The 113434-nt window shown below is 68.5% G+C and carries 108 protein-coding genes and 6 pseudogenes (1 of these 114 cut by a window edge); 48 read left to right on the top strand and 66 right to left on the bottom strand.

The features are described 5' to 3' along the window. The 4 genes in view from QSK17_RS18110 to QSK17_RS18095 are tightly spaced (each overlapping or abutting the next) and all read right to left on the bottom strand, a layout consistent with a single transcriptional unit that may run on beyond the window. On the bottom strand, nucleotides 1–986 hold the 5' portion of the coding sequence (locus tag QSK17_RS18110; protein WP_285706015.1) for an NADH-quinone oxidoreductase subunit 5 family protein. The gene continues 853 nt to the left of window position 1, outside the view; the window shows 986 of its 1839 coding nt (coding positions 1–986); the start codon lies at nucleotides 984–986; the stop codon falls past the left edge of the window. Then, complete coding sequence (nuoK, locus tag QSK17_RS18105) at nucleotides 983–1426, bottom strand: NADH-quinone oxidoreductase subunit NuoK (RefSeq protein WP_285706014.1); 444 nt, start codon at nucleotides 1424–1426, stop codon at nucleotides 983–985. Before nuoK ends, QSK17_RS18110 begins: the two co-directional genes overlap by 4 nt. After that, the gene (locus QSK17_RS18100) at nucleotides 1404–2153 is read right to left on the bottom strand and encodes an NADH-quinone oxidoreductase subunit J (RefSeq protein WP_285706013.1); all 750 of its coding nucleotides are present in this window, start codon (nucleotides 2151–2153) and stop codon (nucleotides 1404–1406) included. Before QSK17_RS18100 ends, nuoK begins: the two co-directional genes overlap by 23 nt. Next, the gene (locus QSK17_RS18095; RefSeq protein WP_285706012.1) at nucleotides 2150–3418 is read right to left on the bottom strand and encodes a NuoI/complex I 23 kDa subunit family protein; all 1269 of its coding nucleotides are present in this window, start codon (nucleotides 3416–3418) and stop codon (nucleotides 2150–2152) included. The genes QSK17_RS18100 and QSK17_RS18095 overlap by 4 nt, the downstream gene beginning before the upstream one ends. Before the next feature lie 481 nt (nucleotides 3419–3899). Here QSK17_RS18095 and QSK17_RS18090 point away from each other — a divergent pair, with 481 nt between their 5' ends. Continuing rightward, nucleotides 3900–4562 carry a ComEA family DNA-binding protein gene (locus QSK17_RS18090; RefSeq protein ID WP_285706011.1) on the top strand — a complete coding sequence of 221 codons (663 nt, stop codon included), beginning with the start codon at nucleotides 3900–3902 and terminating at the stop codon, nucleotides 4560–4562. A gap of 92 nt (nucleotides 4563–4654) precedes the next feature. Here QSK17_RS18090 and nuoH read toward each other — a convergent pair whose 3' ends face one another. The 3 genes and pseudogenes from nuoH to QSK17_RS18075 all read right to left on the bottom strand — a co-directional run bounded on the left by nuoH (nucleotide 4655) and on the right by QSK17_RS18075 (nucleotide 6703). Continuing rightward, nucleotides 4655–5608, bottom strand: a complete 954-nt coding sequence (gene nuoH / locus QSK17_RS18085) for an NADH-quinone oxidoreductase subunit NuoH (RefSeq protein ID WP_285706010.1) — start codon at nucleotides 5606–5608, stop codon at nucleotides 4655–4657. Then, nucleotides 5601–6032, bottom strand: a pseudogene (locus QSK17_RS18080) (NADH-quinone oxidoreductase subunit C); the annotation flags it as partial. The pseudogene QSK17_RS18080 and the gene nuoH, both read right to left, overlap by 8 nt. Before the next feature lie 158 nt (nucleotides 6033–6190). After that, nucleotides 6191–6703 carry an NADH-quinone oxidoreductase subunit B gene (locus tag QSK17_RS18075; RefSeq protein WP_061254126.1) on the bottom strand — a complete coding sequence of 171 codons (513 nt, stop codon included), beginning with the start codon at nucleotides 6701–6703 and terminating at the stop codon, nucleotides 6191–6193. 197 nt (nucleotides 6704–6900) lie between these two features. Here QSK17_RS18075 and QSK17_RS18070 point away from each other — a divergent pair, with 197 nt between their 5' ends. Then, the gene (locus tag QSK17_RS18070; protein ID WP_285706008.1) at nucleotides 6901–7191 is read left to right on the top strand and encodes a hypothetical protein; all 291 of its coding nucleotides are present in this window, start codon (nucleotides 6901–6903) and stop codon (nucleotides 7189–7191) included. Here QSK17_RS18070 and QSK17_RS36190 read toward each other — a convergent pair. Then, nucleotides 7101–7322, bottom strand: a pseudogene (locus QSK17_RS36190) (M48 family metallopeptidase); the annotation flags it as partial. The gene QSK17_RS18070 and the pseudogene QSK17_RS36190 sit on opposite strands and share 91 nt — an antisense overlap. A gap of 58 nt (nucleotides 7323–7380) precedes the next feature. Beyond that, a complete protein-coding gene (locus QSK17_RS18065) occupies nucleotides 7381–7752 on the bottom strand; it encodes an NADH-quinone oxidoreductase subunit A (RefSeq protein ID WP_285706007.1) in 372 nt (123 codons plus the stop codon). A 146-nt stretch (nucleotides 7753–7898) separates the two neighbouring features. Here QSK17_RS18065 and QSK17_RS18060 point away from each other — a divergent pair, with 146 nt between their 5' ends. The 3 genes from QSK17_RS18060 to QSK17_RS18050 all read left to right on the top strand — a co-directional run bounded on the left by QSK17_RS18060 (nucleotide 7899) and on the right by QSK17_RS18050 (nucleotide 12614). Beyond that, nucleotides 7899–9374, top strand: a complete 1476-nt coding sequence (locus QSK17_RS18060; protein WP_285706006.1) for a polysaccharide deacetylase family protein — start codon at nucleotides 7899–7901, stop codon at nucleotides 9372–9374. Between the two features lie 341 nt (nucleotides 9375–9715). Then, nucleotides 9716–11563: a 2-oxoacid:acceptor oxidoreductase subunit alpha gene (locus QSK17_RS18055; RefSeq protein ID WP_285706005.1), complete on the top strand. Its 1848-nt coding sequence runs from the start codon at nucleotides 9716–9718 to the stop codon at nucleotides 11561–11563. Next, a complete protein-coding gene (locus tag QSK17_RS18050; RefSeq protein WP_285706004.1) occupies nucleotides 11556–12614 on the top strand; it encodes a 2-oxoacid:ferredoxin oxidoreductase subunit beta in 1059 nt (352 codons plus the stop codon). The genes QSK17_RS18055 and QSK17_RS18050 overlap by 8 nt, the downstream gene beginning before the upstream one ends. Nucleotides 12615–12735: 121 nt before the next feature. Here QSK17_RS18050 and rfbC read toward each other — a convergent pair whose 3' ends face one another. From rfbC to QSK17_RS18030, 4 genes are all read right to left on the bottom strand, one after another. Next, on the bottom strand, nucleotides 12736–13341 hold the full coding sequence (gene rfbC / locus QSK17_RS18045; protein ID WP_285706003.1) for a dTDP-4-dehydrorhamnose 3,5-epimerase: 606 nt from the start codon (nucleotides 13339–13341) through the stop codon (nucleotides 12736–12738). Between the two features lie 59 nt (nucleotides 13342–13400). Next, on the bottom strand, nucleotides 13401–17567 hold the full coding sequence (locus tag QSK17_RS18040) for a LamG-like jellyroll fold domain-containing protein (RefSeq protein ID WP_285706002.1): 4167 nt from the start codon (nucleotides 17565–17567) through the stop codon (nucleotides 13401–13403). Between the two features lie 163 nt (nucleotides 17568–17730). Further along, a complete protein-coding gene (locus tag QSK17_RS18035) occupies nucleotides 17731–19443 on the bottom strand; it encodes a right-handed parallel beta-helix repeat-containing protein (RefSeq protein ID WP_285706001.1) in 1713 nt (570 codons plus the stop codon). Further along, nucleotides 19440–20741, bottom strand: a complete 1302-nt coding sequence (locus tag QSK17_RS18030) for an O-antigen ligase family protein (protein ID WP_285706000.1) — start codon at nucleotides 20739–20741, stop codon at nucleotides 19440–19442. Before QSK17_RS18030 ends, QSK17_RS18035 begins: the two co-directional genes overlap by 4 nt. Before the next feature lie 149 nt (nucleotides 20742–20890). Between QSK17_RS18030 and QSK17_RS18025 the strand changes: the two genes are divergently transcribed. Further along, a complete protein-coding gene (locus QSK17_RS18025; protein WP_285705999.1) occupies nucleotides 20891–21748 on the top strand; it encodes a sulfotransferase in 858 nt (285 codons plus the stop codon). Here QSK17_RS18025 and QSK17_RS18020 read toward each other — a convergent pair. Genes QSK17_RS18020 through QSK17_RS18005 form a run of 4 tightly spaced genes read right to left on the bottom strand, consistent with a single transcriptional unit; the run spans nucleotide 21745 to nucleotide 26273 of the window. Beyond that, nucleotides 21745–22695 (bottom strand): phosphotransferase, encoded by a 951-nt coding sequence (locus QSK17_RS18020; RefSeq protein WP_285705998.1) that lies wholly within the window; start codon nucleotides 22693–22695, stop codon nucleotides 21745–21747. The two genes, QSK17_RS18025 and QSK17_RS18020, sit on opposite strands and share 4 nt — an antisense overlap. A 43-nt stretch (nucleotides 22696–22738) precedes the next feature. After that, nucleotides 22739–23764 (bottom strand): hypothetical protein, encoded by a 1026-nt coding sequence (locus tag QSK17_RS18015; RefSeq protein WP_285705997.1) that lies wholly within the window; start codon nucleotides 23762–23764, stop codon nucleotides 22739–22741. Beyond that, entirely contained in the window at nucleotides 23742–25025 is a 1284-nt protein-coding gene (locus QSK17_RS18010; RefSeq protein ID WP_285705996.1) for an MATE family efflux transporter, read from the bottom strand. Before QSK17_RS18010 ends, QSK17_RS18015 begins: the two co-directional genes overlap by 23 nt. Before the next feature lie 3 nt (nucleotides 25026–25028). After that, a complete protein-coding gene (locus QSK17_RS18005) occupies nucleotides 25029–26273 on the bottom strand; it encodes a DUF1972 domain-containing protein (protein WP_285705995.1) in 1245 nt (414 codons plus the stop codon). On the opposite strand from QSK17_RS18005, the gene QSK17_RS18000 reads away from it, so the two are divergent. Both QSK17_RS18000 and QSK17_RS17995 read left to right on the top strand, forming a co-directional pair. Beyond that, a complete protein-coding gene (locus QSK17_RS18000; protein WP_285706126.1) occupies nucleotides 26250–27359 on the top strand; it encodes a glycosyltransferase family 4 protein in 1110 nt (369 codons plus the stop codon). The genes QSK17_RS18005 and QSK17_RS18000 overlap by 24 nt on opposite strands. Before the next feature lie 36 nt (nucleotides 27360–27395). Then, the gene (locus tag QSK17_RS17995; RefSeq protein WP_285705994.1) at nucleotides 27396–28517 is read left to right on the top strand and encodes a GumC domain-containing protein; all 1122 of its coding nucleotides are present in this window, start codon (nucleotides 27396–27398) and stop codon (nucleotides 28515–28517) included. Here the strand turns inward: QSK17_RS17995 and rfbD are convergent. From rfbD to QSK17_RS17975, 4 genes are read right to left on the bottom strand one after another with little or no spacing between them, the layout of a single operon-like run. Continuing rightward, nucleotides 28501–29343 (bottom strand): dTDP-4-dehydrorhamnose reductase, encoded by an 843-nt coding sequence (rfbD, locus tag QSK17_RS17990; RefSeq protein ID WP_285705993.1) that lies wholly within the window; start codon nucleotides 29341–29343, stop codon nucleotides 28501–28503. The genes QSK17_RS17995 and rfbD overlap by 17 nt on opposite strands. Continuing rightward, a complete protein-coding gene (gene rfbB, locus QSK17_RS17985; RefSeq protein WP_285705991.1) occupies nucleotides 29343–30311 on the bottom strand; it encodes a dTDP-glucose 4,6-dehydratase in 969 nt (322 codons plus the stop codon). Before rfbB ends, rfbD begins: the two co-directional genes overlap by 1 nt. Then, nucleotides 30308–31375 carry a glucose-1-phosphate thymidylyltransferase gene (locus tag QSK17_RS17980; RefSeq protein ID WP_285705989.1) on the bottom strand — a complete coding sequence of 356 codons (1068 nt, stop codon included), beginning with the start codon at nucleotides 31373–31375 and terminating at the stop codon, nucleotides 30308–30310. Before QSK17_RS17980 ends, rfbB begins: the two co-directional genes overlap by 4 nt. 1 nt (nucleotide 31376) lies before the next feature. Continuing rightward, complete coding sequence (locus QSK17_RS17975) at nucleotides 31377–32744, bottom strand: sugar transferase (protein ID WP_352231812.1); 1368 nt, start codon at nucleotides 32742–32744, stop codon at nucleotides 31377–31379. A gap of 668 nt (nucleotides 32745–33412) precedes the next feature. Here QSK17_RS17975 and QSK17_RS17970 point away from each other — a divergent pair. Beyond that, entirely contained in the window at nucleotides 33413–34348 is a 936-nt protein-coding gene (locus QSK17_RS17970) for an LCP family protein (protein ID WP_285705987.1), read from the top strand. Between the two features lie 54 nt (nucleotides 34349–34402). Here QSK17_RS17970 and QSK17_RS17965 read toward each other — a convergent pair whose 3' ends face one another. Then, on the bottom strand, nucleotides 34403–34975 hold the full coding sequence (locus tag QSK17_RS17965; RefSeq protein ID WP_285705986.1) for a hypothetical protein: 573 nt from the start codon (nucleotides 34973–34975) through the stop codon (nucleotides 34403–34405). A 438-nt stretch (nucleotides 34976–35413) separates the two neighbouring features. On the opposite strand from QSK17_RS17965, the gene QSK17_RS17960 reads away from it, so the two are divergent. Both QSK17_RS17960 and QSK17_RS17955 read left to right on the top strand, forming a co-directional pair. Further along, nucleotides 35414–36976: a Rieske 2Fe-2S domain-containing protein gene (locus QSK17_RS17960; RefSeq protein WP_285705985.1), complete on the top strand. Its 1563-nt coding sequence runs from the start codon at nucleotides 35414–35416 to the stop codon at nucleotides 36974–36976. Between the two features lie 85 nt (nucleotides 36977–37061). Further along, entirely contained in the window at nucleotides 37062–37799 is a 738-nt protein-coding gene (locus QSK17_RS17955) for a YdcF family protein (RefSeq protein ID WP_285705984.1), read from the top strand. Here the strand turns inward: QSK17_RS17955 and QSK17_RS17950 are convergent. Next, entirely contained in the window at nucleotides 37768–38382 is a 615-nt protein-coding gene (locus QSK17_RS17950) for a GntR family transcriptional regulator (protein WP_285705983.1), read from the bottom strand. The two genes, QSK17_RS17955 and QSK17_RS17950, sit on opposite strands and share 32 nt — an antisense overlap. Continuing rightward, nucleotides 38379–39416 (bottom strand): EamA family transporter, encoded by a 1038-nt coding sequence (locus QSK17_RS17945; protein WP_285705981.1) that lies wholly within the window; start codon nucleotides 39414–39416, stop codon nucleotides 38379–38381. Before QSK17_RS17945 ends, QSK17_RS17950 begins: the two co-directional genes overlap by 4 nt. Before the next feature lie 84 nt (nucleotides 39417–39500). Between QSK17_RS17945 and QSK17_RS17940 the strand changes: the two genes are divergently transcribed. The 3 genes from QSK17_RS17940 (at nucleotide 39501) to QSK17_RS17930 (ending at nucleotide 42526) form a co-directional block, all read left to right on the top strand. Continuing rightward, the gene (locus tag QSK17_RS17940) at nucleotides 39501–39890 is read left to right on the top strand and encodes a barstar family protein (protein ID WP_285705980.1); all 390 of its coding nucleotides are present in this window, start codon (nucleotides 39501–39503) and stop codon (nucleotides 39888–39890) included. A 180-nt stretch (nucleotides 39891–40070) separates the two neighbouring features. Next, nucleotides 40071–42176 carry a sensor histidine kinase gene (locus QSK17_RS17935; protein ID WP_285705979.1) on the top strand — a complete coding sequence of 702 codons (2106 nt, stop codon included), beginning with the start codon at nucleotides 40071–40073 and terminating at the stop codon, nucleotides 42174–42176. Then, nucleotides 42173–42526: a DUF742 domain-containing protein gene (locus tag QSK17_RS17930; protein WP_285705977.1), complete on the top strand. Its 354-nt coding sequence runs from the start codon at nucleotides 42173–42175 to the stop codon at nucleotides 42524–42526. The genes QSK17_RS17935 and QSK17_RS17930 overlap by 4 nt, the downstream gene beginning before the upstream one ends. A gap of 151 nt (nucleotides 42527–42677) precedes the next feature. Here QSK17_RS17930 and QSK17_RS17925 read toward each other — a convergent pair whose 3' ends face one another. Next, nucleotides 42678–43049 carry a hypothetical protein gene (locus QSK17_RS17925; RefSeq protein WP_285705976.1) on the bottom strand — a complete coding sequence of 124 codons (372 nt, stop codon included), beginning with the start codon at nucleotides 43047–43049 and terminating at the stop codon, nucleotides 42678–42680. Nucleotides 43050–43465: 416 nt separating this feature from the next. Between QSK17_RS17925 and QSK17_RS17920 the strand changes: the two genes are divergently transcribed. Beyond that, nucleotides 43466–44896 carry an amino acid permease gene (locus tag QSK17_RS17920; protein WP_285705975.1) on the top strand — a complete coding sequence of 477 codons (1431 nt, stop codon included), beginning with the start codon at nucleotides 43466–43468 and terminating at the stop codon, nucleotides 44894–44896. Between the two features lie 46 nt (nucleotides 44897–44942). Here QSK17_RS17920 and QSK17_RS17915 read toward each other — a convergent pair whose 3' ends face one another. Beyond that, nucleotides 44943–45635, bottom strand: coding sequence for an NAD(P)-dependent oxidoreductase (locus QSK17_RS17915; RefSeq protein WP_285705974.1), 693 nt, complete (start codon nucleotides 45633–45635; stop codon nucleotides 44943–44945). Nucleotides 45636–45749: 114 nt separating this feature from the next. On the opposite strand from QSK17_RS17915, the gene QSK17_RS17910 reads away from it, so the two are divergent. The 3 genes from QSK17_RS17910 (at nucleotide 45750) to QSK17_RS17900 (ending at nucleotide 48003) form a co-directional block, all read left to right on the top strand. Then, nucleotides 45750–46118: a winged helix-turn-helix transcriptional regulator gene (locus QSK17_RS17910; RefSeq protein WP_285705973.1), complete on the top strand. Its 369-nt coding sequence runs from the start codon at nucleotides 45750–45752 to the stop codon at nucleotides 46116–46118. Nucleotides 46119–46328: 210 nt separating this feature from the next. Beyond that, nucleotides 46329–46814: a DUF6609 family protein gene (locus QSK17_RS17905; protein ID WP_285705972.1), complete on the top strand. Its 486-nt coding sequence runs from the start codon at nucleotides 46329–46331 to the stop codon at nucleotides 46812–46814. Nucleotides 46815–47064: 250 nt separating this feature from the next. Continuing rightward, complete coding sequence (locus tag QSK17_RS17900) at nucleotides 47065–48003, top strand: GNAT family N-acetyltransferase (RefSeq protein ID WP_285705971.1); 939 nt, start codon at nucleotides 47065–47067, stop codon at nucleotides 48001–48003. 50 nt (nucleotides 48004–48053) lie between these two features. Here the strand turns inward: QSK17_RS17900 and QSK17_RS17895 are convergent, their stop codons facing one another. Both QSK17_RS17895 and QSK17_RS17890 read right to left on the bottom strand, forming a co-directional pair. Beyond that, nucleotides 48054–48278 carry a hypothetical protein gene (locus QSK17_RS17895; RefSeq protein WP_285705970.1) on the bottom strand — a complete coding sequence of 75 codons (225 nt, stop codon included), beginning with the start codon at nucleotides 48276–48278 and terminating at the stop codon, nucleotides 48054–48056. A gap of 35 nt (nucleotides 48279–48313) precedes the next feature. Then, nucleotides 48314–48883 carry a PadR family transcriptional regulator gene (locus QSK17_RS17890; protein ID WP_285705969.1) on the bottom strand — a complete coding sequence of 190 codons (570 nt, stop codon included), beginning with the start codon at nucleotides 48881–48883 and terminating at the stop codon, nucleotides 48314–48316. A gap of 54 nt (nucleotides 48884–48937) precedes the next feature. Here QSK17_RS17890 and QSK17_RS17885 point away from each other — a divergent pair, with 54 nt between their 5' ends. After that, nucleotides 48938–50110, top strand: coding sequence for an FAD-dependent oxidoreductase (locus tag QSK17_RS17885; protein ID WP_285705968.1), 1173 nt, complete (start codon nucleotides 48938–48940; stop codon nucleotides 50108–50110). 78 nt (nucleotides 50111–50188) lie between these two features. Here QSK17_RS17885 and QSK17_RS17880 read toward each other — a convergent pair whose 3' ends face one another. After that, nucleotides 50189–50692: a MarR family winged helix-turn-helix transcriptional regulator gene (locus QSK17_RS17880; RefSeq protein ID WP_285705967.1), complete on the bottom strand. Its 504-nt coding sequence runs from the start codon at nucleotides 50690–50692 to the stop codon at nucleotides 50189–50191. Between the two features lie 66 nt (nucleotides 50693–50758). Here QSK17_RS17880 and QSK17_RS17875 point away from each other — a divergent pair, with 66 nt between their 5' ends. Beyond that, entirely contained in the window at nucleotides 50759–51988 is a 1230-nt protein-coding gene (locus QSK17_RS17875; RefSeq protein ID WP_285705966.1) for an MFS transporter, read from the top strand. Between the two features lie 102 nt (nucleotides 51989–52090). Here QSK17_RS17875 and QSK17_RS17870 read toward each other — a convergent pair whose 3' ends face one another. From QSK17_RS17870 to QSK17_RS17860, 3 genes are all read right to left on the bottom strand, one after another. After that, nucleotides 52091–53356 carry an RNA polymerase sigma factor gene (locus tag QSK17_RS17870; protein ID WP_285706125.1) on the bottom strand — a complete coding sequence of 422 codons (1266 nt, stop codon included), beginning with the start codon at nucleotides 53354–53356 and terminating at the stop codon, nucleotides 52091–52093. Nucleotides 53357–53633: 277 nt separating this feature from the next. Continuing rightward, nucleotides 53634–54008 (bottom strand): YciI family protein, encoded by a 375-nt coding sequence (locus QSK17_RS17865; RefSeq protein ID WP_285705964.1) that lies wholly within the window; start codon nucleotides 54006–54008, stop codon nucleotides 53634–53636. Between the two features lie 323 nt (nucleotides 54009–54331). After that, entirely contained in the window at nucleotides 54332–55756 is a 1425-nt protein-coding gene (locus QSK17_RS17860) for an alpha/beta hydrolase family protein (protein ID WP_285705962.1), read from the bottom strand. 79 nt (nucleotides 55757–55835) lie between these two features. Between QSK17_RS17860 and QSK17_RS17855 the strand changes: the two genes are divergently transcribed. Then, on the top strand, nucleotides 55836–56399 hold the full coding sequence (locus QSK17_RS17855; protein WP_285705961.1) for an ArsR/SmtB family transcription factor: 564 nt from the start codon (nucleotides 55836–55838) through the stop codon (nucleotides 56397–56399). Between the two features lie 175 nt (nucleotides 56400–56574). Here the strand turns inward: QSK17_RS17855 and QSK17_RS17850 are convergent, their stop codons facing one another. The 4 genes from QSK17_RS17850 to QSK17_RS17835 all read right to left on the bottom strand — a co-directional run bounded on the left by QSK17_RS17850 (nucleotide 56575) and on the right by QSK17_RS17835 (nucleotide 63129). Then, complete coding sequence (locus QSK17_RS17850; RefSeq protein ID WP_285705960.1) at nucleotides 56575–57480, bottom strand: M23 family metallopeptidase; 906 nt, start codon at nucleotides 57478–57480, stop codon at nucleotides 56575–56577. A gap of 252 nt (nucleotides 57481–57732) precedes the next feature. After that, nucleotides 57733–58896, bottom strand: coding sequence for an FAD-dependent monooxygenase (locus tag QSK17_RS17845; protein ID WP_285705959.1), 1164 nt, complete (start codon nucleotides 58894–58896; stop codon nucleotides 57733–57735). Between the two features lie 110 nt (nucleotides 58897–59006). After that, entirely contained in the window at nucleotides 59007–62072 is a 3066-nt protein-coding gene (locus QSK17_RS17840) for an AfsR/SARP family transcriptional regulator (protein ID WP_285705958.1), read from the bottom strand. A 184-nt stretch (nucleotides 62073–62256) separates the two neighbouring features. Beyond that, nucleotides 62257–63129: an LLM class F420-dependent oxidoreductase gene (locus QSK17_RS17835; protein ID WP_285705957.1), complete on the bottom strand. Its 873-nt coding sequence runs from the start codon at nucleotides 63127–63129 to the stop codon at nucleotides 62257–62259. A gap of 283 nt (nucleotides 63130–63412) precedes the next feature. Between QSK17_RS17835 and QSK17_RS17830 the strand changes: the two genes are divergently transcribed. Then, nucleotides 63413–64312: a hypothetical protein gene (locus QSK17_RS17830; protein WP_285705956.1), complete on the top strand. Its 900-nt coding sequence runs from the start codon at nucleotides 63413–63415 to the stop codon at nucleotides 64310–64312. Nucleotides 64313–64484: 172 nt separating this feature from the next. Here QSK17_RS17830 and QSK17_RS17825 read toward each other — a convergent pair whose 3' ends face one another. After that, the gene (locus tag QSK17_RS17825; RefSeq protein WP_285706124.1) at nucleotides 64485–64736 is read right to left on the bottom strand and encodes a group I truncated hemoglobin; all 252 of its coding nucleotides are present in this window, start codon (nucleotides 64734–64736) and stop codon (nucleotides 64485–64487) included. 13 nt (nucleotides 64737–64749) lie between these two features. Here QSK17_RS17825 and QSK17_RS17820 point away from each other — a divergent pair, with 13 nt between their 5' ends. Next, nucleotides 64750–64914: a hypothetical protein gene (locus QSK17_RS17820; protein WP_285705955.1), complete on the top strand. Its 165-nt coding sequence runs from the start codon at nucleotides 64750–64752 to the stop codon at nucleotides 64912–64914. Nucleotides 64915–65430: 516 nt separating this feature from the next. On the opposite strand, the gene QSK17_RS17815 is transcribed toward QSK17_RS17820, so the two are convergent. Beyond that, on the bottom strand, nucleotides 65431–65841 hold the full coding sequence (locus QSK17_RS17815; protein ID WP_285705954.1) for a hypothetical protein: 411 nt from the start codon (nucleotides 65839–65841) through the stop codon (nucleotides 65431–65433). A gap of 97 nt (nucleotides 65842–65938) precedes the next feature. Here QSK17_RS17815 and QSK17_RS17810 point away from each other — a divergent pair, with 97 nt between their 5' ends. The 4 genes from QSK17_RS17810 to QSK17_RS36450 all read left to right on the top strand — a co-directional run bounded on the left by QSK17_RS17810 (nucleotide 65939) and on the right by QSK17_RS36450 (nucleotide 69863). Then, nucleotides 65939–68659: a helix-turn-helix transcriptional regulator gene (locus QSK17_RS17810; RefSeq protein WP_285705953.1), complete on the top strand. Its 2721-nt coding sequence runs from the start codon at nucleotides 65939–65941 to the stop codon at nucleotides 68657–68659. Nucleotides 68660–68875: 216 nt separating this feature from the next. Then, entirely contained in the window at nucleotides 68876–69022 is a 147-nt protein-coding gene (locus QSK17_RS17805; protein ID WP_285705952.1) for a hypothetical protein, read from the top strand. 42 nt (nucleotides 69023–69064) lie between these two features. Further along, nucleotides 69065–69397: an LD-carboxypeptidase gene (locus QSK17_RS17800; RefSeq protein ID WP_285706123.1), complete on the top strand. Its 333-nt coding sequence runs from the start codon at nucleotides 69065–69067 to the stop codon at nucleotides 69395–69397. Then, nucleotides 69339–69863, top strand: a complete 525-nt coding sequence (locus tag QSK17_RS36450) for a S66 peptidase family protein (RefSeq protein ID WP_285706122.1) — start codon at nucleotides 69339–69341, stop codon at nucleotides 69861–69863. The genes QSK17_RS17800 and QSK17_RS36450 overlap by 59 nt, the downstream gene beginning before the upstream one ends. A gap of 65 nt (nucleotides 69864–69928) precedes the next feature. Here the strand turns inward: QSK17_RS36450 and QSK17_RS17790 are convergent, their stop codons facing one another. Together QSK17_RS17790 and QSK17_RS17785 are read right to left on the bottom strand one after the other, a co-directional pair. Further along, entirely contained in the window at nucleotides 69929–71134 is a 1206-nt protein-coding gene (locus QSK17_RS17790) for an MFS transporter (RefSeq protein WP_285705951.1), read from the bottom strand. 101 nt (nucleotides 71135–71235) lie between these two features. Then, nucleotides 71236–71841, bottom strand: a complete 606-nt coding sequence (locus QSK17_RS17785) for a DUF1707 SHOCT-like domain-containing protein (protein WP_285705950.1) — start codon at nucleotides 71839–71841, stop codon at nucleotides 71236–71238. Between the two features lie 265 nt (nucleotides 71842–72106). Between QSK17_RS17785 and QSK17_RS17780 the strand changes: the two genes are divergently transcribed. Continuing rightward, on the top strand, nucleotides 72107–73057 hold the full coding sequence (locus QSK17_RS17780) for an RNA ligase family protein (protein ID WP_285705948.1): 951 nt from the start codon (nucleotides 72107–72109) through the stop codon (nucleotides 73055–73057). 208 nt (nucleotides 73058–73265) lie between these two features. Here QSK17_RS17780 and QSK17_RS17775 read toward each other — a convergent pair whose 3' ends face one another. Next, nucleotides 73266–74072 carry an MBL fold metallo-hydrolase gene (locus QSK17_RS17775; RefSeq protein WP_285705947.1) on the bottom strand — a complete coding sequence of 269 codons (807 nt, stop codon included), beginning with the start codon at nucleotides 74070–74072 and terminating at the stop codon, nucleotides 73266–73268. A 59-nt stretch (nucleotides 74073–74131) separates the two neighbouring features. Between QSK17_RS17775 and QSK17_RS17770 the strand changes: the two genes are divergently transcribed. Further along, nucleotides 74132–74647 carry a MerR family transcriptional regulator gene (locus QSK17_RS17770; RefSeq protein WP_285705946.1) on the top strand — a complete coding sequence of 172 codons (516 nt, stop codon included), beginning with the start codon at nucleotides 74132–74134 and terminating at the stop codon, nucleotides 74645–74647. Continuing rightward, a complete protein-coding gene (locus tag QSK17_RS17765; RefSeq protein ID WP_502889240.1) occupies nucleotides 74590–75621 on the top strand; it encodes a hypothetical protein in 1032 nt (343 codons plus the stop codon). Before QSK17_RS17770 ends, QSK17_RS17765 begins: the two co-directional genes overlap by 58 nt. A 201-nt stretch (nucleotides 75622–75822) precedes the next feature. On the opposite strand, the gene QSK17_RS17760 is transcribed toward QSK17_RS17765, so the two are convergent. Together QSK17_RS17760 and QSK17_RS17755 are read right to left on the bottom strand one after the other, a co-directional pair. Next, nucleotides 75823–76797, bottom strand: coding sequence for a glycerophosphodiester phosphodiesterase family protein (locus QSK17_RS17760; protein WP_285705943.1), 975 nt, complete (start codon nucleotides 76795–76797; stop codon nucleotides 75823–75825). A gap of 335 nt (nucleotides 76798–77132) precedes the next feature. Next, entirely contained in the window at nucleotides 77133–78701 is a 1569-nt protein-coding gene (locus QSK17_RS17755) for an alkaline phosphatase PhoX (protein WP_285705942.1), read from the bottom strand. A gap of 216 nt (nucleotides 78702–78917) precedes the next feature. On the opposite strand from QSK17_RS17755, the gene QSK17_RS17750 reads away from it, so the two are divergent. Further along, nucleotides 78918–79304, top strand: coding sequence for a hypothetical protein (locus tag QSK17_RS17750; protein WP_285705941.1), 387 nt, complete (start codon nucleotides 78918–78920; stop codon nucleotides 79302–79304). Nucleotides 79305–79307: 3 nt separating this feature from the next. Further along, nucleotides 79308–79466: pseudogene (locus QSK17_RS17745) on the top strand (SIP domain-containing protein); the annotation flags it as partial. A 36-nt stretch (nucleotides 79467–79502) separates the two neighbouring features. Here QSK17_RS17745 and QSK17_RS17740 read toward each other — a convergent pair. The 3 genes from QSK17_RS17740 to QSK17_RS17730 are packed head-to-tail and all read right to left on the bottom strand — an operon-like array spanning nucleotide 79503 to nucleotide 82034. Beyond that, nucleotides 79503–80396, bottom strand: a complete 894-nt coding sequence (locus QSK17_RS17740; protein ID WP_285705940.1) for a hypothetical protein — start codon at nucleotides 80394–80396, stop codon at nucleotides 79503–79505. Then, entirely contained in the window at nucleotides 80393–81436 is a 1044-nt protein-coding gene (locus tag QSK17_RS17735) for a hypothetical protein (protein WP_285705938.1), read from the bottom strand. The genes QSK17_RS17740 and QSK17_RS17735 overlap by 4 nt, the downstream gene beginning before the upstream one ends. Further along, entirely contained in the window at nucleotides 81429–82034 is a 606-nt protein-coding gene (locus tag QSK17_RS17730) for an RNA polymerase sigma factor (protein WP_285705937.1), read from the bottom strand. Before QSK17_RS17730 ends, QSK17_RS17735 begins: the two co-directional genes overlap by 8 nt. Nucleotides 82035–82356: 322 nt before the next feature. On the opposite strand from QSK17_RS17730, the gene QSK17_RS17725 reads away from it, so the two are divergent. Further along, nucleotides 82357–84231, top strand: a complete 1875-nt coding sequence (locus QSK17_RS17725) for an asparagine synthase-related protein (protein WP_285705936.1) — start codon at nucleotides 82357–82359, stop codon at nucleotides 84229–84231. 200 nt (nucleotides 84232–84431) lie between these two features. Here the strand turns inward: QSK17_RS17725 and QSK17_RS17720 are convergent. Further along, a pseudogene (locus tag QSK17_RS17720) lies at nucleotides 84432–84530 on the bottom strand (peptide-methionine (S)-S-oxide reductase MsrA); the annotation flags it as partial. A 91-nt stretch (nucleotides 84531–84621) separates the two neighbouring features. On the opposite strand from QSK17_RS17720, the gene QSK17_RS17715 reads away from it, so the two are divergent. Beyond that, the gene (locus QSK17_RS17715) at nucleotides 84622–84756 is read left to right on the top strand and encodes a hypothetical protein (protein ID WP_285705935.1); all 135 of its coding nucleotides are present in this window, start codon (nucleotides 84622–84624) and stop codon (nucleotides 84754–84756) included. 164 nt (nucleotides 84757–84920) lie between these two features. On the opposite strand, the gene QSK17_RS17710 is transcribed toward QSK17_RS17715, so the two are convergent. The 4 genes from QSK17_RS17710 to QSK17_RS17695 form a co-directional block, all read right to left on the bottom strand. Further along, on the bottom strand, nucleotides 84921–85391 hold the full coding sequence (locus QSK17_RS17710; RefSeq protein WP_285705933.1) for a hypothetical protein: 471 nt from the start codon (nucleotides 85389–85391) through the stop codon (nucleotides 84921–84923). 615 nt (nucleotides 85392–86006) lie between these two features. Then, nucleotides 86007–86477 (bottom strand): DUF4262 domain-containing protein, encoded by a 471-nt coding sequence (locus QSK17_RS17705; RefSeq protein WP_285705931.1) that lies wholly within the window; start codon nucleotides 86475–86477, stop codon nucleotides 86007–86009. A gap of 463 nt (nucleotides 86478–86940) precedes the next feature. Next, entirely contained in the window at nucleotides 86941–87612 is a 672-nt protein-coding gene (locus QSK17_RS17700) for a response regulator (protein WP_285705930.1), read from the bottom strand. Continuing rightward, nucleotides 87609–89084 (bottom strand): sensor histidine kinase, encoded by a 1476-nt coding sequence (locus QSK17_RS17695; RefSeq protein ID WP_285705929.1) that lies wholly within the window; start codon nucleotides 89082–89084, stop codon nucleotides 87609–87611. Before QSK17_RS17695 ends, QSK17_RS17700 begins: the two co-directional genes overlap by 4 nt. A 268-nt stretch (nucleotides 89085–89352) precedes the next feature. Between QSK17_RS17695 and QSK17_RS17690 the strand changes: the two genes are divergently transcribed. The 4 genes from QSK17_RS17690 to QSK17_RS17675 are packed head-to-tail and all read left to right on the top strand — an operon-like array spanning nucleotide 89353 to nucleotide 93871. Then, nucleotides 89353–90240 carry an ABC transporter ATP-binding protein gene (locus QSK17_RS17690; RefSeq protein ID WP_285705928.1) on the top strand — a complete coding sequence of 296 codons (888 nt, stop codon included), beginning with the start codon at nucleotides 89353–89355 and terminating at the stop codon, nucleotides 90238–90240. Next, on the top strand, nucleotides 90237–91292 hold the full coding sequence (locus tag QSK17_RS17685) for an ABC-2 membrane transporter-related protein (RefSeq protein ID WP_285705927.1): 1056 nt from the start codon (nucleotides 90237–90239) through the stop codon (nucleotides 91290–91292). Before QSK17_RS17690 ends, QSK17_RS17685 begins: the two co-directional genes overlap by 4 nt. Then, nucleotides 91289–92710, top strand: coding sequence for a S41 family peptidase (locus QSK17_RS17680; protein ID WP_285705926.1), 1422 nt, complete (start codon nucleotides 91289–91291; stop codon nucleotides 92708–92710). Before QSK17_RS17685 ends, QSK17_RS17680 begins: the two co-directional genes overlap by 4 nt. Nucleotides 92711–92722: 12 nt before the next feature. After that, nucleotides 92723–93871, top strand: coding sequence for an alpha/beta hydrolase family protein (locus tag QSK17_RS17675; RefSeq protein ID WP_285705925.1), 1149 nt, complete (start codon nucleotides 92723–92725; stop codon nucleotides 93869–93871). A gap of 272 nt (nucleotides 93872–94143) precedes the next feature. On the opposite strand, the gene QSK17_RS17670 is transcribed toward QSK17_RS17675, so the two are convergent. Both QSK17_RS17670 and QSK17_RS17665 read right to left on the bottom strand, forming a co-directional pair. After that, entirely contained in the window at nucleotides 94144–94662 is a 519-nt protein-coding gene (locus QSK17_RS17670; RefSeq protein WP_285705924.1) for a type II toxin-antitoxin system RelE family toxin, read from the bottom strand. A 2-nt stretch (nucleotides 94663–94664) separates the two neighbouring features. Beyond that, nucleotides 94665–94976 (bottom strand): type II toxin-antitoxin system Phd/YefM family antitoxin, encoded by a 312-nt coding sequence (locus QSK17_RS17665; RefSeq protein WP_285705923.1) that lies wholly within the window; start codon nucleotides 94974–94976, stop codon nucleotides 94665–94667. Between the two features lie 267 nt (nucleotides 94977–95243). Between QSK17_RS17665 and QSK17_RS17660 the strand changes: the two genes are divergently transcribed. Next, entirely contained in the window at nucleotides 95244–95558 is a 315-nt protein-coding gene (locus QSK17_RS17660; RefSeq protein ID WP_285705922.1) for a hypothetical protein, read from the top strand. On the opposite strand, the gene QSK17_RS17655 is transcribed toward QSK17_RS17660, so the two are convergent. Beyond that, entirely contained in the window at nucleotides 95536–95736 is a 201-nt protein-coding gene (locus QSK17_RS17655; RefSeq protein WP_285705920.1) for a hypothetical protein, read from the bottom strand. The genes QSK17_RS17660 and QSK17_RS17655 overlap by 23 nt on opposite strands. Nucleotides 95737–95765: 29 nt before the next feature. Next, on the bottom strand, nucleotides 95766–96560 hold the full coding sequence (locus QSK17_RS17650) for a L,D-transpeptidase (RefSeq protein WP_285705919.1): 795 nt from the start codon (nucleotides 96558–96560) through the stop codon (nucleotides 95766–95768). A gap of 90 nt (nucleotides 96561–96650) precedes the next feature. Between QSK17_RS17650 and QSK17_RS17645 the strand changes: the two genes are divergently transcribed. The 4 genes from QSK17_RS17645 to QSK17_RS17630 all read left to right on the top strand — a co-directional run bounded on the left by QSK17_RS17645 (nucleotide 96651) and on the right by QSK17_RS17630 (nucleotide 100446). Further along, nucleotides 96651–97337, top strand: coding sequence for a response regulator transcription factor (locus QSK17_RS17645; protein WP_285705918.1), 687 nt, complete (start codon nucleotides 96651–96653; stop codon nucleotides 97335–97337). Further along, a complete protein-coding gene (locus QSK17_RS17640) occupies nucleotides 97334–99127 on the top strand; it encodes a sensor histidine kinase (RefSeq protein WP_285705917.1) in 1794 nt (597 codons plus the stop codon). The genes QSK17_RS17645 and QSK17_RS17640 overlap by 4 nt, the downstream gene beginning before the upstream one ends. 270 nt (nucleotides 99128–99397) lie before the next feature. Then, nucleotides 99398–100213, top strand: coding sequence for a prolipoprotein diacylglyceryl transferase (gene lgt, locus QSK17_RS17635; protein ID WP_502889235.1), 816 nt, complete (start codon nucleotides 99398–99400; stop codon nucleotides 100211–100213). A 14-nt stretch (nucleotides 100214–100227) separates the two neighbouring features. Continuing rightward, on the top strand, nucleotides 100228–100446 hold the full coding sequence (locus tag QSK17_RS17630; protein WP_285705914.1) for a GntR family transcriptional regulator: 219 nt from the start codon (nucleotides 100228–100230) through the stop codon (nucleotides 100444–100446). Between the two features lie 29 nt (nucleotides 100447–100475). Here QSK17_RS17630 and QSK17_RS36445 read toward each other — a convergent pair. From QSK17_RS36445 to QSK17_RS17620, 3 genes and pseudogenes are all read right to left on the bottom strand, one after another. Then, nucleotides 100476–100598: pseudogene (locus QSK17_RS36445) on the bottom strand (peptide-methionine (S)-S-oxide reductase MsrA); the annotation flags it as partial. A gap of 57 nt (nucleotides 100599–100655) precedes the next feature. Next, nucleotides 100656–101210: a PIN domain-containing protein gene (locus tag QSK17_RS17625; RefSeq protein WP_285705913.1), complete on the bottom strand. Its 555-nt coding sequence runs from the start codon at nucleotides 101208–101210 to the stop codon at nucleotides 100656–100658. 2 nt (nucleotides 101211–101212) lie between these two features. Then, on the bottom strand, nucleotides 101213–101668 hold the full coding sequence (locus tag QSK17_RS17620; RefSeq protein ID WP_285705912.1) for a helix-turn-helix domain-containing protein: 456 nt from the start codon (nucleotides 101666–101668) through the stop codon (nucleotides 101213–101215). Nucleotides 101669–102046: 378 nt separating this feature from the next. On the opposite strand from QSK17_RS17620, the gene QSK17_RS17615 reads away from it, so the two are divergent. Beyond that, nucleotides 102047–102505, top strand: coding sequence for a replication initiator (locus QSK17_RS17615; protein WP_285705910.1), 459 nt, complete (start codon nucleotides 102047–102049; stop codon nucleotides 102503–102505). 115 nt (nucleotides 102506–102620) lie between these two features. Here QSK17_RS17615 and QSK17_RS17610 read toward each other — a convergent pair whose 3' ends face one another. Further along, complete coding sequence (locus QSK17_RS17610; protein ID WP_285705909.1) at nucleotides 102621–103094, bottom strand: hypothetical protein; 474 nt, start codon at nucleotides 103092–103094, stop codon at nucleotides 102621–102623. Between the two features lie 11 nt (nucleotides 103095–103105). After that, nucleotides 103106–104359, bottom strand: a complete 1254-nt coding sequence (locus QSK17_RS17605; RefSeq protein ID WP_285705908.1) for a helix-turn-helix domain-containing protein — start codon at nucleotides 104357–104359, stop codon at nucleotides 103106–103108. A 157-nt stretch (nucleotides 104360–104516) separates the two neighbouring features. Between QSK17_RS17605 and QSK17_RS17600 the strand changes: the two genes are divergently transcribed. Both QSK17_RS17600 and QSK17_RS17595 read left to right on the top strand, forming a co-directional pair. Then, on the top strand, nucleotides 104517–104816 hold the full coding sequence (locus QSK17_RS17600) for a hypothetical protein (RefSeq protein WP_285705907.1): 300 nt from the start codon (nucleotides 104517–104519) through the stop codon (nucleotides 104814–104816). Next, the gene (locus tag QSK17_RS17595) at nucleotides 104813–105052 is read left to right on the top strand and encodes a hypothetical protein (protein WP_285705906.1); all 240 of its coding nucleotides are present in this window, start codon (nucleotides 104813–104815) and stop codon (nucleotides 105050–105052) included. The genes QSK17_RS17600 and QSK17_RS17595 overlap by 4 nt, the downstream gene beginning before the upstream one ends. 271 nt (nucleotides 105053–105323) lie before the next feature. Here QSK17_RS17595 and QSK17_RS17590 read toward each other — a convergent pair whose 3' ends face one another. Both QSK17_RS17590 and QSK17_RS17585 read right to left on the bottom strand, forming a co-directional pair. Next, a complete protein-coding gene (locus tag QSK17_RS17590) occupies nucleotides 105324–105716 on the bottom strand; it encodes a hypothetical protein (RefSeq protein ID WP_285705905.1) in 393 nt (130 codons plus the stop codon). A gap of 1083 nt (nucleotides 105717–106799) precedes the next feature. Then, a complete protein-coding gene (locus tag QSK17_RS17585; RefSeq protein ID WP_285705904.1) occupies nucleotides 106800–107084 on the bottom strand; it encodes a hypothetical protein in 285 nt (94 codons plus the stop codon). 601 nt (nucleotides 107085–107685) lie between these two features. Between QSK17_RS17585 and QSK17_RS17580 the strand changes: the two genes are divergently transcribed. Continuing rightward, nucleotides 107686–108471 (top strand): hypothetical protein, encoded by a 786-nt coding sequence (locus QSK17_RS17580; protein ID WP_285705903.1) that lies wholly within the window; start codon nucleotides 107686–107688, stop codon nucleotides 108469–108471. Nucleotides 108472–108995: 524 nt separating this feature from the next. Here QSK17_RS17580 and QSK17_RS17575 read toward each other — a convergent pair. The 3 genes from QSK17_RS17575 to QSK17_RS17565 all read right to left on the bottom strand — a co-directional run bounded on the left by QSK17_RS17575 (nucleotide 108996) and on the right by QSK17_RS17565 (nucleotide 111615). Further along, entirely contained in the window at nucleotides 108996–109697 is a 702-nt protein-coding gene (locus QSK17_RS17575; protein ID WP_285705902.1) for a hypothetical protein, read from the bottom strand. Nucleotides 109698–109852: 155 nt separating this feature from the next. Then, nucleotides 109853–110521: a response regulator gene (locus QSK17_RS17570; RefSeq protein WP_285706121.1), complete on the bottom strand. Its 669-nt coding sequence runs from the start codon at nucleotides 110519–110521 to the stop codon at nucleotides 109853–109855. A 2-nt stretch (nucleotides 110522–110523) separates the two neighbouring features. After that, entirely contained in the window at nucleotides 110524–111615 is a 1092-nt protein-coding gene (locus tag QSK17_RS17565) for a sensor histidine kinase (protein WP_285705901.1), read from the bottom strand. Nucleotides 111616–112114: 499 nt separating this feature from the next. Here QSK17_RS17565 and QSK17_RS17560 point away from each other — a divergent pair, with 499 nt between their 5' ends. Beyond that, nucleotides 112115–112771 (top strand): hypothetical protein, encoded by a 657-nt coding sequence (locus QSK17_RS17560; protein WP_285705900.1) that lies wholly within the window; start codon nucleotides 112115–112117, stop codon nucleotides 112769–112771. 108 nt (nucleotides 112772–112879) lie between these two features. Here the strand turns inward: QSK17_RS17560 and QSK17_RS36180 are convergent. Next, nucleotides 112880–113110: pseudogene (locus QSK17_RS36180) on the bottom strand (phosphatase PAP2 family protein); the annotation flags it as partial. Nucleotides 113111–113434: the final 324 nt, after the last annotated feature.

Here is a 113434-nt window from a genome sequence, read left to right as displayed (position 1 = left end):
CCCGCAGCCAGCGCCGCCGCCATGAGCGCGAGCTGGCTGATCGTGGAGTACGCGAGCACCCGTTTGAGGTCGTCCTGGGCCAGGGCGGCGAGCGCCGCGCCCAGCATGCCCACGGCGGCGAGCACACCGAGCACGTCCAGCGTGGGCTGGGCCGCGAGGAAGGCCGGATAGAGCCGGGCGACGACGAAGATGCCCGCCGCGACCATGGTCGCCGCGTGGATGAGCGCGCTGATCGGAGTCGGTCCGGCCATGGCGTCCGGCAGCCAGGTGTGCAGCGGCACCTGCGCGCTCTTGCCCGCGACGCCCGCGAGGAGCAACAGCGTCGCGGCGACCAGCGTGCCTTTCGGGAGGTCGGCGGCGAGGACGTCGTCGATCCGGAAGCTGCCCGCCGACAGGCCGAGCGTGAATATCCCGAACAGGAATCCGACGTCACCGAGCCGGGTGACGAGGAACGCCTTGACCGCCGCGCGGGAGTTGGCCCGGTCTTCCCACCAGTGCCCGATCAGCAGGTAGGAGCACAGGCCCATGATCTCCCAGCCGACGTACAGGACGATCAGATCGCCCGCGTAGACGACGAGCAGCATGGCGCTGGTGAAAAGGCTGATGAACGAGCTGTACGACGGGTAGCGCGGCTCGTCCCGCATGTATCCGACCGAGTACACCTGGACCGCCAGCGCCACGACGGTGACGAGGACACCGGTGAGCGCCGACAACTCGCCGACCTGGAGTCCGACCGAGATGGGCACGGACCCGGTCTCGATGTCGGCCAACGTCCCCGCCGCGCCGGTCTCACCGCTGATCGCCTGCCACGCGGCCAGCCACACCGCCGCCACAGCCGAGATCGCGACAGGCAGGACGGCGAACCACGCCGCCCGTCGCCGGGCCGTACAGACCGGCGTGCGACGGCGTGGGATCCGCGACCCGAGCAGCCCGGCGGCGGCCCCGGCGAACGGCAGCAGGATGGCGAGAACGGCCAGGACGATCATCCGGCCTCCGAACGGTCGGTCGAGCCGGGAGCTGGGCCGGTTGGTCCGAACGCGGTAGACACGATCGGGCCTGAGCCGGTCGGATCGGCCGGGCCCGGGCTCGTGAGATCGCGCTCGGCGAGATCCCGAAGCCGGTCGATGTCGATGGTCCGGCGATTCCTGAAGACCGAGAGCACGATCGCCAGGCCCAGACCCACTTCGGCGGCCGCGATCACGATGACGAACAACGTGAGCACCTGGCCGCCGTGCAACTGATCCCGCAGCCAGATGTCGAAGACGACCAGATTGAGGTTGACCGCGTTGAGCATGAGCTCGACCGACATGAGCACAAGGATCGCGTTGCGTCGCGCGAGCACGCCGTAGACGCCGATGGAGAAGAGCAACGCGGAGACGATCACGGGATAGACGACGTGCACGTCAACCGCCGTTCCGGGAGACACCGTCAGAGCCGGTCTCCGGATCGCTCCGCGGCCCTCCGCCGGAGCCGCTCTCGGGTGTTGTTCCCGGTTCTCTGTCCGCCCTCGTCACGGGAGTGGATCGCGACACCCGCTCCGGCCCGCCTTCGGAGTCGCCCGCCGTGGGCGCGGATGCGCCGGGGGCGGCGTCGGGTCCGGGCAGGCCGGTGGCGCGGCTCGCGCCGCCGATGTCGGTACGGGAGAGGACGATGGCGCCGATCAGCGCGGCCAGCAGGAGCACGGACAGCGCCTCGAACGGAAGGACCCACGACCGGAAGATGCTCGACCCGAGTGAGGCCGCCGCACCACGACCGGGCTCCAGCGGCGTATAGGCGGTCGCGAAGCCCTGGACGACCACGGTCACCAGGACCGCGGCCGTCGCGAGCGCCACCAGCACGGCCGCCACGCGGTTGCCGGAGTCGAGGTCGGCGCTACGACCGATGGGCGCGCGGGTCAACATGATGCCGAACAGCAGCAGCACGACGATCGCGCCGACGTAGATCAGCACCTGGACCCAGGCCACGAACTCGGCGGTCAGCACCAGATAGCCACCGGCCAGCGCGCCGAAGCAGACCACGAGCCAGAGGGCGGCGTGGACGAGTTGTTTCGTCGTCACCACCAGCAGGGCGGACCCGAGAGCGACGGCGCCGAGCAGCAGGAAGACGACTTCCTGCGCGGTCGGCGGCCACAGGTCCGGCACCTGCGATGTCACGACTCGCCTCCCTGATCAGGTGGCGCGTCCTTCTTCGGCAGTGACCCGGGTGGCCGGATCGAACGGACATTCCGCAGCGGGCTCGGAGGCTCGCGGCGAACTGAACGTTCCTTCTCGGCCGGTGATCCCGCCCCTGTCGGCTGGCCACCTGTGGACGCGTCCCCCGCGGACTCGCCACCTGTGGACGTGCCCTGTGCGGACGTGCCCTGTGCGGACGTGCCCTGTGCGGACGTCCCATGTGTGGACGTCCCATGTGTGGACGTCCCATGTGTGGACGGCGTGCCCGGTCCTGGTGGCGACGACCTTTCCTTTGGGGATTCCGGTCCTGTGGACTCTTCGTCGGCGGAGGCTCCTGCCGCAGGAGGCTCCGTGGGCTTCGTGGGCCCGGTGGTTCCGGTGGGCTCGGTGGGCTCGGTGGGCTTCGCACCTGCGGCCGACCGCTGGGGCAGTGCCCCTGGGGGGCGGATCGCGCGGATCGCGGCCGGGCCGCGCGGCGCCTCCCGCCGTGCGCGGGGGCCGCCGCCGGAGCCGCCGGGCCGACCGGTGCTCTCCGCCGTCTCCGCCATGCCGGAGGGACCCGAATCCGCACTCCCCGCCGTGCCGGAGGGACCCGAATCCGCACTCCCTGCTGTACCGGAGGCGCTCACGGCGTCGGCGGTGCCGGGGCGGCCGGAGCCGGCAGAACGGTCGGACTCACCGGGACGACCGGCGGTCGGACGGCCGGACTCCTGCCGCGCCGACGGGGGCTGACCCGCGGGTCCCCGGGCCGACCGGGACGCGGCGGCGGCCTCCTTGGGCGGCTCGGCACCGATCTCATGCGGCGGAGGAGGGGGCACACTCTCGACCCACTCGCCCAGCCGCTCCTTTTCGTGCAGTAGGTCACGAATGTCGTATTCGGCGTACTCGAACTCGGGCGCCCAGAACAGCGCGTCGAACGGGCACACCTCGACGCAGATGCCGCAGTACATGCAGAGCGAGAAGTCGATCGCGAACCGGTCGAGCACGTTACGCGCGCGCGGCCGCCCGCCTTCCGGCGCCGGAAGAGTCTCCTTGTGCGAATCGATATAGATGCACCAGTCGGGGCACTCGCGGGCGCAGAGCATGCAGACGGTGCAGTTCTCCTCGACCAGGGCGATGACGCCCCGGCTGCGAGGAGGCAGGTCCGGCTGGACCTCGGGGTACTGCTGCGTCACCGATTTGCGCACCATGTGCTTGAACGTGACCGCCAGCCCCTTGGCCAGCCCTTCTCCTGGTATGCGCGCCACAATTCCCCATCATCGCGCACTACGGACGAGACGTGAATGCGGCGATCCGCCCGTCTGTGTTTTCCACAGTTTCCACAGGCTTCTCCACTGGTTGTCCACAAGTGGCGCGGTGGAAAGGCCTTATTCTGCCAGTATGCGGCCCCCACATCCCGGTCCCCCTCCACAGTCGCCGTACGGGCAGGCACCGCACGGGCAGACGTCCGATGCGCCGCCCACCATCCCGTTGCGGGCGCCCTATGGGCAGGCACCGCATCGCCAGGCGCCGTACGGGCAGGCACCGCACGGGCAGGCTGGTCACGGGCAGGCTGGTCACGGGCAGGCTGGTCACGGCCTGGCACCGCAGGGTCAAGCGCCGTATGCGCACACGCCGCACGGACCGGTGCCGCAGGGGCAGGCGCCCGCCATGCCCTCCGCTCCCCCACAGCACCCCGCGTACGGACGGCCGCCACACGGGCCGGCGCCGTACCGCCAGGTGCCCGGCATGCCGCCCGCCCCTGTCCCACACCCGCCAGGGGGACGGACATTCCTCAGCGTCCTGTGGTCGCTGGTCCCTCTGGGGACCGCGGGGTTCCTCACCCCGGTCTCCTTCCTCTACGCCGCGCTCAAGCTGCGTACGCAGATCGCCTGGGCCGCCCTCACGCTCTACCTGGTCGGCGCGGTGACCATGGTCGCCACCAGCGGTCCCACCGGCCCGCTGGGCGACGCGCTGTTCGCCGCGAGCATGCTCCTCAACACCGTCGGCGGCACCGTGCACGCCTTCACCATCCGCCGCCGCGTCTTCCCCCGCCCCGACCCGGTGGCGTACGGGAACGACCAGGCGATCCAGTTCGCGCAGCACCGCCGCGAGCTGCGCCAGGAGGCGCGCGAACTGGCCGAGCAGGACCCCGGGCTCGCCATGGAACTGCGTATCGGGCGGCCCGACCTGCCCCGGCGCTATGACGACGGCGGCCTGGTGGACATGAACCACGCTCCCGGCCCGGTGATCGCCACCCTGCCGGGGATGACGCCCGAGCTGGTCGAGCAGATCCTTGAGGCCCGGAAGACGGTCGGCACCTTCAGCTCAGCTCTGGAAGTGTGCGTCACGGCGAACCTCCCCGCCGACCTGACCAGCCCGCTCACTGAGTACACCGTCTACCTGCCCTGAGGAAGCGTTCCGAGCCGTCCGGACGAGCCGCCGTCACCCCGCCGCATCCACGATCTCGGCGATACCCCTCAGATGAGCTGTAGCAACGAATGTCAGGCCGTGATGATCTTGACGACACCGGTCAGGGTGAGCTGGAGCAGGGCGAGCGGCACCAGGCCGACCCAGGCGAGCTTCTGGAGCTGGTCCTCACGCAGGCGCGGGTAGCTCACCCGCACCCAGATCACCACGAACGCCAGCGCGAGCACCTTCAGAAGCGTCCACACCGGGCCGGGCAGCAGCGGCCCGTGCCAGCCACCCAGGAACAGCACGGTCGTCAGCGCCGACATGACCACGATCCCGGCGTACTCGGCGAGCATGAACAGCGCGAACCTGATGCCGGTGTACTCGGTCATCGGGCCCATGATGATCTCGGACTCGGCGATCGGCATGTCGAACGGGGGTCTGCGCAGCTCCGCCAGCCCGGCGACGAAGAACACCACACCGCCGATGGCCTGCCAGGGCAGCCACCACCACTGCCACTGCTCCACGATGCCGCGCAGCGACAGCGTGCCCGCGGCCATCGCCACGCTGGACGCGGCCAGCACCAGCGGCAGCTCGTACGACACGAGCTGGGCGGCCGCCCGCATGCCACCGAGGACGCTGTACTTGTTGGCGGACGCCCATCCGGCCATGATCGCCCCAAGCACGCCGACGCCCATGACGGCCAGGACGAAGAACAGCCCGGCGTCGAGGTCCACCCCGTACAGCCCCGGCCCGATCGGGATCACGATCATCACGACGAGGTACGGCACGAGCGCCACGGCCGGCGCGATGGCGAAGATCCGGCGGTCGGCCGCCGCCGGGATGACGTCCTCCTTCTGGATGAACTTCACGCCGTCGGCGATGAGCTGGGCCCAGCCGTGGAAGCCACCGGCGTACATGGGCCCGAGGCGCGACTGCATGTGCGCCATCGCCTTGTGCTCCATCTGCCCGACGATCAGCGGCAACGCGAGGAACACGACCACGATCACGACTAACCGGACCGCGACGTCGAGCACCTCACTCACCACGTTCCTCCTGGTCGGACGCGGCTCCCTGGCCCCAGCCGGACGGCACGCCCGGCGGGAGCATCTTGCGGCGGCTCGGCGATCCGTGGCCGGACTCGCCGGGCTCCTTGGCGCCGGGCCATGCCTTGGCGACCCTCGCCGCCAGCACGAAGTCCTTGCGCAGCGGATGCCCCTCGAACCCGTCGGGCAACAGGAGCGGCCGCAGGTCGGGGTGCCCGTCGAAGACGACGCCGAACATCTCGAACGTCTCCCGCTCGTGCCAGTTCGCCCCGCGGAAGACGCCGGTGGCCGTGGGCAACCGCGGGTCCTCCTTGGGCACCCGGGTGCGTACGAGCAGGTGGGCCATCGCGACCGGGTCGAAGACGTGCGCGACGACCGAGAAGCCGTCCGGCGGCTCGTCCACGCCGGTCAGCCAGTCGAAGAAGACGAACCCCTCGGCCTTGGCGAAGGCCAGCAGATCGATCCAGTCCTCCGTCGCCACGTCCGCGACGGGCTCGCCGAAGGAGTCGGAGAGCCGGGCGCGCGAGCCGTACCTGGACTGGATCGCGGCCGGGATCCCGGTGCCGGCGTCAGGGGAGACGGTCACGCGCCACCACCCTGGTAGCGGTCGCCGAGCGACTCGGCGGCGATCTTCTCCTGGAGCTTCATGATGCCGTGGAGCAGCGCCTCGGGCCGGGGTGGGCAGCCGGGGACGTAGACGTCGACCGGGATGATCTGGTCCACGCCCTTGGTCACGCAGTAGGAGTCCCAGTACGGCCCGCCGCAGTTGGAGCAGGCGCCGAACGAGATGACGTACTTGGGATCGGGCATCTGCTCGTAGAGCCGCTTGACCGCCGGGGCCATCTTGTCCGTGACGGTGCCCGAGACGATCATGAGGTCGGCCTGGCGGGGGCCGTTCGCGAACGGGATGACCCCGAACCGGATGAAGTCGTGCCGGCTCATCGACGTCGCGATGAACTCGATCGCGCAGCAGGCCAGCCCGAAGTTGAACACCCACAGGGAGTACCGCCGGCCCCAGTTGAGCACGAACTTCATCGGTTTGGGAGCCAGCCGGGACACCGGGCCGACCGTCGGCATCGGAAGGTTCACCGCCATAAGGGCCATTCTCCCCCCACCACGGCCACCGGTACAGCGCCGTCCTCGCGCACGCCCACGCCGTCCATCCATGTGCGCCCGCTGTCAGCGGCGCCGCGCCCGAGAAACCCACGCCGCCGCCTCCCGGCCGAAGCCGCAGGCCGGCCGCCCCGGGCAGGGGCGGTGCTCGCTCGGCGGCGGGCGCCCTGGTGATCAGCTTGTCCATCAGCCCGGCCACGGCGACCGGCGAGGCGACCCGGGCCGCTCTGTCGTCGGCGGCGTACCCGGCGAGCTGCGACTCTCGGTACGTCAGCGCCTCCAACACCATGATCACGCCGGTGACCGGCAGCCGAACCAGCCACGTGAAGGCGTTGACCGCGATCGCGGTGCTGATGGTCCGGATGCTGCCGCCGACCCTCATGCGCACGGCCGCGCGGCGGATCTCGTTAAGGGTGGCGATCGCGCTGGTCACGTACGACCGGCGACGGGAGTCGCCGTTGCCGGCGTGACCCATCTCATGGGCCAACAACGCGACACGCTCCTGGGGCTCCAGGGCCAGCCACAGCGGCAACCCGATCGTCAGCACGTGCCTGCGGCGGAACCCGACGGTCGCGGAGGAGGCGTTGACCTCGCCGTCCACGACGACGATGTCGACGGGCGGCGCACCCGCCTCACGACCGACCCGAGTCGGGTCCAGGTCACGTCCAGGTCAGTACGCGCTTGCGCCAGGCGTAGAGGATGCCGATGGCGATGAAGACCAGGAAGACGAACATCTCGATCAGCGTGGTGGCGCCGAACCCGGGCGAGGCGAAGACCGTCGCCCACGGGAAGAGGAAGACCGCGTCCACCGCGAACACGACATAGAGATAGGTGAAGACGTAGTAGCGGACCTGGGACTGGGCCCAGCCCTCGCCGACCGGATCGACGCCGCACTCGTAGGTCAGCAGCTTCTCCGGGGTGGGCCGGTGGGGGCGCAGCAGCCGATTGACGAGCAGGCCTCCGGCGACGATGGCCAGCCCGAGGCCGAAGAGGACGACGACGACAAGATAGGAGCTGAAATACCCGTTCATGCCCGCCTCCGAGCCCGTACGGCTTCCGCCACGATCATAGCCGCGTCACCCCCTTGTTACCGTTTGCAGCCAAAAGATGCGCGGTGATCACACAAAGGGGCAGTAAAAACGCCGTATTGCCGAATATTGCCTCATACCCTCCAGTCATGCCCCCACTCGGATTCGTCGGCGTCGTCACGTTGCTGGTCGTCGTCCTGGCGGGCTGCGGGTTTCCCCTGCTCGGAGGCCACCAGGACGGGAACGCCAGCGTCGCGTCGGAGCCGACGGTGCTCACCTTCGCCGATCCGGCCGAGGTGGCGGGGCTGTCGGTGGCGACGATCTCCAGCGGCACGGCCAAGCCGCACATGCACGTCAGCTATCCCACGCTCTCGGACGCGCCCGCGCTCAACAAGCGCCTCAAGGACGAGCTGTCGGAGAAGGCGCGGCGGTTCTCCGAGAAGACCGCCAACCAGGAGGGGCTGTCCAACCTCGAATACAACGTGGACTGGCAGCTCACCGCCGCGTCCCCCGACGCCGTCGGGGTCCGGTTGCGGGAGAGCCGGTACACCGGCCGCATCTGGGTCGACTCCTACCGCACCCTCTGGTACGACCGGCGGGGTGAGAAGGTGGTGGACTCCACCAGCCTCGTCTCGAACATCCAGCAGTTGTCGGCGACGGTGCGCAGGCACCTGCCCAGCGACGCGCCGGTCCACGCCGAGAGCGTCGTCGTGGACCCCGAGCTCTACGACTCGCTCAACTTCAACACGCGAGGCGACCTGGTCGTGGAGTTCGACGGCCAGGAGTCCAGCCCCGGATCGACCGGCCGGGTGGCCGTGGCCATCCCGCGCAAGGAGGCCGACGAGCTGCTGACGACGTTCGGACGCGAGGTCCGCACGGCGGTGGCCGAGACGGCCACCCGCCCGCTGTCGGTGAAGCTGGACGACAACCCGGTCGCGGTCAGCTCGCTGAACGGCACGGTCGACTGCGCCGTGGCGAAGTGCGTCGCGCTGGCGTTCCAGGGCGGGCCGGGGCCGTACACCGACCGGCTGCTGGCGGCGCTGTCCGCGCACGGCGCGCGTGCCACGTTCTTCATGGTCGGCTCGAACGCGGCGGCCGCGCCCGGAGTGCTGCGCCAGATGCGCGACCAGGGCGATCTCGTCGCCAACCAGACATGGGCCCACCGGGATCTCACGCTGCTCCCGACCAGCGGGATCTACGACCAGATCCGGCGCGCCCAGCACGCGATCGGCGTGGCGACCGGCCAGCACCCGTCCCTCCTCCTGCCGCCGTACGGTGCGACGGACGCCAGGGTGGCCGACGTCGCGGGCGAGCTGGGCCTGTCGATCGTGCGGGGGACCGTCGACGCGGGCGACGTGCCCGGCGCGACCCCGGAGGAGATCGTGCAACGCGTGGTCGACGGCACCGAGCGCGGCTCGATCATCCTGATGCGCGACACCGACCAGATCACCGCGGACGCGCTTCCCCAGGTGCTCGAGGAGCTCGGCAAGCGCGGATTCGTCTTCGTGACCGTGCCCGAGCTTTCTGGCTCCGGCCAGATGACGCCGGGCCTCACCTACTCCTCCCCGATCGTGCCCTCCGGCGTCGCGCCTACCGGCGGGTCGCGGAGCCAGAAGGTACCGTGAATGCGCGGGGACATATAGTTGGACCTCGTGACCCGCAACATCCTCTTCGCCCGCTTGCACGTTGATCTGTGCCGGCTCGCGGCGGGGCTGTGTCGCACGAAGCGCTACCAACGATCGTGACAGGGCCGTCGATGCGGCGGCCCTGGAATCCCCTAGCGATCTGCGCACCGGCGGACACCCCACGAGCGGGATCCTCCCGCCGGTTGATGCGACGCAGGTCACACCCCGGCGATGAGCGGTTCACGCGACAATCGAACGCGTGCGCCCGATGGATCTAGCATGGATATAAGAACGTGCCACGAGCTAAGACGCCTTGGCGCGTCGAGGAGGACTGAGCAGCTGTGACCAAGCAGGTTCAGCAACTCGATCGCGTGATCATCCGGTTCGCCGGCGACTCCGGTGACGGCATGCAGCTGACCGGCGACCGATTCACCGCGGAAACGGCGAAATTCGGCAACGACCTCTCGACTCTGCCCAACTTCCCGGCGGAGATCCGCGCCCCCGCGGGGACCCTGCCCGGCGTGTCGAGCTTCCAGCTCCACTTCGCCGACCACGACATCCTCACCCCCGGCGACGCCCCCAACGTGCTCGTCGCGATGAACCCGGCCGCGCTCAAGGCCAACCTCGGCGACCTGCCGCGCGGCGCCGACATCATCGCGAACACCGACGAGTTCACCAAGCGCAACCTGCAGAAGGTGGGATACGCCACCAACCCGCTCGAGGACGACTCGCTGGCCGAGTGGCGGGTCCACTCGTTGCCGCTGACGTCGCTGACCGTCAAGGCACTCGAAGGCTTCGCGATCTCCAAGAAGGACGCCGAGCGGGCCAAGAACATGTTCGCGCTCGGTCTCCTGTCCTGGCTGTACCACCGGCCGACCGAGGCGACGATCAAGTTCCTCGAGGCGAAGTTCGCCAAGAAGCCGGACATCGCGAAGGCCAACGTCGCCGCCTTCCAGGCCGGGTGGAACTACGGCGAGACGACCGAGTCGTTCTCGGTCTCCTACGAGATCAAGCCCGCCACGCTCGCTCCGGGCGTCTACCGGAACATCTCCGGCAACCAGGCGCTCGCCTACGGCCTGATCGCCGCGTCGGTCCAGTCCGGGCTGCCGCTGTTCCTGGGCTCCTACCCCATCACCCCGGCCTCCGACATCCTGCACGAGCTGTCCAAGCACAAGCGGTTCGGCATCAGGACGTTCCAGGCCGAGGATGAGATCGCCGGAGTGGGCGCCGCTCTCGGCGCCGCGTTCGGCGGCGCGCTGGGGGTGACGACCACGTCGGGCCCGGGCGTCGCGCTGAAGGCCGAGACCGTCGGCCTCGCCGTGGCGACCGAGCTGCCGCTGATCGTCGTGGACGTCCAGCGCGCGGGCCCCTCGACCGGCATGCCGACCAAGACCGAGCAGACCGACCTGCTGATGGCGATGTTCGGCCGCAACGGCGAGTCCCCGGTTCCGGTCGTGGCTCCCGCCACCCCGTCCGACTGCTTCGACGCCGCGGTCGAGGCGGCGCGGATCGCCCTTGCGTACCGCACGCCGGTCATGCTGCTGTCCGACGGCTACCTCGCGAACGGCTCCGAGCCGTGGCGGGTGCCGGAGGTCTCCGAGCTGCCGGACATCTCGGTCGAGTTCACCACCGAGCCCAACGGCGAGGACGGCACGACCTACCTGCCGTTCAAGCGCGACCCGGAGACCCTGGCCCGGCCGTGGGCCGTCCCCGGGACGCCGGGCCTGGAGCACCGCATCGGCGGCATCGAGAAGGCCGACGGCAGCGGCAACATCTCCTACGACCCGAACAACCATGACCGGATGGTCCGGCTCCGCCAGGCCAAGATCGACGGCATCGACGTCCCCCCGCTGGAGGTGGACGACGAGGACGGCGACGCCCGGGTCCTGGTCCTCGGCTGGGGGTCGACCTACGGCCCGATCGCGGCGGCCGTACGACGGGTGCGCAAGGACGGCGGCAAGGTCGCGCAGGCCCACCTGCGGCACCTCAACCCGCTGCCCGCCAACACCGGCGACGTGCTGCGCTCCTACGACAGGGTGCTGCTTCCGGAGATCAATCTCGGCCAGCTGGCGCTGCTCCTGCGGGCGCGCTTCCTGGTCGACGTGATCAGCTACAACCGCGTGCGCGGGCTTCCGTTCAAGGCCGAGGAACTGGCCGGAGTCATCCAGGACGTGATCAACAGTGACTGAGAGCCTCAACGGCAAGGGCCTGGCCCTGGTGCCCAAGACCGACGCCAAGCAGAGCCTCAAGGACTTCAAGTCCGACCAGGAGGTGCGCTGGTGCCCCGGGTGCGGCGACTACGCCATCCTCGCGGCCGTCCAGAGCTTCCTGCCCGAGCTGGGCCTGCGCCGGGAGAACATCGTGTTCGTCTCCGGCATCGGCTGCTCGTCCCGGTTCCCGTACTACATGAACACCTACGGGTTCCACTCGATCCACGGGCGGGCTCCGGCCATCGCCACGGGGCTGGCGGCGTCCCGCCCCGACCTGTCGGTGTGGGTGATCACCGGTGACGGCGACGCCCTGTCCATCGGCGGCAACCACCTGATCCACGCGCTGCGCCGCAACGTCAACCTGAACATCCTGCTGTTCAACAACAGGATCTACGGCCTGACCAAGGGGCAGTACTCCCCGACCTCCGAGATCGGGAAGATCACCAAGTCGACGCCGATGGGCTCGCTGGACAAGCCGTTCAACCCGATCTCGCTGGCGCTCGGCGCCGAGGCCGGGTTCGTCGCGCGGACCATCGATTCGGACCGCAAGCACCTGCACAGTGTTTTGCGGGAGGCGGCCGCGCACCGGGGCACATCGCTGGTCGAGATCTACCAGAACTGCAACATCTTCAACGACGGCGCCTTCGACGCCCTGAAGGAGCCGGAGACCCGGGACGAGATCACGATCAGGCTGGAGCACGGCCAGCCGATCGTCTTCGGCACCGGCGAGAACGAGAAGGCCGTACGGCTCTCGCCCCAGGGCGGGGTGGAGGTCGTCCGCCGCGCCGAGGTGGCCGAGAGCGAGATCCTCGTCCACGACGCGCACCGCCCGGACCCGTCCGTGGCGTTCGCGCTGTCGCGGCTGGACGATCCGGCGTTCGAGCACGTGCCGATCGGGATCTTCCGTTCGGTGGACCGCCCGGCGTACGACACGCTCATGAGCGAGCAGCTCGAGCAGGCCGCCGCCGACAAGGGCAAGGGGCAGCTCGCCGACCTGCTGCTCGGCGGCGACACCTGGCGCATCGCCTGATCGAGCACGACCTGGTGTGATCGCGGCTGACGAGAGCTCACCGCCGTCACGACCGATATCCAGCGCAAGGCCCACCGGATCCGATCCGGTGGGCCTTGCGGCGTTCATTGCGGAATTCGCCTCACCCCACCGGGCCGGTAGCGCGGAGCCGTTCGTAGTGGGCGAGGCATCGGTCGTAGTCGGGCAGCAGGCCGGCGGAAAGCGCCTCGGACAGCGTCGGCGCCGCCGCGTCCTTCGGTGAAAGGAGGGGCTCCACGTTCGGCCACGCGATCCCCAGTTCGGGATCGAGCGGGTGCACCCCATGCTCCCGCCCCGGGGCGTATGGCTCGGAGCACAGATAGACGACCGTGGCCTGATCGCTGGTCGCCATGAAAGCGTGCCCGAGGCCCTCGGCGATGTAGACGCCCCGCCTGGTCGTGTCGTCGAGTTCTACGGCCTCCCACCGGCCGAAGGTCGGCGAACCGACGCGGAGGTCCACGACCACGTCGAGGACCGAACCCGCCACGCACGTGACGTACTTCGCCTGCCCGACCGGCACCTCCGCGAAATGGACGCCTCGGAGAACTCCCCTGCGGGAGACCGAGCAGTTCGCCTGGGCGAGGCCGAACCGGTGGCCCACCGCCTCGGCGAACTCCCCCGCCCGGAACCATTCCAGGAACGCGCCACGCTCGTCGTCGTGTACGACGGGAGTGAAGATGTAGGCGTCGCCGATGGACAACGGTTTCATACGTTGCACCTCAGAAAAGAGTGAGGCCCCGCCCTCCCGAGCGGGGCCTCGCGACTGGATCAGAGGACGGTCACCGTCTGGGTGACGACGTTCGTACGGTTGTCGGCTCCGGTCACGGTCAGCGTGATCCGGTAGGTGCCCACCCGCGCGAACGTGTGCGAGGCGGTCTGGCCGGTGCCGACGACCCCGTCACCGTAACTCCAGGTGTAGGACGTGATCGGCGCGGATCCGGGGGTGGTCGCCGAGGCGTCAACCGAGCAGGACAGACCCGTGCAGTTCGCCGAGAACGCCGCGGTCGGCGCCGCCACCGGGTTGGTCGAGGCCAGGTCGTCCACCGTGACCACGACCGGCGCGTTGGTGGCCGTGCCGGACAGGAACGCGCCGAACCCGACACCACCCGGTGCCTGCAGCCCCGCCGTCGAGTCGGTCGCGCTGACCTGCCAGGTGGCCGGCTCCGTCTGCCCGGCGGGCCACATCTTGGCCTGCACGGTGGTGGGCGACGTGCCCACCACCTGCAGCCTGACCTTCAGGACCGCACCGGGGCTGTAGGTCAGACCGGCGACGGTCTGCTCGGCGCCGAGCAGGGTCTCGGTGTTCGACGCGTCGGTGCGGCTCACCTGGAGGCCGACGCCGTTCGAGGAGAGCAGCCGGATGCGAGCCCGGTAGTCGCCCTGACCGCTGACGCTCCGGCCGATGGCCCAGATGTAGATGCCGTTGCCTGTACCGGACTTGTCAGTGGTGAAGGTGAACCCGGTGTCGGAGTCCGTGCTGGACGTGCCGTTCAGGTACGCCCGCCGGTTCGCGCTGGTCGACGGCAGCGTGAGGGTCGCCGCGGTGCCGTCGACCGCGAACGACGTGGCGGCGCCGCTGAGCGTGTACGCGCCGCCGGTCTCAGCCGACCCGAGCCCGCCGGAGACCGTACGGCCGAAGCCGTCCACGGCCATCACCACCGGTGGGTTCGCCGGAGGCCGGGGCACGACCACCTCGGAGTGCGTCCCGGTCGCGCTCGCATTGTCTGTCACCGTCAGCTTGACCGTGTAGTCACCCGCCGCCGGGTAGGCGTGCGTGGCCGTCGTGCCGGTGCCCGTGGTGCCGTCACCGAAGTCCCAGGCGTACCCGGTGATCGAGCCGTCGGGGTCGCTGGAGGCCCCTGCGTCGAACGAGCACTCCAGATCCGTGCAGGTCGCGGTGAACGAGGCGGTCGGCTCCTGATTGGGCGGGCCGTTGCCCGAGCCCTTCTGCCAGTGCTCGGCGACCTGGGCGTCCGACAGGACGCTTCCGTAGACGGCCACCTCGTCGATCTCACCGTTGAAGTTGTCGCTGGTCGGCCGGTCGGGCCAGGAGCCGAGGGTGTCGCCGCCCACCCGCCAGTAACCGGTGTAGTTCTCCCCACCGGTCTGCGGGTTGGTGCCGACCAGACCACCGTCGACGTAGAGCTTCATGCCGCCGGGTCCCTGGGCGGCCACCAGATGGTGCCACTGGCCGTCGTTGTAGCCGTTCGCCGAGGTGATCAGGTTGAACGCGCCGGTGTAGGTCCCGAACACCAGCTTCCCGTCGTTCCTCATGTAGACGTGGCGGTCGTAGTTGTTACTCGTCCCGGAGGCGGCGTTGCCGAAGCCGATGATCTTGCCGCCGCTGGTGGTGGTCGTCTTGAACCACAGCTCCCCCGAATAGGTCGTCGGGTTGCCGTAGGAGGCCGTCGAGACGACGGCGCCGTTGTTGACCGCGACGGCCTTGTCCGTGGTGCCGGTGATGGCGCCAGGCCGGCCGTAGGTGATGCCGCTCGCGGTGTACGTGCCGGCGACGCCGCCCTTGCTCGCGTCGGCGGCGACGGTGCCGCTCTGCTCGCCCAACCGCCAGTAGAACAGCGGCTCGGTGTTGTAGACGGCCGTGCCGTACGCGTCCGCAGGGGCGGTGGGGATCGGGCTGGTACGGCCGCTGGCGACGTAGTGATCGAGCACCTTGGCGTGCGACAGTGCCGTCGGGTAGATCGCCACCTCGTCGAGGTCGGCGTTGAGGTAGGCGCTCGACGGCTGGTTCGGCCATCCGTTGAGGTTGTCGCCGCCCAGCCGCCAGTAGCCGGAGTACGACTGCGCGCTGGTGGTGCCCGCGTTCTGGCCGACGCGGCGGCCGTCGACGTAGAGCGCCATGCCGTCGGTGTCGCTGAGGGTGGCCACGACATGGTGCCACTTGCCGTCGTTGAAGCCGGGGGCGGAGTTGACGGTGCGGACGGCGCCGGGGTAGACGCCGAACCAGATACGACCCGCGTTGTCCATGTACACGTGCCGGTCGTAGCTGCTGCTGTTGCCGGTGGCGGCGTCGCCGTAGCCGACGATCTTGCCGCCGCTGGTCGAGGTGGTCTTCACCCACCCCTCGACGGTGAAGCTCGGAGTCGCCGGGACCCGGGAGTTGGCCACGCCGAATCCGCTGGTGGTGCCGTTGAAGTGGGACGAGTTGTCCGGGTCCCCGTTGATCGCCCCGGCGGCGCCGTAGGTCACTCCGCTCTGCTGGGTGACGTCGGTGAACCCGCCGTAGTCGTACGCCGTGGGGCCGGCGTTCTCGCCGAGCCTCCAGAAGCTCGTCGGCGCGTCACTCAGCACGGCCGCGGAGTAGGCGCTGGACGATCCGGTGGCGGCGATGGTGACCGGCGCCGATGTGCCGCTGCCGACCGAGTTGCCCTGGGGGTCCTTCACCCGGACCCGGTAGGTGTGCGTGCTGCCGGGCGCGAGGCCGGTGTCCTTGAAGCCGAGCGACGGAAGCGTCCAGAAGTTGGACGTGGCCGTGACGGTCCCGACCGGCGTGTTCGAGCCGTCGCGCAGCACCTCGTAGGTCAACTTCTCGTTGTCACGGTCCCAGGTCGCCTGCCAGCTGACCCGGGCGGTGCCCGCCTGGAACGAGATCGCGTTCGGGGTCAGGCTCGCCGCGGCGATGGGCGCGGACTTCTTGGGCGCCAGCGTTTTGATCGCGAACCGGGTCAGGCCCTGCTGGGGGCTGCCGTTGACGGTGGTGAACTCGCCGCCCATCGACAGGTACTGGGAGTTTCCGGTGAGGGACCAGCCGCCCTGGCTCATGCCGGTGTAGCTGCCGGCGTTGACCGTCGGGAACCAGTGCAGCAGAGACGGGATGGGCTGGCCGCTGTAGTTACTGTTGGCGCCGGGTGGCGCGTGGTCGGTTCCGGTCGGATAGATCGTCTCGGCGAGCGCGCGCTGCCATCTCGACGGGCTCGCCTCGGGGAACGCGCCGAGCGAGCTGCAGTCGTGCGCGTGCCCGACGCTGTAGAGCACCTGCCCGGTGACGAAGATGCCGTACGTCGCGCCGTAGCAGTTGTCCAGCCAGACCAGGTCGCCCGTGTACGGCTCCGCCGCCCAGCGGCCGTCGAACCAGTGACCGCCCTCACCGTCGTTCGCGCCGTAGATGAGCGTGCCGTCCGTGACGAGGTCGTCGACGTAGGAGAAGTTCGTGCTGGACGCGCGGGTGGGCGTGGGACGGCTGCTCCACGGCAGCGACGCGCCGGTGACCGGGTCGACCGCCGTGACGCCGACGCGGGCCTCGCCGTTGAAGTTCTGGAACTTTCCGCCGACGATGACCCGGCTCTGGTTCGGGGCCACCAGCATCGCGCGGACCTCGTCGTCGGGGTCGATGCGCCATGCCTGCAACGCGCCGTTGCTCCGGGCGAGGGCGGCGCCGCGGTTACGCGAGGAGCCGTTGACGTTGAAGAAGTTGCCACCGATGTAGACGGTGGAGTCGGAGACCGTCACCGCCCAGATGGTCGAGGACACCGACGGGTTGAAGGCGGTGTCGACGGCGCCGGTCGCGGTGTTGAACGCGACCAGGCGGTTGCGCGCCACACCGTCGACGGTGGTGAACTCGCCGCCCACGTAGATCCGCGATCCGTCAGGAGAGGCGGCGATCGTGCGCGCCTGCGCGTTCAGGGTGTGGTTGAACGGCAGCAGGTTTCCGGTGGTGATGTCGTAGGCGAGGATGTTCGCCCGGCTGACCTCCTGCGGGTCACCCGGGCTGGTCCCCGGCGGACGGGCCTTCGAGAAGCTGCCCACGGCGTACACGGTGTTGCCGACCGTCGCCTGCTTCCAGACCACGCCGTTGATCTGCCAGGTGGGCAGGGCGTCGGCGGTGAAGGTCTCGGGAATCCCGGGCTCGGGGTCGATGTCCGCCGACGCGGTCCCGCCCTGTGCGAGACCGAAGCCGGCGATGAGTAAGGCGAGCACCGAGCGAGTGATGATATTCAGTTTTTCAGCCACGGATATCCTAGTCCTACTGCACGGATCCTGACGATTCAGCAGCAGAGCATAGTAGAACGCGGCAAAAAGGACTCAGACTCCACCGATTCGCAATGCAACAAATCAGTTGCAATACATCACGATTTAGGCACTACGGGATTCCCGCCTGGGTTTTCCCGCCGACCCGGCCGTTGAGCCAGGCTGCGACATCAGCCGGCAATGGGGAACCTTTAGGAGCTCCGCCCGTGACGGCGAATTCGTCGGGGGTGGAGAAGGGCGTCGAAGCGCGGACTTCCGTGCCATGGGGCTCGATTTTCGCCCGCTCCCGAGCGGACCGAAGATCCGCGAACGAACGATACCCGGCCGGGCGATCCACCCAATTGATCGAATCGGCGCTACCGCCGCCCGAAAGGTAGTAGACGTTGTGGTCAAAGTCGGCCATTTCGCTGGCCGTCCGCCTACCGGTCAGGTCCTCCACCGATACGAGGGGCCCGGGTCCGCCCTGGATGACGTTGTTGCGCACCTCCACGCCGGACACGTTCCACGGCATGCGTGGGTCGTCCTGCTCCCGTCGGCCGTCGATGACGTTGATCTGCGTGCCCCTGTTGTGTGTCACGGTGTTGTTCCACAGCCGGACATCGCTCGACTCGTTGACGTACAGCCCGTTGCCGCCGTTGTCGGCCGCGACGTTCCCCACGATCAGCCCACGCGCCGAGATCTCGTAGTGGATGCCGTGCCCGGCGTTCGCCCGCGAGAGGTTACGGGCGATGACCGCGTCGGACACGGACTCGTCGAGCCAGAGTCCCGGCCCGAAGTTACGCTCCGAGCGGTTGCCCATCACCTGGAGCCCGACCGACGTTGTGATCTTCATGCCGCCCGAGACGGGAGCCATCTCGAAGTGCTCCCAGTTGTTGCCCTCCATGATGTTGCCGTCCACGACGGCTCCCTGGGTGCGGTGCCCGTGCAGCCCGAGTTGTCCGTTGCGCAGGAACGCGTTGTGTCGTACGACGATCCGGTCGCCCTTGATGCTGAGCCCGGCGAGCGCGGTGTCGGCGAAGACGTCGTTCTCGAATCGCAGATCGTTGGCGAACCCCTTGACCGCACCGACCCTCTTGATCGGCGTGGCGTAACGGCGGAAGCCGATGCCGAGAACGGCGGAGCCGTGGGCGTTGTTGAGGTAGAGCGCCTCCGCGAGGGTGGTCGCCCGCACGTCACGCCCGGTCGGGTCGGACCCGAGATAGAGCCTTCCGGTGGCGTAGTCGACGAAGAACGTGCCGGGGACGACCTGATCGCGACGGGACACCTGCGTCTGCTGCTGCCCGTCGACGAAGACCTGGTCGGGCCAGTTGGCCACCGGGTTCTCCGGGCCGACCATGTGCCAGGCGTCGCCGCCCCCCGCGGTCGGGTCGGTGTTGTCGAACCGCACGTTCCAGCCGTCCCTGCGCCAGCCGGACCCGTCACGGACCCAGCCGTCCACCGGCTCCGTGCCGTCGAACCACACCGCCTCGCGCGGATACGCCTGAAGGGTCAGCCGCTTGCCGTACACCTCGACGGACTCGTGGTAGACGCCCCCGCGAAGCACGAGGACAGCCCCGGCCGGGGCCATCCGTACCGCCTGGCCCACTGTGCGCCACGGCGCGGCCACGGTCCCCGGAGCGGCGTCGTCTCCCCAGGGGGCCACGAAATAGGCCCCCTGGGGCACGGGGTAGGCGGCGGTCCCGATGGCGAGCGGCCCGGCCGTCCGCCAGTCGGCCACCGCCGAGCTGGACGCCTCGTGGTTCCAGGCGCCCCATCCGGTGCCGATGATCGCAAGTAGCCCCAGCCCGGCAAGGCTGACCATCCTCTTGCCACGCGGAGTTCTCATCCGACCCCCCTCGGGGATGTAACGGCACGCACATCCGGGACGCTCGTGCTCGAATCGGTTTCAGGACGCGCGTCGTCCCTCGCTGGTTTACGCGCCAGAAGGGTCGCCCACGCGATCACGGTGTAGAGCCATACGGACGCGATGTTGGCCGGGGCCGCCACCATCTCCGTGGTGATCCCGTCGACCATGAAGAAGACCATCAGCCCGAGCAGGATCGCGGCCTCCACCCGGACTTCTCGCAACCGGGTCAGTGTGAGAAGGCGGACGGTGAGCGCCAGGATCAGCGCGCAGAAGAGGGCCAGGCCCACCACACCGCCTTCGACCAAGACGTTGATCAGCGCGTTGTGGCCTCCGCCCAGCCCGATGTCGTCGAGGAAGAGCCCCCGCGTGGACGACAGACCGTTGCCGAAGAAGGGCTCCGCCTTGAACGCGCGTAACGCGAACGACCACAGGTCGGTCCGGGCGTTGAGGCTCTCCAGTTGCTCGACCGTCTCACCCCGGGTGGCGAAGCCGATCAGCCGGTCGGTGAAGCCCAGTACGGCCACGATCGCACCGGGCACGGCGATCATCAGGAACACCACCCGGCCGCGGGACCCGTGGGCCAGCAGGAGCATCACCACCAGCCCGGCCAGACAGCCGCCGGCCGCGCCCCGGGTTCCGGTGCCGATCAGGGCCGCGGTCAGGATCGCACCCGCGATCAGGTAGAGGGGCAGCGGCCAGCTCCGCGGCGGCCCTCCGGGCAGCACGAATCCCGCCACCAGCAGGATGGCGATGCCGAGGAAGATGCCCGCCGAGACCGGGTGCACGTAGAGCCAGTTGAACCGGTTCTCGGTCAGCGGCGTGCGAGGGAACGGCATGGCGACGCCGATGGCCACGGAGATCAGAACGAGCACGATGAACGCGTGCGCCAGCCGCCACAGGTCCGCCCGCTCCGCTCGGCTGATCATCACCTGGCAGACCGCGGCGATGATCAGAAGCTGGATGCCGCGCACCACGGCGAAGGCGGGAAAAGGCGTCCAGAGCACGCTCAACATGGAGTACGCGGCGAACGCCCACGCGAGCAACCGGATCGAGGAGGCCCGTCGGTGCGGAGCCGTGATCCCGAACCGGCGGTACAGGTAGAGGGCGACCACCCCGTAGATCCCGATCTCCAGGAGGATCGTCGCGTCCACGCCGCCGCTGATCGACTGGTTCGCCGGCCGGGAACGTAGTTTGTACTCGCTGGCGAGGATGAGAGCGATCGGCACCAGAACGGGCCACCAGAGGCGATATTCACCGCGACGGCGAGCCTTGATCACGCAGACTCTCCTCGCTTTATAACGCAACCCTCTCAGCAAGCACCTGAATAGATAGGATTCTACACACTAAGTGATCAGGTACAAGGAGAAGGTGACATATGAGCATAAGGGAGCGCTTACCGGAGCCGATCCTCAATATGGGACGCGGCTTGTTCAGAGCGTACGGAATGGCGACGGCCTCGGCGAGGCCCGACCCTGATTTCCTGCTCATCGGCGCCAAGCGCGGCGGATCGACCTCGTTGTACTACGCACTGCTCGAACACCCGAGGATCATCCCTCTCTTCCCCGCGGCCGGCCTGCTTCCCAAGGCCAACCACACCAAAGGCGTGCACTTTTTCGACAGCAACTACGAGCGTGGTCTGCGTTGGTACCGGTCGCACCTGCCCAGCAGGACGGCCCGCTCGCGCGCGGCTCGGCGGGCCGGGGGGCCGGTGCTGGCAGGTGAGGGTTCGCCTTATTACCTGCACCACCCGCTCGCGGCGCGGCGCGCCCGCCAGGATGTTCCCGGTGCTCGCATCCTGTTGATCCTGCGCGACCCGGTGGAGCGCACCTTCTCGCACTACCGGGAACGGGTACGGTCCGGCGTGGAGAATCTGCCGTTCGAAGAGGCGCTGGCGATGGAGGCCGAGCGGACCGCGGGTGAGGAGCGACGCCTCATCAGCGATCCGACCTACCGCAGCTACGCGCATGAGCAGCAGTCCTATGTGGCGCAGAGCGAATATGACGTGGCACTACGGCGCTGGTTTGAGCACTTCCCCGCCGACCGGTTCCACGTGATCGGCAGCGAGGAGTTCTACCGCGACCAACAGCGCGCCTGCGACGAGGTGGCGGACTTTCTCGGCCTGCCGCACGCCCCCCTGCCCGATGCCGGGAAGGTGTGGAACCCCGCCCCGAAGGCGGAACTCTCCGCATCGACCAGACGCCGCCTGGTCGAGCACTTCGCCCCGCACAACGCCGCCCTGGAGAAGCTGCTCGGCCGCTCGTTCCCCGACTGGGCCGCTCCCTAACCGGCCTGACCAGCCATCGTCTCCAGAATCTCCAGGAGCCGCCGGGTCAGTTCCGCGTCATCGGCCGTACGGCGGCGCACCCGGTCGAGCCAGTAGGCCGCGGCCTCGCCGTACACGCGGGCGGGCGGCGGGCCTCCGTACACGGCGCGGCGAGTAGCCGCGAAGTAGGTCTCGTCGGCATGTGGCGGAGCGTATCCGGCGTCCTCCCAATCGATCAGCCAGGGCACCGGAGTCCGGGTGAGCCGGAGGTTCCACGGGGTGAGGTCGCCGTGCATCGGCCTCCAGTGCGCGGGGACGCCTGCGGGCCGGACCAGCCGTTCCGCCAGGCGAGCGCTGATCAGCTCGCTCAACCGAGCCACCGCGATGTTCCGCGCCGGGCGGGCCGGCACCGGTTCCATCGGCGACAACAGGAGCCAGTGGAACCCTTCGGCGGATCCGGTGCCCAGCACCTCGGGCACGCGGAATCCGATGTCGCCGCCAGTGGCGCCGCCCGTGGCTCGGTCGGTGTCGCCGCCAGTGGCGCCATCAGTGGCGAAGGCCGCCAGCGCCGCCGCCTCCCTCGCGAGTTCCACGGGGGCCTCCCGCACCTTGAGAAACCCGACCGGGCGTCCGGCGCGGAGGAGGAGCAACGCCGCCCCGCCGGCCCGGGACGCCTGCGGGCGAATATAGCCCGCCATGCCGTCCACGGGTCCGGCGACTTCCGCGACCTGCTCGCTGATCGCCGCCCAGGCGTCCTCCGCCACCGGCGGACGCCACTGTCTGCGGCGTCCCGGCAACACCCACGGGCCGGCCACCCGGGTGACGGCGAACAGCATGAACTGCAGCGCCAGCGGCACCGGTTTGGAGAATGTCAGCAACGACAGGCCGGCACTGGCCGACCGCCCGTCGCGGGTGGGGATCCACACATTCCCGCGGCCCGGAGGATAGGCCAGGTACCGGTCAGACATGGGGTCAGACATGGGGGCAGACATGGCCCTGCCGCCGCGCACGTCACCACGCACGGCTTTCCCTGCGCATCACGACGACGAGCCCTGCCGCGAGGAGGAGTGCGACGACGCCGCCCCCCGCTCCCCACAGCCAGAGCGGCATCCCGGCGATCTCTTCCTCAAGAGCCGAGACGGCCGTGTCGTCCGGCGGGGCCGGCTCGTGCACGCCCAGTTCGGCCGGCAGGTCCATCCGCCACACCGGTGACAACGGGCCCTCGCTGGAGATCAGCAAAGACTTGCCGTCCGGAGTGATCGCGATCCCCTCCCCCTGCTCCTGCTGCGGAATGTCCAGGACCGACGTCAGGGCGCCCTCCACGCCCTTCCAGATCCGGACCTTGTTGTAACTGCGGAGGATCATGTCGCCGTTCGGCGCGATCAGCCCGTCACTGATCACGTACGGCAGCTCACGCACCCAGGTCAGCATGTTGGGCCGGGTCTCGGAGAGATCGGCGGGGGCCCGATAGATGTTTCCCCCCTGCGGACCCTTGGTCACCACGTAGAGCTCCCGGGTACGCGGATCGACCAGCAGCGTCTCCGCGTCGTGCAGCCCGTCCGGATAGGTCAGCTTGTAGGCGGTCGCCTCGACCGACGCGTCGGCCAGTTTGGCCGGCTCGACCAGTTGATAGACGACGATGCCGTCGGGACGAGGGGCCGGGTTCCCGCCGATGTCCCCGACGTACAGGTAGTTCGTGCCGTCCAGCCCGACCGCGCCGCCCATGGCCTCGGGATCGACGCCCTCGTGCCCGTCCAGGGTCACCACTGCCTGGGTCTTGCCGTCCGGACCCACCGCGTACAGCCGCACCGGGCCCTTCTTGTCGTTGAACGTCCAGATCACGCCGGGGTGACCGTTACTGGCGAACAGCCCGCTGGATTCGTCGATCCGCTTGTCGTCGAAGGCGAAGGCACGTTTCCAGAGCGAGCTGGGGAGCGTGGACGGCTGGGGCGCCGGTTCCCGCGCCCGGGCGTCCGCCGGCCCCGCCACCGTCACCCCCGCCAGCAGGACGGCACTAATGATCAGTCGGCGCCACATGGCTCATCCTCTCCACCGACGGGGCGGACTCGTGATTTCCCTTGGCGCGCAACCGCACGATGAGAATCACCGATGTCACGACACCCCCCATGCCAATACAGAAGGGGGCGAGATCGACCAGGTCCGGCCGCGCCCCCAGCAGCAGAAGAAGAGCGACGACGCCCACCACCGACTCGGCCAACCGGACCGCGAACACCAGCCTCGAGTGGCGGTAGGCGGTGGCGAGCATGCTGATCGGAAGGGTCGCCGCTATGCTCACCGAATAGGCCGCCCACCCGGCCACGGTGATCGGTTCAAGCGGGAAGTTCCCTCCCGTCACGAACGGCTCCAGCGGTTTCGCGAGCAGAACCGCGATCACACCGGTGACCGCGGTGACCGCGGTGAGCACGAGGGAAGCGGCCAGCGCCAGGCGGGGCCGCAGCGGTTGGCCGCTCTCGCGGAGCCGTACCATCCGGGGCAGCAGGAACGCGCCGACCCCGTTGACCAGCGTGAGCGCCGGGGCGAGCAGCAGGCGGGCGCCTTCGGCGGCGGCGAGGGCCGCGCTGGAGACCATGGCCGCGATGGCGACCCGGGTCAGCATCAGCGTCAACGGGCGTAACCCGGCCTGGGCCGCCCGCCAGGTGGCGAACGTGACAAGCCGCCGCAGATCGGCTTCCCGCAGGCCGGGCCAGGCGAGCTCCTCACGGGGCAGGCCGATGACCGCCTGCCCGACCCCGGCCAGGGAGCCCGCGCACATGGCGAGGAGCATCGTCTCCAGGCGCAGTTCGCCCGCGAGCCAGAACGCGCCCAGCGTCGCGAAGACGACGGAGAAGTCCACGACCGCGTTCGCGGCGAGCCGGCCGAACTCCAGCCGGGCGGCGAGGATCCGGCGCAGGGTGTCCTCGAGCAGCCAGATGACGACGAGCACGCCGAAGAGCAGAGCACCCGGCGGACCGGCCGCGTCCAGCGTGATCGTCAGGATCCCGCCCACGACGGCGCCGAGGCCGAGAGTCGCCACCAGTGAGGCGGCGAGCGCGGCCCGGACGCGAGGGTCGAAGCGGTCCAGCACGGTGAGCGAGTCGCCGACCCAGGCCGTGTGCAGCGTGGTGATCACCGTCAGCGTGGCGATCAGCAGCGTGAGCGCGGCGAAGCCGGCCGAGCCGAGCTCTCTGGCGGCGACGAGCTGCAGCAGCAGGCTGCTGAGCGCGGCCACCACCTGAGCGAGCACGGACCCACCGGCTGAGGCGACGATCCCGCGCACCCGCCCCCGAAGACCTGGCACCCGTCACTCCTCGACCGGGGCTCGTCCGGCGGCGAGATCGTGGCACAGCCGTTCGTACCGGGCCGCGACGTCGTCCCAGCGATAGGCGGTGCGGGCGCGTTCCCGAGCCGCCGCGCCACGGGCGGCCTCCTGGTCACGCCGCTTCTCCGCCGCCTCCAGCGTCTCGGCCAGCGAGGCCTCGTCGCTGAAGAACGCCCCGGTTTCGGCCAGTACCTCGCGGTTGAACACCACGTCATAGGCGATCACCGGGGCACCCGCGCCCATCGCTCTCAGCAGCGAGGGGTTGGTGCCGCCTACCGAGTGCCCGTGCAGATAGGATGCGCAGCCGGCGTACATCGCGTCCAGCAGTTCCTGATCCCAGACCCCTCCGACGAGGCGGATCCGCGGGTCCGCGCCGACGATCCGGCGGACCCGCTCGGTGTACTCCGCCGCGTAGGGTGCGGATCCGACCACGACCAGCGGATATTCGGCCCGGCTCCGGGCATAGCCCTCGACGATCTCCGCCACGTGGTTCTCCGGCTCGAAGCGCGCGACGACCAAATGGAAGCGTCCGGGCTCGTATCCCGCCTGCGCCAGTAAGTCCGAATTCGGACCATCCTGGATTGGGGCACCGTATGAAATCAGCACACTTCCGATTTCATAACGTTTTCGATAATAGTCTTGAATAGCGCGCGCGTCTGCGATGATCGCGTGGGACCAGCGCACGGAGAGGCGTTCCGCGGCCAGGTAGTAGCGCCGCCCCACGCCGCTCCACTTGTCCCGCTTCCACTCCAGCCCGTCGACATGGGTGGCGACGGGGATGCGAGCGGCGCGGATGAGGGGCAACAGCGGGGAGTTGGCTGCGTTGAAAACGAGGGCGACGTCGGTCCGATGGGCCAGCAGGTGCCCGACCGACAGCGCGGTATGGCTCAGCGTCTCCAGCACCTTGTGCCGCAGGGCCGGCAGGTGAACCAGGCGCATGCCCTTGTGCTCGTCCTGCCGGTCCGCCGCGCCACGGCAGTACACCCGGACCTGGTGCCCCGCGGCGACGAGTCGGGATCCGATTTCCTCGACGGCCGTTTCGAAACCGCCGTAACGAGCCGGAACACCCCTCGTGCCGATCATCGCAATGCGCACTCGACTCCCCCGCGCGTGAACTGCCTGCTTAACATTGCCGAAGCCTCCGATAATTAGCATTGCGGCGAATTCCGGCAATAATATCGAAAACAGGAGGACCACTTGAGTGTGGAGCGAGTAGTCGTCACCCATCCGTCACCGGATCTCTATGGTTCGGACCGGATGCTGGTCGAATCCGTACGGGCGCTGAGCGAGGTGGCCGAGGTCACGGTCGTGCTGCCCGCGGAGGGGCCGCTGTGCGATCGCCTGCGCGAGACGGGCAGCGAGATAGTGATCATGCCGACGCCGGTGCTCCGTAAGTCGCTGCTGTCCCCTCTCGGCCTGCTGACACTCGGCCGGCAGACGCTCAGCACCCTGCCGCGAATGGTCGCCCTGCTCCGGCGGGCCCGGCCGACGGCTCTCTACGTCAGCACGATCACGATTCCACTGTGGATCGTGGCCGGGCGCCTGGCCCGGGTTCATGTGGTCTGCCACGCGCACGAGGCGGAACAGAACATCTCGCCGCTGCTCCAGCGCCTTCTCACCGCGCCGGTACGGCTCGCCCACCATGTGGTGGCCAACAGCGAGGCCTGCCTGCGGACCCTGACCGGGGCAGGAGTCCGCCCCGACCGGGTGACCGTGATCTACAACGGCGTCCCCGACCGAGGCGACGCGACGCTTCCGCGGGACGTTCCGGAGGGCAGGCTGGCGGTCGTCGGCAGGCTGTCCCCGCGAAAGGGCAGCGACGTGGCCGTCCGGGCCGCCGCACTGCTGCGCGAGCGGGGACGGCGGGTGACGCTCACGCTCGTGGGCGCCGTATTCCCGGGCTACGAGTGGTTCGAGGAGGAGCTACGGGGTCTCGCCGGCGAGGAAGTGGTCTTCGCCGGATTCCAGGACCCGATCACCCCTTTCCTCGCCGACGCCGACATCGTGCTGGTGCCCTCACGGGAGGAGCCGTTCGGCAACGTCGCGGTCGAGGGAATGCTGGCGGGGCGGCCGGTGGTGGCCAGTGAGGCACAGGGCCTCAGAGAGATCATCCGGAACGACGAGACCGGGGTGCTGGTCCCGCCGGGGGAACCCGAGGTGCTCGCCGACGCGATCGAAGCGCTCCTCGACGACTGGCCGCACGCCTGCGCCCTGGCCCGCGCCGGGCAGAAGAGCGCGCGGGAGCGATTCGACCCCGCTCGCTACCACAGCGGCATCGTGCGCGCCCTTGGGGTGCCCTTGATCGCTGTTTAGACTGACGGCAGAACAGAAAACGGGAGGAACACGACGGTGGCAACCGACGAGACTCAGGACACGGTGCCCGAGGTCGGGCTGCTCGAAGCAGTGTGGCGCTACCGCTGGTCCTCGCTTCTGCTCATCATCATGTCCGGACTGCTCGCGGCGGAAGCAAGCGTCCTGGTCTTCAACCAGGTCGACGCCGTCGCCCGCTTCGCCGTCACCGACCCGCGAAGCACCACGTTCCTCCGCCAGGGTGTCTCCTCGGACAGCAGCTACATCGCCTACACGGCGCAACGCGCGGTGTTCGCTGAGTCCGAGAAAGTGCTCACCCGCGGACAGCAGATCCTCATGACCAAGCAGTCATACAAGATCGATCTAGAAGATCTGCGCGACTCGGTGCAGGCCTCTCCCGGGTCCAGCGGCGGCATCATCGAGGTGCAGGCCAGCGCGAGAACCGACCGGGAGGCCGCGAACATCGCCAACGCCATCGTCGAGGCGTACCAGGAACTCACCGCCGCCGCCGCCGAAGCCGACCAGGCCAAGCTGCTCAAGAGCATCAAAGCCACCCAGGCCCAGGTCCGCACCAACCTCAAGGCGACTCCCGCGGGGAGCGCGCTGGCGACCTCTCTTGCCGAGGTCCTCGCGCAACTCCAGCTCAAGGAGAGCGACGCCCAGATCGACCTGGCCACCTACAACAGCGGAACACGCTTCGTCGACCAGGCCAACCCGCAGCGGATCAGCTCGAGCAAGCTGCCGAAGAACGTCGCGATCGGGCTGGCGCTCGGCGTGCTCATCGCGATCGTGATCGCGTTCCTGCGCGCGACCAATCCCGTCACCCGGGTGCACCGCGCGACCGCCACGGGCCAGCGCAAACGCCGGCGGCGCTTCACGTCGGCCGAGCGGTCCCAGCCGGGCCGGCCCGCGAAGGACGCGGATGAGGCCCGGTCTGCCGGGCGATCTCAGCCGCCCCGGACCGCGCAGGACCAGGTCAAGGACCCGGTCGAGGGCCTGGTCGAGAATCCGGTCGAGAATCCGGCCGAGGACGATGACGCCGACACCGGCGTCTTCGATCGCGACGCCCTGCTCTCCTATGAGAGGAACATCTCCGAGCGAGAGCTCGACGATCTCCGCGTGGTGATCGACACGAGCGACGAGGCTAAGTCACCGCGCTGATCCGCGGCCAGGCCGCGTGGAGCGCCTCTCGCCAGTCGCGGATCGGCGACAGCCCCTCCTTCTCCCATCTCGCGTGGCCCAGGACGCTGTACGCGGGACGGGCGGCGGGCCTCCTGAGGGTGGCGCTGGAGGTGGGCCGGACCCGGTCCGGGTCGGCGCCGAGCAGGGTGAAGACCTCACGGGCGAGGCCGTACCAGGTCGTCTCGCCGGAGCTGGTGCCGTGGTAGACACCCGGCTCGGCCCGGGAGCGCGCCAGCCGTACGAGCTGCTCCGCCAGGTCGGCCGTCCAGGTCGGCTGGCCGCGCTGGTCGTCCACGACATCGACCGTCCGGTGCTCGCCGGCCAGCCGGATCATCGTGCGGACGAAGTTCGGGCCCGCGGCGCCGTACAGCCACGCCGTGCGGACCACGTATCCCCCGTGTTCGAGCGCCGCCCACTCTCCCGCGAGCTTGGTCCGGCCGTAGGCGTTGATCGGCGCGGTCGGCGCGTCCTCCTCGAACGGGTGGGAGGACACTCCCGAGAAGACGTAGTCAGTGGAGAGCTGCACGAACCGGGCGCCGAGCTTCGCGGCGTAGGCGGCGAGCGGCTGGACCGCGTGGCCGTTGACGGCGAGTGCCTCGTCCTCGCGGGACTCGGCGGCGTCCACGGCCGTCCAGGCCGCGCAGTTCACCACGACATCCGGGCGATATGCCAGGAAACACCGCCAAACGGCTACATCATCGCGGATGTCCAGGTCGGCCCGGCCCAGCGCGAGCGCGTCACCGCCGAGACGCCGTACGAGGTCGGCGGCGAGCATCCCGCCGCCGCCCGTGATCAACCACCGCATCAGCGCGCCCCGAGGAGGGGCGACCACCACTCCCGGTTCTCGACATACCAGGCGATCGTGTGCTTGAGCCCGTCGCCGAAGCCGATCGAGGGGCGGTAGCCGAGGCCGCGGAGCTTGGCGTCGTTCAGCGAGTAACGCCGGTCGTGGCCCTTACGGTCCTCCACGTACGCGACCATGTCCCAACCACAGCCGAAGGCCTCCAGCAACCGTCCGGTGAGCTCCTTGTTCGTCAGTTCCGCGGTCCCGGCGATGTGGTAGATCTCGCCGGGCGCCCCGCGCTCCACGACGAGCTGGATGCCCGAGCAGTGGTCGCTGACGTGGACCCAGTCCCGGATGTTGCCGCCGTCGCCGTAGAGGGGGACCTTGCGTCCCTCCATGAGCCTGGTGATGAACAGCGGGACGAGCTTCTCGGGGAACTGGTGGGGGCCGTAGTTGTTCCCGCAGCGGGTGATCGACACCGGCAGCCCGTGCGTGACGCCGTACGCCTGCGCGACCAGGTCGGCCCCCGCCTTCGAGGCGGAGTACGGCGAGCGCGGACGCAGCGGCGCCTCCTCGTCCCAGGATCCGGACTCGATCGACCCGTAGACCTCGTCCGTCGACACCTGGACGACCTTGGACACACCCGCGTCCAGGCAGGCCTGCATGAGGGTCTGCGTGCCGAGCACATTGGTCCGCACGAACGCGGCCGCGCCGTCGATCGACCGGTCCACGTGCGATTCGGCCGCGAAGTTGACGACGACGTCGTGACCCGGAACGACCTCGGCGAGCAGTTCGGCGTCACAGATGTCCCCGTGGACGAACTCGTATCCGTCGGAGACCGGTTCCAGATTGGCCGGGTTGCCGGCATATGTCAGCCTGTCCAGCACGGTGACCCGCGCCCCCGCGAAGGCCGGATAACCACCGGACACAAGGGTTCGGACATAGTACGAGCCGATGAAGCCGGCTCCCCCGGTGACGAGGATCCTCACGATGAAATCTGCACCTTACTGTGATCGCCGAGCACCAGCCGGTGGGCGCGGGGAGTGTTGGGCGCGGGGGTGACCTCGACGTCCTTGCCGATGAGGGACGCCTCTACCCGGCGGACGCCGGTGATCGAGGAGCGGGACAGCACGATGGAGTACTCGATCTCGCTGTCCGCGATGACGCAGTCGGTGTCGATGGAGGTGAACGGACCGACGTAGGAGTCGCTCACCCGGGTCCCGGCGCCGATGAGCGCCGGTCCGACGATCCGCGAGTCGCGAACGACGGCGCCCTTCTCGATCACGACCCGCCCGATCAGCTCGCTGTTCCCCTCGACCCGCCCGTGCACGGCCGGCTCCAGCGACTCCAGGACGAGGCGGTTGACCTCCAGCATGTCGTCGACGTTCCCGGTGTCCTTCCAATATCCGGAGATCACCGTCGACTCCACCCGATGGCCCGCGTCGATCAGCCACTGGATGGCATCGGTGATCTCCAGCTCGCCCCGCCCGGACGGCTTGAGCTCCGCCACGGCCTCATGCACCGCCGCCGTGAAGAGGTAGACGCCGACCAGAGCCAGATCACTCTTCGGCGACTCGGGTTTCTCCTCAAGGCGCACCACGCGACCCCGGGCATCCAGTTCGGCGACCCCGAAACTCCGCGGGTCGGGAACCTGGGTGAGCATGATCTGAGCGGCGGGCCGTTCGGCCTTGAAACGGTCGACGAGGGGGATGATCCCGCCGACCACGAAGTTGTCCCCCAGGTACATGACGAAGTCGTCGTCGGCGAGGTAGTCGGATGCGATCAGCACGGCATGGGCGAGACCGAGCGGCGCCTCCTGGCGCAGGTAGGTCACGTCGAGCCCGAGATCGGAGCCGTCGCCGACGGCTGCCTCGATCTCCATGTGGGTTTCCCCGACCACGATGCCGACGTCGCGGATACCCGCCGCCGCGATCGCCTCGAGTCCGTAGAAGAGCACCGGTTTGTTGGCCACCGGCAGGAGCTGCTTGGCCGAGGTGTGCGTGATGGGCCGCAGGCGCGTGCCGGACCCACCCGCGAGAACGAGCGCCTTCACCCTAGTAGGCCCCTTGTCCGCTGATGACCGCAGACCATGTCTTCCAGAGGATCTGGAGGTCCATGACGAGCGACCAGTTCTCCACATATCGCAGGTCCAGCCGTACCGACTCTTCCCAGGACAGATCGGACCGGCCGCTCACCTGCCAGAGCCCCGTCATCCCCGGCTTGACCAGCAGTCGCCGCCGCACGTCGTCGCCGTACTGCGCCACCTCGTCGGGCAGGGGCGGCCGGGGCCCCACGAGGGACATCTCGCCGCGCAGCACATTGATCAGCTGCGCGAGCTCGTCCAGGGAGTACCTGCGCAGCCAGGCACCCACCGGCGTGATCCGCGGGTCCTTTCTCAGTTTGAAGAGCACGCCGTTGCCCTCGTTGCGTCTCAGCAGTTCCCCCTTCATCGCCTCGGCGTCCGGCACCATGGTCCGGAACTTGAAGACGGTGAACTCCTCGCCGCCCTTGCCTACCCGCCTCTGCCGGAAAAGGACCGACCCCCTGCTGTCGCCGATGATCACCAAACTGATCACCAACATGACCGGCAGCAGAACGAGCAGCATCACCGCCGCGACGACACGGTCGAAGATGCTCTTCACGACCTGCCGCACTCCTCTCAGGTCGGGGTGCGCCACGTGGAGCAGCGGCAGCCCGGCGACCGGCCGGATGCGGATACGGGGCCCGGCGACCTCCATCAACGCCGAGGCGACGTAGAGGTCGATGCCGGTCTCCTCCAACTGCCAGGCCAGGCGACGCAGCGCCGTACCGTCGAGTTCGGGACAGGACAGGACCGCGACCGTGTCCGCCCGCACTTTCCGCGCGACCTCGGCGACGTTGGTGAAGTCACCCAGCACCGGTAACCCCTCGAACTGGGCGGACAGGTCCATGTGCTGCCGTCGCGGAACGCAGGCCGCGACGATCCGCAGACCGTGATGGCGTTCGCGGTTCAGTTGCCCGTGCAGTTCGAGCACCGCGCCCCAGTGGCCGACCACGACGACGCGGCTGAGGCATTCCCCTTCGCGGCGCCGTTGGTGGAGCCGCTTGCGGAGGCGGTACCGCCACATGAAACAGATCACGCCGGCGAGCGGGATGGCGATCATCACATAGCTGCGCGCTATCGGGGTGCGAGTGAGGTACGCGGAGATCGCCACGACCGAGGCGAGAATCCCCGCGGCGTGGAAGACCTTGCGATACTCCTCGGCGCCGTCTCCGATATTGCGCATGTCATGCCCGCCTATCAGGGCGATGACGAGCGGCCAGGTAGCGACGAGAGAGGCCGCGAGAACACCTTCCAACGCCTCGAGTTCTCCGATGAGGGCCCGGACCGCCAGGACGCCGGAGATCGCCACCCCACCGCCGGCGGCATCACCCGCCACCATCCGGCGAATGTATCGCCGTGGCCAGTCGGCTCTGCTCGCCCCCCACGCGAGCACAGCATCATCAACGGCAACGCCCATACGTCCTCGCCCCTCGGCCCTCGCCGGATCCCTCTCAGTCGATCTTTATGAAGACGCGCAGCGACACGATCGGTTCACCAAGACCCACAAAATTCACGCATTGGAGCGTTCCTAGTGATACCGGAGATTAGGGCGAAGTTCATCTTTGCGGCCACATGTGGCCATATCTGTTGCCAGACGCGGGGAAGCACTTCACGATGGACGCCATCCATTTACGGCAAATGGACGCATTAGCTAGGATTCATCCTTTTTAGTGGCGTATATCCACTTAAGGGCGAAATGCCGTGTTTGTGATTCGGGTGACGGAAGTTGCGATCCGCCATCGGACGTGCGCTCGGCCGGTACTCGGCGACGGCCCGGGAACGACCACGGCCGCGGTCCCTGATCCACCGATCCGCCGATCCACTGGTCCACCGATCCGCCGATCCGGACCCGACCCTTACGACTAACGGATCTTATGGGTATTTTCTTGACAGAAACGGACCCAACGCATTGGACCCCCCGTGACGACTTCGCCAGAACTCCCGATCCCCACGGACCCGCGACCGCCGACATCGCGCCGGCGCAGAGTACTGATCATCGTCTCTCTCGTGGTGCTGCTGCCGCTCGCGGCGCTGTTCGCACTGGTGATGCAGCGCCAGTACGTCTACGACAGCAACATCCAGCGCGTTCAGGACGTCTTCCCCGCGGAGCCGGATCGGCCGGCCAAGACGGTCGGGCCGGCGCAGAACTGGCTGATCGTGGGGGCCGACCGACGTCCCGGCGAAAGCGGATACCAGAGGTCCGACAGCATCATGATCGCGCACATTCCCGCGAACAGGGAGCGGGTCTTCCTGATCAGCATCCCGCGCGACTCCTACGTCACGATTCCGGGCCACGGCAAGGACAAGATCAACGCCGCGTACGCCTACGGTGGTCCCCGCCTGCTCATCTCGACGATCGAGAAGCTCGTCGGCGTGCGGATCGACCATTTCGCGGCGCTCGATTTCACCGGCTTCGTCGCGATGACCAAGGCCCTCGGAGGCGTCGAGGTCTACGTGTCACGGGACTCGTACGACTCGGCCAACAAGATCACCTGGCGGCAGGGGAACACCAGCCTCGACGGCGAACGGGCCCTGCTGTTCGTACGGCAGCGCTACGGCCTGCCCGGCGGGGACTTCGACCGCATCAAGCGCCAGCAGGCCTTCCTCCGGGCGATGACGCAGAAGGCCGTCAGCAAGGGCACCCTGACCGATCCCTTAGCGCTCGACGCGTTCCTGCAGGCGCTGACCACGTCGGTGACCGTGGACTCCGACGTCACCATCAGCACGCTTCGAACCCTGGCGTTCGAACTGCGCGGCGTCAGAGGCAGCGACATACTCTCCGCCACCATTCCCTTCGAGGGGACCGACATGGTCAAGGGAGCGAGCATCGTCCGGCTCGACGCCCGCGAAGGTGCCCTGCTGGCCGAGGCGATGCGGAACGACACCCTGGACCGCTACTTCTCCGACAACGGCGGGCTCAACGTCACCTCGGCCGTCAATTGACGACCACGGGAGGACGCCGGCGTCGGCACTTGACCACGGGCCGGCCACCTGGGCTCAGTCGTAATCGAAGTCCGGAAGCGGCGAAGGGGGATCGGGGCTGCGCCAGACGACGACATATCCGTCGTCAGCCGCCTCGACCGCCGAGCTGAGCCGGCCGAGATCGAAGTTGGGCAGGTATCTCAACCGAGCCAGGAAGGTCGCGTCCGTCGCCGAACGGGGAACCACACATCCCTCGCCGTCACGGTCGAGCAGGACGATCAGAACGTCGGCGTGCTCGTCGAGGTGCCGGTCGGCGTGCTGGTCGATGGACTCATCGGCCCGTCGGCCAGCCTGTTGATCAGCGTTCCGGTCGGCATGCTGGTCGATGGACTCATCGGCCCGTCGGCCAACCTGCTGATCAGCGTTCCGGTCGGCATTCCGGTCGGCATTCCGGTCGGCATTTCGGTCAGAGAGACCGCCGACGCGCACCTCGACGACGTCCTCCCACGCGAGGGCCTCGACGCTGCCGTCGGCATAGTGACGGGCCACGCCCTCTTCCGTGACGTACACGTAGGACTCAGGCATGGACTCAGGCATGGACTCCGTTAGGGACTCCGGCAGGGACTCCGGCACTGTGTTGCCGTGCATGGGCGGATTGTGACTACATCTGAGCGCCCTGTGCAAGGGGAGTGTAAGAACGCGGACGCGCTCGCCGGGTCGAGCTGTGCCCGGAGGAGCGGGCCGCCGGCCCCACCGCCGCCGACGACATGACGCTCCCGGTGCGGGCAGACAGGGCGAGGCGTCATACCGTGGCCGTTTCCCGTCGAGGCCGTCAATCGCCTGATAACTCCCGTCTATACATCTAATAACCCGCACACCACAGAATTTTTCGCCATTGTTTCGATACCGACTCCCCTCGCCTGCCCCGACTTCGTGGTTCTTTACGGAAGTCTTAGTTTGAGGATCGAAAACACCATCCTGGCCGCTCACCTCGCATGATTGACTTCGAGGAGTAACCATCCGATGACCTAGCGGGCATGCGCCTTCCCGCCACTGCGGCATGCCCGGGTGAGGAAGAACAAGGCCATGGCAACCCTTACCTCCATCGGCCACGCCGGGCTGGCCATCGAAAGCTCTGCGTTCACCTTGGTGTGCGACCCCTGGATGAGCCCGTACGGAGCCTATCTGGGGTCATGGTTCCAGTTCCCGCGTAACGATCACCTCGATATCACGAGCCTGACCTCGGCGACCTACGTGGCGATCTCACATGAACATCTCGACCATATGGACTCCTGGTTTCTCGAACGGCTCAGCGACGAAACCACGGTATTGATCCCCGCATATCCATCGAACACATTCGCCGACCGCATTCGCGAGTGCGGCGTCAAAAAGATCATCGAAATCAACTCGTGGGAGCCGTTTCCGCTGGACAACGGTGATTCCTGGATCACGACCATCCCTCAGCTGTCCCCGATGTACCACGATTCGGCGTTCCTCATCGTGGCCGAGGGCAGGTCGGTGTTGAACTGCAACGACGCCAAATTGATCGCTTCGCAGACCCGCCGCGCCAAGCATCTGGCAGGCGGTCGGCTCGACGTCATGGCCGTGCAGGCGTCGTCGGCGACCTGGCATCCGATGTGTTACTCGTACCCCATGGAGGAGCAGCGGCGCATCGCCATGGAGAAGCGGATCTCCAAGCTGCGCGCCGTTCAACGTCTGATACGCGCCACGGCGCCGGAACTGGCCGTCCCCTTCGCCGGCCCGCCCTGCTTCCTCGACCCGGAACTGCGCGACATAAACTGGGTGCTGGACACCGAGCACGGGGCCTTCGTCCACCCGGAAGCCGCCAAGAGCTGGCTGAGCGAGCACCTGCCCGGACAAGCCTGGGAGACATTGAGGCCAGGCGACCGGATCGATCTGGAGACCGGCGACGTGGTACGGGACCCCGTGTCGGCGGAGTTCGACTTCACCGAGGAAGTCGAGGAGTACATCCAGAACTACGCGGAGCACCGGGCCGAAATCATCGAGAAGATCGGGGTCACGTACCCGGAGCCGGGCCCCGACTTCCCCGAGCGCTTCGTCAACCACTTCGTCCGGTTGGGCACGCTCAGCAGCTACTTCCTCGAGCAGATCGACATGACGGTCCGGTTCGAGATCACGGGGCCGAACGGCGGCGTCTGGGACGTCCGGATGAACGCGGACGGCCTGGCCATCGGCCCCGCGACCACCGAAAAGCCCGGCTACACGATCATCGTGCAGGGGCGCTGGGTCGAGCCCATCCTGACCGGCGACGTCGCGTGGGAGGACCTGCTGCTTTCCCTGCGGCTTCGCCTGGACCGCGACCCCGACGTGTACAACGGCTACCTGGCCGGACTGCTCAAGCACGCCAACGCGCCGGCCCTGCAGGCCGTCGAGGAATACGAGACCGGCAGAGACGAGACCGAGCGCATCACCGTCACCGATGGCGGCCGGACGTTCGAGATCGGCAGGTACTGCCCGCACGCGGGCGAGGACCTGTCCATCAGCGCCATCATCGAGGACGGCAAGGTCTACTGTCTCGGTCACAACTTCACCTTCGACCTGGTCACGGGAGAGTGTGTGAACGCGCGCTGTACCCCCCTGGCCACCCGCGAGATATCGACGTCCTGAGCACGACCGCCGCGCGGCATCGAGAACCTCCGGCGGACGACGCCGGAGGTTCTCACGCCTCCGCGACGGTGACCGGGGAGCGACCGTGACCGACAACCAGACCGACAACCAGCAGGCCATCACCGAAGAACACCGGCAGCAGGCGAAGCTGATCTGGGACTACCACCAGATGCGCCATTCGCCGCGGCCCTGCGATGTGGCGATCGGCCTGGGCAGCCACGACCTCGGCGTCGCCACGTTCTCCGCCCAGCTGTATCACGAGGGCATGTTCCCCCGTCTGGTCTTCACCGGCGGCAACAGCCCAGGCACCCTCGCCTGGTTCCCTCGTGGGGAGGCGGTGCACTTTCGCGAGCACGCCCTGCGACTCGGCGTCCCGGACGACGTGATCCTGCTGGAGCCGAGCGCCACCAACACCGGGGAGAACATCACTCTGTCGCGTAAGGTGCTGGCCTCCGCCGGGATCCACCCTCAGTCGGTGCTGCTCATCTCCAAGCCGTACATGGAGCGCCGCTCGTTCGCCACCGCTCGCAAGCTGTGGCCCGAAGTCGAGGTCGTGTGCGCCTCAGCGCCGTTGGCACTCGACGACTATGTCACGACCATCAGCGACGAGAAGCTCGTCATCGACATGCTCGTCGGCGACATGCAGCGCGTCATCGTGTATCCCGAGCGCGGGTTCTCCATCGCCCAGGAGGTTCCGGAGGTCGTGCGTGCCGCCTACGAGGCGCTCGTTCACGCCGGTTTCGACAGCCGGCTCCTGACCGGAACCCGCCACTCACCAGGCGATGTGGCGGTCACGATTCGCGCCAGTGCAGATGGTCCCTGACGGCCCGCCTGGCCGCGTCCATGGGTCCGTGCGCGATGGTCTCCAGGAGGTCGCGATGCTCGCTGACCAGCTCGTCCCTGTCCGGGTAGACGTCGCGGAGCCGGACCAGGCCGAGGCGGCTCTCGGCGGCGAGCGCACCGTAGAGGCGTTCCAGGCGGGGGCTGCCAACTGCCAGGATGAGCGCCTCGTGCAGCGCCATGTGCTCAGCCACCACGGCCGCCCAGGGTGCGTCGGGCGGCAGGGCGCCCATACGGTCGAGCGCCGCCTCGGCCTCGGGCACCCGGCGCCCCGCGACGGCCTGGGCCATCAGGTCCTCAAGCGGGCGCCGCACGTACATGAGGTCGGCGAGGTCCGCCAGGGTGACCTCGGGCACGTACGCGCTGCGATTGCGCTCGCGCCGGAGCAGCCCTTCGTGGACGAGCACGGCGAGGGCCTCACGGACGGTGGGCCGGGCCACGCCGTACCGTGCCGAGAGCTCCTGCTCGGGCAGGGACGCGCCGGGGCCGATGTCCCCGGAGAGCACGCGCTCGCGGAGCGCCGCGGCCAGGGCCTGCACGGTGGAGACGGGGCGGAGGGATGTCACGCTGACGAGCTTAGGGTCGCGGGGACCGGGGACGCGGGGTCACGTGGGCTCCGGTCGGGCAGCGCCACGACCACCAGGCTCGCGGCGAGCAGCACGAGCCCGCCCCAGGAGATCGCCGACAGGTGCTCGTGCAGTACGACGAGGCCGAGGATCGCCGCGACGGCCGGCTCGGCCAGGGCGAGCGTGGCGGCGGTGGCCACCGGGGTCGTCCGCAGGCCCCTGCCGTACAGGACGTAGGCCAACGCGGTGGTGGCGCAGCCCAGGTAGAGCGCGGTGAGCAGGCCACGCGGCTCGACCAGCCAGCCGGGTCCGGTCGCGACGAGCACGGGCAGCATGATCAGGCCGGCCGCGCCGAACAGCGCGCCCATGACCGTGTCCGACCCCATCCCCGCACCGATCGCCCGGGCCGCCGTGACCGCGTAGAACGCGTACAGCAGGCCGCCGAGCAGGGCGAGCGCGATCCCGCCCGCGTCGGCGCCGCCCGCTCCCCCACCCGTGATCAGCACGGCGCAGCCGGCGATCGCGGCGACCGTCGCCATCGCCCACCGGCGGCTCGGCCGGGTCCGGTCGAGGAGCCAGGACAGCAGCCCGGTGAAGACCGGCCCGCTACCGATGGCGACGACGGTGCCGATGGCGACCCCGGTCCGGGCGACTGCGGCGAAGAAGCAGAGCTGATACGCCGCGACGGCCAGCCCGCCGGCCGCGAGGAGGCTCTTCGGCGCGCGGGTCACGCGGGCGCCCCTTCCCGGGTTCGGCCCCGGGTTCGGCCCCGCGTCCGCGGCTGAACCGGCGGGTGAACCGGCGGGTGAACCGGCGACCGATCTGGTGGCTGATCCGGTGGCTGATCCGGTGGCTGATCCGGTGGCTGATCCGATGGCGCGCATCGCGACGACGGCGAGCACGGTTCCGCCGATGACGAGGCGGGCGGCGGCGAGCGAGATGGAGCCCGCGGGCGCGAGCGCCCCCACGGTGCCCGCCGTACCCCACAGGACGGCCGCGGCGACGACGGTCAGGGAACCGGATCGCTGAGTCATCCTCCGATTGTCTGACAACCAGACAAAGATGTCCACCGGCGCGGTTCCGTGCCTCTGACCTGGGCGATCGCTAGCCTGGGCCGCATGACGCAGTCAAGGGTCGCGGGACAGTTCATCAAGGCGCCGACCGGGATGGGAGTCGCGGCGGCGATCAGGCAGGCCAGGCTCCGGGGTGGCACGCCGCACGTGCTGGACGGATCCGGCGCGCAGAGTTCGGCGGCCATGTTGGAGGCGATCGCCCGGACCCTCGACTTCCCGGAGGACTTCGGACACAACTTCGACGCCCTCTACGACTGCCTCACCGATCTGTCCTGGCTGCCCGCGGGCGAGCACGTGCTCATCTGGTCCAAGCCGTCGGCACTGCGGCGGGCCGACCCCACGGCGTACGACGCGCTCGGCAGCGTGCTGTCCGACGCCGTCGGCGACGGGGCCTCCGGCAAGGTCGCCCTCTCGGTGACGATGCTCGCCAACTGAAACGATCCCGCCGGAATTCCGCCGGAATTCCGGCTGATTCCCAACCGAAGCGTTCGAGCGCGTTCGTCCACTCCGGCGGAAAGCTGCGCTTTCGTTAGATATCACCGCTGGTGACCACATCTCGCTCGTTGCTAGTGTTTCGCCCCGATTAACACAACTGTCATAGCGGGGCGAGGTCATATGGCTGGGCGCAGGCGTTCAATTCACGCCAAGATCTTCGCCATCATCCTGGTCCCGGTCACCGCCCTGGTGGCGGTCTGGGCGTACGGCTCCGCGATCACCGTGCAGGGCGGCCTGGAACTCCTCGAGATCAGGACCGTCTACGACAACGTGGTGATTCCCACGCAGCGCGTCATCGACGAACTGCAGACGGAACGTACCCTTTCCGCCGGGTATCTCGGCAGCAGGGCGGCGCCCCCCACCGGGCTCCAGGACCAGCGGCAGCGGACCGACGCGGCGGTGGCACTTTTGGGGCAGGTGTCCGTCCAGGCCAGGGACGCGACCCCCGACGCGATGTGGGGGCGGCTCCAGGAGCTCGTCACGCTTGCCCGAGGCCTGGGCAGCGTGCGCAAGCAGGTGGACGAGCGCGTGCTGTCGTCGGCGGAGGTCGTCGAGCACTACAGCTCCATCACCGAGGTGGGCTTCCAGGTCTACGACCGGCTCATGATCGCCGCAGATCTCGACATCATCCAGCAGGTCAAGGCGGTCATCCTGATCAGCCGGGCCCGCGAGACGATGAGCCAGCAGGCGGCCCTGCTCGCGGGGTCGCTCGCCTTCGGCCGTATGACCAAGGCGGAGTACGACGCCTACGGGAGAATGGCCGGCAAGCGCAAGCTTCTCTACGAGCTCGGCGTGGGGCAGCTCGACGCCGACCTCGCCGCGCCGTTCCTGACGCTGAACTCCTCGGCCACGTACCGGACGTTCAGCGCCATGGAGCACGAGGTCACGGACATCGCCGCGCCCAACCGGGCGCTTATCCCCGGGGCTCTCAGGTGGCGTGCCGCGAGCGAGGAGATGACGGTCTCCCTCGGCGGCCTTCTCAGCGAGGCGAGCCAGGAGATCGCCGACCGGGCCCTTCCCCTCGCGCAGACGGCGCTCTGGCGCATAGCCATCGCCGCCGGGGTGGGGCTGCTCGTGGTGGCGTTCAGCGTCTTCTACTCGATCAGGTTCGGGCGGAGGCTCACCGCCGAGTTGGTCGGGCTCGAGCGAGCCGCCATCGAGCTGGCCGACCGGCGGCTACCCTCCGTCGTCACCCGCCTGCGCCGCGGCGAGGGCGTCGACGTGTCCGCGGAGACGCCACCGGTCACCATCCCCGGTAGCACGGTCGAAGTGGAGCACGTCGCCGACGCGTTCACCTCGGTGCAGCGCACCGCCATCGAGGCCGCCGTCGACCAGGCGCGGATGCGCGAGGGCGTCAACAAGGTCTTCCTCAACCTCGCGCGCCGTAACCAGTCGCTGCTGCACCGGCAGCTGTCCATGCTGGACCAGCTGGAGCAGCAGGTGGTCGACCCCGACGTGCTGGACAGGCTGTTCGGGATCGACCACCTGACCACCCGCATGCGCCGCCACGCCGAGGGCCTGATCATCCTGTCCGGCGCCGCGCCCAGTCGCGGGTGGCGCTCTCCCGTCGCGCTGTTCGACGTCGTACGCGCGGCGGTCGAGCAGGTCGAGGACTACCTCCGGGTCGACGTCACGGTGCCGCACGGTCCGGCGCTGCTCGGCCCCGCCGCGACCGACATGATCCACCTGGTCGCCGAACTCGTGGAGAACGCGACGATCTTCTCGCCGCCGCACACCCAGGTGTACGTCCGCGGGGAGGTGGCGGCCAAGGGGTTCGCGCTGGAGATCGAGGACCGCGGCCTCGGCATCGGCGCCGACGAGATGGCGCGGCTCAACGCCAAGTTGGCCGATCCACCCGAGTTCGACCTCGCCGACAGCGGGCGGCTCGGCCTGTTCGTCGTCGGGCGGCTGGCCCGGCGGCACGGCGTCCGGGTCTCCCTGCGCACCTCACCGTACGGGGGGACCTCCGCGGTCGTGCTCGTCCCCGCGGACCTGATGGCCGAGAGCGGCACCCCGGAAGTCGAGGGCGGGATCCCGGCACACACCGTGGAGGGCAGCGGCTCGGAGCACGCGGTCGAGGGCAGGGTCCCGGCGCAGGGCCCGTCCACTGCCGGGCCCGCTCTCACGCGGACACCGCCCCCCAACGGCCTGCCCAGGCGGGTACGGCAGGCCAGCCTGGCACCCCAGTTGCGTCTCGGCCCCGAGCGGCGACAGGAGGAGTCGTGAGCGAGCAGGAGTACGGCCCGCTGCTGCGGCCCTACACCATCACGCGTGGCCGGACCCGTCCCACCGGCCCCGAGTTCGACCTGATGACGATCATCAGGACGGCGCCGTCGGCGTTCGACCGGGCGGCCGGGCTGACGCCCGAGCACCTGCGCATCCTCGACATCTGCCAGGCTTCCACCCCGCTGGTGGACCTGGCCTCCGAGAGCGGGCTCTCGGTCAACGTCCTGCGGATCCTTCTCGGCGACCTGCGGGACCAGGGCCTGATAACCGCTCGCCCGCAGGCATCGGTGGGCCACCTTCCGGAGGAACGGATCCTCCTCGAAGTGCTCCAGGGTCTCCGGGCGCTCTGACAGCGTGACATCCTGCGGGCGATCGCTTTTATCAAGAAGTCCGATTCGCACTATTTCGATTGAGAGCTACGCATTCCGCCGCGCCGTTCTCGGCCTGGCCGGCTCGCCGGGCGGTGGCGGAACACCCCGGATCCGCGGGGCCGGGTTCACGTCAGTTCCGGCCCTTGTAGAACGCGTAGCACTCCACCTCCGAGCGGCGGCGGGTCAGACCGCTGTGCACGGATTCCCGTACGCACCTCCTCTGGCGTGGGCTGAGCTTGAGCTTGCCGCACACGGTGACGCTGGAGTACGTCCGGCAGTCGAGGTTGGGGTTGGTCGCCCCGATGGTGTAGGTCCGCCGGACCTTCGCACGGCACTCCTCCCGGGCGGCCTTGGTGTCGGCGAACTTGCACTGGTTGATGAGGATCCGATATTGGCCCCGGTCGACCTGTTTCTTGCATGAGCCGTCCATCACGTGTCCGGCGCCGGCGGTAGCGAGCGTGGTCATCGCGGCGAGCGCCGCAACGCAGATGATCCTGTTCATAGCGCACCCCCACTGCTACCCAACGTTACATTCCGCCCATCTGGTGCGACCAGGTGGGATGCCGGATCACCGAGCGGCGTGCCGTGCCGTACGGACCGCGACGGCCGCGCCACCGCGATCCCCACCACGAGGACGATCAGCCGGCCACTCAGGAAGGCGCCGTCTGGGGTGAACCCGTCCCATTGGAAGGTACGGAGCGGCTTGCCGATGGACGTTGCGCAGGCCGCGCCGCACCATCTCCTGGTCATCGGCGATCAAGACGCGTATGGTCACCCGCCCATTCTTCCCGCCCCGCCACCTCGGCCGGCGCCTGCCGTATGACAGGGTGGAGACACGCGGGGCCACAGCGTCCCTGCCCGCGTCACCGCAGGTGGGAGCATCGGACGGGTCTCTGATCGTCACGCGGGGGATGCGCCATGGGGAGGCTCCGGATCGGATCGGGCGTGCTGCGCCGCAAGCCGATCGAACTCATCGACGAGACGGCGGGCGACGAAACCGCCCAGCTCAGCCGCGTCCTGGGACTGTGGCAGCTCACCGCGATCGGCGTGGGCGGCATCATCGGCGCGGGCATCTTCACGCTCGCGGGCACCGTCGCCAACGGGACGGCGGGGCCGGCCGTCGTGGTGTCCTTCCTGATCGCCGGCATCGCGAGCGCGGCCGCCGCGTTCTCCTACGCCGAGTTCGCCGGGCTCATCCCGAAGGCCGGATCCGCCTACACATACGGCTACGTCGCCCTGGGCGAGCTGCCCGGGTGGTTCATCGGCTGGGACCTGCTGCTGGAGTACACCGCGATCGTCGCGGTCGTGGCGATCGGGATCTCGGGTTATTTCTCGTTCCTGCTCGGCAACGTGGGCGTGCAACTGCCCGTATGGATGCTGGGCGCGCCGGGCACGGGCGAGGGGCACCGGGTGGATCTGTTCGCCGCGGCCCTGTGCGTCCTGATCGCCTATCTGCTGAACCTCGGCATCAGGAACGCGGCGCGATTCGAGACCGCGATCGTGGTGCTGAAGGTCGCCGTGGTGCTGCTGGTCATCGTCGTCGGCTTCTTCCACGTCGACACCCGCAACTACACGCCGTTCTTCCCGTACGGCGTCGGCGGCGCGATCACCGGCGCGGCCACGGTCTTCTTCGCCGTCTTCGGCTACGACGCGATGAGCACGGCGGCGGAGGAGTCCGTCGACGCCATGCGGCACATGCCCCGGGCGATCGTCTACTCGCTCGGCATCTCGATGGTGTTGTACATCCTGGCCTGCCTGGTGTTGACCGGTATGCAGCACTACACGGAGATCGACCCGAGAAGCGGCTTCTCCTCGGCGTTCCAGTCGGCGGGGCTGGACCGGCTCGCCGATGTGATCGCGGCCGGGGCGATCATCGGCATCCTGACCGTGATGTTCACGTTCATGCTCGGTGTCACCCGGGTGTGGTTCGCGATGAGCCGGGACGGGCTGCTGCCCCGATGGTTCGCCAAGACGCACCCGACCCGGCACGTGCCCACCCGCGTGACCTGGCTGGTGGGCGTCGGTTCGGCGGTCATCGCCGGGTTCGTGCCCATCGCCGAGGCCGCCGAGCTCACCAACATCGGCATCCTGCTGGCCTTCGTGGTCGTGTGCGTCGCGGTGATCATCCTGCGCTACCGGCGACCCGACCTGCCCCGGACCTTCCGCTGCCCGGGGATGCCCGTGGTGCCCGGGCTCGGCGCCCTCTTCTCCCTCTGGTTGATCACCTTCCTGCAATGGGAGACCTGGGTCCGCTTCGTGGTGTGGTTCCTGATCGGCCTGGTCGTCTACTTCGGTTACTCGTACCGGCATTCCGCTCTGGCCGAGGCAGAAAAGTCAGCCGAGATCTAGTGCGCGGCTTCCTGTCCCTTATGTACGGGAGGCGCGCGACCACCGCTCAGCCCTGCTCGACGCCCAGGTGCGTACGGTGATGCTTCGGGGTGTCGATCTCGTCGAGCAGCGCGATCGCGAAGTCCGCGTAGGAGATGCGGCTGTCCGTGTCCGCCGGGGCGAGGCGATAGCGCCCGGTGCGCCCGCCGCCGTGGTCAAAGTCGCCGGACGGGCTGATCACCAGCCAGTCCACGGGCGTGTCCGCGGACCGCAGCGCGTCCGTCCCCGCGCCGTGCCCCAGACAGAAGTCGCGATACTCCTGCGGATAGCCGGGCGTGTCCATCAACGGCACGCCGGAGGCGTTCTCCAGGACGGAGGCGAGGCCGACCGACAGCAGCCGTTCCACGCCCGCCCGGACCAGGCCGTCGAGCAGGGCACGCGTCGCGGCGGGGAAGAAGACGTCCGGCCGCGTGCCGAGGTCGGCGGCGGCGTTGATCGCGGCGTCGTGTCCGGCGGCGAGCCGGGCGATGCCGTCCGCCTCGGTGACGTCGCCGCCGACGAGTGTCACGCCATCCGCCACCAGATCGCCGTACGTGCCGGGGGCACCGGAGTCGGCCGACGGGCCGCCGGGCGTTGAGGGGGCACCGTACTTCGCCGGGTCACGCACGACGGCGGTGACCTGGTGACCACGTCGGCGGGCCTCCTGGACGGCGGCCCGCCCGGCCCTTCCACCCGCGCCGAAAATGATGATTCTGCTCATTTGAACTACCTCGCCCTACGTCGTCCGCCGAAGGCCGGGGCTGATCGCCGGCCACTGCGCGGGACGCTATCCGGTGACGTGGTTACCGCCGGGATACCGGTTAGCGTGGGAACCGTGAGAGAGCCCCTCGATCCGGACATGTTCGATCCGGTCTGCCCCTCCGGCCTCACCCCGATCCGCTTCGGCGACAAGTGGTACGGCATGATCATCCGCTGCCTCGAACACGGGCCGCGGCGGTTCTCCGAACTGCGGGTCCCTCTGCGCGGCATCTCCGCGAAAGTGCTCACGCGGTCGCTGCGCGCCCTCGAACGGGACGGCATGATCACTCGCACGGCGTATCCCGGGCCGGTCCAGCGGGTGGAGTACGACCTCACCCCGCTCGGCCGCAGCCTCCTCGAACCGATGGCCGCCGCCTGCGCCTGGGCCGAGAAGCACTGGGAGGAGCTTCTCGACGCACGAGAGGCCGCCGGCCATCCCCGGTGACGTCTCCCCCTGAGCGGCTCCGATGACATGCGCGCCGCGCGCAGGTCGGCGCGCTCCCCCGGAAACGCGAAATCCCCCCGACCGGCAGGACTCTCGCCCGCCCCTCCCCCTTGATCAACACTCTGCAATAATGTCGGATCTTTACCTTTTGGGAAGGTTAGGGCCGACATGCCATCAATTGTGGAAGCCGTCGCGGACCACCCTTATCCATTGATCCGCGGAGGCGGTCTCTTTCTCATCTTCGTCGGCCTCGGTTTCCTGGGGAGCTGGGCGTTCAACAAGTACTGGATCCAGTTCCTGATCGGCGGATTCATCGCGGGATTCACGGCGAGCGGCCTCAGCGCGTTGCTGCCCAGCATCGGCAGCCCGTCGTTCGCGCAGATCGCCGGGCTGGTCGGCTCCTTCGTCATCGAGGCGGGCCTGATCTATCTGGTCCTCACGAAGAACAAGGACGCCGACGAGCGGACGATGATCCTGAGCATTTTCTTCGTGGTGGGCCTGCACTTCCTGCCGATGGGCCTCGCCCACGGCCCGCTGATCACGATTCTGGGCGTCCTGACGGCGATCAACGCGTTCGTCGGACTGCGCCTGGCGCGCAACGCGCCCCTCCCCGTGTTCGGGATCACCGACGCGCTGCTCAAGCTCGGCTTCGGCTGCGTGATGCTCTTCGCCTATCCGGCTCTGACCTTCGCCTGACGTACGTCACCGGAGTGGGCGGAGCCGATCCGACCACTCCGGCCGATCCGGCGGAAAAGGGCTTGCCGGGGCGGAAGCGGATCGGATAGAACAGCTGCCAGTTCCCCTGGCCGACGACGGCCGGCCCGCCAGTGACGAGAGGAGGGATAAGCCGATGCGTGCCATGACCATCGTGCCGGTTCCTTCCCTGGGTACGGTCCAGCGCTGACCCCAGGAGTGACCAGGTACACCTTTGCCGAAGGAAAGTGCCTTGCCCCAGAACGACCTGACCATGCGCCCGATCACCGGGCGTGAAGAACTCGACCTCTTCTGCCGCCTGTCGTACGTCTTCGACCACGAGTTCGCCGACGACCTCGACGCCGGCCGCCGCCGGCCCGAGTGGATGTGGATGGCCCTGCGCGGAGACCGCCTCGTCGCCAGGCTCGCCTGGTGGACCAAGGGCGAGGGCGAACCGCCGTTCATGCTCGACGTCTTCGACCTCGACGACACGCTGCCCGAATCCGAGCGCCTCGACCTCGGGGCCCGGCTGCTGGAGACCGCCACGGCCGCCGTCACGCCGCCGAGCGCGACCGAGTACAGCCGGTTCATCCCACCCGCCTGGCGCGACGACGAGACGACCCGTCGGGCCGTCGAGGACCGCATGGCCGTACTCGAACGGACCGGCGCCCGGCTGCTCGTCGAACGGCTCCGCCTGGAATGGCAGCCGGGGACGCCGATCCCCGAACCGAGCGGGCGACTGCGGTTCCGGCCGGTGCGCGGCCGCGAGGAGCTCGTCGAGCTGATGACCCTCGTCCTCGACGGCACCCTCGACGCGCACAGCCAGGCCGACCTTGCCCAGATGACCCCCGCGCAGGCGGCGGCCGCGCAGTACGACGACGAGATGGCGCGGTACAAGAGCCCGCGAGAGTGGTGGCAGACGGCGACCACGCCCGACGGCGATCCCGTGGGCTTCGTCATCCCGGCTCGCAACAGCTACAACGCGATCATCGCCTACATCGGCGTGCTGCCCGAGCACCGGGGGAACGGCCACATCGACGATCTGCTCGCCGAGGGCACCCGGATCCTCGCCGCGCACGACGTCCCGCGGATCAGGGCCTCCACGGACGTCGGGAACATCCCGATGGCGCGGGCCTTCGAGCGGGCCGGATACGTCAACTTCGAGCGTGAGATCAACATGACCTGGAGCTGACCCGCGTCCGGGCCGGGCGGAACGCCGTGTTCTCGCCCGGCCCGGACGGGTCACATGTCCAGGGCCTCTGACCGGATCACGCGCCCCGGACCTCGGATGGACATCTCCGTGAGCAGGATGCCGGAATGCCGCCCCGTCGATGCGACGGCGAAATAGCTGCCGTCCGGCGACACGATCAGGTCGTACAAGTCGTCGATCGCCGGCGGATCCAGTCTCGGGGAGAGATCACGCATCCGCGCGGCCCGCAGGTCCCATCCCACGAATCGCCGGCGCATCTTGCCGAAATAGGCGAGATGGCGGCCGTCCGTGCTCAGAGGCGGAAATCCCAGTCGAGCCGACCGGCGCGCAGGTCGTCGGCGAGCCCACGCACATAGTCCAGCTCGGCCGCGAGCACGCACCGCTGGTATTCGGTCTCCACGAGGAAGACCCGCTCCAGGAACTTCCCGGCCATCTCCATCTCGGCGTCCGCCGCGGCGAGCCGTTGCTCAAGGGCGGTGACGCGCTCCCGCAGCGCGGCCCCGGCCTCGTCGGGTGTGAGGACGGGCAGGAAGGCGAGCGCGGCGGGAAACTCGGGGAACTCCCGGGCGGGCGTGGAGAGCATGGTCCGCATCCACTCGCGCAGGGTCTCCCGTCCCGCGTCCGTGGGCTCGTAGACCGTGCGCTCGGGGCGGTTCTCCTCGCGCGAGGTCTCCCGTACTGCGACCAGACCGGCACGGAGCAGCCGATCGATCGTCTGGTACACGCTGTTCCGCTGCACGACGTTGACCACGTCGTCCTTGTGTCGCTCCTTGATCAGCTGCTGCATGCGGTACGCGTGCATCGGCTCTTCGCAGACCAGGGAGAGCAGCGCCATGGCCAGGGGAGACCGCCTCGTCGACATGGCGGACATCGTATAGGCCTAGCGGGGTCTAGTCATATTATGTATATTCAAATTATGACTAGAGCACTCATCATCGGCGGCGGCATCGCGGGCCCGGTCGCGGCCATGGCCCTGCGGCGGGCGGGCATCGACAGCGACGTCTTCGAGGCGTACGACCACGGCTCCGACGGCGTCGGCGCCTTCCTCACCCTCGCGATCAACGGGCTGGAGGCCCTACGCGTCCTCGACCTGCACGACCTCGTCTGCGACCTCGGCATGGACTCCGCGCGGATGCGGATGACCAACGGCCGCGGCAAGGAGCTGGCCACCGTCCGGCAGCCCGCCCGCACGCTCAAGCGCGCCGACCTCTACCTGGCGCTACGCGACGAGGCCGTACGGCGCGGCGTGCGCATCCACTACGGCAAGCGGCTCGTCGACGCGCAGATCACTCGGAACGGCGTGCGCGCCGTCTTCGCCGACGGGAGCACGGCCGACGGCGATCTCCTGATCGGCGCCGACGGCCTGCGGTCGCGCACCCGCGCGATCATCGATCCCGACGCCCCACAGGCCCGGCACGTCGGGCTGCTGAACACGGGCGGCTTCGCGCGCGGCGTCACGGTGCCGGGCGAGCCGGGAACGAACCACTTCATCTTCGGGAAGAAGTGCTTCTTCGGTTACCTGGTCCACCCCAACGGAGAGGTGTGGTGGTTCGCCAACCCGCCGAGCCGCAAGGAGCCGACCCGGGAGGAGCTCGCGGCGATCACCCCGGCGCAGTGGCGGGCCCGGCTGAGGTCGCTCTTCTCGGACGACGTCGGGCCGATGCTGGACATCATCGACGCCACCGAGCACATCATCAGCGGCTGGAACACCTACGACTTCCCGACCGTGCCGAAGTGGTCCAACGAGCGAATGGTGATCCTGGGCGACGCCGCGCACGCGACCTCGCCGTCATCGGGTCAGGGCGCGTCCATGGCGATCGAGGACGCGGTGGTGCTGGCCAAGTGCCTGCGCGACATCCCCGACATCCCGGACGCGTTCGCCGCCTACGAGGGCCTGCGGCGCGAGCGGGTGGAGCGCATCGTGGCCCAGGGCAAGCGCAACGGAGACGGCAAAGCCCCCGGAGCGTTCGGCGCACTCGTCCGCGACCTCGCACTCCCGACGATCATGCGGCAGGTGGCCAAGAAGAACGCGCTGGCCTGGATGCACGACTACCGGATCACCTGGGACGACCCGGTTGCCGTCGCGTGACATCCCAGCCGTGCACCTCGGCCTCGTTCGGCATGAGACGAGACCCGCGGGCGGAGCGCCGGCCGTGAAGTGGTGGGCTTACTTCTTCGGGTGGCCCTGGCTCTCCACATGGAGCAGCAACCGCTTGAGCAGCGCGGCGAGAGTGTCCTGGTCGTCCCGGCCGAGCACACCGACCATGTCGTCCTCGACCTTGCCGCGCAGGCCCATGGCCTTCAGCCAGGCGGCGTGTCCCCGCTCGGTGAGTTCCACATCCACCCGCCGCCGGTCGTCCACGCCACGGACGCGCCGGACCAGGCCCGCCTTCTCCAATGTGTCGAGCCGCCCGGTCATGCCCGCGGGTGACAGCTTGAGCTCGGCGGCGAGCTCTGACGGGGTCATCCGCCCTCCCTCGCCTCGTGAGCTGAGGCGGTGCAGGGTCTCGAACTCGAAGTCCTGCAGACCGACGGCGGCCAGCGCGGCGTCCTTCGCCTGTGACACGTGCTTCACCAGGAGCTGCATCCGCGTGACGACCGCCTCGACCCGCTCGTCGAACGGAGCCTTTCCGCGCCAGCGAGCGATGTGCCGGTCCACCGAGTCATCCACGCCGTCATTATACGCCAGCATATAATTCGTTGACGAATCTTTCGTTGACGAAATACTCTCGCGAGCATGATTACCCGACTCGTCATCGGCCGAGCGGTCGCCGCCCTCGCCACGGCGCTCATCCCCACCGGGCTGACTCTGGCAGTGATCAGAAGCACCGGCTCAGCTGTCGATCTCGGTGTCGTTCTCGCCGCAGAGATGCTGCCCATGCTCCTGCTGCTCCCGATCGGCGGCGTACTGGCCGACAGGCTGCCGCCGAGGCGCGTCATCCTGGCGGCCGACCTGGCACGATGTGTCGCCCAGCTCGCGATCGGGGTCAGGCTCCTGCTCGGCGACCCGTCCGTCAGCGAGCTCGCGGGACTCGCCGGGCTGACGGGAGTCGCCGTGGCCTTTGGCGTACCCGCGGTCTCACCCCTGGTCACGAGCGTGGTCCCCGCCGAGGAACGGCTCCGGATCAACGCCCGGATCGGCGTCGTCAACGGTCTCATGCAGATGGCGGGGCCCGCGCTCGCCGGAGGGCTGACCCTGTGGGCCGGAGCCGGGTGGTCCTTCCTGATCACCGGCGTTCTCTTCGCGGGCTCCGCCGTGACCCTGGGCGGACTGGTCACGGCTCCCCGAGCGGTGACGCGCAGACACTTCCTCGCCGATCTCCGTGAAGGCTGGTCGGAGGCCAGGCGGCATCGGTGGTTCCTGACCAGCCTGGCCGGCCACGGCGTCTGGCACCTCGGCGCGGGCTTCCTTCTCACGCTCGGCCCGATCATCGCGGTGCGCTCTCTGGGCGGCGAGTCGGCCTGGGTAGTCATCGTCCAGGCCGGGACCGTGGCGATGGTGCTCGGCATCCCCCTTGCCCCGAGGCTGCCCATCCGGCGCCCACTGGTCGTCACCGCGATCGGAGGCGCCCTGTACGCGTGCCCGCTCGCGGCCTTCGCGATCCAGGCTCCCACCGTGGCCGTCGCGGCCGCCTACTTCCTCGGCATGCTCGGACTGGGCCTGTTGATCCCGCTCTGGGAGACCACGATGCAGCGCCGGATCCCCCAGGAGGCGCTGGGCCGCGTCGGTTCGTTCGACGCGCTGATCTCGTTCGCCGCCCGGCCGCTTGGCCTGGCCGTGGCCGCTCCCCTCGCCGCCTGGGCCGGGACCGCGATCCCCCTCCTGGCGGTGGCGGTGCTCGTCGCAGCCGTCAACCTGATGGTTCTGGCCCTGCCCGAGGTCAGGACCCCGGAGACGAGCGGTCCGGCGGAGAACCGGCCGGTTGTCGCGGAAGCAGCAGTCCCCGATAGAGAGCCCGCGGGATGAACATCCTCCATTGGAAACAAACGGGCGTCGACGCCCGGCCTCGACGTGCTGTTCCGGAAGGTGGGAGACGGCACGCCCGGGAGCCATTCCTGAGCACCGACATCACTCGGTCTCCGTCGGGCCTTCCGCTGCTTCCTTCGCCCGTATGGCGTCCACGCGGGCGAGGAAAAGGGCGCGCTCACGCTCGTTGCGGGTGAGCGCGGCGGCGCGTTCGAACTCCTCGCCCGCCTCGTCGAGACGGCCCAGCTTCGCGAGCAGGTCACCCCGTACAGCGGGCAGCTGCGGATAGTCCCTGAGCGCACGCTCCGCCGCCAGCCCGTCCACGATCTCCAGGCCGCGCGCCGGGCCGTACGCCATGCTCACCGCGACCGCGCGGTTCAGCTCGACGACGGGAGAGGGGGCGACATGGGCCAGCACGCGATAGAGCGCGGCCATCCGCTCCCAGGCCGTGTCCTCGGGGGACAGCGCACGGGCGTGGCACGCGGCGATCGCGGCCTGCAGGCCGTACGGACCGAGCGTGCCGAGAGCCTCGGCGCGGTTGAGCGCGTCCAGCCCGCGGCGGATGAGCAACCGGTCCCACAGGCGCCGGTCCTGGTCGAGCAGAAGGACGGCCTCGCCGCTCGCGCCGGTTCTCGCGCGCATGCGGGAGACCTGGATCTCCATCAGCGCGACGAGGCCGTGCACCTCGGCCTCCTCGGGCATGAGACCCGCCAGGATCCGGCCCAGGCGCAACGCCTCCTCGCAGAGCGACGTGCGCATCCAGTCGGCACCGGCGGTCGCGGAGTAGCCCTCGTTGAAGATGAGATAGATGATCTCCAGGACCGACGAGAGCCGCTCGGCGAGCTCGTCCGGCGCGGGCATCTCGATCCGCACGTGCCGGTCGGCGAGGGTGCGCTTGGCGCGGACGATCCGTTGCGCGACGGTCGGCTCGGGCACAAGGAAGGCCCGCGCGATCTCTCCCGTGGTAAGGCCTCCGAGCAGGCGGAGGGTGAGCGCCAGGCGCCCCTCGGTGGAGAGCACGGGGTGGCAGGCCGTGAAAAGCAGGCGCAGCATGTCGTCGCCGATGTGGTCGTCGAGGGCGTCGTCCAGCTCGGCCTCGGCCGACGCCTGGCGGAGCTCCATGTCCCGGCCGACCTCTTCGAGCTTTTGCTCGTAACGGGTCCTGCGGCGCAGCAGGTCGATCGCGCGGTGCTTGGCGGTGAGCATGAGCCAGGCCCCTGGATTGTCCGGCACGCCCGACTCCGGCCACCGCTCAAGCGCGAGGACCAGGGCGTCCTGCGCCAGCTCCTCGGCCAGGCCGACGTCGTTGACCATCCGGGCGAGGCCCGCGATCACCCGGGCGGACTCGATCCGCCATACCGCCTCGATCACCTTGTGAGGATCGCCGCCCTGAGGGTGAGCATCTTGCGGATCGTCGCCTCGCGGATCGTCTTGAGGGTCGCCAACCATCATGCGACCGATCCAAGCACCTCGTCTCCCCCGCAGCGCTCCCTTTCCTGCTGACATGCGGTCGAAGAGGCCACCCGCCAGGAACGCGTACGGCCCGGCAGGAGGCAGACGTCGGGGAACAGCGAAGGCGGGAGAAACGCACGCGGCCCCGGCCCGGCCCTTCACTGGGCCGGGACCGGGGGCGTGGTCTGGAGCGCTACGCGGGAGCGGCGAAATCCTCCGGGCCGAAGACGCGAAGGATGTCGCTCTGGCCCTCCCATCCCTCCCAGTGGTCGCGGTGGATCTTCATGAAGCGGGAGGTCCACTCGATGGCCTCCTCCTTCGACCGGACCTGGTACATGGCGTAGCTGATCAGCTCCTTCGCCTCGGCGAACGGGCCGTCCGTGACGCTCAGCTTTCCTCCGGTGAGCTCGATCCGCGCGCCCTGGGCGCTCGGGGCCAGCCCGGCGGTGTCGAGCAGGACCCCGGCTTTGGTGGCTTCCTCTCCCAGCTTGGCGATGGCCTCCATCAGTTCGGCGGGCGGCGGGGTGGCGGGCTGGGTAGTGACGGTGAGGGTGCACAGGTACCGCATCGCGGGTCTCTCTTTCTTCGTGGGTTCGGTTGTGAGTGGCGAGGCTCAGGCGTGGACGGGCGTGACGCGCGACCTCGCGAGTCTGGGGCCTGATTCTCGGGTTCGTTTCGGCCCTTTGACTACGCTTCGAACGAGCCCACGCCGTTTCGACAGGCCGGCCGAAGTTTTTTCAAGATCTTTCCGAGCACCTGTTTCGGCAGGTCGACGTCTCAGCGAGGCGGCAGGCCGGAGGGGTCAGGCGGCCAGGGCTCGTGGTGTCAGGCGAACCGCGACGTCCGCGCGCGCCCCGGGCATGAGCGACGCCGCGGAGATCCGACCGGCTGTCACGGAAGCAGCAGGCCCCAGTAAAGGCCCCACGGGATGAAGACCAGCCCGCCGGTGATCAGGAGGCCGAGCCGTACCCTCTCCCCGCGCGGCACGGAGCGGCGGGCGCGGCGCCAGGCCAGCGCGGTCAGAACCGTGGCGACCACGGAAGCCACCGCGAGGGCCTGCAGCGCGAGCCAGATCAGCGGGCGCCCCGCCAGCACGGGGCCGGGAGCGGCCAGCTTGCCGCCGGTCATCAGCAGATAGAAAAGGTAGGAGAACGACCCGAGCACCGCCGTGAGCCCTCCGGCGCTGACGAGCCGCGCGGCCCTGCTCACCGGCGCCCGCGAGCCACCGCGCAGGCGACGCACCAGCGCGATCACCGGATAGGCAGTGAACGCGACGACGAGCAGCACCAGCGCCGCGAGCTGCATCGACGCCGACTCCCACCAGGCCGGCGGATCCACCGGCACAGTCAGGGACTCCTGTACGGGATCGGGTCCGGACGTCTGCGCGATGGGCGGGTGCCCTGCCGTGACGTCCTGGACCCAGGAGCCGACCAGGTCGGCGTAACCGGGGGCGAGCTCGGGCAGCCGGGTGACGCCGCCATCAGGGGTCAGGTGCGCGGCGTGGTCGGCATCGGGGAAGAAGCGGAACGTGTAGTTCCGGTTGCCGCCCTTCTCCAGCGCCTTGGCGAACCCCGGCGGGCTCTCCTGGGGCGGAGTCAGCAGATCGTGGACACCCCAGATACCGAGCACCGGCTGATGTACGGCGGCAATGGTCGGCGCCGGGTCGTAATACGGCTCGGGGAACATGCCGCCGTCGGCAAGCGTCCGGTACAGGTTGAGTTCGGTGCGATCGACGAGCGGGCCCGACACCCCCGCCTTGCGCAGCCCGGCCGCCACGGCCCAGGTCTGCTGGCGCAGTGGTTGCAGGCTGTTCGCCCCCACGAGCACGACGAAGGCGATGTCCTTCGATCGTGAGGCCGCGATCGGAGCCACCCACCCGCCCTCGCTGAGCCCCCAGATGCCGACCTTCGCCGGATCGACGCCCGGCTGGGAACGCAGCGCCTCCACGGCGCCGAGTGCGTCGTCGGCGAGCTGTGAGTACGACCGTTGGAAGAGCGAATAGCCCTTGGACCTCTTGTCGTAGATCAACACGGACAGGCCCTGGCGGGCGAATCCGACGGCCTCGCACATCAGCTTCGTGCGGGGCGTGCCCGTGCCGGCGCCGTGCACGAGGACGATGCCGGGCCGTGCGGGCTTCGCGGCGGCGGGCGACAGGACCGTGCCGTGCAGGGTGAGCCCCTCGTCGCCACGGAAGCTCACCTCCGTCGCCTTCAGGTCGGACGGTACCGGCGGCGGAGTCTCGGCGGTCGCCGCGGCGGCCACGGGAGTGGCGAGCAGACAGAGGGCGGTGACCACCGCCAGGAGGCTTCGCTTCATGATGCCGACAATAGTCTGCAGAGAAACGTCGGCAGACAATTACCGGCAGATATCGTTCTGCGGTACTACGCTGCTCCTCATGAAGGATGACGAGTCGTTCCTCCTCGACGACCCGGCGCGACTCAAGGCGCTGGCCCATCCCATGCGGCGGCTCATGCTGCGCCACCTCAACGTGCACGGCCCCGCGACATCGACGACACTCGGCGAGCTGCTCGGCGCCAAGACGGGCACGACCAGCTACCACTTGCGCCAACTCGAGAAATACGGCTTCATCGAGGAGATCCCCGAGCGCTCGACCGGCAGGGAACGCTGGTGGCGCAAGGCTGAGGGGCCGAGAGACATGCGGCTGCCCACGCCCGACCAGCTCGCCCCCGAGGACCGCCCCGTGCTCGCCGAGTTCCACCGGATCGGCATGGACGAGGATCGCGTGCTGTTCGAGCGCTTTCCCGAGGCGTACCGGCGCGATCCCGACTGGGCCAAGGGATCGCGCGGTCTCGGCCGGATGACCAAGGCCGAGTTCCAGGAGTTCTTCGACGCCTACATCGCGCTGCTGATGAAGTACAGCCATCGGGCGGAGGACGCCCCGCCGGACGCGCGTCCCCTGCACATCCGGCTCTTCGCCCTGCCCGCCGACGAGGACTGACCGTGACGCGAAGCGACTGAACTGACCATGACTGACGACCGGTCACGGTCGGCCACCGGCGCGAGGCTGAGCACCGACGAAAGCCAACCGGCCGACGACGGCCGAGCGCGCTGCCACAGGGCACCCGCGCCCGCCTTCATCGGCCGGTTGACCTCAGGTTGTTACGCGGTCGGCGTCAGCGGCAGTGCTCGAACGGGCTGTCGTACCGGGCGGTCCCGATGGAGCCGCCCCACTTCACGCAGGTGCGGGCGGCCGCGGCGCGCAGCGGCCCCGCGTAGTACTGGTAGCTCCCGGAGTCGCTCTGCCGGCTCTTGCCCTTGACCTCAAGGTAGGCGCTGACGCTTTCCTTGCCCGTGCCGGTGGCGCGCAAGGTGACGACGCAGTTCTTTCCGGTCGTCGCGGAGTACATCAGGACGACGCGGCCGCGCGGGGCCAGCGACGCCGAGTCGATCTCCTTGAAGCCCGCGCCGCACACCTGGCCCGCGGTGTACGGGTTCGGGCTGCTGGGAGCGGGCTTGGACGGGCTGGGAGCGGGCTTGGACGGGGTGGGGGCGGGCTTGGACGGGGTGGGGGCGGGCTTGGACGGGGTGGAAGGAGCGCCGCCACCGCAGTTGTTGGACGTCACATTCTGGCCGGGGTACTTGAAGGTGACACCGTTGAACGAGGCCGGGACGATGGCACCCGACGGCGAGCGCTGCTCATAGTGCAGGTGCGCCGCGACCTTGTACTTGGCCGAGCTCTTGCCCACCGTGCCGATCTTCTGCCCCTGTGCCACGGTCGCCCCCGCCGAGACCGAGCGCGAGTTCAGGTGCGCGTAGAGGGTCGCGCTGCCGTCCGAGTGACGGATCTTGATCAGGTTCCCGTAGCCGTTGTTCGTCTGGTAGGCGGACGTCACGACGGTGCCGGCCGCCGCGGCCACGACGGTCCTCCCGAGGTCCCCGTCGCCGTCGTTCGCGCGGCCGTTGAAATCGATCTCGTTGCCGGTGTGCGCGTAGCTGCCACTGCTGCCCACCCAGGTCTCCCCGCAGGGGAAGGGCAGCTGGAAGCCGGGAGCAGCGACGCGCGCCGCGGCGCTCGCCACCCCAGAACTCCCCAAAGCCACCACGGCACCGCAAACACCGACAGTAATGATCTTCATTCGCATAAGGGGTAAGGCTGCCATCCCGCCATCAACCCGTCCAGGCGATTCGGCAAATATTCACCTATTCCAGCGGTCTCTCCGGTCCCTCCACCCACGGGATGCCCCGTGACCCGGTGCCCGATCACGCGCCGATCGCCGACGTCACACCACCACCACACCGCCGCCGCCGCGCCTCCCCGGGACGTACGGCGGTCAGCGGCGCACCAGCGACGGATAGTCCTTGAGCGTGATGTTGGTGGCGAACTTGTCGGTCATCTTCATCATGATCTTGAGGAGGGGGCCGGACTTGAACAACCAGTTGCGCATCCGGATCCCGCGCCGCGTTCTCGGAGCGAGGAAGGGGCCCGCGTTGCCGTTCTTGGCGATCTTGGCGTAGTCGCGGAACTCCTCCTCGTAACGCTGGAAGGCGACCCGATGATCTCCGCTAGCCTCCGCGAGCTCGCCGGCCAGCACGTACGCGCCGACCATGGCCAGCCCGGTGCCGAAGCCGCCCAGCGTGTTGCCGTACGCGGAGTCGCCGAGCAGCACCACGCGGCCCTTGGAGTAGTGGTCGATCCGGACCTGGCTGATCGAGTCCAGGTAGAAGTTGTCCGCCCGCCGCACCGCCTCGATGATGGCGGGCGTCCGCCACCCCATCCCCGCGTAGGCGTCGATGACGATCCGCTTCATCTCCTCGATGTCGTAGCGGTCATAGTCGAGGCGGGGTGAGGCGAAGGCGAAGAACGCGGAGGCCGCGGGACCGCCGGTGGAGACCAGTCGGCCGGGCTCGTTGTACATCTTCGCGACCGCCCCGAAGTTCTTCGGGATGTCGGCCAGGGCGTAGTAATAGCCAAGGAAGCTGACATAGTCGGATTCGGGGCCGAAGACCAGGCGGCGGACGTTGGAGTGGATGCCGTCCGCGCCCACCACCAGGTCGAAGGTCCGCGGGGCGCCGCGCTCGAACGTGACGTGCACGCCGCTCGCGGTCTCGGTGAGCGAGGTGATCGAGTCGCCGAAGACGTACTCGCATCCGGCGGCGAGGGTCTTCTCGTACAGCAGCCGGGACAGGTCGCCGCGCCCGATCTCCAGCTCGCCACCGGTGAACTCGCCGGGCATCACCGCCAGCGTGCGGTCGTTCGCGTCGACGATCTCCTGGTCGGTCCCGCCGGTCTGCAGCCGCCGTACGTCCTCCAGGATGCCCATGCGCTCCAGCACCGTGAGGTGCGTCTCGCCCTTGAAGTCGACGGCCTGGCCGCCGAGACGCAGGGCGGGAGCCTTCTCGACCACGGTCACGTTGAAGCCGTAACGGTTGAGCCAGTAGGCCAGAGCGGGGCCGCCGACGCTGGCGCCAGAGATCAGGATGTTGGTGTTGTTCATGTCCCCGAGACTCGCCGGGAGCGCTGACAGCCCATTGACCGACGGCTGACACTCCGGACAGCGCTGTCAGCGCTCGCCTCATCCCGTGAGGGGCCCAGTACTCCGGCCGGTCAGGACAGGACCGCCGACGCCTCATCCCGATCCAGGGCGGCCCCCTTGGCGAACGCCGTCGCGAACGCCGCGGCGCCGATGGCCTCCGTCGCCCCCGCGGCGACCCTGGCGACGTCGCGATCGCCGGTGACGGCCATGCCGCGCAGCGCCACCCCCACACCGAGCAGGAACGCCGCCCGCTCCGCCGAGCCTTCGAGCAGGGCCAGCCCGGCCTGCCCTTCGACGACGTCGGCGAGATCCGTCGCCGGTATCGCCCGCGCGTGCGCGCACACCTCGCCGTGGCGGAGCCTGGCCTCCGCGAGATCGCCTTCGGCCTGGGCCAGCCGTCCCAGCGCGGAGAGCAGCAGCAGCCTGACGCTGTCACCCGCATAGGTGCCGGGGCCGACGGCGCTCAGCGCCTCCGTGTAACGCGCGCGGGCCTCGGCGTGATCGCCGTGGAAGCGGGCCAGCTCGCCCCAGCCCAGTCCGATCAGGGCGGGCCGGTGCGACCTGCCCGTCTTACGCTCCAGCTCGGCGGCCCGCCGCAGGTCGGCGCCCGCCGCGGGGAAGTCGCCCTCGCGCAGCAGGCCGCTCGCCCTGCGGCAGAGCACGTCCACCATCTCGTCCAGTGCGCCGAGCTGCTCGTGCAGGTCCAGGCCCTGCTCCCACATCCGCCGGGCGCGGGCCCACTCGCCCCGCCAACTGGAGATCGTCCCCAGCCACTCGTACCCCTGGGCCATGCCCCAGCGCTCGCCCACCGAACGGAACCCCTCCAGGGACGCCTCCAGATCCCGCTCCGCGTCGGCCACCCTGCCGTCGAGCAGGTTCACCATCCCCCGCCCCAGCGGCACCATCGCCCGGCTCCACGGGTCGGACCCGAACTGCCGCGTCCTGGCCGAACCCGGATCCGGCGGCCCCGCGACCATCCCCCACATGACCGCCGTGAACGGGTGCCGCAGCTCGTGATCCAGCGACCGCATGATCTCCTCCGCCCGCTCCCACTGCGCGGGCGGGGCATCCGGTACGGCCTGGAGGACGCAGAGGACGTACTCCTCCTCCAACCCCACGGGTGCCCCGGCTCCCAGCCGGCCGAGCAGCCGGAGGGCCGGCGAGGCCGCCTGACCGCGCCGCCCGCTCAGCCACCAGTACGCCCCCAGCGCGGCGATCAGCCGCAGCGCCGTCTCCGGATCCGCCTGTACGGCATGGCGCAACGCGGCCTGGAAGTTGCCGTCCTCCGCGGACAGCCGGCCCAGCCAGTCGAGCTGCTCGGCCCGCCGCAACCACGGGTCGGCGCGCTGTGCCAGGTCGAGGAAGTAGGCGGCGTGCGCGTCGCGCAGCCGCTCCTCCTCCCCCGCTTCGGCGAGCTGTTCCGCGCAGAACAGGCGGATCGTGTCGAACATCCGGTAGCGCCCGTCGGCCCACTCGATGAGGGACTTGTCCACCAGGTCGGCCAGCACCTCACCGGCTCCGCAGACCCGTTCCACCGCTTCGAGCGACGCGCCCCCTGAGAACACCGAGAACCGCCGGGCCATCGTCCGCTCGCCGGGGCTGAGCAGGCTCCAGCTCCACTCCACCACCGCGCGCAGCGTCTGGTGGCGCACCGCCGCGGTACGGTCGCCGCGCGACAGCAGCGCGAACCTGCCGTGCTCGTTCAGGCGCGCGGCGATCTCCTCCACGGTGAACGACCTCACCCTCGCCGCCGCCAGCTCCACGGCCAGGGGCAGCCCCTCCAGCGCGGCGCAGATCTCGACGACCTCGGGCCGCATCGTGAAGCCCGGCCGTACGGCGGCGGCCCGATCCGCGAAGAGCCGTACGGCCGGGTAGGTGAGGGCCTCGTCGAGGTCCGCGCCGGGCGGCGGCACAGCCAACGGCGCCAGCGGGACGAGCGTCTCGCCGGTGAGCCCGAGCGGCTCGCGGCTGGTCGCCAGGACGGCCAGCCCGGGGCAGGCGTCGAGCAGCCGCCGGACGAGGTGCGCGGCCGGGGCGATCAGATGCTCGCAGTTGTCCAGGATGAGCAGGAGATCCTGGTCGGCCAGCGCCCCGATGAGCCGGTCGGCGGGGTCGTGCCGGTCGAGTGCCGGCCCCTGCAGCCCCGTCTCGCGCAGTCCGAGCGCGCCCAACACGGCCCGCGGGATTTGGGCGCCGTCGTCGAGCGGGGACAGGTCGACGAAGCAGGCGTCCTGCCCCCGCCGACGGGCCGCCTCGATCGCCAGCCTCGTCTTGCCGGTGCCGCCGGGACCGGTCAGGGTGATCAGCCGGGAGTCCCGGAGCGAGTCGATCCGGTCCAGCTCCGCCGCGCGGCCGACGAAACTGGTGAGCCGTGCGGGGAGCCGGCGGCCCGCGGCGTGCTTGCGGGGCTCCTCACCGCGCAGGATCGCCAGGTGAAGGGCCGCCAGCTCGGGCGACGGGTCGGCGCCCAGCTCGTCGGCGAGCAGTCGCCTGCCCTCGTCGTACACGGCCAGCGCCGCCGCCTGCTGTCCGGCGGCGTGCAGCGCCCGCATGAGCTGGCCGCGCAGCCGTTCGCGCAGCGGGTTCGCGGCCACCAGTTGCCGCAGCGCGGCCGTCGACGTGCCCTCGGGGAGAGCCATCTCGGCCTCGACGAGGTCTTCCCGCGCCGCCAGCCGTACCTCTTCCAGGCGGGTCACCTGCGACGACGCGAACGGCGCGTCGGCCACGTCCGCCAGCGCGGGACCCCGCCACAGGTCCAGCGCGTCCTTGAGTGATCTCGCGGCGCGTTCGTGGTGCCCAGCGGTCAGGAACCGGTGGCCCTCGCGGGCGAGCCGCTCGAAACGGTGGACGTCCACGTCCTCGGGGTCCACCGCGAGCCGATACCCGGCACCATGGAATTCGATCAGATCGGGAGGCAGAGCACGGCGAAGCCGGGACACGTGGGCCTGGATCGCGTTCGCCGCCCCGGCCGGTGGGTCGTCGCCGTACTGGCCGTCGATCAGGCGGTCCACGCCGACCAGCCGACCGGCGTCGAGCAGGAGCAACGCGAGAAGCGCGCGCGGCCGGCGTCCTCCGATGGAGATCGATTCGCCCGTGACCGTAAGGACCTCCAACGGCCCCAGGATGCCAAACTGCACGAGGTCGATTCTGGCCCATCTAACCCGCTTCGCGACGATAAGCCATGCCTTGTCGCCGCCCTTCACGACATGGTGCCTGACCACGTAGGACATCACGTAGGACATATCGCGCGTCTTGCCGCCACCACACGTGTCGCACTCGCCGGCTCCCCACCGCCGGAGCCGGCGTGCGGAACACCGTGGATCAGCCGATCGCGGCCACCAGGGGGGCGATGCGCTCGGCGACCTGTTCGACGAAGGTGACCGGATGCCTGTCCGGCAGCACCTGGATCTCGCTGACGCCCAGCTTCGCGTACTCCTCGGCGTCGGCGAGGAACGACTCGGTCTCGTCCAGCACGGGGCGGCTGAACATCACGGTCTTCTCGATGGCGTCGTAGTCGCGTCCCTCGGCGGCACAGTGCCCGCGCAGCACATCGAGCTTGCGGGCCACCTCCTCCACGCTGGTCGCGAACAGGTTGCAGGCGTCCGCGTACCGTGCGACCAGCAGCAGGGTCTTCTTCTCACCACCGCCGCCGACCATGATCGGCGGGCGACGGTCCCCGAGCGGCGACGGTACGCACAACGTCTCGGCCAGCCGGGAGTGCCGCCCCTCGTAGGGACCGTTGTCGTCGCTCCACATCTGGAGGCAGATCTGGATCGTCTCCTCCAGCCGCTCGAACCGCTCGCCCATCGGGACCACCGGCACGCCGAGGCCGCGCTGCTCCCGCTCGTACCAGGAGGCGCCGAGGCCGAGACAGGCCCGGCCGCCGGAGAGCACGTCGAGCGTGGTGACGATCTTGGCGAGCAGGCCGGGGTGCCGGTACATCACGCCGGTGACCATCAGGCCGAGCGTCATCCGCTCGGTCGTGGCGGCAACGTAGCCGAGCGTCGTGTATCCCTCCAACATGGGCTCGTCGGCGGTGGTGCCTCGCGTCTTCATCTGGAAGTAGTGGTCCATCAGGGTGAACGAGGAGACGCCCGCCTGCTCGGCGATGCGTGCCGTTTCGGCGAGCGTCGGCGCGATCAGCGCGGGATCGGCGGGCATCGAGTAGTTCCAGTAGTGCAGGCCGAGCTTCATGTTCAACCCCCACATAGCGAAGGGCGGCGGGCCGCCCGGGATAGCACGCACGACGCCCATAGCTCCGCGGGGCCGCCATGCCCGCAGTGAGTTCGGCAGCGTAGCAGTGAGAGCCGCTCATCCAGGCGATCACCTCACCACCTCCTCCCCGCACCGGCCCCCCGTCCCAACGCCCGGGAGCCGGTGCGGGTGCCCAGGAGCGGTACGGCGATCGCCGAATCACTCGACCTCGGAAAATACGATCCTCTACCACACAGACGATCTATCCCGAAAAATATGGAATATGAGGATATTGAGCCGAGCCGCACTGGTGGGGACCGCGATTGGGGTGGTGGAGATTCTCATCCTCGTCGGCGCGCGGCTCATACCGGACGAAGAATCCGCGCTGTGGGCCCTGCTGGCGATGGCCGTCGTGCCGTTCCCGCTGGGGCTGCTGCTGGGCCGGGCGGCCAGGCTGCGACTCTGGGGATTCGTGGGAATCTTCGCGCCATTCGCGATGTTCGCATTCGTCTCCGTCGCGATGATTCCCGTTTTCCCCGCCGACGACCGGTGGTGGGTCGGCGCCATTTTCGTCAGTGCAACGGCCGGTTTTCTCGTCACGGCCTGGCTGTTCACTGAGGGAAGCTGGGTGCCGCGCGTCTTCGCGGCCGGCGCGATGCTCCTCTCCTACGTCGCGGTTCCGCTGGCGGGGGACGCGATACGCGAATCGGAGCGGATACGGCAACTGAAGAACTCCGGCGTGCCGCTCATCGCAGCGGTCATTCCCGGCTATCAGCTCACGCGCGTCATGGACATCGGGCAGTCGGTCGAGCTCACATATGAGCACGGAGAGTTCTCCGACAGCGGCTACTCGGAGATCTCGATCGATGTCAGGCCGGCCACCTCCGCCACTCCCGAAGCGGCGTGCGCGCGGCCACTCCCTCACAGGGCCGACGAGTCGTCCATACCGTGCCGGCGGATATCCGCCGACGTCTGGGTGCGTACCGAAGCGACCCATGTCCAGGCATGGGACAAGGCGCGCCTCGCCTTCGCGTGGACAGAGGCCACCCGCAGGAGCGTGTTCGCCAGGCGCGGCGACGCCCTGGTGATGATCGAGAGCTACGAGGCGTGCGAGGCCGAACTGCTCGCCGTCCTGTCGACGTTTCGCCCGACCACGGCCGAGGAGTTGGTCGCGGTCGAGTGACATGCCGCGGGTGGGGCGACCTGAAGTGTGCTTTTGATCTACTTCGCCAACGGTGTCCCCGAGGGCAGGCGGGGCTCGATCAAGGACCACTCATCATCGGTGAGGTCGCGCCAGTGCCGGCGGCCTCCGTGCAGGCGAATCCGCAACATCATGATCTCAACCCGTTCAGGCCTTAGTAGGTCCGCAACGGAGTGACGACGATGGTTTCCTTCGTGCCCTCGACGATGGCGACGAGGTCCCGCTCTTCCTCGACCGGCACGTGGAACTTCGTCAGCGACTGGTGCAGGTCGTCCATGAACGCGTCCCACTCGTCCTCGGTGATGCTGAGGGCCCGGTGCGAGTCGCCCATCGACCGCCCCGAATACTGCTGCGGGCCACCGGCGGGCCCAGCACACCATTTCGGTGACGAGGTACTTGAATCCAGGCGGGGACACCCTGTGGTGCGCGTCGTCCACCGCCGGATTCTTGTTCAGCCGGGCCTCAACCATGATCCGGTCGATGAAGTCGTCGACCACCGTGGCGATGTTGTAGACGCCACCGAGGCGGTCATACAGCGACGGGCGCTGGTCGGGTTGCATGGCGACCTCCACGGATCCGCGTGACGGCCGGTGAACTCGCCCGCCACGTCCTTCCGTCCATCCGTCCATCCGTCCCGTGCCGGACGCGCCGCCACCACTGCAGTCTCGTCAGCGCGTATCACCAGGGTCTACCGCGTCGCCCCCGCCCCCCCCCGAGACTTTGCCACGCCCTGATACCTCCCTGCCCGGCCGATGGTGACCGTCTCGCCAGAGCGGGCTCGGGCCCGGTAGGCGCTGGCCTCGGCCCGGTTACAAGGGCCCCGACCCCGTACGGCCCGACGGCGCCACAGCAGCAGCGGCGCTGTTCCTGCCAAACCCGCCGACAGCGGTGAAGCCGCGATCCCCGCGGCGACGTTCAACGCCGGCTGGGCGAACGTGTCGGGAATCGGGAACACCTTCGCGCGATCGAACGGCCAGACGAGGACGAAGGCCCGTCCGATCACTGCTTAAGCCGACCGGCGACGTCTGATCGAGGGGCCGCCCCGGCCCAGATCGTCACGGAGATCTCGTTGTCGCCGTTCCCGGCGGATCGCGGCGGGTTCACGCGGTCTTGCGAAGACCGGCGAACTGCAGACCGGTGAAGCCGGCGACCACGACCGCCTGCACGATCACCAGTGCGGTGCCGAGACTGGTCAGTGGGAACCAACCTGCGATGAGCAGCTCCGCGCTCGCGGCCACCCACGCGATGTTGATCGCCATCACGACCCCCACGGCGGCCTTGCCCACGGTCGGGCGTGCGGCGAGGAAGAACAGGGCGGCCGCCCAGACGACCAGGAACGCACCCACCGGGAAGAGGAAGGCGGCGGGGAGGCCGAACATCTCACCGAAGATCGCCGCGGCGACAACGCCCACGACTCCGAAGGCGCCCGAGCCCATCGCATCCTGCTTGAGGGCGAAGCGGAGCAGCTTGGCGTCGGCGGCGGTGCTGACAGTTTTGGCGACGGTGGCCATTTGAAGATCCCTTCGTCGTGCTGACCTGCGTGTGACCACGAAGCTACGCAGATCCACACAAACCCGAATCAGTCATCGTGACGGTAGGTTCCTGACCGTGCTGTACGGGCGATCCAGGGAAGAAGCGGAGATCGAACGCCTCCTGACGGAGGCCAGGGCGGGTCAGAGCGGGACCCTCGTCATTCGAGGCCAGGCGGGGATCGGTAAGTCGGCGCTCCTGCACTATGCCGCCGGGCGAGCAGGGGGCATGCGAGTGGTACGCGGCATCGGCATCGAATCCGAGGCCGAGTTGCCCTTCGCCGCGCTCCATCTGCTGCTTCGTACCGAGTTCGACCGGATTCGCGCTCTGCCCGACGCGCAGGCCACCGCGCTCAGCGGGGCCCTGGGCCTGGGCGACGTCGCTCCGGAGAGCCGATTCCTCGTCGGGCTGGCCACGCTGAGTCTTCTCTCCGATCTCGCGGAGGACGGTGGGCTGCTCTGCCTCATCGACGACGCTCAGTGGTGCGATCAGGCGTCCATCGACGCGTTGGTGTTCGCCGCCCGCCGCCTCGACGCCGAAGGTGTCGCCATGGTCTTCGCCGCGCGCGCGGGTTTCCACGCCGCCGGGCTGCCCGAGCTCCAACTGGGTGGGCTGGACGGTGCGGCGGCGGCGGCCCTGCTGCCCGCCGATCTTCCGCCGCAGGTGCGAGAACGTCTCATCGAGGAGTCGGACGGCAACCCCCTGGCGCTCATCGAACTGCCCGCCGCGCTCACCGCCGAACAGCGGGCGGGACGATTGGCACCGGTGGGTGCGATGCCCGTCGCCGAGCGGGTCCAAGAGGCCTTCCAACGACAGATCACCGCACTTCCCGAGCCGGCGCGGATTGCGCTGCTGATCGCGGCTGCGGACGGATCCAGCGATCTTGAAACGGTCGTGGGCGCGGGTGCTTCCCTCTCCGGTCTCGAACTGGCCGAGCGGAGCCGCCTGATCGAGATCAGAGGGACGACCATCGCTTTCCGCCATCCCCTGATCAGGGCCGCCGCGTACCAGAGTGCGCCGGTCACGCAGCGCCTCGCCGTCCACCGAGCCCTCGCCGACGCCCTCGCCGGCTCGGCCGCCATCGATGCGGCCGACCGACGGGCGTGGCACCTGGCCTCCGCGGTGCTCGGCTCCGACGAGGGGGCCGCGCGGGAGTTGGAGGAAGCCGCGGAGCGGGCACGTACGCGCCGTGGCCACGCCGCGAGCGCGGCCGCTTACGAGCGAGCCGCCGAGCTCACCGCCGATCCGGCGCGACGATCCGGACTACTGGCCGCCGCCGCGTTGGCGGCGAGCGACGCCGGGTTGATGGGCCGCGCCGCCGCGCTCGCTGACAGCGTCACGTCCGACGTGGCCGACCCTGACGTGATCGCCGCGCTGATCCAGGTACGAGCCCATCGCGAATTCGAGCTGGGCACACCGGCTGCCGCGGGCCGGATCATCATGGACGGCGTTCCTCGTGTGGCGGCCCGCTCCTCCGAGTGGGCCACCTGGCTGTCGGTGGAGGCCATCCGCTGCGCCTGGTTCGCCGGAGACGCGCGACTGGCCGAGAAGGCCGCCGCAAGCCTGCGCGTACTTCCCGAGATCGGCTCGCCGCTGGTCAGCGGCGCGGACGGACTGGCCCGCCTGCTGAGCGGTGACATCGGAGGTGGGACCGAGCTCATGGGTGAGGCGGTCGACGGCCATACGCTCGCCGGCCTGGGGGTGCCTGGGCTGACCTTCACCGCCTCTCTGTGCCTCCCCCTGGGCCGCGCCGCCCGCTACGAAGAGATCAGCGGACAGGTGGTGGCGGAATGCCAGAAGAGCGGAATGATCGGCTGGCTCGCCGTCGCGCTCCAGGATCATGGTCTCGCGCAGGGGTGGCTCGGCCGGTACGGCGAGGCCAAAGCGACCCTGAACGCAGGGCTGCGGTTGGCGGCGGACCTGGGTCACGAGCACCGGGTCAGCCATCTCATGTGCTCTCTCGCCTGGGTGCTCGCTCACCAAGGGGAGGTGGAGGAGTGTCGCGCGAAGGGCGAGGAAGGCGTAGCGAGAGCCGTCGAGCGAGGACTGATCCTTGCGGCCGCCATCGGGAACTGGGCACTCGGCCTGCTCGAACTCGCCCTGGGCCGCCCGGACGCCGCCCTCCGGCGGTTGGAGGCCATCCCGCCGACGGGCATCGCCGTCCTCTCCGCCGCCGACCAGGTCGAGGCGGCCATCCGTGGCGGGCGGCCGGAGCGAGCGAAGGAGCCGCTCGCCCGATACCTGGCCTGGGCGCGGCACGTACGGCAGCCGGCATCGGACGCGATCGCCCTGCGCTGCCGTGCCCTCATCGAGGAGAGCGAGGCGCACTTCGCACATGCCGTACGCCGCCACGAGGAAGGCGATCAGCCGTACGAGCAGGCGAGGACGCGGCTCGCCTACGGCGAGTGGCTGCGACGGGCACGGCGGCGAGCGGATGCCCGCACGCAACTGCGCGACGCGCTGGAGATCTTCGACCGGCTCGGCGCGGAGCTGTGGGCCGAGCGCGCCCGGGCGGAGCTGCGCGCCACCGGAGATGTGCCGGCGGCACCGCGTAAGGCCGACGACCCGCTCAGCGTGCTCACCCCCAGGGAACGCGAAATCGTACGGCTCGCCGCCAATGGCGCCTCCAACCGCGACGTCGCCGCCCAGCTCTTCCTCAGCCCGCGGACCGTCGGCTATCACCTCTACAAGGCGTTCCCCAAGCTGGGTATCACTTCCCGTTCCCAGTTGGCCGCCGTCATAGCAGGGACCACAGACACGGCGGACGTGCTCCCGCAAAGTGGGGGTCGCCCGCGTTGACGCCGGTCCCGGCGCCACCGATTCCGCCGATACATCGGCGCGCGAGGGACGAACGGGGCCGGCGTGGTCGTCCGAGCCGGAACGAGACACCTCGTCGCGGGTGTCGCCGACCGCTCCACCCTGTACTGGACCTACCGGCTCCGATCTCGACCTGTACAGGACCTCTCCCATGGCTGGGGCCACAACATCCCCAGTTTCACCCCGTACGCTCGGGCGATGGATACGATCTTCCCTCCCAAGCTGCACAAAGGCGACACCATACGAGTGGTGGCGCCCGCCCTATCCCGCGCGATGGTGGTGGAGCATGACCACACCGACATCATCGAAGGCCGATTCGCCGATCTCGGCCTGACTCTGTCCTAGGGCCGCCACGTCGATGAGCGGGACCCATTCGACTCCTCCAGCATCGCCTCACGAGTCGCCGATCTTCATGACGCTTTCGCGGACCCCTCGGTGTCCGCGATCCTGACGGTTATCGGCGGCTACAACTGCAATGACCTCCTGCCTTTTCTGGACTGGGGGCTCATCCGCGACAACCCGAAGATCTTGTGTGGCTACTCCGACATCACGGCCCTGCAGAACGCCATCCTGGCCCGAACCGGTCTTGTCACCTATTCAGGGCCGCACTGGTCGACGTTCGGGATGCGCGACCACTTCGAGCAGATCCTGCGATGGTTCTCTGCTGTCATGTTCGACACCGCTCCGATCGCCCTCACCCCCGGCGACCTGGAGCGATGATCTTTGGTTCCTCGACCAAGACAAGCGCGAACTGATCCCGAACGAAGGATGGTGGCCGATCCGCCCCGGCACAGCCCAGGGGCGGATCGTAGGCGGGAACCTTTGCACACTCAATCTGCTGCAAGGCACCCCTTATATGCCGTCTCTTGACGGCGCGATAGTGATCGTGGAAGACGATGTCGAATCACACCCTGCGACCTTCGCGCGAGACCTGACATCCCTGCTTCAGCTTCCCGACGCCTCTGCCATCCAAGGATTGGCGATCGGACGCTTCCAGAAGCAGAGCCACATGACTCGCTCGCTGCTGGAACAGATCATCGATACTCAGCCGTCTCTGGCAGGCATCCCGGTACTTGCCAACATCGACATCGGCCACACCTATCCCTTGGCGACCTTCCCGATCGGGGGCGAAGCCCAGCTGGCCATCGCCGCCGACAAGGCGAGCCTGACACTGCGGCACCACTGATCACGTCGACGAGACAACCTCCGTCGACCGTGAGACTCCTCGCCGAAAACGGCAGACCGCCCGGGTCATGCAGGGGCGCTCGCCGGTGGGTCTGCGCGCCCGATGCTCTCCGCGGAGAGGCGTCCCTGCCCGACGAGCAGGGCGAAAACGCTCACGGCGACTCCCAGAACCCCGCAGGAGGCCGCCCAGGACTGGGAGGCGTGTTCGAGGACGGTACCCACAGCGGTGGATCCCAAAGCCATTCCAGCGGTCATCAGAGTGACCAGCCAGGCGAAGGCCTCGGTGACGGTTCCCGGCGGTGCGAGATCCCCCACCAGGACGAAGGTGGCCGTCAACACGGGTGCGAGAAAAAGTCCCGTGACGATCATCAGGCCGGCCATGTACGGCGGGGACGGCACGATGCACAGCAGCGCGTAGCCAACCGCCAAGCCGACGGTCAGCAGCAGCGTCCGTCGGGGAAGCGAGGACGACCAGCGCACAACTCCGTAGCCCAGACCTCCGATCAGGGCTCCCCCGGCGTTCAGAGCCAGCAGGGTGGGCGCCCCGCCCAGCACTCGGTGCTGTTCCGCGTAGGAGACCACGAGGACATTGAGCGTGCCGATGGCAACGCCGACCCCAGTGAGGCTCCCCAGTAGGAGGACCAGACCTCGGCTGCGCAGTGGCCCGAGCCAGTCGGTGGACCGGACCGGCGCTCTCCAGCTTCGGGTGGGCGGCGCGGTTACGACCACGAGCACTCCTAATGCGCCCAACAACGCCCCGACCCACAGGGCGCCGATGGGTGACCCGGCGGCCACGCATCCGGCCACGACCAGGGGGCCGCCGACGAACACCAGTTCCTGCGATGCCGAGTCCAGGGCATAGGCCGACTCCAGCCGGCCGGGGGCGACAATGTGCGGCCACAGCGCCCGTAAGCAGGGCTCCAGTGGCGGGGTCGCCGCCCCCGCGAGCACCGCGCCCCCAAAGACGATCGTCGGCTCGGAGGGCGCGACCGCGATGGCGATCAGGCCGACACCGGCCACGGCGGCGGCCGGCACGAGGACGGGAGCCTGGCCCACCCTGTCCACCAGACGGCCGAGCAGAGGGCCGCCCACTGCCGCGGCGATGGCGAAGCTGCCGACCACCAAGCCGATGAGTCCGTAGGTCGCGCCTGACTGTCTGAGCACCAACGGGATCGCCAGGGCCGCCATCGCACTGGGTAGGCGCCCGATCAGTGTTCCCACCAACAGCCGGGTCACGTAGGGGCCGCGCAGCAGGCTCAGGTAGCCCGTCACGCGATCCTCATAGCTGTCTCGTCCGGTGTCTCTTTCCGCGAGTGCGTGTGGATGATGTCGTGGGCCGAGTCGGCTGTCGCGAGGTCCGCCAGGCACATCGCTCAACGCTCGCGCCGGCGCCGGATCTTGCCGCCCACGCCGCCGAACAGCGCCAGGCCCTTCACCACAACCACCGGCGCCGACGGGTCGACGTCTGCGCTGCCGTGCACATCGTAGCCGCCGAAGATGCCGACGCCGTGGCAGCGCACCTCCATCCCCTCAGGCACGATGATCTCGGCCCCACCGAAGATCGCGTTGATCGTGATCTCAACCTCTTTCGCCTCGAACTCGGCGTCGGTCAGATCAAACTGGAGGCCGCCGAACATGGCCAGCGCTCTGGTCCGCCGCCGTACCCGCCAGCGGCCCTTGCGCTGGGCGCCACTGAAGATGGCGACGATGTTCTCGGGCTCGGAGCTCCCACCCTGCACGTAGGACACCGGGCTCGCGGTCGGACGGTGCTGCTCGACCTGTAGGTCGTCGGTGAGGATCTCGAGCTCTCCCACGGTCTTGGCCTGGTAGAGCCGGTCCAGGCGATCGGAGTACTCCTCGTGACTCAGCTGACCGGTGCTCAGGGCTTCACCAAGCAGGGCGGAGACCTGCTCCCTATTGCTGTCCGAGGCGCGCAGGTGTGACATCTGGGAGTCCCTACGCTGAGGGGGATTTTCCATGGTGGTCACGATAGTTCTCATTCATCCTGACGGCAGAGCTCGCCAAGGGCTCAAGTTGGATGTTCCCAGTGCCGGTCACGGCCCGCCGCGCGGGCCGATTCACGCCCGTCCACAACGCTGGAGCCTCTGAACTGGACGTTTGAAGTCGCGGTTTCCTGCGGGACTGGAAAATGAGTTGATCTTCAGGTGGGCGTCAGAGAAGCTGCCCGCCGGAGTGTCCCGGCCGGGCAGCAGGGCGCCCGGGCACGGAACGGAGGTCAGAACCGTGTGGTACCCGAAAATCCCGCAGCGGTTCGGCGACGGGCCGTTGCCCGGCGGGAGCTGGGTGGCCGAGGAGAAAGTGCACGGCGCGCATCTCGCGCTGGTCAGCGACGGCCGGACGGCGCGGGCCGCCGGGCGGCGCGGGCTGTTGGACGAGGATCGGCTTGAGACATTCTTCGGGCTGACGCGACTGTGGCCGGTACTGGCGACAGCGGCGGCAGCAGCAGCCCGGACTGCCGGACAGGACGTGATCTTGTACGGGGAACTGGCCGGTGGAGGCTATCCGCACCCGCAGGTACCGCCGGTCGAGGACATCAGCCCGGTGCAGACCGGCGTGTGGTACAGCCCTGACCTGGTATGGCTGGCGTTCGACGGTGCCGTCAGCACACCGTCGGGACCACGCTGGATGAGCCGCGCCGAGCTGGCGGAGCTGGTGGCCGGTGTGGGCTTGGAGTGCGTGCCGCTGGTGGGGCAAGGCCATCGGCAGAAGCTAGGAGAGCTGACGGCGGACTTCCCGACGCTCGTGCCCGGCACACTGGGCCTTCCGGAACTGCCCGACAACCGCGCCGAAGGCTACGTCCTCAAGCCCGCCGGATCCTGGGATACAGGCGAACGCGGACCACGGCCGGTAGTGAAGGTCAAGCACCCCGACTTCGCCGAGGACGCCCGCTACAACGGCGCCCGGCCGTTCGTGCCGCCGCCCGGCGGAGTGACGGGAGTGCCGGCCTGGCTGCTGGCGGCCGCAGTAGAGCGGCTCACCCCGCCGCGAGTAGACGCGGCCCGCAGCAAGCTCGGCCCAGCCACTGACACCGCCGAGGTGGCCGCCGAGGTGGTGACCGACCTACTCGCCGACCTCGATGACGACCTCGGCGGTCTGCCCGAGCCCGACCGCCAACGCCTGGCCGCCGCGCTCACGCCCGCAGCCCGCACGCTGGCCACATTTCAAGACCGCTGAAGGACATCCTCACCTCCGACGGCCTCTCCGGCCTGGTCGGCGCGTTGTGTTGGTACGGCAGACCTGCCACGGTAGATGCGGCAAACCTGCCGTCGATATTTCGGCAGATCTGCCATCAGCACAAGTCCCGGAACCTCGCGCGCATTCACCCAGCTTGACGTTGGTGCTGCCGGTGCCGCAGTAGCCGCCATCTGGATGTGCGCGAAGCTTATGATCGGACGCGGTCGAACTCCCAGGGGTCATGTGCGGACACGATGGTCACCTGATCCCCGTGTTCGCGCACGAGCGCGCGCAGCCGGACTTGGGTGGCGAGGCGGGCTGCTTGGTGGACCTGGGCCTCGCACTGCACGACGTCCATGAGCGGATGCCCGTGCGGGGTGTCGGCGTCCAGTTCCCGGTGGTAGTAGTAGGCGTCGCCCGCGTGCAGCAGCCACCGGTCATCGTCCCGGACCGCCACTCCGACATGACCGGCGCTGTGACCGCCGAGTGGCACCAGCAGGATCTCCGACGACAGCCCCTCCAATGGACGGGCCCCGGGGAACCCGAACCAGTCCTGACCGCCGTCGCTGCCATAGGTGATCCAGTGCGGACCGTGCGCCCAGTGGGCGGGGCGGTAGCGGCGGCTCGGGGCCTCGGCCAGTGCGGCCCGGTATTCGGCTTCCAGCAGATGAACCCGCGCCTGCGGGAAGTCAGGCAGCCCGCCGGAGTGGTCCACATCCAGGTGCGTCACCACAATGTGGCGAACGTCGGCGGGATCATGACCCAGACGAACGATCTGGCGCACGGCGGTCTCAGCTGGGTCCAGAAGCGGTTCAGCCAGCGCGATCCAGTCGGCGGCCAGCGACTCCTCGGGCCGCCGGACATCGTCCAGGCCGAGGCCGGTCTCCACCAGCACGAGGCCGGCCTCATCGGTTTCGACCAGCAGAGCGTGACACACGATGGGCATGGGAGTGAGGGCGCTGTAGGTCGGCTCGATCTTCCGCAGCGACCCGACGTTCATGTGGTGGATCTTCATGCGCCCTAGACTGCGACTTGAACCGCGGTTCAAGTCAAGGAGACAAGGAGGCAGTCGGGGTGGACGAGACGCTGCTGGATATCGGCGAGGTAGCCGAGCGCACCGGGCTGGCCCCCTCGGCGCTGCGGTTCTATGAACGCAAAGGCCTCATTTCCAGCACAGCCCGCAACGGCCTGCGCCGCGCCTACCGACCAGAGGTGCTGGAGCGTCTCGGGCTGATCCTCTGTGCCCGCAGCGCCGGCTTCGGAATCGCCGAAATCGACTCATTCCTGCGATCACGGCCCGGCGACCAAGAGATTCGCGAACAGATGGCGGTTAAAGCCAGGGAGTTGAACCAGCGCATCGCCCAGTTGATCCGGTTGCGCAACGCTCTTAACCACGCCGTGACCTGTGATCACGAGCCGCTGACCGACTGTCCCGACTTCAAGCGAGCCGTGCGGAACGCCCGATCCGAGTCGAACGCCACGATCTCGACGTCAACAACGGGTACTTCAACTTTGCTCTTTCGGCCCCCGAGCTGCCCGAACCCGCCGACCTCGGCTGGGACGACCAGGCACATTTCCATCCCCACGTGATGCGCTGGAGCGAACTGGACCTCCTTGCCCGGGCTTTGGCGCTGCAGGATCCCCAGCTCCGCCATCCTGGGCCAGTGCTCGCGCTACTGGCCCGCTTCGTCGTCCTGGGCGAGCCGGACGACCCGGATGCCATCACCCCGCTGATGGACGCGGCCTTCCGAGTGATGCGCCCCAATCCCCTCGATGGCCTGCGACCCGAGACCCGGGACTGGTTCGAACTGCGTGACCTGCGAGGCAGCGGCCTGTGCTGGAGGGTCGGAGATAACGGCCACTTAGCAGTGGAGCAACTCGATCGCGACTCGGCTCCACGGGAGCTCTACTCGCTACGCACCCCCGATTCCGAAGATTTTCCCTTCACCGCCTGGGCTGCACTTCTCGACCGGGCAAGGCGGGTCCTCGCCACTGCCACGACCGACGCATCCCTGCATGACCCTGCCATCCGCGCCGCCCTGAACCGCTGCACCACTGGCGAAGGCCATACTCACCTCGCCTCGCTCGTCGAGGCGTTGCGCACCGCGGACGCGGCCCACCCTGTCCTCCTACGTGCCCTGGCCGAACCAGTGAGCAGGGCAGAGTCCTGCTGGGCCGTGGAAGTGCTGGCCGGGCTTCCGCAAGGCTCCTTGGTGAAGCGGTGGTTCGGACCAAGTCCGCTGGCCACCGCCCGGTCATGGGAACTACGTCTGACGCTTGCCACCGAGAGCCGTCCGGCAGACCACGATCGCATCCTCACCTCCGACGTGAACGACACCCTGAAACAGGCAGGGTTAGGCCGGGCAGAGATAGCCGGTGGAATGGCCCGCCAAGGAGCAGATGGAAGCTATGTCAGCGTCTCAACCTCGGTCGACGTACTCATTCGCGACGATCTGTCTCACGGATTGTCGCTTATCTCCCAGGTCCTGCGACGCCACAACGCAGCGGACACAGCCGAACTTCACAACGCGTCCCCGCCGTACGACTTGATCCCCATCCCTTGACACATCTGCCATCTGCGCCTGGCGTATATGCGGGGAACGATCGGTGAGGCCGGTTCCGCCCAGCGGGACCGGCCTCTCTGATCTTCCAGATCAGGCGGAGACGCGAGCCTTGACGGACGCCAGAAGAGCTGGCTCGCGGGTTCGAGCCTTCTGACAGACGATCCGGAACTGGGCGCGTCAGGCCGACATCGGCAGAGGGAGTCAGCGCGGCGCGTAGGCCTTCGGCAGTCGCATGCCGCGGTCGGCCATGATCTGCCGGACGCTGTTCGGGTAGTCAGTGATGATGCCGTCGATGCCCATGTCCATGAGGGCCTCGATGGTGGCGGGGTCGTCGCAGGTCCACGGGATGACCTTCAGGCCACGCGCGTGCGCCTCCGACACCATCGCCTCATCGACATAGAAGCGGAAGCCCGGGTCGCCGATCTTTCCGTTCTGCGGGAAGCCGTACACCGGAGACAGCGCCGTGACGCCCGGGATGGCGGCGGCGACCTTCACGAAGTCGCCGCCGAAGTCGTCGGCGTCGAGCCCCCCGAGCCACGGCGAGGCGCCGGGCCGACCCACCTGGAGGAAGTCGTAGTTGGTCAGCGCCACCAGCGGCCAGGTCGGCGCGAGGCGGTGCATTTCCATCAACGCGCCCCAGTCGAAGGACTGGATGGTGACCTGGTCCTCAATCCCCGAAGCGTGGATCTCCTCGTACACCCGGCGGACGAACAGCTCCCGCGGCGCGGTCTGCTCCGGAGCGCCCGCTTCGACCTTGGTCTCGATGTTCAGCTTGACCTGGTTGGCGTGGTAGCTCTTGACGAGGTTCAACACGTCCTTGAGCTCGACCATCCGGAAGCCGTGGATCACCTCCTGCTCGGGGAAACCAGGCAGCTGCTGGTATCCGCAGTCCATGGTCTTGATCTGGGCCAGGGTCAGGTCCTTGACGTACTTGCCGACGTACGGGTACATCGGGTCGCCGGGCGTGACCGGCTCGGTGTCGCGGCACTTCTGGGCGCTGATCTGGCGGTCGTGGTTGACGACGACCTTCTCATCTTTGGTGACGTGGGTGTCCAGCTCCAGGGTGCTGACTCCGAGGCGCAGGGCTTTGGCGAAACCCTCCAGCGACTCCTCGGTCGTCATGCCGATGCCGCCGCGGTGGGCCTGCAGGTCGAAGTGGGTCTTCTGGGGCAGCACACCGGGACCTTTGGCCGTCGATGCGTGGGCGGCTACCGGCACGGCGAGTGCGGGCACAAAGGCCAAGCTCACCATGACATGACGAAGGTTCAAGGGGGGGCTCCGCTCCGTTAGGCCTATCTGACCTTGAGGACGCTAGATCGTCGGCCGACCCCGGTTACGGCCATGGCGTGTTGGGGTCGTGAACGTTCACGGAACGCTTGGCACCGCTGGGGGTGGCTCCTCGTCGCCGTATCGCGCCCTGAGGTCAACACCATCACGGCCTCGTCTTTACCGCGGGCAGCGGAACGGCCCTCCCCGGCGGTGCCGGGAAGGGCCGTGAGCCAGTGCGTAGGTCAGCCCTTGATGCTGTAGACCTGGCCCCACGCCTGCACGGTGAGCCGCAGCAGCTGGCCGCGCTCCACGTACTCCTGCACGGTGCCCGGGCCGGTGCCGGGCGGCAGGCCCTTGCTGGTGTGGATCTGGGCGTCGAAGTAGAACGAGTTCGGAGTGAACGGGTCGGGGATGATGCCGCTGGACTCCTCGTCCTGGGTCATGAAGGTGGGCTCGGTGACCAGGCCGAACTGCTTGGGGTCGAACTGCGCGAGCACGCCACGGGCGCCGTCGGAGATCCGGTAGGCCAGGATCCGTGCGACGTGGGGGTTGTTGCCCGGGTCCTCCTGGATGAGCAGGTTGCCCTGGCCGTCGATCGTGATGTTGTCGGGCATGTTCAGGTACGGCGCCTCGCTGCCGTCGAGCAGGAGGGTGAGTGTGCCGCCCCGCTCGGGGTGCTCGATATCGGCGAACCGCATGCGCCAGAGGCCGCCGCCGTCACGAGGAGCGTTGGGCTGCTCGGGAGAACGCGTGGTGTCCCCGCCCGAGGTGGTGACGAAGTAGAAGTCGTTCGGGTGCACCGGGTCGAAGGCGCCGTCCTCGATGCGGTTGAGGGTGAGACCCGCCTTCTCCGCGTCGATGTTCTGCTGCTTGCCGTTCACCTTCCAGTCGAGAGGGTTGAACGTGACCTTGACCGGGGTGTCCTTGCCGTACTTGGCCCGGAACTCGGCGTCGGTGGCCACGGCGTGACCGACCACGTCCACCACGCCGAGCGTGCCGTTGGTCAGGCCCGCCTTCTCCATCGGAGAGCCGGAGGCCTGCTTGCGCCCGGAGTACACGCGGAGCTGGCCCACGCCGCCGTCCTCGGTCCCGACCACGAGCGTGGTGTCGCTCTTGTTGGCCGCCGCCAGGGTGTTCTCCATGGAGAACAGACCGAGGCGCGGAAGCTGCGTGGTGATGCCGTCATCGGTGACGCCGAAGACCCGGCTCTCGTCGCCGCCCTCCTCGTTGGCGAAGTAGACACGGCCGTCGTAGCCCTTGCCAGTGCTCTTGTTGAGGAACCGGCCCGCCGGGACGAGATCGCCCGAGCAGAAGCGGTTGAAGGCGGCCACGTGCGTGCCCGACGCCGCACCCTCCGGCGCCACGGGAGCGGGGCCCCACGTCTGCTTGACGTAGTCCCAGTAGCGCACGGAGGTGATCAGGTCGGAGCCGTTCTTGACGGCTCCGGTCCGCTGGTCGATCACGAGCTTGGAGACGAAGGAGCCCTTCTGCCCGTGCGCACGCACCAGGCCCGAGGTGGCGCCCAGCTCCTGGTTCATGTAGAGAACGAGGTCCTTGCCGTCGCGGTACGCGCCGATACCGTCGGGGATCCCGACCATCCGGTAGCCGTTGTCCGCGGGCTTGTCACCCACGGTGAGCAGGGAGGTGACGCTGACTCCGTTGGCGACCGGCAACACGTAGGGAGCGACCGTGGTGCTCGGCCCGGTCGACACCGTAGAGGCGGGATCGGCCGCCGCGACACCCGAAGCAAGCAGTGAGGCCGCGACAGCCGTCGCACCCACGAACGTGGTGCGCAGTCTGGGAGACAGCATGGGAGTCCTCCATCTTTCGTTTATCGCCTGAAACATGGCAAATGCGAAGTTAGAGGCTCCAAAGGTGATCTCCTTGAACGCCGAAGAGCGTGGAGATTAACATCGCGCGACGCTCCCCGACAGCCCGGGCTACGCAAGGAGTCGGGACCGGCCCGTGTTCCCGCCCCCCTCCCCTCGTCCCCAGAGGGAAAGGCATGGCCTGGCGAGAGCGCGCGGGTGGCTAGTTCTCCTCGTACGGCGCGGGCGGCTGCAGGGAGGCGCAGCGACCTGACCTTCGCCCCCGGCCCCGGAGCTGTCTTCACCCTCACCCTGCCGAGGAACCGCCCGTCAGAACCAACCCACCAGGGAACCGCCCGTGAGAACCTGGCCCCTCGCCCTGCTCCTGGCAGCCTGGAGTCGGCCCCACCGGCGTGGTCGGCGCCGGAGAGCCGCTTCACCCAGGGCACCCGCCTGTACTTCGTGCAGCACGACCGCCTCGTCTCCGTCGGCCGCCCCGAGGGCCCGCTGGAGGCAGCGACCTGCGGCAGGCGCGCGCCGATCACCGCACCAAAGAAGCACATGAGCTGCCCGATCTCCCGGCCGCCGTGGAGCGGGAGACCGTGACACATCAGGAGTGGCGTTACGCCGGCGGTCCATGCTCTGGAGCTTCCCAGCGCGCTAGGCATCGCTTATCTCGCAGGCGAGGCTCGCACCTGCCAGGCGGTGCGTGCCCACCTCGTCCGCGAACGCGGCTGGCCGCGCCGATCCGTTGTCGTGAAGCCGTTCTGGACCTCTGGGCGGCGCGGCATGGAAGGCGAAAGGTCAGCTCACGCCCGGAGCGGCGGGCTTGTCGTTCGTCCAACCGGCTCTGAACGTCTTCACGCCGGACGCGCCGAGCATCTCCTTTCCGTCGTACTTCAGGTCGACGTATTCGGCCAGCAGCGTCATGGCCTGGGTGTCCACCAGGAACTGCTGCTTGAGCACCGAGCCCCCGCTGGAGGAGACGGGCAGGGCCAGCTTCCGGCCGGAGCGGCCCAGCGGATCCTTGGCCCGGCCGAGATCGCTGACGCCCTTGGTCGTCTTCAGCACCTGATAGGCGGCGGCCCTGACCTTGTCCGGTACCGGGTTCGCGTACAGCAGCTCGCACGCCCGCTTGGCCACGTACCAGTCGAGGTCGACCAGCCAGTCCTCCTTCTTGGACTTCGGGCTGGTGGTCTTGGCCTCCTCCGCGGCCTCGTCGATCCAGGCGTTGACGTCCGCGAAAAGGTGCTTCCTGAGCGCCTCGGCATCCGTGGGCAGCGACTGGAGTCGCTGGTAGGTCACGTACTTCTCACCCAGCAGGAACCCGTCAGGCTTCTTGAGCACCCCGATGGTGCCCTTGCCCGGCTTGACGGACAGGCGGAACTTCATGCCCTCCGTGCGGTACTCCCACGTGGCCGGCGAACCGTCGGCGCGCCAGGCCGCCTCGTCCTTCGCGGTCGCGGGCTTGGCGCCCAGCTCCCGGAAGCCGAACCAGCCCGTGCCCTTGGGCGACAGCCACTCGGTGTCGACGCTGCGCTGGGTCAGGTAGTAGCCGCTGCCGACGGCGTGGTCATGGGTCCTGGTGAAGATCGTCTCGACCCGCCAGTATGCCCCCTTCGGCGCGTCGGCGGACGCGGGGACGGCGGCCGTACCGGCGAAGATCAGCCCAGCGGCAACGGCGAGGGTGAATCTCATTTCGTCTCCTTCAACGGGTTGTCGTCCGCCCAGCGGCTGTCCTGGATCGCGGTGTACGTCAGGAGCAGGCCGTCCGCGGCGGAACGGGTTTCGATGGAAAGCGGTCTGCCGGAGGCGGGGTCGATCACCAGCCGGGTCCTGGTCGCCCCCGCGTAGTTCGGCGGGGCGAACTCCCCGGACTCGTACTCGATCGCCTGCCCGACACGGCCCAGCACGTCGGTCACCTGCCCGACGGCGGCGACCCCGGGCGTCGAAGCGAGCAGCCGGTACGCGGCGGCCCTGGTCTCGCTCGTCACCGGCGCGAAGAACAGCAGCCGCGCCGCGGTGTCGATGGTCGTGCGGTAATCGGCGTCAAAGAGCGCCTTGAGCCCCTCGGGGGTGTCGGGCACCTCGCTCATCTTGGTCAGCGGCTTGCCCGCCGTGAGGATGCGGAAATCCCAGTCCTCGGTCGACCAGGTCCGCTGCTCGCCAGGCTCCGCCCGTACGACACCGGAGTGTCCCTTCTCTGAGGGCTTGTCATATGTCCATGACGTCGGTGAGCCGTCGGCGCGCCAGGCCGTCTCGTCCTGAGGCGTCGCGGGCTTGATCCCCTGAGGGGCCTGGCGGTACCAGGTGCGTCCTTCGGGATTCGCGGGGATCCAGGTCTCGATCGACTCGCTCTCACGCAGGACGTACCGGCTGCCGGGCTCGTGGAATTGCCAGCCGTGGACCTCCGTGGTGCCCCACCACGTGCCCTCGTCGGGCATGGAGGCCACCGAGTCCGCCGCGACCAGCAGGAACCGCTTGCCATCCGCCTGAGCGCCCGTGCCAGAGGTGGCAGGCGCCCTCGGGAACACCGTCGGCGCGATCACGAAGGCCGCCGCCGCGGTCGCGACCCCCGCCAGGCCGAGCCCCAACCCGCCCCACCTGACGGCCCTGCGGCTCCGCCGTACCCGCTCCTGGGCGAACGCGGCGGCGAGCCGCTCGCGCCCGGCCCGCTCGACCTCGGGCGACAGCGGAGGCGCGGGTAGCAGTTCCCGCACCGCCCGGTAATCATCCATCAGAGCCTCCGAGCATGGGGTTGATGCCGCCCAGAGCGGCACGGAGCTTCCTGCGCACCCGCCACAGGCGGGATCCGACGGTGCCGTACGGGATGTCCAGCGCCATGGCCACCTCCTCATGACTCAGCTCGCCCAGCGCGCTCAGCAGCAGCACGTCCCTGTCGCCGTCGGGCAGGGCGCGCAACTCGGCCGCGAGCCGCCCCTGTGCGCTCGCGGCGTCGATGCGGGTGACCACGCGTTCCTCGTGGCTGTGCTCCGCGCCGTCGTGCGCGGTGGCGCTGCGCTGCAGAGCAGCCAGCCGTCTGGTCTCGGTACGCCGGTGCGACGAGATCAGGTTGGTGGCGATGCCGTACAGCCACGGACGGACCTCACCGCGCTCGGGATCGAACGTCTCGCGCTTCCTGAACGCGGCGAGGAACACCTCCGCAGTGAGATCGTCGGCGGCCTGCCGGTCGAGCCGCCGTCCCAGGTACGCGTGGATCTCGCTCACATACCGGTCATAGATCTCCCCGAATCGCTCGGGTCTTCGGCGCGACAACGCCAGCAGGGCCGCGTCGCTGATCGCCTCCGTTGGATCGGTGAGATCTGGAGCGGTCATATTGGCAGTCACACCCCTTACTCAACCGATGGGGCATTCTGCTTTCACACCCGCCGCTGGGACACCGTTCTCAGGCCACTGATCACGGTCCTAGCCGACGGTCCAGGCGGATGCGCTGGTCTGGTGGGCGTTCACGCCGGCCGGTGGCGGCATCGTCATCTCCTTCGTTCTGCCCCCGTTCGTCCTCACACCGTGAAAACAAACGCGGGCATCGGCGGAGTAGAGGTGTAAGCCATCGAAGGGACACCCACCGTATGACCGCCCCACCGAACGCAGCCGCCCCGCATGCCTACGGACGGACCCACCGGGTGGGGAGGTCGCGTTGCGCGTTCACCTGGTGATCACGGCCAAGCGCGCGGGTGTCCCGCTGCCGCTCGTGGCGCTCGACGCGGCACGCCGGACGATCCCGCGCGCCTTCCCGGTGCCGGCCGCGACCGTGACCGCACGCGAATGGCGGTCCACCGCCGGTGACACGGCGCTGCTCTCCTGGTCCAACGAACCAGAGGGGCACGGGTCACCGATCATGTGCTCGGGCAGCGGCCGGGTGGCGGGCCTTACCGGGCATCTGGCCGAACCGGCCGAGGTGGATCGGCTGCTCGCCGCTCCCCGGCTGGGAGAGACCGCCGCTCGCACCGGCGGTGTCTTCTCGATCTTCCGCGCCGGCGAGGAAGAGGTGAGCGCGGCCACGGGGCTCACCCGGGCATGCCCCGTCTTCTACGCCGAGACCTCGAACGTCCACGTCGTCGGCAGCCGCGCGCTGCTCGTCCACCTCGTCGCCAGGGCGGCCGGGACGTCATCGAGCCGACCCGAGATCGTCTGGGACCTTCCCGCCCTGGAGTCGATGGTGCGGGCCGGGTACTTCCTCTCCGACGAGACACCGTTTCACGGGGTCAGCGCATTGCCACCGGCCGCCGAGATCAAGATCACCGCCGGCCGCCGTGTCATCACCGCGACCCCGCTTCCGGAGGCGCGCGCGACGCCGACCTCCAGGCGCGGGACGCGCGCCCAGATCGACGAGCTCGCCGACGCGCTGGTCGCCGCGGTACGACCGCTGCGGAACACCGCAGAGCCGGTACGGCTGTCGCTCACCGGCGGGCGCGACAGCCGTCTCCTCGCCGCGCTGCTGTACAAGGCGGACATCCCGTTCGTGACGGCGACCTCGGGGCACGACGACAACCCCGACGTGGTGCTCGCCGGGCGTGTCGCGGAGGCCCTCGGCGTCCGGCACAACGTCGCCCGGCCGAAACGGTCCGAGAGCGGCGCGGAGCTGATCGTCCCGCACCCCCGCGTTCGCAGCCACAACGTGCTGTTCGCCTGCGAAGGCATGATGTCGGCCTACGAGAACACCCCCGGCAGCGGACGGTTCGACCCCACGCCGCGAATGTCCGGCCACGGCGGGGAGATCCTGCGTGGCGGCTTCCTGCACAACCAGGCCGACCTGGACGCCAAGGCCATCATGCGCCGGGTCGACGGCCTTTTCGGTAAGAACGCCGACCTGCTGACCAAGGAGGCCAAGGAGCATGCCCATGCCCTGGCGTCCCCGTGGCGAGAACGCTGCCGGGGGGACGGCGCGGGAGCCCTCGACCACTTGTATCTGGCGTACCGCGTGGGCCGCTGGCATGCCGCGTCCCGTGCATCGTTGCTGCGCGGCCAAAACCCCGTCCCGCCGTTCCTCGACAACCTGGTCGTCCGGACCGCTCTCAGCGTGGACCCGCTGTGGCGGCGCTCCGAAGCGCTCATCCACGGCGTGATCGGCGCTTTCGCGCCCCAGTTGCGTGACATCCCCATCGAGGGCCGCCCATGGCGGTTCACGGCCGAATCCTCCGACCGCACCCTGCTGGACCGGCTCCGGCTCCGGTTGCCCAACCTCGGCCGCCCTTCGGAGGCCGTCGCGTCGCAGGCCATCGCCTTCGGCCCCGCCAACAAGCCCTGGAACTGGCGCACGAAGCCCTCACGGGAACTGACCGGCCTGATGCACGCGGACATCGCCGACGCGCGTGGAGCACTGAGGGCAGACGGGCTCGAGCGCATCGTCGACGCGGCCGGCGTGATGCGGCTGCCGGAATCTCGGATGGACGTCCTCTGGCACCTGTACACGGTCTCGGTGATGCTGACGGACGCCTTCGCCTCTCCTGCCCCTCCCGATCTCCCGCCTCTGCACATCCCCGTGCCCGGTTTCCGGCCCGATGGCCGCTGAGGCTTTCCCTTCCTCGGGCCGTCTCGTAGTCCCGCGAGGCGGGACCGGCAGGAGAGCCGCATGCCCGGAGCGCCGCGAGCCGCCGCACGCGGGTCGCCTTGACCCTGTAATGAAACTCCTCGCCGAAAACGGCTCTGGCCCTTGATCGTCACCGGGCAAGCCGGACGACCAAGGGCCAGGATCGATCAGTTGCCGCAGGTCTACGCCTCGCCGGACGTGAGGCCGACCGGGCAGGAGACACCAGTGCCACCTATGCCGCAGTAGCCGCCCCGGTTCCGGTACAAGTACTGCTGGTGGTAGCGATTCACTTTGGGCAATAGATCGGCAAGCAACGGATCATGCATCCGTGTCTTTCGGATGGCGGGGCGAAGCGTAGATCAACCACACAGTGTGCATCCCGTCGTCGATGACGTACCGGACGCGACCTCCACTTGTGACCTCGAACTCCCACTACTCAAGATCCTTGCCGTTGTGGCGGTGAACCGCGAGGTCACCTCGGAGACGATGCTGGCGCTCGTGATCTGAGCACGAGCGCGGATCCCTGCGCAAGGCTTCGAGACAGCGCCGTGCGTTGGCCAGGACGTGCCTGCACAGTTCCTCCCATCCCCTTGCCGCATCACTGGTGGCAAAGCGAACGTCCCACTCATCGTCAAGAGGGGGAACGGTGACACGGTCCCCGCGCTTGGGACTCATACAGAGACCTCAACCTGTCCGAAATCTCCGCTCGTAGCCTTACGCGCGTCTGCGTACTCCGCCGGGTCCGCCTTGATCCGAGCCGTCGCCCGCCAGCCCACGATCACTTCTTCGGCTCTGTTGTCCAAGTCCAACTCTGCAGCGTCGGACAGAGCCTCGACCAGTTCGAACGTAAAGTTCCGTAGTTCGTCCGTGGCGAGGTGGCGGACCCATGGGAAAACCTCAGGCATCGCGATAGCCAACGTCCTGGCTGTCGGATCATGTTTGAGGAGCGCAAGGAACAAGCGGGACGCCGTCGCGAGCGTCCGGTCTCGCTGCTCCTCGCGATCCGCAGCCGTCAGATAGAAGTCCGGTGCATCCCGATGAGTGACACGCACCCGACCCAGACGTGTCGCACGCTCCGCGACCGCTCGAGGGTTCCTCGACAAGTCCGAGAACGTCACCGACTCTGCATGGCTCGCGCTCATATCTCAATCATAGTCAGAACGCATTCTGATATACATCCGACCCGCCGGAGACGGCCAACCGCACTGAGCCGGGCGACCAACGGCCAGGATCGATCAGTTACCGCAGGTCGGGAGGCCATGAACGTCTCCCAACGACGCGCCATCGTCGCCGCGGTCATCCGCACTATCACCGTCGCGCCCGCCGACCCGCACAAGAAGTGGGACCCCGACCGGTTCACCTTCGACTGGATCGCTTAGGCCACCTGGTGCAGGTGTTCCGGCCCATCCTCACCGACGAGCCGGAACACCGATGCCACCCGTTCCAACACCGCCAGATCCTCAACTACTGGCGGAAGTCCCTGAGCCGCCCGAGATGCGGCCACCCGCGCTCGCATCTCGTCATTCACTCACCCCGACCGGTGAGCGATCGCCCGCACGCCGCCACCATGCGGCACCGCTCTACCGGGTCCTCCCCTCGCTGCATACGCTGCCTCCCTTCGTACTCCTTTCTGTCGATGGACATGCTCAAGGGTGCAGCCAGTAGCAGGGTCAAGGGGACCACCCGTTGGAACGTCGTCAAGACGTCCTAGAAATCCCTGTCTGGAGCAAGCCGTCCCCCAGCGTGGCGTCTTACCTTCACTGATCGGGGCTCCGGTCCCGCTGCTCACCGGGCCAGAGCCACAGCGAAGGCTGTAGCTGCCGATACTGCTCGGCGTAGTCCGGGTGCCAGGGGAACCGGCCATCGAGGTCAGGCCACACAACTTGCAGCACCGGAAATGGGGGACGCCGATAGAAGGCGATCGCCTGCCCGAAGAACTCTCGATACCACATCAAGTCGACCTGCTTGAGGACAACGGGGTGCCGTGCGATGAGGTCGTGCCGCTCCTGCTCTGCCTCGACAGGCTCCCCCCTAGCGACACCATCTCCGAGGCGGTTCAGCAGCTCGTGCATGAGATGGACGTCCAGACCGAACATGGCCAGCTCAGGCGATCGATAGGTATGCCACAGGCCGACGGTGTAGGCGAAGCCGGGCCCCTGATCGTCCTCGGGAATCATCTTCACGCTCCAGCCACGACTCCGGACGTGCTCAACGGTGTGCCGATCCATGGCATCCCACTCATCGCGGTCCCCGTAGTCATGGCAGAGGACGCATCGACAACCCGGACCATCAGTAGACATGGGCCGTAGCGTACGGACTCCGCGATCAGCGAAGCAGCCGGCCTCTGATGACTGCTGCCGCTGAACCCATGCCTACAACCCAAGATCGAAAGCAACTTTTCTTCTCGCTATCAAGGGCGGCCCGCCTATGGCGGCCCACCTCGCGCGCCGGTCGGCCAGCCGACCGGGCTGCGGCTCTTCGGCCGGTCCCGGCCAGCGCCGCCCGCGCGCTCCAGCCACCGAGGCCCGGACCAGGACGACGACCAGGGCGCCGCGGTCCAACTCGCCGAAGCGCCCAAAAGAAAAGCCGCAAGGGGGCTCCGCCCCCTGCACCCCGGCCCTCCTAGGAGATGAGCCGGGAAGGTGCGGATGGAGGGCCACCACTCGCCATGTGTTGTCCAGTGGATTCAGGTCAACCGGTGCCGCCGGGGGAGATCAGGCCGGTCTCGTAGGCGACCACCACGGCTTGGACACGGTCACGCAGGCCGAGCTTGGACAGGATGCGCGCGACGTGGGTCTTCACCGTGGCCACGCTGAGGGTCAGCTGGTCGGCGAGTTCGGCGTTGCTCAGGCCGGTGGCGAGCAGGCGCAGCACGTCCAGTTCCCGTGGCGTCAGCTGGGACAGATCGCGGTGGAGGGCGGGCTTCACGTTGTCGCGGCGGGCGAAACGTTCGACTAGGCGGCGGGTGATGGTGGGCGCGAGCAGGGCGTCGCCGGAGCGCACCATGCGTACCGCGGCCACCAGGTGTTCGGGTGTGACGTCCTTGAGCAGGAACCCGCTTGCCCCCGCTGCGAGCGCGGCGTACACGTAGTGGTCGAGGTCGTAGGTGGTCAGGATCAGCACGCGGGTGTCCTCGGCACCGCCCGCGAGGATCCGCCGAGTGGCTTCAAGGCCGTCCATCTGCGGCATCCGGATGTCCATGAGCACGACGTCGGGCCTGGTGCGGCGGACTGCGGCGACGGCTTCGTCCCCGTTGGCGGCCTCGGCCGCCACTTCGATGCCGTCGGCGGCGAGGATCATGCGGAATCCCGTGCGTACCAATGCCTGGTCGTCGGCGATGACGGCGCGCAACCGCTCGATCATGTCGTCCTCCACGGGACACTGGCCTTGATCCGGAATCCGCCCTCGGCCGTCCGTCCGGCGTCCAGAGTCCCGCCGTAGACGGCGAGCCGCTCACGCAATCCGATCAGCCCCCTGCCGTCGCCGGTCCGCGTCCCGGCGCTCCGTGCGCCGCCGGTGTCAGTCACCTCGATCTCCAGCCAGTCGCCGTCATGACCGATCGTCACGAACACGGCGGCCCCAGCTGCGTGCTTGATCGTGTTGGTGAGGGCCTCCTGCACGACGCGATACGCGGCGAGGTCGACGCCCGGAGGCAGCGGCTCTGGCGGCGACACCTCGACGGTCACCGGCACACCGGCGGCGCGGACCCGTTCCACCAGGGCGTCGAGCTGGTCGAGCCCGGGTTGGGGTTCGAGCCCGTCGGATGGCCCGTCGAGAAGCTCACCGCCCGGGCCGGCGAGCAGGCCCATGACATGGCGCAGTTCGGCCATGGCGGCCCGGCCGCCGGACTCGATCGCGAGCAGAGCCTGCTTCGACTGCTCCGGCTCCACGTCCATGACCTTCCGGGCCGCGCCGGCCTGGATCACCATCACGCTGACATTGTGGGTCACCACATCGTGGAGTTCGGCCGCGATCCGGGAGCGCTCCTCCGCGACAGCCCTGCGCATGGCGTCCGCCTGCGCCTGCTGCAACTCGGCGAGCCGATGCCGGTTGGCTCCCAGCTGTCGCCGCCAGAAACGGACGAAGCTCCCGAAGACGCCGACGCTCAGCAGGACGACGAACGGCCCCATCCAGTTCGGCAGCCCAGGCGCCACATCCCGGAAGGCGCCACCGGCGAGCCCGGCCGCGAGCACGAGACCACCCATGGCCAGGAACCGGTTGCGGCTGTAGGCGACGGCACCGTACGCGGCGACGGCGCAGGTCAGCACGGTGATCCAGGTGGCAGCCGCGTGGGTGGCCAGCGCCGCGGCCAGCACCACCCAGAAGGTGGTGAGAGGGTACCGGCGCCGCGCCGCCAGCGGCAGCGCCGTCAGCGCCACAAGGAACGCGGGCGGGTCGTAGGGCTGAGGCTTGGCAGGCGCGTTGCCGGACGGGTCGCCAGAGGGTGGGAGTGGGCCGTTGGACAGGACGCCAGGAGGTGGTGGGTAGCCGATTGGGGGATCAGGAGCCGGCGGGCGATCAGGAACCGGCGGGCGATCAGGAACCGGCGGTGGGGGCGAGGGGGCAGGTGGGAGCCGCAAGTACTCGATCACTGCGGGCTGATCCGCGATAGGGCCGCTCACTGGATATTTCACCGATACGGTCACCGCGATGACCGTCAGGACGATCGCGACCACCACGTCGGCGGCGAGTGCTCTGCGAGACAGCCTTGGAGGTCCCTCGCCACTCAGCCCCGGCGTGTCCCGGACGCCCCGCCGGTCCGGGTAGTCCTCATCCAGCCGGCTGTCCAGGTCGAGCACATGCCGCCACCACGGCAGTCGTTCACCGGTTTCCACCGGCACATTGTCACGCCTGCCTGTCCGCCCCGCATCGGCCGTTGTGACGGGGCTCACGGTCTTCGGGAGTACATCGCAGGGATGACCTGGCGACCCTTCGTCCGCAGGAGGTACGCGATCTCGGTATGGCGGCCGACGCGCACCGGCAAGGGCAGCGCCTAGTTTCGTTCCAGCACCACGCCGCTCGGGAGTCGCACCCTCGACCTCGACGAAAGCATCGCGGCGCTGTTCAGACCACCTTTCGGACCACCTCTCAGGAGGACGCAGCGTGACTTCTGTCCTGCAGGCCCAGGCACTGGGCAAGAGGTACGGCAAACGCTGGGCGCTGAGCGACTGCACCATCGACATCCCGGCCGGCCACGTCGTCGGGCTGGTGGGCCCCAACGGCGCTGGCAAGACCACACTGCTGAAGCTGGCCGGCGGTCAGCTCCAACCGACGACGGGCGGCATCACGGTGCTCGGCGAGCGGCCCGGGAGCACGCCCGCGCAACTGGCCAGGGTCGGGTTCGTCGCCCAGGACACCCCGCTCTACGCGGCACTGACCGTCGCCGAACACCTGCGATTAGGCGCCCGGCTCAACCCCCGCTGGGACGCCGCGCTTGCACGGGAGCGCATCACGCAGCTCGGCCTCGACCTCGCGCACCGCGCGGGCAAGCTGTCGGGCGGCCAGCGCGCCCAGCTCGCCCTCACCCTGGGCCTGGCCAAGCGGCCCGAACTGCTGATCACGGACGAGCCGGTGGCCTCACTCGACCCTCTGGCCCGCCGGGATTTCCTGCAGGGGCTGACGGAAGCCGTCATCACGCACGAGCTCAGCGTGGTGCTCTCCTCCCACCTGGTCTCCGACCTGGAAAAGGTCAGCGACTACCTGATCGTCCTCGTCGACTCCCGCGTCCGGATGGCCGGGAAGGTCGACAGGCTGCTGGCCACCCATCACCGCCTCACCGGTCCGCGCCGCGATCCCGATCGGCTCCCCACCGACCAGCATGTGGTCTTCGCGTCGCACACCGATCGGCAGAGCACGTTCGTGGTCCGTACCGAGGCCCCGATCCACGATCCCGCCTGGACGGTCAGCCGGCTCAGTCTGGAAGACCTCGTCCTCGCCTACATGGAAAAGCCCGCGGAGAACCGGCGGGCCGCCGTGGAGGTGCAGCGATGATCTGGCTCACCTGGCGGCAGTTCCGCGGCTCGGCCGTGATGACGGCCGCCGTACTCGCCATCCTCACCGTCGTGCTCGCCCTCACCGGCCCGGACCTGGCCTCCCAATACGCCGCCGGGATCGCCGACTGCACCCCGGACAACACCTGCGACCAGTTCTTCGACCGCTTCTTCGACGGAAATCAGCTCCCCTTCCTGGCCGTCAGCCTTGTCGTGCTGGCCCTGCCCGCTCTGGTCGGGCTCTTCTGGGGAGCCCCGTTGATCACCCGCGAGCTGGAGGCGGGCACGCACCTGCTGGTGTGGAACCAGAGCGTCACCCGCGGCCGCTGGCTGGCGGTCAAGCTCGGGCTCACCGGCCTGGCGGCCATTGCCGCCGCCTGCGTGTGCGGCCTCGCGGTGACCTGGTGGTCCGACCCCCTGGACAAGTCGGCCTTTCCAGACTTGGCCCAGATGGCTCCCCCGGTGTTCGGCGCGCGTGGCATCGTCCCGATGGGGTATGCGGCCTTCGCCTTCGTCCTGGGCGTCGCCGTGGGCATGCTGGTGCGCCGCACACTGCCCGCCATGGCCCTCACCCTGGCCGCGTTCGCCGCGATCCAGATCGCGATGCCGATGCTGGTCCGGCCCCACCTGATGCCCCCGGTCACGTCGACCTTCGAGATCGGCAACGTGAACGGGCGCGGCATCCACGTACAGGGGCAGGGGGGCGGACCTGTGTACCTCTCCTTGCGGGCGGCCGTTCCCGGCAACGCGGGCGCCTGGGTCCTGTCCAGCGACCTCCTCGATCCGTCCGGACGTACGATCGCCGGCACCGGCGAAGAAGCGCCCGTCCCCGTCTCCGTGACGTCGGGACCCTGCGCGCCGCAGGAGGCGGGACCACACGGCTTGGACGCGTGCTGGGCCGAGATCAACCGGCTCGGCTACCGGCAGCAGGCGACCTACCAGCCCCTCGACCGCTTCTGGCCCTTCCAGTGGATCGAGACCGGGATCTACGCCCTGCTCACCCTCGGCCTCACGTGGTTGTCCTTCTGGTGGGTCCGGAGACGCCTTTCATGACCATCATCAGGACCGCGGCCGCCGGGCTTGCCCTCCTCCTGGCGGCGGCCTGCACGGCACCGACGCCGCCGCGCAGCCAGGCGAGCACGGCAGCCAGTACGGCTTGCGCGCATCCGCAGGCCCCCCTGGGGGTGGAGACGGCCACCACGATCGACGTCATCGAGCAGGCGTACTTCTGCATCCTCGGCAACTACTACAGCGGCGCCACGCTGGACACCCGCGCGCTGCTGACCGCCGGATTCGTCGCCCTGACGCAGGAGCTCAACCGCAACGGGCGCGACGTGCCCGAGGCGTCCATGCCGGCGCTGACCGGCGACCGGAAAGCCGACTGGACCGCCTTCGAGGCCGCGTACCGGAGGATCGCCGATCAGGCCCCAGATCTGCGCGACACGCTGGCCGTCGTCACCCTCGAGGCCATGGTGGCCGCCCTCGGCGACAACCACGCCCGCTGGGCGCGCGATGTCAAGCATCCGCCCGACTACTACGACGGTGACGGCTACGGCCTGGGTCTCCAGGCGAACGTCAGCGGCTCGCAGGTGGACGGCAGCACTCCCCGGGTCGCCCTCGCCCCACTGTTCATCACCACCGTGGAGGGCGGCGCGGCGCAGGCCGCCGGACTGCGCCCGGGGGACGTCATCGAAGCGGTCAACGGATCGGCCCCATTCATCAACGGCAAGGCCAGTCCCGCGATCGCCGCCCTTTACCCGGAATACCCTGACGCGCGCCCGGTCGAACTGCGGCTGCTGCGGCAGAGTACAAGCCGCCGCTGGAGCGTGACGCTCAAGCCCGGCATATACCCGCGTGATCCGGCCGCCCTGCGGGTCGTGCAGTCGAAGCTGCTGGACGACGACATCGCCTACGTACGGATGACCGGATTCGCTCCCGACTCCGCGAACCGTGTGCTCAAGGCGATCAACGGGCTGCGCACCGGCCGGACGCTGGCCGGCGTCATGCTGGACCTGCGCGGCAACGGCGGCGGCAGCCCCGTCGAGGTGGCCCGGCTGGTGAGCGCGTTCGTCCACGGCAAGGTCACCGCCTACCAGTGCACCGTGGACGGCAGGTGTGCGAAGTCGTCGACCGACGACACCGTCGAGCTGCTCAACCTGCCGCTGGTCGTGCTCGTCGACCACGGCTGCGCCTCGGCGTGCGAGCACTTCAGCTCCGCGGTCAAGGACCTGCGCATCGGCCAGCTGGTCGGCACCAGAACCGCCGGCATCATCTCCGGCCCCGCGCAGTCGTACCTGCTGAGCAACAACACCCTCCTGAGCTTCCCCGACAGACACCACCTGGGGCCCGATCACGAGGTCATCGACCGGATCGGCGTGCCACCCGACCAGTACGTGCCCCTCACCCCCGAAGACGCGGCCGCAGAACGCGACCCCGCATTGGCCAAGGCCCTGACCCTGCTGCACAAGTGAACGGACCTCCCTATGAGACAGATCCTGGCCGTCGCCGCGGGACTGGTCGTCCTGGTGTCCGCCTGCTCCGCCCCCGCACCGCCCCGATCCGACGCGTCCGTCCCCCCGGCCGGTCTCGCCGTCCTGCCCGCCCCCACCGGCCCCCATCCGGTCGGCACCACCGTCCTGCACCTGAAGGACACCTCCCGCCCCGACCCCTGGGACCCCGACGTCGGCTCCCGGGAGCTCAAGGTCACCCTGTGGTACCCGACCGAGCAGCGGGACGGACAGCGGGCGCCATACATGACGCCGAAGGAGTCGGAGCTCTTCCTGAAAGGCACCGGGATCGCGAGCGCGCCGTACGACACGCTGAGCAAGACCCGCACGAACGCCATCCAAGACGCCGCCCCCTCGGGACGAAAGCTTCCACTGGTGGCGCTCTCACCCGGCTTCACCAGGCCGATGAGCACCCTCACGTCCCTTGCCGAGGACCTGGCCAGCCGGGGTTACGTCGTGGCCGGCATCGACCACACCTACGAGAGCTACGCCACCACCCTCTCCGACGGGCGGGTGGCCGAATGCCTCGCCTGCGACAGCGACTCCGACCCGGGCTTCGGCGCGGGGGCGGTCCAGAACCGGGCGGCCGACGTCTCCTTCGTGCTCGACGAGCTGCCGTCGGCGTGGGACGGTTCCGGCCTGATCGACCAGTCCAGGATCGCGATGGCAGGCCAGTCGATCGGCGGGGGCAGCGCCCTGGCGGCCATGGTGAAGGACCCCCGGATACGTGCCGGAATCGACCTGGACGGCACCACCTACGCCCGCATCCCCACGACCGGAATCTCCAAGCCGTTCCTGTTCATGGGGACGAAGCAGCATGTTCCCGGCGGGCGCGACAACTCCTGGGACCGCGACTGGAAGCTGCTGACCGGCTGGAAGCGCTGGATCGTCCTGACGGGCGCGGATCACGAGTCCTTCACCGACAGGCCGCTGGTATCGGGCGCCCTCGCCATCAAGCCCCTGCCCGGCGCCCTGGCCGCGGCGCGCTCCGCCGAACTCACCCGCACCTACGTGGCCGCCTTCCTCGACCAGCATCTGAAGGCGCAGCGGCAGCCCCTTCTGGACGGACCGTCATCGCGGTACCCCGAGGTCAAGTTCTGCCCCGCGACCTGCGGTCCCTCCTGAGACCCTGCGCCGCAGAACACCAACGGTGAGGTCAACTGTCACTCCAGCCACCTGCTGTGCCAAATACGTGCTGAATCTCATCGCAGGAGACCTCCGAGCAGGCCTAACCACCGCCCGCAGGTCTCAGCAATCCCCCGCTACTCCTCCGAAGAGGTCGTCAGCCCCGTCGGGGGACATGCCGAAGGGTCACTTAGCTTGACGCTGGTGCCACCGATCCCGCAGTAGCCCTTTACCGGACGGCGCACGTTTCAGCCGTGAACGCCGACGAGGGGCTAGCGGGACTTTGAGCGGTACTCCGCCCAAAGATCGACGGCCTCTTCCAGGTCGAGTGCCGCCACATCCTCCCGAGCCATGCCGACTGTGTAGATCAATCGATTGGCAAGCCAGTCGGGCACCGGCTCGCGCACCGGCATCTCATCGATGAGGATGTGATCGGTGAAAGCACCCAGACGGTCGATGACTTCACCGAGGCGGACGACGTCGGGCCGTGAACCTCCGGCCGCGCGGACTCGCGCCTGGGCTTCGGCGTAGACCTCGGCGTCGGCCCTCTCCCCGACCGCCCAGATCTCACAGATCTCAACCGTCTTGTCCTCAGTGATCCGGTAAACAATCCTCCACGTGTTCCGCCCCACAACGAGCTTGCGGAACCCGGTCAGCTCACCGCCCAGGGGGTAGCCCGCTTCAGAGTTCTCCAGCAGAAGGAGGATCTTCTTAAGGACCTTGGGTACGGCATCCGGGCCGATTCTGCGGAGATCATCAATGGCCGCGTCAGTAAATACGACGTCGGACACTGCTACTCGTCTTCATCCGGGAGCGCACCCAGCGACTCACGCGTATGCCCGAAGGCGGACAGGACCTCGTCCAACGACGTCCGCCGCCCCGTGTCCGTGGCAGCCCTGACGAGAACCAAGGCCAGATCCCGCAGATCTGCTGCGGCTTCTTCCAGTTCGTTGAGACGTCGCATGCTCACGACGGCTGCGATCGGTTGGTGCCGGCGGGTCACCACCAGATCCGCACCCTGCTCCGCGTCAGCCACCAGACGTGCCACACCACGCTGCGCGGCCTCGGTGACCGTGAGCTCAGTCGCGTCATGGAGAACAGTCATACAAGAACTGTATAGATAGATATACAGAAGAACAAGTGATCGGCCGTGCGTCTCGAGTACCGACCTGAAGGGTCACATAGCTTGACGCCGGTCCCACCGACGCCGCAGTAGCCAAAACGGCCGTGCCCACCGCTCCCCTCCCGGCGTACGGGCCCGTGAAGCTCCGGCTCGGCGCACTGGTCACCTCGGGAACGAAGGACATCCGGGTCGCCGCAGGGTTCCAGCGGAGGCGGCGTCTCTTCATGTTCCGGCAAGTCCGCGCACGCGGTGTTGACGCACGAGGTCCTGCTCCTGCCCGCGATGGCCTGGTCGCTGACGCGACCGCGGGCAGGAGAGGAGGTGCGGCCGCGCCTGGTACAGCTGGCCGGCGTGCTCTACGGCGGCATCGCCGCGCTCGTCTCGGGCCTGGCGCCGGCCGGGATCATCGTGGTGAGCCCGTCGCCCGCGTCCGTGCTCTCCTCGGGGGCGGTCAGCCCCTCGCCCTCGTCGCGCTCGCGGCGAGACCGCGGGCGCCAAGGTGCGGCGCCGCAGACCCGGGGGTTGCGGCGCCGCACCACGATCAGCCGGTATAGGCCGGCCTGACGACGACGGGCTCCTTCGGACCCGCCGTCGCCTTGACCGTGGGCCGCTGGTCGGCCGGCGCCGGGGCGGACGTGACAGACGGCTTGGGATCGGCCGCGGCCGTGCCCGAGAAGCCTGCGAGGCCCGCGGTCAGGGCCAGCACCGCGCTGATGCCGATGAGCGTGGCTTTGATCTTCATAAGGTTCCCCTGTTCTTTCACGTCGGGCCTCAGCCCTGTACGACGACCGGAGTACCGATCGCCAGGTTCTTCGCCATCCAGGTGATGTCGTCGTTGCTGATCCGGACGCAGCCGTGGCTGGCCCGCGTGCCGATGGCGGAGGGATTGTTCGTCCCGTGGATCGCCAGCTGGCCTGGGCCGCCGGCGAAGCTCTTCAGCACCGGTGAGAAGCCGCTCAGCCCGAAGGCGTAGGCGCCGTAAGCGCCGCCCTGGTCGACGGGCTTCACCAGTTCGGTGAAGAAGTAACGACCTGGAGGTGTCGGCGTACCCGCTTCGCCCGTCGCGACCTTGCCCGTCCTGACGGCCCTGTCGCCGTCATAGACCGTGAACCTGAACGCCCCGCGATCGATCTCCACCCGGTAGGCGGTCTCCGCGAGCGTCACGTCGGTGGCTTTGATCCAGCCCTTGCTGCCGTTCGGCCGGATCGGCAGGAGCACCTGGAGCCACTCGCCCTCGTCACGTTCCACCAGGAAGACACGCGCCGCGCCGTAGTCGTTGGGGCTCGTGATCGTCCTCTGTGCCGTCCCCTCCTTGTTTCCGTAGACCGTGATCCGAGATCCCTTGACGGTCGCGATCTTCGAACTGGCGCCGGTCGTCGGCTCGTGCCGTACGGCTCTGCTCGCGGAACTGGCGCCGGTCGTCGGCTCGTGCCGTACGGCTCTGCTCGCGGAACTGGCGCCGGTCGTCGGCTCGGGCCGTACGGCGCTGCTCGCGCTGCTCGCACAGCCGGTCAGCAGGAAGGCGAGTGTCGCCGCAGCAGCCGTACGAAGCAGGTTGGTTCTCACCTGCCGCAGCCTGGCGACAGAATGTGTGAAACCTGTTTGGTTGTCATGCGAATCCCATGTGCACCCATGACATGGCCATAACCTCAGCCCATGTGCGCGTACGTGCTGGTCGCCGAGGATGATCCCAAGCAGGCCGAACTGCTCAGGCGGTACCTGGAGCGGGAGGGCCATGAGGTCCTCGTCGTGCACGACGGGCGTTCCGCGATCGACGAGGCGCGGCGGGCGGATCCCGACCTCGTGGTGCTCGACGTGATGATGCCGAAGGTTGACGGGTTGGACGTCTGCCGGGTGCTGCGTGCCGAGTCCGACCTGCCGATCCTGATGCTGACCGCCAGGTCCACCGAGGACGATCTGTTGTTGGGGCTCGACCTCGGTGCTGACGATTATGTCGCCAAGCCGTACAGCCCGCGTGAGCTGATGGCCCGTGTGCGGACCCTGCTGCGCCGTACCGGGAAGTCCCGGGACACCGATCGGCAGGTGTTCCAGGCGGGCGATCTCCTCGTGGACCCGATCAGACACACCGTCACCGCGGCGGACACGCCGGTGGTCTGCACGCTCGCGGAGTTCCGGATCATCGAGACGCTGGCCGCCGAGCCGGAACGGGTGTTCACCAGGAAGCAGTTACTGGAGCGCATCCACGGCTTTGACGGGTTCATCACCGAACGCACGGTCGACGTGCACGTGATGAACCTGCGCAAGAAGATCGAGCCTGATCCGCGCCGCCCGGTCCGGCTGTTGACCGTGTACGGCGTCGGCTACAAACTGACCCGCGCATGAGGTCGTTGTTTGTCAGGTTGCTCACGAGTTCGGCTGTCGTGGCGGTCTGCTCGATCACAGCGACCGCGTGGCTGGCTGCCAGCAGCACCTCCGGCGCCATCCAGCGGGAGCAGGGCCAGACGCTGGCCAGCGACGCCCGGATCAACAACAGCCTGCTCGGCTACGCCTCCCGCCACTCGGACTGGTCGGGCGTCGCCGCCCCCCTGCGCGATCTCGCCGCCCAGAACAGCCGCCGCATCGCGCTGACCACCGAGAACGGCACCCTCATCGCGGACTCGGCGACCGCCGGGACCCCACTGCCCGCCAAGGTGTCGGCCGTCGTCGACCCCCTGGCCGTGGACGTGACCCTGGTGCCGGGGGCGGCCAGGGACCGTATCGATCCACGCGCGGTGGGTCCCTTCCTGCTGTCCGACCGCGATCGCGCCCGGCTGAGGAAGGCCGCCGACGCCTACGCCGCCTGTGCGGGCCGCACCGGGCAGGCCGTACAGGTGACCGTCTCGAACACCGGCAGGCCCCTCGTCACGACGCTCAGCCAGAGGGTCGGTCAGGAGCCGAGCCCGATGCCGAGGCCGATACCGACCACGGCCCCCGTCGTGGTCGTCGGCTGCGACGCCACCACCTTCAGCACGCCGACGCGCACCGAGAAAGCCGCGTTGAAACAACTCAACCTCCTGGTCAGCAGGTGCCTCAAGGGCAAGGGCGCGGGAAGGGGCTCGGTCGGCCTCGACTTCACCTGGGTCTCCAAGGAGAAACAGCCGATGCCGCCGGTCGCCGAACCCGATCAGGTGATCTCCTCCTGCATCGTCACCGCCCGCAAAGAACAACTCGATCCCTACGTCGCCCCCGCGGCGTACCTGTACATCGACTCCCCTGCCGAGGCCACCGGCCAGCGCATCCCACTGCCCTCGATCGCCGGTGCCGCCCTCCTCGTGCTCATGCTGACCGTGGGCGTGAGCGTCATGGCGGCCAGGCGCCTGGTCAGGCCCGTCAACGCGCTCACCCACGCCGCGCAGCGGATGCGCGACGGGGACAGCTCCGCCCGCGTCACGATCAGGACCACCGGCGAGATCAGCGAGCTCGCCGCGGCGTTCAACGAGATGTCGGAACACCTCCAGCGCATGGAAGAGCAGCGCAAGGCCATGGTCAGCGACGTCTCCCACGAGCTGCGCACACCGCTGAGCAACCTCAGGGGCTGGCTGGAGGCTGCCCAGGACGGCGTCGCCGAGTTGGACCCCGCGCTGATCGCCTCGCTGGTCGAGGAGATCCTGCTGCTGCAGCACATCGTCGACGACCTTCAGGAGCTCGCCCTCGCCGACGCGGGCAAGCTCCGTCTGCACGTCGAACCCGTCCACCTCGGCGACCTTCTCGACCAGGTGACCATCGCCCACCGAAGCAGGGCCGAAGCCGCAGGGCTCACGCTGACCACCGTGGTTACCAATGACCCCCCGCTGACCGCGGATCCGGTACGGCTCCGCCAGGCCATCGGCAACCTGGTGACCAACTCCCTGCGCTACACGCCCCGCGGCGGGCACATCACGCTGAGCGCCCACCAGGATGGCGACCAGGTCGTCGTCGAGGTGTCCGATACGGGGATCGGGATCCGCGCCGAGTACCTTCCCCATGTCTTCGACCGGTTCTGGCGGGCGGAGAAGTCCCGCAACCGCCAGACCGGCGGCAGCGGGCTCGGGCTCGCCATCGTGCGCAACCTGGCTGAGGCGCACGGTGGCACAGCCGCGGTCGCCAGCGTGCCAGGTGTCCGCACGACGTTCACCCTGCGTCTTCCGTCGTAGTGGCCCGCCGTGCTATGGATCTTGGCTAGCGCGAGCTCGACCGGAACTCTGCCCACAGGTCAACCGCCTTCTCGAGATGAAGAGCGGCGACGTCCGCACCGGTTCGGCTACGCCACGTCACGCCGCAGAAGGTTCGCGATCAGGTCACGAAGGCGGCCAGGTGGCCTCGCGTTGACTAGCCTCACCGGCATGCTCCTTGCCTCGATTCCCAGCCCTCCCGAAGGGGTCTGGTATCTCGGATTCATCCCGATCCGGGCCTACGCATTGTGCATGATCATCGCGATTGGCTTCGGCATCTGGCTGAGCGAGCGCCGCTGGCGCGCCCGCGGCGGCGAGAAGGGCACGATCAGCGACATCGCGGTCCCCGCAGTGATCTTCGGCCTGATCGGCGCTCGCCTCTACCACGTCATCACCGACTGGCAGACCTACTTCGGCCCGCACGCGATCAAGAAGCCCTACCGAGCGCTGTTCATCTGGGAAGGCGGGCTCAGCATCTGGGGCGCGGTCGCCCTGGGAGGCGTGGGCGTGTGGCTGGCCTGCCGCCGCCGAGGGCTGTCCCTGGGCGCCGTGGCCGACGCGATCGCGCCCAGCATCGCGTTCGGGCAGGCGATCGCCCGCTGGGGCAACTGGTTCAACCAGGAGCTGTACGGCAGTCCAACCACGTTGCCGTGGGGCCTGGAGATCGACCTCGCGCACGGCGGCGAGGCAGGCGTGCTCTACCAGCCGACGTTCCTGTACGAGTCGCTGTGGGACGCGGCGCTCGGTTTCGGACTGATCCTGGCCGGCAGGCGGTTCACGCTGCGCCATGGCCGCCTGTTCGCCCTCTACGTCGCCGGCTACACGTTCGGGCGGTTCTGGATCGAGGGGCTGCGGATCGACCCGGTCGGCGGGGTAGACCACGCGGTGACGCTCCTCGGGATGCGGATCAACCAGTGGACTTCGATCGCGCTGTTCATCGGCGCGCTGGTCTATCTCTGGGTGACTCGTACCAAGGACACCGAACAGATCATGGTGCCGGCCTCACAACACAATGCCTCGCATGAGGAGAACGGCGGGCAGGCCTCCGATCCGATCGAGAGCACCTGACGCAACCCAAGTGGGTGCAGATCTACGAGGTCGTACGCGCACGCATCGAGTCGGGCGAGTACCCGCCTCGTTACCTCATTTCCGAGGTCCAGATGGAAGGCGAGTTCGGCGTCGCCCGCGTGACCATCCGCAAGGTGACCGCCAAGCTCCGCGAAGTCGGCCTCGTCGTCACCACCCTGGACATGGGTTCCTTCGTCGCCCAGGACAAGAACGAGACCTCCGAGCAGGCCTAACCGCCGCTCGGGGGTCTCAGCAATCTCGGCTACTCATCCGTAGAGGTCGTCAGCCCAGTCGGGCACCAAGCCGAAGGGTCACCTGCGTTGACACCCGTACCGCCGATGCCGCAGTAGCCGCCCGGGTTCTTGTACAGGTACTGCTGGTGGTAGAGGTTCACTTCAGGCAATAGATCATGCTCGCCACGCCTCCGGCCCAGAGCGACCGGCTAACCAGCCCGAAGGGCAGCGACCGACTCGACAAGGCCTGCTTTCTCCAAAGCGTCGAGCACGTCGTCTACAGTCTCCGGCGGGTTCACTCGTGAGTCCGCGATCTGCTGAACGCAGGCCCAAACCACTCGCCCGTCGAGATCGATCTGGTCGAGTACGAAATCGTCGGGAGACTTCGCCTCAATCCCCCAGGGCGTCAAGTGCTCCGAAGGAAAGTCTCTGAGATTCAATGTGACGATGACCTGCGCTCCCGCCTTGATCGCCGCAGCAAGCACGTGTCGGTCATCCGCGTCGGGCAGTTTCAGCCCCTCGACAATAGGCTCGTACCCTTCGACCACGCAGTCTCGGACAGCAGAGTTCATGAGCAGGCGAAGCTTGCCCAGCTTCCCTTCCGGAATGTCTGGGCGATTGGCAGCGAGGTTGCGCTGCATTTCGTCGAGAATCCTGCTGGTCCATTTGGCCTGGAGCCGTCCCGTCATGGCCAAGCGAATGAGTAGATCGCGGAGCGTGTTGCCATAGAGCACGTTGGCGTCATAGACCACCACAAAGCACATGCTTAGATGCCCAGCTCTTGGCCTAGGGCAGCAAGTTGATCGGCGGCCGTACGGCGCTTGGCATCATCGCGGCGCTTGTACTCCTGAAGGTCTTCGTATGTAACACGCCTGTGCTTGCCGACCAAGCGGAAGGGGATCTCCCCTTCCTCCAGAAGCTTGATCAGATAGGGACGCGAGACGTTCAGCATGTCCGCTGCCTGTTGGGTCGTCAGCTCGGCGTGGGAGGGAATAACCGTCACTCCCCGCCCCTCAGCCGCATGGGCAAGTATGAAGGCGAGCAGACTTACGGCCTCCCTGGGCAAGATCAATGGGTCCTCAGCGCCATGCTCGCCGACGACACGGATCGTCGGCTGTTCGCGAGACCGCATGAGGTAATCCTTGATGCGGCGCACGGCTCGACCGGCCATCTCGGCATCGATGCTCCCGGGCTGAACCCGCTTGGCCTGCACGTCTGTCATCGCAGTACCTCCTCTCGCAGTATCCGCAACGAACGAAATAAACGCAAGCAGCGAGACCCATGACCTGTGTCACGCGTCGGCTCCTGACGCCGCCGGTCGCAGGTTCCGTCGCAGACAGTCGACGGTTATGTGAATCATGCTCGACGGCGCTTCGTGGACAGCGGCAATCCGCCGTCTTCCTCCGGGAGGTACCAGCGCTGCCGGATCTCGGCCGCATCGGCGGTGGCTCGCTTCGTACGGCGTTCGACGGCCGCTGTGAAGCTCTGCGCCTCACCGCGCAGGCGTCCTATGCGCTGCTCCAGATCAGGAGCCTCTGGCGACTGACCCGGAGGAGGCTGTTGCAAATCTTTCCATCTGCCCGCTTCTTGCCGCATCCATGTGGCTAAGTACGCCACCAAGGAAGCCGAGTCGGCGGGAACCGTAGACCGCCCGATCCGCCACGCCTGGGAGATCTCCCGGCTGGAGGTGACCGAGCACGCCCGGCGCATGATCTACACCTGCTTCGGCCTCGGCGACCTTCCTCAGTATCGGGACCTGCCGTTGCGGCAGTGGGCTCACATGCTCGGCTACCGGGGCCACTTCTCGACGAAAAGCCGCCTTTACTCCGTCACGCTCGGCGATCTGCGACAGACGCGGGCCGATCATCGCGCCAAGGAAGCATGCGAACTGCTCGGTCCCCCGGCCGTGGTGGAGCGGGAGACAGTGACGCATCAAGAGTGGCGTTACGCCGGGAGTGGCCATCGGCACGGGGAGCACTTCTGGGCCGAGTACGCCCGGCAACGCATCGCCACCGCTCGCCGGATCGCCCGTGAGTGGGAACGGCGGGACCCGGCATAAGGGCTGCCTGGTCACGTACGCGAGTGGTGCGGCCGGCGGAATGCCGAAGGCACCCGAAGGGCGAGCAAAGCGAGTTCGGCCGGCGGCGCCACGGCGGCCGCGTCACTGCTCCGCTTCAGTCGCGCTCTGCCCCTTCCGGCCAGATCACTCGTACGGCCATGCCTCGGCCACGAGCCTCGGCGACGACGTCGGCGGTGCCGCCGAACCCTCGGGCGGGCTTGCCGTCCCATACGGCGAAGAGCTGGTCCGCCTGGTCGAGCATGAACACGCTGGCGGCCATGTGCGCCTCAGAGGTCGACTCGACGAAATCAAGTTGGTGAACCATGTCGGCCTTACTGATCAGCGCGTCGTACGCACTCCATGCCTCCGAGGGCAGTCCCTCCCGGTACTTCTGCGCGGGAACAACGACCTCCAATCCGCCCCCCGCCTCCACGACCGCTCGGGCGAAGATCTGATCAGCACCATCCGCCAGGCAGGACAGGCCGATCACGTCTGTTGCGTCGTCAAGGGCTCTCTTCAGCTCGGCTTCGATGCGAGCAGCGGTGGCCTGAGGCAGTCCGCGGTGGCCGGAGATGGCGATACGAGGCATGGTCCTCATCTCTACAGGTGGGTGGCGCGAAGCCTGTCGTCGAAGGCACGAACGCCGCTGATGATCGGTCCGGTGTAGTTCCTGCGGAAGCGCCGCACGCGGTGGATGACCCGGTCGGATCCGTGGTTCATCCCGATCCGGAGGGCCTCGCCCGCCAGGTGGAACGCCTCGTCGATCTCCCCGGTCATGCTCTTGGCGGTGGCGACCTCGGTCATCAGTACGCCTCGTTGCTTGACCGCTGGTTGCGTCGAGGAAAGGGACTCGGCGAACGCGTTCACGGCCTCCTCGGGCCGTTCCAGGCGCACCATGACCAGAGCGCGGTAGCCCGCGAGCTTGGCGTGGTCGAACGGGAAGACCCATGGCCACGGTGGGGCGGCCGCGTGTTCGCTCGCGGTGACGGCCTTCTCCGCGGTCTGCAATGCGGTCAGGGCTGCCGTGGCGTTGTGGGCGGTGGCGTATCCGAGCGCCTCGATGCTCGACAACCATGCGTGCGCGGTCGCGGGTGGCCGATCACCGAGCTGGCGTCGCGCTTCCGCGAGCAGCGCCAGGCCGAGAGCAGGATCCTCAGCGTCGATCTCGAATGAGGCCAGGCTGCCGATCATGTAGCTGCTGAGGAGGTTGTGCTGCGCCCGCCGGGCTGTGTCGATGGAAAGGCGGTAGTAGGTACGTGCCGTGCCGGTGTCGTGCATGTCGGCGTGCAGCCAGGCCGCGAACCCGGCCGCCTCGCTGACGGCGGCGCAGATCTCTGCGGCGTGCGCGGACAGTGCGGCGCGGCCAAGGGTCCGATTGGCCATCTCCACGTGAGCGACCGCCCCACGCGCCAGCTCACGGGCGGGAGTGGTGGCCTCAAGACGGCGTTGTGCGCCGGTGATCGCGGTGAGAGTGGGCGCCGTGGTCTCGTCGGCCTCGGCGCGTTTCGGAGTCGGGGCGACGGTGAGCGCCGCGAGAGCCACCGCCTTGCCGAAATCTCGCCGTTTCGTCGGATCGTCATCTCCCCGATAGCCGAACCGGAGCAGATGGAGAGGAACTCCGAGTCGGCCTGATATCTCCCGAACTTGATCAATGGTGAGCGGCTGCCGATGCCGGAGCACCTTGGAGACCCAGCTCTGGGAGTAGCCCACCGCCTCGGCGAGCTGTCCCTGCGTCCATCCGTGCGTTCGCATGGCTTCGGCAAGGATGGTGGGGATGTCGCACTCCGCGAGCGCGGACGCCACACGAGGGGAAGACCAGAACTGGGGCGGCAAGCTGCCGCTCGCTCGATCCATGACGCTAGGTTAAGCCGGATCACCTCAGCGCGGCCGTATTCGTGACACGAATAGAGCCACTACCGACAGTGCTGGGCTGTTCAGCGCGTGTGCTGTCCTTCGTGATGATCGCGGCATGCATCGCTTACCACTCCGGGCAGCCAACCGATTACTGACAGTGCTGGAAGATCTCGGCATCGCGGCTGACGTTCACGAGGGCTACGGGATCGCGCTCGTATCAGTCTGGGTGGATCTTGTGGTCTGGACTGACGGCGCGTCCTTCTCCTGGTGGTCGGGGCGGATCTCTCAGCGGACCGGACTGCGGGAGCACGCCTACTGTCCGGCCGACGACCCGGTGACGGCCGCTCGCCGTATCGCCGACCGGTACGCCGAGCTGCGAGACGAGCACCCGCTGTCGGAACTGATCCGCGAGGTGCTTTCGGAGATCCCCTCAAGGCGAATGGGGCTGCCTGTATGACCGTGACCCTACGCAGCCTGGAAGCCGAGTACGGCAAGCAGTGGACCACCACCGACGCGGCCGGAGGCGGCTGGTGCGCCGTCCGTCGCACGAACCTCGCACCGCAGAAGGTGGCACGCGGGCTGTCCAACGTCCGCTGCGGTGGAGATCTTGAAGAACTGGCCCGACACCTGGCCGAGGAGAAACGGGGCGAAGAGAAGGATTCGGCACGCCTTCGGTTGCGGCCGGTGTCCTGAGTTTCCAGACCGGCGCGACGGTACGGGCTGTCCTGACGCCCCCGTTCAGGCCCCGTACCGTCGCGTCACTGACGGGCGCGGCGGCGCTGATGACTCCCATCCCTGGGGAAGAGTGATCCGGAGTCCGCGCCGCCGCGCTCTCCAACCCGCCGTAGCGGCCACGAACAATGAGGAGCGGGAACAGGGGGCCAGCATCATCCTTTGGCGGATACCCGCACGGCTGGTCTTGCCGACTCCGCGCTGACGCGCAATCCGGGCCTCGTCGATGCTCTCAATAGCTATCGCTCCAGCGGTACCACGGGCCATGTACGTGTTCGAATGACGATGCCGCCGCGTCTTCCGGATCATCGGTCGGCGGGCTCTTCGGACTCCAGACATAGCCGTAGGGGTCAGTACCAGCCATATCGGCACCCAGCTTGAAGTACACGCGGTCCCCGTCACGAAAAACGTCCTCGAAGACAAACAACCCGATCTCTCGGGGCGTTTCCTTTGTCCGGTCACCGGGTCCTGTTGTCCTGGCCACCTCCTCCATGCTCTCGACGGATCGCTGAAAGCGTTCCTCGTTGGAGATTCCGCACGACCCCATGCCTGCCAGCGCGACGCCCACGAGCAACGTCGCCACTCCTCGCCTGCATGCCCTCCACGGAACGATCGGGATGCTCACTTCAAAACCACCTCCGACCCGATCATCCCGCCTGCCGTGTCAAGGCGGACGGGAAGATCGGGCCATCTCGGCCACTCACGACCGCGCTCTTGCTCGCCATGATCACCCGGGGCTGAGTCCTCGCCGGAGGCCGGCCCTGACGGCGGCGATCTCTCGGCTCTTCTCAGCGGTCAGATCGGCGAAAGCACCAGCCATCTCCCGTGCAATCGCTGGAACCTCCGCGTCGTGCGTGGAGATAGACAGATCGAACGCCACCGTCTCGGCATGCACGTCAGGTCGGCTCGGATCTCGCCCCACGCCTGGACGGTCTCCTTGCCGGTGGCTACGGTTTCGTCGACCACCATCCAGGTCCCGGCCTCGTCGTAGGCCTCCTCCACGAGGTACGAAGCTAGCTCTCCCAACGCAGTCGGTCCTTTGTAGTCCGTGATTCATTGAATCGACCAGCATGTTCCCGAGATGGATCCAAGCAGGCGGGAGCGACATTTACTGATCACTGGTAGGCGGTGGGGAGTGGCCAGCGGTGCCCTATTCGGTGAGTCGGGAGCTGAGGAACGAAGTCCCGACTCGGCGATCGCCCTCAGCCCCGTACGAAGACCAGCCGTCACCAGGCGATCGTAAGGGCGATGTCGGACGGGGTTGACCTTAGCAACCGTGTCTTACTCGGGCAGATCGAGGCCATGAGCCTTGAGCGCGTTACGAGCTCGATGAACACATTCTTCCGCAGAGCCTGCGTCGACTCGAATAGCCCATCTGCCCTGGCTCTGGCCTCCACCACTGGCGTGGAAGGTCCACGGCCGCACGCCTCTGCGCTCAGCGTCGACCCTGAGCAGAGCGTTGACGTCGTGCTCCAAGAGCCATTCGAGCATTACGACCGCGTCCATTCAGGCAGCGTACGGCTCCGGTGGTGCACCGTAAGGTCGGCGAGTGGGCCAGGTACGCCGAGTGCCCTGTTGCCGCGGCGGCCCGAGCTGCCGACGGCCGGGACCGGCCCCCAGTCCGCATGCCCCGCCGTCGAGCGGGCGCGGGGCCGCGAGCCGCCGCAGGCGGGTCGCCTTGACCTTGTAATGAAGGCCCTCGCCGCAATTACTCTGCGTGGCTGGTCATCTGGGGCGCATCGCTGAGGATCAGGTCGGCGATTCGGACCAGGCGCGCGACATAGGTACGCCCTTCCCGTCGGCGAAGACGCGGCAGGAGCGCCCGCAGATCGCGGGCGGACTCCCTCACGATGCGGAATTGATTCGCCTTCAGCACGCCGCGCTGGCTTCCTACGTAGCTGGTCAGAGGGCCTGCCATGCAGAAGTCGAGGTACGCGACCGGCTGGTCGTAGACCTCAACCCCACGCAGATCATCAGGGAAGGGCAGCCCCATGTGCTCAGCCCACTCAGCCAACGCCCGACGCCTCCGCTTGGCTTTCCGGGTTCTGACTACATCCAAGGGGAGAGCAGCGGTGGCTCTTGCGCCGGCTCACCCGCGTGGCCGTCAACTTCTCCACCGGGAGACGACCTCGAACGGGACGCCGATCGAACCCCGCAACTTCAACCGAGCCTTTGAGGCTCACTGCCGTAAGGCGGGCGTGCCCAAGATCCGCATTCCACACCTGCTCCTCGCTTCTGGCCGCACTCGACTCCATTCCCGAGTCGCGATGCGCATCCTGAGGCACGCACAGATCTGGATGACCATGGATGTCTGCACGCAAGTCGCATCACCGGAGACGCGCAAGGCACTCGGCCGGCTCAACCAGAGTCTCGACAACCCTGAGTGAATCGTAAGCTCCTCTCCCTTTCCGATAAGGCCCTTTGGGGCCAACCCAAAGGGCCCTATGTGCGCATGCAAGAGTTCGTCATGCTAACCCGAGAGGCACATCCACCTGGCGACCGCGAGGATTCTTATATTCATTTTCTGTGATTTAAAGGAATGGGTTCAACGACAATCCAGAGTTCGCCTCGACGCTGGACGCCATGGAGGGTGAATGACGCATCCCGTGAGCTGTGAGCGCGCACAGCGGCATCAGTGCCGATGTTCCAACTGCGGCGGAGCACAGCACGGCTGGCCCTACGGTCTCACCCTGGCGCGTGACTCCTCTGCCGCCGCACGCCAGGCGGAGCGAGACCGCATTGACGCCGAGTGGGCAGCAACTTGGCCTCCCCAGGGACGACGAGCCCCGTCCAAGCGTAGACAGGCAGCCGCTACCGACAGCGCAACAGTCGATCTCATCGACTGGCTGTCGGAGAACCCGAAAACCATCGAAGACATACAGAAAGTCGGCGATATCCTCACTGGCTCTGTGATCGGTGAACTAGAAAAGAAGTTCGGTGGTGGCGAGCCGAGAAAAGCCAGAAGAATCCTTACCGATCACTTCTGGTGTGATCTCCTTGTCGCCGTAGCCGATGGTATAAAAGAGTTCTCGGACGCCCTCGATCAAATACCGGAATATGTGACGGCAGCTATTATCGCGTCCCGGAAGACCGAGCCCCGCGTCCCTCTTCTCGACCCGCTGATAGCTCTTGCCGTGCGGACGGCGTGGGAGTCCATCAAGAAGATGATCGACACCGCCGGGATCGAGGCATTGCAGCGGGCGTGTTGGATCCTCGCTGTCCTGATATGCCCGGCTCCTGAAGATCATGCGGCTGTACAGAACGACGCGCTCCTCCCGTTGGCGAAAGAGGGGCTCCTGGAGACCAGCAGAGAGCGGCTTGAGCAGGTCTTCCCTGCGGACTGGGTTCGCCGTCTTCGGGATGACCTCGGCGGTGCCTGAGCAATGTCGGCCGTCCCATAGGTGTCGCGACTCGCCGCCCTGGCAGTGACCCCCGCCGTGCCGACGCAAGCGCATGCCCGCAGCCGCTCACCGTTCCTGCTGTGCGACCGAGGCCAGCTATGGACTCGCAGCCACCGCAAGAACGTCTGTGAGGGGCGGTTGCTGTATTTCGCCGCTGCGCAGACATGCGAAGGGCCCTCCGGGGTGATCCCAGAGGGCCTCTCACCTGCTGCGCGGCCGAGAGGACTCGAACCCCTAACCTTCTGATCCGTAGCAAGATCGGAGATGTCCACAAACGTCCATCGTCGACATGAGCCCCTGTTCAGAAGGGGTACCGGGGTGCGGCGATTCCATGACCGTCCATGGCCGTCCAGAGCTGTCGTTAGCAACAGCGTTAGCAAGATCACTTATCGGAGATATTCCTCTGAGTGCGGTGCAAGCACGGAGGACACGTACCGTCTGTCATTCGCACCGTATTGGGCCAAGTTGCGAAACGCCGCCCACCCATCACATGCGAGGCTCCGCTATGACACCGTGCGGGCATGACGCCACATGGTGAGGCCAAGGGCAATGCTCCACAGGGGCATCACGATGGAGGCGAGCAGCCCGTACAGCAGGACACCCGGGAAGAGTTCGGGCTGGAACAGCAGCGCGACGGCGGCCAGGAAGCTGGTGGCGCCGGCGAGCAGGCCGGTCCAGGCCAGCCAGGACGAGTAGCCGTCGCGGCGCAGGGCGGGGGCGAGCAGCATCAGCGGGATGGCCCACAGGATGACGATCGAGACGAGGGAGGTGCCGCGCAGCATGCTGAAGGCGGTCTGCGCGGCGCGTTCGATGTGGGGCTGGTCGGCTGGTGCGGCGGTGGCGTAGGCGTGGGCGAGGTCCTGGCCGGTGACGCCGTCGATGGTGAAGTCGGTGATGAAGACGGCCGCGCCGACCAGGGCGGCGACCAGCGCGAGGCGGCCGAGTACAACTGCGATCGGGTGCGTGAACGTGCGGGTCAGGTTGAGGATGCCGGCGGTCCACAGCAGGACGCCGAGCACGGTGCCGAGGTGGACGCCGGCGTAGAACGCGTGATGGGCGATGAAGTGCAGCGCGGCAGCCGGGTCGGCGGCGGGCAGGTCGCCGTGGGCGAACCGAAAGCCTGCGATCATCAGCGCACCGATGATGGTCGTGAGGGCGCCGAGGCGGAGAGTGGGCTGGCGGGTCTCGATAGGGGCCGTCGACATCATCTTTGGTCGCCTCCTTGGGGCGATGGGGAGTCTGGATCCGATGCCAGCAGCTTGGCGGTCGGGCCCGATCACGTCGCCGGTCCGAGGGCGGCACCCCACTTACGCGTTCCGCTGTATGCGCCAGCAGCCGCATACGCAGCAGAACGTAGGCGTCAACCGGCGCGCCCGGGGCGGACCAAGCCGGACTCGTAGGCAAAGACGACCAACTGCGCGCGGTCGCGCGCGGTGAGCTTCACCATGGCCCGGGAGACATGCGTGCGGGCGGTCGCCGGACTGATCACCAGCCGCTCGGCGATCTCATCGTTGGACAAGCCTCGGCCGACCAACGCGACGATCTCCCGTTCTCTGCCAGTGAGCAGGCCCAAGGCTCGCGCGGCAGGCCCCGTCGGCGACGGGCCGGACGCGAATGCCGCGACCAACCTGCGCGCGGCTTGCGGGGCGAGAAGGCTGTCCCCGGCCGCGGCCACCCGGATCCCGCGCAGCAGCTCGGCTGGTTCTGCGTCCTTGAGCAGGAACCCAGCCGCGCCCGCCTTGATCGCCTCAAAGACCAACTCGTCCTCGTCGTATGTGGTGAGCACAAGCACCCGCACGCCGGACATGTTCGGGTCCGCCGCAATCGCTCGAGTGGCCTCCAGCCCGTCCATCACCGGCATCTGGATGTCCATCACGATCACGTCAGGACGCTGGGCGCGAGCGGCGGCAACCGCCTGCCACCCGTCCCCGGCCTCGGCGACCACCTCCAGATCCTGCTCGGCCGTCAGCAGCGCGCGCAGCCCGGCGCGGATCATGACCTGGTCGTCGGCGAGCACGACCCGCAGCACGCTCACCCCGTCCCCCTCAGCGGCAGACGGGCATGGAGGGTGAACCCGGTACCCGGCGTCGCTCCCGCACGCATCTCACCGCCCACCGCGCTGACGCGCTCGGCCATTCCCCGCAACCCGTGACCAGGAGGGCCGGCCGGCCCCGCGGCACTCACGCCGTCGTCCCTCACATCGATCTCCAGCCAGCCGTCGACACACCTGAGACGGGCCCGAGCGTGAGCACCGTCCCCCGCATGGCGCATCACATTGGTCAACGCCTCCTGCACCACCCGATAGGCGGTGGAACCGATCACCTCGGGAACCGCCCGGTCATCGAGATCGATGTCCGCTTCAACGCTCAAGCCGCTTCCCCGCACAGTCGCGATCAACTCCTCCAGGTCAGCCAGGCCCGGTGCGGTCTCCTCGCCCGGCGTCCGGACCACGGCCAGCGCGGCCCGGGCCTGCGCCAGAGCGTCGGTGCTGATCTGCCGGATCCCTCGCAACGCTTCACGCGCCTGCTCCGGCTGCCGGTCCACCAGATGCAGCCCGACGCCGGCCTGCAGGCTGATCGAGGCCAGGCTGTGGGACAGCACGTCATGCAGCTCCCGGGCGATCCGCAGCCGTTCCTGCACGACCCGAGCCGCGGCCTCCCGTTCCATGAGCCGTCGGCGGGTGTGTGCGAACCGTGCGGCGACTACCGCCACAACCGCCCACACCGCCGCCACAGTGAGCATCCTGACCGGGTCCCAGCCCTCCGGCGGCCCCGTAACGACTGCTATCGCCGCACCGCCGACCGCGGCGAGCGGAACCCACAACCTCGTCCTGCCGACCTCCGAGACCAATACCAGCAGACCGGCGAACGCGCCCAGGTACACCGGCCAGCCGGCGAACCGCATCCCCAGGTAGGCCGCCGCGGCACCCACCGCGAGCGTGAAGGACACCAACGGCGCCACCCGCCGTACGGCGAGCGCGGCCCCGGAGAGCACCAGCAGCGCCACTCCGAGAGTGGTTACCGGCCGGGCCTCGGGCTGGACCACACGCGCCGCGGCCGACACCGCGACCATGAATGCGGACAGCATCACCGCCGCGGCCACATCCCAGGCGGGCACACGCATAGCAGAAGAATAGATCTTCCGCTCCTCCGGAGGACACCCTCGCCGTCGTCTGCGTAACTCGGGCAAATGCGCACGCCCAGGAGGACTTCCCTTGGGTTGTCAGTCCGCAACCCACGTCTCGCGGGCAATGGTCAGACTCGCCGCCCGCGATCGCGTGCAACTACGTCGTCTCCGCCGGCGAATCCGGCCTCGTCCACCCCGGCGGCACCAGCTGACCTGCGCGGTTCCCTCCTGGATACGTTCAGCGACGTACGACGGGATCCCCGGATACCCGGGCGCACGTAAATGAAGTGCCGCTGGGCGGCCGACGACGCGGCCCATGTCCGAGCGGGAAGCTACAGGCAGCAGCGTGACGGCGAGCTCCCCCATCGAGACGTCAGCGGTTTCCCAGGAGGTACCCGAAATGATTCTTTCCGCGTCCAGGCGCTCATCCCGCCCAGTAACCCTGAATGAGCACACATTAGATTCATCCATCCCCGATGAGAATTCTTCCGAGAAGATGCCCGGATACGAGCGGCTATGGCGGCGTGTCCTGGCGGTGGCGATCGTCGGCGGACCGCTCGGATACTGCGTCGGTAGCGCACTCAATTCGACCGTCCACGAGAACGGATCGACGAGCATCGCGGCGAACGCCGCCGCGAACCTGATCACCAACGCCGTGCACCTGGTCGCGTACGTCCTCGCCTCTTTCCTGCTCCCCATCGGAGCGGTCGGCCTCGCGCAGCTCGCCTATGCCCGCGTGCCGTGGCTGGCCACGATCGGTGGGCTGCTCGCGGTGGTGGGCTGGCTGCCGTTCTCGGCCCTGACCGCCCTGGACGACCTAATGATGGCCATGGCGCAGCTCCCAGACAGCGATTCCTACGCCACGCTGTTGGACCGGTTCGCGAACGACGCGGTGATGGGCGGCTACCTGCTCGTCTACGTCGTCGGGCATCTGGTGGCGTACGTGCTGCTCGCTGTCGCGCTGCGCCGAGCCGGAGTCATCCCGAGATGGGCGGCCTGGTCCATGCTGGCCAGCAGCCCCCTGACGGTCGCCGTCTTCGTGGTACCGGGCCGCCCCCTTGTCCTGGGTTATGTCGCGCTGACCCTGCTCGTGATCGGCAGCATCCCCGCAGCCCGAGCCATGGCCACTCGCAACCGTCTCTCCAATCCGTAACAGGGACGTGCGCGACATTCGCGCACACGGGACAGACCGCGCCTGGACCATTTCAGGCGCGGCCCGGTCTGTCCGCTCCTTGGAACGCACCGGATGAGTGCGCCCAGGTCATTGCGGGCCTCCGCACTGACCTGCGCGAGCGGGTGAGTCACGGGCGAGCCGGTGCGCCAGCAGACGGCCAAGGCTGCCCAGCACGATGCCCAGCGCCCATCCGGCGATCGCGTCGGAGGGCCAGTGATAGCCGAGTGCTACCACGGCGGCCGCCACCACCGCCGCCCAGGCGTGGAAGGCTGCCGTCAGCCATGGTGGCAGTGCCAGCACGCCGGTGATGAACAGCCAGCAAGCCGCGGCGTTGGCGGCACCACGACCTCGCCGGACGGACGTTGTGCAACCTCGATCCCCCCGGCGGGTCCCGTGTCAACGCCCTCACGTCCGGGCGATCTCACACCCGGTCACGCGAGCTTCTGGATGAGCGTTCAACTAGGTCGTGTTTTGTAGATCACGAGACGGGATTGCGGAGCCAGATCCGTATCGAAGCGACATCTATGGTGCCGAGATACATGAAGTCGCGCTTGTCGTAGCGGGTCGCGACGGCACGGCACTGTTTCAGCAGGTTGAAGCAGCGTTCCCCCGTGTTCCGATCTCTGTATCGGACAGAGTCGA

Origin of the sequence: Microtetraspora sp. NBRC 16547 (assembly GCF_030268965.1) — a bacterium.
Taxonomy (GTDB): Bacteria; Actinomycetota; Actinomycetes; order Streptosporangiales; family Streptosporangiaceae; genus Microtetraspora.
The sequence above is the reverse complement of the archived record's forward strand: the minus strand, read 5'-3'. Positions and strand labels throughout refer to the sequence as shown.

What these genes read in the sequence shown, in the direction of transcription:
- QSK17_RS18090 (WP_285706011.1), top strand. Translation starts at nt 3,900, where the DNA reads ATGCCGCCCGCCCCTGTCCCACACCCGCCAGGGGGACGGACATTCCTC.
- QSK17_RS18075 (WP_061254126.1), bottom strand. Translation starts at nt 6,703, where the DNA reads ATGGCGGTGAACCTTCCGATGCCGACGGTCGGCCCGGTGTCCCGGCTG.
- QSK17_RS18065 (WP_285706007.1), bottom strand. Translation starts at nt 7,752, where the DNA reads ATGAACGGGTATTTCAGCTCCTATCTTGTCGTCGTCGTCCTCTTCGGC.
- QSK17_RS18060 (WP_285706006.1), top strand. Translation starts at nt 7,899, where the DNA reads ATGCCCCCACTCGGATTCGTCGGCGTCGTCACGTTGCTGGTCGTCGTC.
- rfbC (WP_285706003.1), bottom strand. Translation starts at nt 13,341, where the DNA reads ATGAAACCGTTGTCCATCGGCGACGCCTACATCTTCACTCCCGTCGTA.
- QSK17_RS18035 (WP_285706001.1), bottom strand. Translation starts at nt 19,443, where the DNA reads ATGAGAACTCCGCGTGGCAAGAGGATGGTCAGCCTTGCCGGGCTGGGG.
- QSK17_RS18020 (WP_285705998.1), bottom strand. Translation starts at nt 22,695, where the DNA reads ATGTCTGACCGGTACCTGGCCTATCCTCCGGGCCGCGGGAATGTGTGG.
- QSK17_RS18015 (WP_285705997.1), bottom strand. Translation starts at nt 23,764, where the DNA reads ATGTGGCGCCGACTGATCATTAGTGCCGTCCTGCTGGCGGGGGTGACG.
- QSK17_RS18005 (WP_285705995.1), bottom strand. Translation starts at nt 26,273, where the DNA reads ATGGGTGACGACTACTCGCTCCACACTCAAGTGGTCCTCCTGTTTTCG.
- rfbD (WP_285705993.1), bottom strand. Translation starts at nt 29,343, where the DNA reads ATGCGGTGGTTGATCACGGGCGGCGGCGGGATGCTCGCCGCCGACCTC.
- QSK17_RS17975 (WP_352231812.1), bottom strand. Translation starts at nt 32,744, where the DNA reads ATGGTGGCGGGTGATGCCGCCGGCGGTGGGGTGGCGATCTCCGGCGTC.
- QSK17_RS17965 (WP_285705986.1), bottom strand. Translation starts at nt 34,975, where the DNA reads ATGCACGGCAACACAGTGCCGGAGTCCCTGCCGGAGTCCCTAACGGAG.
- QSK17_RS17960 (WP_285705985.1), top strand. Translation starts at nt 35,414, where the DNA reads ATGGCAACCCTTACCTCCATCGGCCACGCCGGGCTGGCCATCGAAAGC.
- QSK17_RS17945 (WP_285705981.1), bottom strand. Translation starts at nt 39,416, where the DNA reads ATGACTCAGCGATCCGGTTCCCTGACCGTCGTCGCCGCGGCCGTCCTG.
- QSK17_RS17940 (WP_285705980.1), top strand. Translation starts at nt 39,501, where the DNA reads ATGACGCAGTCAAGGGTCGCGGGACAGTTCATCAAGGCGCCGACCGGG.
- QSK17_RS17935 (WP_285705979.1), top strand. Translation starts at nt 40,071, where the DNA reads ATGGCTGGGCGCAGGCGTTCAATTCACGCCAAGATCTTCGCCATCATC.
- QSK17_RS17925 (WP_285705976.1), bottom strand. Translation starts at nt 43,049, where the DNA reads ATGAACAGGATCATCTGCGTTGCGGCGCTCGCCGCGATGACCACGCTC.
- QSK17_RS17920 (WP_285705975.1), top strand. Translation starts at nt 43,466, where the DNA reads ATGGGGAGGCTCCGGATCGGATCGGGCGTGCTGCGCCGCAAGCCGATC.
- QSK17_RS17915 (WP_285705974.1), bottom strand. Translation starts at nt 45,635, where the DNA reads ATGAGCAGAATCATCATTTTCGGCGCGGGTGGAAGGGCCGGGCGGGCC.
- QSK17_RS17895 (WP_285705970.1), bottom strand. Translation starts at nt 48,278, where the DNA reads ATGCGCCGGCGATTCGTGGGATGGGACCTGCGGGCCGCGCGGATGCGT.
- QSK17_RS17890 (WP_285705969.1), bottom strand. Translation starts at nt 48,883, where the DNA reads ATGTCGACGAGGCGGTCTCCCCTGGCCATGGCGCTGCTCTCCCTGGTC.
- QSK17_RS17885 (WP_285705968.1), top strand. Translation starts at nt 48,938, where the DNA reads ATGACTAGAGCACTCATCATCGGCGGCGGCATCGCGGGCCCGGTCGCG.
- QSK17_RS17875 (WP_285705966.1), top strand. Translation starts at nt 50,759, where the DNA reads ATGATTACCCGACTCGTCATCGGCCGAGCGGTCGCCGCCCTCGCCACG.
- QSK17_RS17865 (WP_285705964.1), bottom strand. Translation starts at nt 54,008, where the DNA reads ATGCGGTACCTGTGCACCCTCACCGTCACTACCCAGCCCGCCACCCCG.
- QSK17_RS17860 (WP_285705962.1), bottom strand. Translation starts at nt 55,756, where the DNA reads ATGAAGCGAAGCCTCCTGGCGGTGGTCACCGCCCTCTGTCTGCTCGCC.
- QSK17_RS17855 (WP_285705961.1), top strand. Translation starts at nt 55,836, where the DNA reads ATGAAGGATGACGAGTCGTTCCTCCTCGACGACCCGGCGCGACTCAAG.
- QSK17_RS17845 (WP_285705959.1), bottom strand. Translation starts at nt 58,896, where the DNA reads ATGAACAACACCAACATCCTGATCTCTGGCGCCAGCGTCGGCGGCCCC.
- QSK17_RS17835 (WP_285705957.1), bottom strand. Translation starts at nt 63,129, where the DNA reads ATGAAGCTCGGCCTGCACTACTGGAACTACTCGATGCCCGCCGATCCC.
- QSK17_RS17830 (WP_285705956.1), top strand. Translation starts at nt 63,413, where the DNA reads ATGAGGATATTGAGCCGAGCCGCACTGGTGGGGACCGCGATTGGGGTG.
- QSK17_RS17815 (WP_285705954.1), bottom strand. Translation starts at nt 65,841, where the DNA reads ATGGCCACCGTCGCCAAAACTGTCAGCACCGCCGCCGACGCCAAGCTG.
- QSK17_RS17805 (WP_285705952.1), top strand. Translation starts at nt 68,876, where the DNA reads ATGGATACGATCTTCCCTCCCAAGCTGCACAAAGGCGACACCATACGA.
- QSK17_RS17785 (WP_285705950.1), bottom strand. Translation starts at nt 71,841, where the DNA reads ATGGAAAATCCCCCTCAGCGTAGGGACTCCCAGATGTCACACCTGCGC.
- QSK17_RS17775 (WP_285705947.1), bottom strand. Translation starts at nt 74,072, where the DNA reads ATGAAGATCCACCACATGAACGTCGGGTCGCTGCGGAAGATCGAGCCG.
- QSK17_RS17755 (WP_285705942.1), bottom strand. Translation starts at nt 78,701, where the DNA reads ATGCTGTCTCCCAGACTGCGCACCACGTTCGTGGGTGCGACGGCTGTC.
- QSK17_RS17740 (WP_285705940.1), bottom strand. Translation starts at nt 80,396, where the DNA reads ATGAGATTCACCCTCGCCGTTGCCGCTGGGCTGATCTTCGCCGGTACG.
- QSK17_RS17735 (WP_285705938.1), bottom strand. Translation starts at nt 81,436, where the DNA reads ATGGATGATTACCGGGCGGTGCGGGAACTGCTACCCGCGCCTCCGCTG.
- QSK17_RS17730 (WP_285705937.1), bottom strand. Translation starts at nt 82,034, where the DNA reads ATGACCGCTCCAGATCTCACCGATCCAACGGAGGCGATCAGCGACGCG.
- QSK17_RS17710 (WP_285705933.1), bottom strand. Translation starts at nt 85,391, where the DNA reads ATGAGCGCGAGCCATGCAGAGTCGGTGACGTTCTCGGACTTGTCGAGG.
- QSK17_RS17705 (WP_285705931.1), bottom strand. Translation starts at nt 86,477, where the DNA reads ATGGATCGGCACACCGTTGAGCACGTCCGGAGTCGTGGCTGGAGCGTG.
- QSK17_RS17700 (WP_285705930.1), bottom strand. Translation starts at nt 87,612, where the DNA reads ATGATCGAGCGGTTGCGCGCCGTCATCGCCGACGACCAGGCATTGGTA.
- QSK17_RS17685 (WP_285705927.1), top strand. Translation starts at nt 90,237, where the DNA reads ATGATCTGGCTCACCTGGCGGCAGTTCCGCGGCTCGGCCGTGATGACG.
- QSK17_RS17680 (WP_285705926.1), top strand. Translation starts at nt 91,289, where the DNA reads ATGACCATCATCAGGACCGCGGCCGCCGGGCTTGCCCTCCTCCTGGCG.
- QSK17_RS17675 (WP_285705925.1), top strand. Translation starts at nt 92,723, where the DNA reads ATGAGACAGATCCTGGCCGTCGCCGCGGGACTGGTCGTCCTGGTGTCC.
- QSK17_RS17665 (WP_285705923.1), bottom strand. Translation starts at nt 94,976, where the DNA reads ATGACTGTTCTCCATGACGCGACTGAGCTCACGGTCACCGAGGCCGCG.
- QSK17_RS17655 (WP_285705920.1), bottom strand. Translation starts at nt 95,736, where the DNA reads ATGAAGATCAAAGCCACGCTCATCGGCATCAGCGCGGTGCTGGCCCTG.
- QSK17_RS17645 (WP_285705918.1), top strand. Translation starts at nt 96,651, where the DNA reads ATGTGCGCGTACGTGCTGGTCGCCGAGGATGATCCCAAGCAGGCCGAA.
- QSK17_RS17640 (WP_285705917.1), top strand. Translation starts at nt 97,334, where the DNA reads ATGAGGTCGTTGTTTGTCAGGTTGCTCACGAGTTCGGCTGTCGTGGCG.
- lgt (WP_502889235.1), top strand. Translation starts at nt 99,398, where the DNA reads ATGATCATCGCGATTGGCTTCGGCATCTGGCTGAGCGAGCGCCGCTGG.
- QSK17_RS17625 (WP_285705913.1), bottom strand. Translation starts at nt 101,210, where the DNA reads ATGTGCTTTGTGGTGGTCTATGACGCCAACGTGCTCTATGGCAACACG.
- QSK17_RS17620 (WP_285705912.1), bottom strand. Translation starts at nt 101,668, where the DNA reads ATGACAGACGTGCAGGCCAAGCGGGTTCAGCCCGGGAGCATCGATGCC.
- QSK17_RS17610 (WP_285705909.1), bottom strand. Translation starts at nt 103,094, where the DNA reads ATGCCTCGTATCGCCATCTCCGGCCACCGCGGACTGCCTCAGGCCACC.
- QSK17_RS17605 (WP_285705908.1), bottom strand. Translation starts at nt 104,359, where the DNA reads ATGGATCGAGCGAGCGGCAGCTTGCCGCCCCAGTTCTGGTCTTCCCCT.
- QSK17_RS17595 (WP_285705906.1), top strand. Translation starts at nt 104,813, where the DNA reads ATGACCGTGACCCTACGCAGCCTGGAAGCCGAGTACGGCAAGCAGTGG.
- QSK17_RS17585 (WP_285705904.1), bottom strand. Translation starts at nt 107,084, where the DNA reads ATGGGGCTGCCCTTCCCTGATGATCTGCGTGGGGTTGAGGTCTACGAC.
- QSK17_RS17580 (WP_285705903.1), top strand. Translation starts at nt 107,686, where the DNA reads ATGACGCATCCCGTGAGCTGTGAGCGCGCACAGCGGCATCAGTGCCGA.
- QSK17_RS17575 (WP_285705902.1), bottom strand. Translation starts at nt 109,697, where the DNA reads ATGTCGACGGCCCCTATCGAGACCCGCCAGCCCACTCTCCGCCTCGGC.
- QSK17_RS17565 (WP_285705901.1), bottom strand. Translation starts at nt 111,615, where the DNA reads ATGCGTGTGCCCGCCTGGGATGTGGCCGCGGCGGTGATGCTGTCCGCA.
- QSK17_RS17560 (WP_285705900.1), top strand. Translation starts at nt 112,115, where the DNA reads ATGCCCGGATACGAGCGGCTATGGCGGCGTGTCCTGGCGGTGGCGATC.